Origin of the sequence: Actinoalloteichus hoggarensis, assembly GCF_002234535.1 — a bacterium.
GTDB classification, from domain to species: Bacteria; Actinomycetota; Actinomycetes; order Mycobacteriales; family Pseudonocardiaceae; genus Actinoalloteichus_A; species Actinoalloteichus_A hoggarensis.
This window is the reverse complement of sequence record NZ_CP022521.1, coordinates 5,234,452-5,348,724: the sequence shown is the minus strand read 5'-3', so window position 1 is coordinate 5,348,724 and position 114,273 is coordinate 5,234,452. Positions and strand designations below refer to the sequence as shown.

The 114,273-nt window shown below is 72.1% G+C and carries 102 protein-coding genes, 1 tRNA gene and 4 pseudogenes; 63 read left to right on the top strand and 44 right to left on the bottom strand.

Annotated elements, in window-relative coordinates; genetic code table 11:
- The first annotated feature begins 240 nt into the window (after positions 1-240).
- The 6 genes from AHOG_RS22880 to AHOG_RS22855 all read left to right on the top strand — a co-directional run bounded on the left by AHOG_RS22880 (position 241) and on the right by AHOG_RS22855 (position 8,347).
- The gene (locus tag AHOG_RS22880) at positions 241-1,617 is read left to right on the top strand and encodes a class II 3-deoxy-7-phosphoheptulonate synthase (protein ID WP_093943178.1); all 1,377 of its coding nucleotides are present in this window, start codon (positions 241-243) and stop codon (positions 1,615-1,617) included.
- Positions 1,618-1,946: 329 nt separating this feature from the next.
- Positions 1,947-2,171, top strand: coding sequence for a Scr1 family TA system antitoxin-like transcriptional regulator (locus AHOG_RS22875; RefSeq protein ID WP_093943177.1), 225 nt, complete (start codon positions 1,947-1,949; stop codon positions 2,169-2,171).
- 1 nt (position 2,172) lies between these two features.
- Positions 2,173-2,367, top strand: a complete 195-nt coding sequence (locus tag AHOG_RS22870; RefSeq protein ID WP_093943176.1) for a DUF397 domain-containing protein — start codon at positions 2,173-2,175, stop codon at positions 2,365-2,367.
- 436 nt (positions 2,368-2,803) lie between these two features.
- The gene (locus tag AHOG_RS22865) at positions 2,804-5,641 is read left to right on the top strand and encodes a glycosyl hydrolase (protein WP_093943175.1); all 2,838 of its coding nucleotides are present in this window, start codon (positions 2,804-2,806) and stop codon (positions 5,639-5,641) included.
- 242 nt (positions 5,642-5,883) lie between these two features.
- Positions 5,884-6,981 (top strand): peptidoglycan recognition protein family protein, encoded by a 1,098-nt coding sequence (locus AHOG_RS22860; RefSeq protein ID WP_157737007.1) that lies wholly within the window; start codon positions 5,884-5,886, stop codon positions 6,979-6,981.
- A gap of 493 nt (positions 6,982-7,474) precedes the next feature.
- Entirely contained in the window at positions 7,475-8,347 is an 873-nt protein-coding gene (locus tag AHOG_RS22855; protein ID WP_093943173.1) for a glycerophosphodiester phosphodiesterase, read from the top strand.
- Between the two features lie 227 nt (positions 8,348-8,574).
- Here the strand turns inward: AHOG_RS22855 and AHOG_RS22850 are convergent, their stop codons facing one another.
- On the bottom strand, positions 8,575-9,075 hold the full coding sequence (locus AHOG_RS22850) for a hypothetical protein (protein WP_093943172.1): 501 nt from the start codon (positions 9,073-9,075) through the stop codon (positions 8,575-8,577).
- A gap of 161 nt (positions 9,076-9,236) precedes the next feature.
- On the opposite strand from AHOG_RS22850, the gene AHOG_RS22845 reads away from it, so the two are divergent.
- Positions 9,237-10,397, top strand: coding sequence for a baeRF2 domain-containing protein (locus AHOG_RS22845; RefSeq protein ID WP_157737006.1), 1,161 nt, complete (start codon positions 9,237-9,239; stop codon positions 10,395-10,397).
- 73 nt (positions 10,398-10,470) lie between these two features.
- Positions 10,471-10,680, top strand: coding sequence for a hypothetical protein (locus tag AHOG_RS22840; RefSeq protein WP_157737005.1), 210 nt, complete (start codon positions 10,471-10,473; stop codon positions 10,678-10,680).
- A gap of 391 nt (positions 10,681-11,071) precedes the next feature.
- On the opposite strand, the gene AHOG_RS22835 is transcribed toward AHOG_RS22840, so the two are convergent.
- From AHOG_RS22835 to AHOG_RS22825, 3 genes are all read right to left on the bottom strand, one after another.
- Positions 11,072-12,562 carry a flotillin family protein gene (locus AHOG_RS22835; RefSeq protein ID WP_093943169.1) on the bottom strand — a complete coding sequence of 497 codons (1,491 nt, stop codon included), beginning with the start codon at positions 12,560-12,562 and terminating at the stop codon, positions 11,072-11,074.
- A 63-nt stretch (positions 12,563-12,625) separates the two neighbouring features.
- Positions 12,626-12,772 carry a hypothetical protein gene (locus tag AHOG_RS22830; RefSeq protein WP_245856401.1) on the bottom strand — a complete coding sequence of 49 codons (147 nt, stop codon included), beginning with the start codon at positions 12,770-12,772 and terminating at the stop codon, positions 12,626-12,628.
- Positions 12,773-12,917: 145 nt separating this feature from the next.
- Complete coding sequence (locus AHOG_RS22825) at positions 12,918-15,068, bottom strand: Stk1 family PASTA domain-containing Ser/Thr kinase (protein ID WP_376700105.1); 2,151 nt, start codon at positions 15,066-15,068, stop codon at positions 12,918-12,920.
- 75 nt (positions 15,069-15,143) lie between these two features.
- Between AHOG_RS22825 and AHOG_RS22820 the strand changes: the two genes are divergently transcribed.
- The 3 genes from AHOG_RS22820 to AHOG_RS28875 all read left to right on the top strand — a co-directional run bounded on the left by AHOG_RS22820 (position 15,144) and on the right by AHOG_RS28875 (position 16,266).
- Positions 15,144-15,509, top strand: a complete 366-nt coding sequence (locus tag AHOG_RS22820) for an Rv2175c family DNA-binding protein (RefSeq protein ID WP_245856400.1) — start codon at positions 15,144-15,146, stop codon at positions 15,507-15,509.
- 437 nt (positions 15,510-15,946) lie between these two features.
- Complete coding sequence (locus AHOG_RS28880; protein ID WP_157737004.1) at positions 15,947-16,096, top strand: hypothetical protein; 150 nt, start codon at positions 15,947-15,949, stop codon at positions 16,094-16,096.
- Positions 16,093-16,266: a hypothetical protein gene (locus AHOG_RS28875; protein WP_157737003.1), complete on the top strand. Its 174-nt coding sequence runs from the start codon at positions 16,093-16,095 to the stop codon at positions 16,264-16,266. The genes AHOG_RS28880 and AHOG_RS28875 overlap by 4 nt, the downstream gene beginning before the upstream one ends.
- A gap of 225 nt (positions 16,267-16,491) precedes the next feature.
- Here the strand turns inward: AHOG_RS28875 and mptB are convergent, their stop codons facing one another.
- The gene (mptB, locus tag AHOG_RS22815) at positions 16,492-18,186 is read right to left on the bottom strand and encodes a polyprenol phosphomannose-dependent alpha 1,6 mannosyltransferase MptB (RefSeq protein ID WP_245856399.1); all 1,695 of its coding nucleotides are present in this window, start codon (positions 18,184-18,186) and stop codon (positions 16,492-16,494) included.
- A 68-nt stretch (positions 18,187-18,254) separates the two neighbouring features.
- Complete coding sequence (locus tag AHOG_RS22810; RefSeq protein WP_093943167.1) at positions 18,255-19,370, bottom strand: polyprenyl synthetase family protein; 1,116 nt, start codon at positions 19,368-19,370, stop codon at positions 18,255-18,257.
- A 115-nt stretch (positions 19,371-19,485) separates the two neighbouring features.
- Here AHOG_RS22810 and metF point away from each other — a divergent pair, with 115 nt between their 5' ends.
- Entirely contained in the window at positions 19,486-20,370 is an 885-nt protein-coding gene (metF, locus tag AHOG_RS22805) for a methylenetetrahydrofolate reductase [NAD(P)H] (protein ID WP_093943166.1), read from the top strand.
- A gap of 159 nt (positions 20,371-20,529) precedes the next feature.
- Here the strand turns inward: metF and AHOG_RS22800 are convergent, their stop codons facing one another.
- Both AHOG_RS22800 and AHOG_RS28870 read right to left on the bottom strand, forming a co-directional pair.
- Positions 20,530-21,198 carry a DUF3153 domain-containing protein gene (locus tag AHOG_RS22800; protein ID WP_093943165.1) on the bottom strand — a complete coding sequence of 223 codons (669 nt, stop codon included), beginning with the start codon at positions 21,196-21,198 and terminating at the stop codon, positions 20,530-20,532.
- Positions 21,199-21,405: 207 nt separating this feature from the next.
- Positions 21,406-21,552, bottom strand: coding sequence for a hypothetical protein (locus tag AHOG_RS28870; protein WP_157737002.1), 147 nt, complete (start codon positions 21,550-21,552; stop codon positions 21,406-21,408).
- Between AHOG_RS28870 and AHOG_RS22795 the strand changes: the two genes are divergently transcribed.
- A complete protein-coding gene (locus AHOG_RS22795; RefSeq protein WP_093943164.1) occupies positions 21,551-23,251 on the top strand; it encodes a DUF885 domain-containing protein in 1,701 nt (566 codons plus the stop codon). The two genes, AHOG_RS28870 and AHOG_RS22795, sit on opposite strands and share 2 nt — an antisense overlap.
- Before the next feature lie 212 nt (positions 23,252-23,463).
- Here AHOG_RS22795 and AHOG_RS22790 read toward each other — a convergent pair whose 3' ends face one another.
- Together AHOG_RS22790 and AHOG_RS22785 are read right to left on the bottom strand one after the other, a co-directional pair.
- Positions 23,464-23,976, bottom strand: coding sequence for a GNAT family N-acetyltransferase (locus tag AHOG_RS22790; protein WP_093944718.1), 513 nt, complete (start codon positions 23,974-23,976; stop codon positions 23,464-23,466).
- 53 nt (positions 23,977-24,029) lie between these two features.
- The gene (locus tag AHOG_RS22785; protein ID WP_093943163.1) at positions 24,030-24,536 is read right to left on the bottom strand and encodes a YbaK/EbsC family protein; all 507 of its coding nucleotides are present in this window, start codon (positions 24,534-24,536) and stop codon (positions 24,030-24,032) included.
- Positions 24,537-24,734: 198 nt separating this feature from the next.
- On the opposite strand from AHOG_RS22785, the gene AHOG_RS22780 reads away from it, so the two are divergent.
- Both AHOG_RS22780 and AHOG_RS22775 read left to right on the top strand, forming a co-directional pair.
- Positions 24,735-25,127, top strand: a complete 393-nt coding sequence (locus tag AHOG_RS22780; protein ID WP_093944717.1) for an SAV_6107 family HEPN domain-containing protein — start codon at positions 24,735-24,737, stop codon at positions 25,125-25,127.
- Positions 25,124-25,903: a maleylpyruvate isomerase N-terminal domain-containing protein gene (locus AHOG_RS22775; RefSeq protein ID WP_093943162.1), complete on the top strand. Its 780-nt coding sequence runs from the start codon at positions 25,124-25,126 to the stop codon at positions 25,901-25,903. Before AHOG_RS22780 ends, AHOG_RS22775 begins: the two co-directional genes overlap by 4 nt.
- Before the next feature lie 649 nt (positions 25,904-26,552).
- On the opposite strand, the gene AHOG_RS22770 is transcribed toward AHOG_RS22775, so the two are convergent.
- From AHOG_RS22770 to AHOG_RS30610, 4 genes and pseudogenes are all read right to left on the bottom strand, one after another.
- Entirely contained in the window at positions 26,553-26,966 is a 414-nt protein-coding gene (locus AHOG_RS22770; RefSeq protein ID WP_093943161.1) for an NUDIX hydrolase, read from the bottom strand.
- A gap of 1,032 nt (positions 26,967-27,998) precedes the next feature.
- A pseudogene (locus AHOG_RS30620) lies at positions 27,999-29,246 on the bottom strand (Lhr family helicase); the annotation flags it as partial.
- A gap of 273 nt (positions 29,247-29,519) precedes the next feature.
- Positions 29,520-31,919: pseudogene (locus AHOG_RS30615) on the bottom strand (helicase-related protein); the annotation flags it as partial.
- A 411-nt stretch (positions 31,920-32,330) separates the two neighbouring features.
- Positions 32,331-33,437: pseudogene (locus AHOG_RS30610) on the bottom strand (DEAD/DEAH box helicase); the annotation flags it as partial.
- Positions 33,438-33,735: 298 nt separating this feature from the next.
- Here AHOG_RS30610 and AHOG_RS22760 point away from each other — a divergent pair.
- Positions 33,736-35,757, top strand: coding sequence for an Hsp70 family protein (locus AHOG_RS22760; RefSeq protein WP_093943160.1), 2,022 nt, complete (start codon positions 33,736-33,738; stop codon positions 35,755-35,757).
- 326 nt (positions 35,758-36,083) lie between these two features.
- Here the strand turns inward: AHOG_RS22760 and AHOG_RS22755 are convergent, their stop codons facing one another.
- The 3 genes from AHOG_RS22755 to AHOG_RS22750 form a co-directional block, all read right to left on the bottom strand.
- Positions 36,084-36,278, bottom strand: coding sequence for a DUF3046 domain-containing protein (locus AHOG_RS22755; protein ID WP_093943159.1), 195 nt, complete (start codon positions 36,276-36,278; stop codon positions 36,084-36,086).
- Positions 36,279-36,459: 181 nt separating this feature from the next.
- A complete protein-coding gene (locus AHOG_RS30290; protein ID WP_260404575.1) occupies positions 36,460-36,588 on the bottom strand; it encodes a hypothetical protein in 129 nt (42 codons plus the stop codon).
- Between the two features lie 336 nt (positions 36,589-36,924).
- A complete protein-coding gene (locus AHOG_RS22750; RefSeq protein ID WP_093943158.1) occupies positions 36,925-37,680 on the bottom strand; it encodes a DUF4383 domain-containing protein in 756 nt (251 codons plus the stop codon).
- 106 nt (positions 37,681-37,786) lie between these two features.
- Between AHOG_RS22750 and AHOG_RS22745 the strand changes: the two genes are divergently transcribed.
- On the top strand, positions 37,787-38,803 hold the full coding sequence (locus AHOG_RS22745; protein ID WP_093944715.1) for an NAD(P)H-dependent flavin oxidoreductase: 1,017 nt from the start codon (positions 37,787-37,789) through the stop codon (positions 38,801-38,803).
- Positions 38,804-39,463: 660 nt separating this feature from the next.
- Entirely contained in the window at positions 39,464-40,108 is a 645-nt protein-coding gene (locus tag AHOG_RS22740; RefSeq protein ID WP_093943157.1) for an MOSC domain-containing protein, read from the top strand.
- 192 nt (positions 40,109-40,300) lie between these two features.
- On the opposite strand, the gene AHOG_RS22735 is transcribed toward AHOG_RS22740, so the two are convergent.
- Both AHOG_RS22735 and AHOG_RS22730 read right to left on the bottom strand, forming a co-directional pair.
- Positions 40,301-40,828: a GNAT family N-acetyltransferase gene (locus tag AHOG_RS22735; protein ID WP_093943156.1), complete on the bottom strand. Its 528-nt coding sequence runs from the start codon at positions 40,826-40,828 to the stop codon at positions 40,301-40,303.
- Positions 40,825-41,790: a zinc-binding dehydrogenase gene (locus tag AHOG_RS22730; protein WP_093943155.1), complete on the bottom strand. Its 966-nt coding sequence runs from the start codon at positions 41,788-41,790 to the stop codon at positions 40,825-40,827. Before AHOG_RS22730 ends, AHOG_RS22735 begins: the two co-directional genes overlap by 4 nt.
- A gap of 30 nt (positions 41,791-41,820) precedes the next feature.
- On the opposite strand from AHOG_RS22730, the gene AHOG_RS28865 reads away from it, so the two are divergent.
- Entirely contained in the window at positions 41,821-42,072 is a 252-nt protein-coding gene (locus AHOG_RS28865) for a hypothetical protein (RefSeq protein ID WP_157737001.1), read from the top strand.
- A gap of 73 nt (positions 42,073-42,145) precedes the next feature.
- Positions 42,146-42,496 (top strand): barstar family protein, encoded by a 351-nt coding sequence (locus tag AHOG_RS22720; protein WP_093943154.1) that lies wholly within the window; start codon positions 42,146-42,148, stop codon positions 42,494-42,496.
- A gap of 262 nt (positions 42,497-42,758) precedes the next feature.
- Here AHOG_RS22720 and AHOG_RS22715 read toward each other — a convergent pair whose 3' ends face one another.
- The 12 genes from AHOG_RS22715 to AHOG_RS30600 form a co-directional block, all read right to left on the bottom strand.
- Positions 42,759-43,601 carry a class I SAM-dependent methyltransferase gene (locus tag AHOG_RS22715; RefSeq protein ID WP_157737000.1) on the bottom strand — a complete coding sequence of 281 codons (843 nt, stop codon included), beginning with the start codon at positions 43,599-43,601 and terminating at the stop codon, positions 42,759-42,761.
- Positions 43,602-44,490: 889 nt separating this feature from the next.
- On the bottom strand, positions 44,491-45,315 hold the full coding sequence (locus AHOG_RS22710; RefSeq protein WP_093943152.1) for an enoyl-CoA hydratase-related protein: 825 nt from the start codon (positions 45,313-45,315) through the stop codon (positions 44,491-44,493).
- 420 nt (positions 45,316-45,735) lie between these two features.
- Positions 45,736-46,464 carry a sirohydrochlorin chelatase gene (locus AHOG_RS22705; protein WP_311770198.1) on the bottom strand — a complete coding sequence of 243 codons (729 nt, stop codon included), beginning with the start codon at positions 46,462-46,464 and terminating at the stop codon, positions 45,736-45,738.
- A 323-nt stretch (positions 46,465-46,787) separates the two neighbouring features.
- Entirely contained in the window at positions 46,788-47,702 is a 915-nt protein-coding gene (locus tag AHOG_RS22700) for an ABC transporter permease (RefSeq protein WP_093943151.1), read from the bottom strand.
- A complete protein-coding gene (locus tag AHOG_RS30120; RefSeq protein ID WP_245856397.1) occupies positions 47,689-48,708 on the bottom strand; it encodes an ABC transporter ATP-binding protein in 1,020 nt (339 codons plus the stop codon). Before AHOG_RS30120 ends, AHOG_RS22700 begins: the two co-directional genes overlap by 14 nt.
- Positions 48,709-48,731: 23 nt before the next feature.
- Complete coding sequence (locus AHOG_RS22685; protein WP_093943150.1) at positions 48,732-49,826, bottom strand: ABC transporter substrate-binding protein; 1,095 nt, start codon at positions 49,824-49,826, stop codon at positions 48,732-48,734.
- 106 nt (positions 49,827-49,932) lie between these two features.
- Positions 49,933-51,336, bottom strand: coding sequence for a sulfate adenylyltransferase subunit 1 (locus tag AHOG_RS22680; protein ID WP_093943149.1), 1,404 nt, complete (start codon positions 51,334-51,336; stop codon positions 49,933-49,935).
- Positions 51,336-52,343, bottom strand: a complete 1,008-nt coding sequence (gene cysD, locus AHOG_RS22675; protein WP_093943148.1) for a sulfate adenylyltransferase subunit CysD — start codon at positions 52,341-52,343, stop codon at positions 51,336-51,338. The genes AHOG_RS22680 and cysD overlap by 1 nt, the downstream gene beginning before the upstream one ends.
- Positions 52,344-52,353: 10 nt before the next feature.
- Positions 52,354-53,130 (bottom strand): phosphoadenylyl-sulfate reductase, encoded by a 777-nt coding sequence (locus AHOG_RS22670; protein WP_093943147.1) that lies wholly within the window; start codon positions 53,128-53,130, stop codon positions 52,354-52,356.
- Positions 53,127-53,510, bottom strand: a complete 384-nt coding sequence (locus tag AHOG_RS30605) for a hypothetical protein (protein ID WP_093943146.1) — start codon at positions 53,508-53,510, stop codon at positions 53,127-53,129. The genes AHOG_RS22670 and AHOG_RS30605 overlap by 4 nt, the downstream gene beginning before the upstream one ends.
- Positions 53,507-55,192 carry a nitrite/sulfite reductase gene (locus AHOG_RS22660; RefSeq protein WP_093943145.1) on the bottom strand — a complete coding sequence of 562 codons (1,686 nt, stop codon included), beginning with the start codon at positions 55,190-55,192 and terminating at the stop codon, positions 53,507-53,509. Before AHOG_RS22660 ends, AHOG_RS30605 begins: the two co-directional genes overlap by 4 nt.
- 121 nt (positions 55,193-55,313) lie before the next feature.
- The gene (locus AHOG_RS30600; RefSeq protein ID WP_376700109.1) at positions 55,314-55,400 is read right to left on the bottom strand and encodes a putative leader peptide; all 87 of its coding nucleotides are present in this window, start codon (positions 55,398-55,400) and stop codon (positions 55,314-55,316) included.
- A 478-nt stretch (positions 55,401-55,878) separates the two neighbouring features.
- Here AHOG_RS30600 and hemW point away from each other — a divergent pair, with 478 nt between their 5' ends.
- The 22 genes from hemW (at position 55,879) to AHOG_RS22535 (ending at position 80,294) form a co-directional block, all read left to right on the top strand.
- Positions 55,879-57,105, top strand: a complete 1,227-nt coding sequence (gene hemW / locus AHOG_RS22655) for a radical SAM family heme chaperone HemW (protein ID WP_093943144.1) — start codon at positions 55,879-55,881, stop codon at positions 57,103-57,105.
- A 339-nt stretch (positions 57,106-57,444) separates the two neighbouring features.
- Entirely contained in the window at positions 57,445-58,467 is a 1,023-nt protein-coding gene (gene hrcA, locus AHOG_RS22650) for a heat-inducible transcriptional repressor HrcA (protein ID WP_093943143.1), read from the top strand.
- Positions 58,468-58,611: 144 nt separating this feature from the next.
- A complete protein-coding gene (gene dnaJ, locus AHOG_RS22645; protein ID WP_093943142.1) occupies positions 58,612-59,775 on the top strand; it encodes a molecular chaperone DnaJ in 1,164 nt (387 codons plus the stop codon).
- A 1,036-nt stretch (positions 59,776-60,811) separates the two neighbouring features.
- Positions 60,812-61,567, top strand: coding sequence for a 16S rRNA (uracil(1498)-N(3))-methyltransferase (locus AHOG_RS22640; RefSeq protein ID WP_245856396.1), 756 nt, complete (start codon positions 60,812-60,814; stop codon positions 61,565-61,567).
- A 384-nt stretch (positions 61,568-61,951) separates the two neighbouring features.
- Entirely contained in the window at positions 61,952-62,335 is a 384-nt protein-coding gene (locus AHOG_RS22635; RefSeq protein WP_093943140.1) for a histidine triad nucleotide-binding protein, read from the top strand.
- Between the two features lie 841 nt (positions 62,336-63,176).
- On the top strand, positions 63,177-64,196 hold the full coding sequence (locus AHOG_RS22630) for a PhoH family protein (protein WP_093944713.1): 1,020 nt from the start codon (positions 63,177-63,179) through the stop codon (positions 64,194-64,196).
- A 5-nt stretch (positions 64,197-64,201) separates the two neighbouring features.
- Positions 64,202-64,789, top strand: coding sequence for an rRNA maturation RNase YbeY (ybeY, locus tag AHOG_RS22625; protein ID WP_093944712.1), 588 nt, complete (start codon positions 64,202-64,204; stop codon positions 64,787-64,789).
- 42 nt (positions 64,790-64,831) lie between these two features.
- Positions 64,832-66,172, top strand: a complete 1,341-nt coding sequence (locus tag AHOG_RS22620) for a hemolysin family protein (protein WP_093943139.1) — start codon at positions 64,832-64,834, stop codon at positions 66,170-66,172.
- A complete protein-coding gene (locus AHOG_RS22615; protein WP_245856395.1) occupies positions 66,165-66,551 on the top strand; it encodes a cytidine deaminase in 387 nt (128 codons plus the stop codon). Before AHOG_RS22620 ends, AHOG_RS22615 begins: the two co-directional genes overlap by 8 nt.
- A gap of 1,263 nt (positions 66,552-67,814) precedes the next feature.
- Positions 67,815-68,639, top strand: a complete 825-nt coding sequence (locus AHOG_RS22595) for a hypothetical protein (protein ID WP_093943135.1) — start codon at positions 67,815-67,817, stop codon at positions 68,637-68,639.
- 81 nt (positions 68,640-68,720) lie between these two features.
- Positions 68,721-69,629 carry a GTPase Era gene (gene era / locus AHOG_RS22590; protein ID WP_093943134.1) on the top strand — a complete coding sequence of 303 codons (909 nt, stop codon included), beginning with the start codon at positions 68,721-68,723 and terminating at the stop codon, positions 69,627-69,629.
- 410 nt (positions 69,630-70,039) lie between these two features.
- Positions 70,040-70,813, top strand: a complete 774-nt coding sequence (gene recO / locus AHOG_RS22585) for a DNA repair protein RecO (protein WP_093943133.1) — start codon at positions 70,040-70,042, stop codon at positions 70,811-70,813.
- Positions 70,814-71,438: 625 nt separating this feature from the next.
- A complete protein-coding gene (locus AHOG_RS22580) occupies positions 71,439-71,804 on the top strand; it encodes a GntR family transcriptional regulator (protein WP_093943132.1) in 366 nt (121 codons plus the stop codon).
- Positions 71,801-72,679 carry an ATP-binding cassette domain-containing protein gene (locus AHOG_RS22575; RefSeq protein ID WP_093943131.1) on the top strand — a complete coding sequence of 293 codons (879 nt, stop codon included), beginning with the start codon at positions 71,801-71,803 and terminating at the stop codon, positions 72,677-72,679. The genes AHOG_RS22580 and AHOG_RS22575 overlap by 4 nt, the downstream gene beginning before the upstream one ends.
- Complete coding sequence (locus AHOG_RS22570; protein ID WP_093943130.1) at positions 72,676-73,404, top strand: hypothetical protein; 729 nt, start codon at positions 72,676-72,678, stop codon at positions 73,402-73,404. The genes AHOG_RS22575 and AHOG_RS22570 overlap by 4 nt, the downstream gene beginning before the upstream one ends.
- 249 nt (positions 73,405-73,653) lie before the next feature.
- Positions 73,654-74,385 (top strand): hypothetical protein, encoded by a 732-nt coding sequence (locus AHOG_RS22565; RefSeq protein ID WP_093943129.1) that lies wholly within the window; start codon positions 73,654-73,656, stop codon positions 74,383-74,385.
- Positions 74,386-74,433: 48 nt separating this feature from the next.
- Positions 74,434-75,366 (top strand): ABC transporter ATP-binding protein, encoded by a 933-nt coding sequence (locus AHOG_RS22560; RefSeq protein WP_093943128.1) that lies wholly within the window; start codon positions 74,434-74,436, stop codon positions 75,364-75,366.
- A 1-nt stretch (position 75,367) separates the two neighbouring features.
- Positions 75,368-76,108 (top strand): ABC transporter permease, encoded by a 741-nt coding sequence (locus AHOG_RS22555; protein ID WP_093943127.1) that lies wholly within the window; start codon positions 75,368-75,370, stop codon positions 76,106-76,108.
- Between the two features lie 326 nt (positions 76,109-76,434).
- On the top strand, positions 76,435-77,301 hold the full coding sequence (locus AHOG_RS22550; protein WP_093943126.1) for an isoprenyl transferase: 867 nt from the start codon (positions 76,435-76,437) through the stop codon (positions 77,299-77,301).
- Complete coding sequence (locus AHOG_RS22545; protein WP_245856394.1) at positions 77,302-77,781, top strand: YbjN domain-containing protein; 480 nt, start codon at positions 77,302-77,304, stop codon at positions 77,779-77,781.
- A gap of 79 nt (positions 77,782-77,860) precedes the next feature.
- Positions 77,861-78,952, top strand: coding sequence for a permease (locus tag AHOG_RS22540; RefSeq protein WP_093943125.1), 1,092 nt, complete (start codon positions 77,861-77,863; stop codon positions 78,950-78,952).
- A 217-nt stretch (positions 78,953-79,169) separates the two neighbouring features.
- Entirely contained in the window at positions 79,170-80,294 is a 1,125-nt protein-coding gene (locus AHOG_RS22535) for a TIGR03943 family putative permease subunit (protein ID WP_093943124.1), read from the top strand.
- A gap of 127 nt (positions 80,295-80,421) precedes the next feature.
- Here the strand turns inward: AHOG_RS22535 and AHOG_RS22530 are convergent, their stop codons facing one another.
- The 3 genes from AHOG_RS22530 to AHOG_RS22520 form a co-directional block, all read right to left on the bottom strand.
- Positions 80,422-80,841, bottom strand: a complete 420-nt coding sequence (locus AHOG_RS22530) for a Fur family transcriptional regulator (RefSeq protein ID WP_093943123.1) — start codon at positions 80,839-80,841, stop codon at positions 80,422-80,424.
- Positions 80,838-81,281, bottom strand: coding sequence for an ArsR/SmtB family transcription factor (locus AHOG_RS22525; RefSeq protein ID WP_245856393.1), 444 nt, complete (start codon positions 81,279-81,281; stop codon positions 80,838-80,840). The genes AHOG_RS22530 and AHOG_RS22525 overlap by 4 nt, the downstream gene beginning before the upstream one ends.
- 134 nt (positions 81,282-81,415) lie before the next feature.
- Entirely contained in the window at positions 81,416-81,706 is a 291-nt protein-coding gene (locus AHOG_RS22520; RefSeq protein ID WP_157736999.1) for a hypothetical protein, read from the bottom strand.
- A gap of 82 nt (positions 81,707-81,788) precedes the next feature.
- Between AHOG_RS22520 and AHOG_RS22515 the strand changes: the two genes are divergently transcribed.
- The 3 genes from AHOG_RS22515 to AHOG_RS22505 all read left to right on the top strand — a co-directional run bounded on the left by AHOG_RS22515 (position 81,789) and on the right by AHOG_RS22505 (position 84,687).
- Positions 81,789-82,187 carry an antibiotic biosynthesis monooxygenase family protein gene (locus tag AHOG_RS22515; protein WP_093943121.1) on the top strand — a complete coding sequence of 133 codons (399 nt, stop codon included), beginning with the start codon at positions 81,789-81,791 and terminating at the stop codon, positions 82,185-82,187.
- A gap of 258 nt (positions 82,188-82,445) precedes the next feature.
- Entirely contained in the window at positions 82,446-83,165 is a 720-nt protein-coding gene (locus AHOG_RS22510; RefSeq protein ID WP_245856392.1) for a class F sortase, read from the top strand.
- 130 nt (positions 83,166-83,295) lie between these two features.
- Entirely contained in the window at positions 83,296-84,687 is a 1,392-nt protein-coding gene (locus AHOG_RS22505; protein WP_093943120.1) for a glycine--tRNA ligase, read from the top strand.
- A 270-nt stretch (positions 84,688-84,957) separates the two neighbouring features.
- On the opposite strand, the gene AHOG_RS22495 is transcribed toward AHOG_RS22505, so the two are convergent.
- Positions 84,958-85,695: a Type 1 glutamine amidotransferase-like domain-containing protein gene (locus AHOG_RS22495; RefSeq protein ID WP_093943118.1), complete on the bottom strand. Its 738-nt coding sequence runs from the start codon at positions 85,693-85,695 to the stop codon at positions 84,958-84,960.
- 272 nt (positions 85,696-85,967) lie between these two features.
- Between AHOG_RS22495 and AHOG_RS22490 the strand changes: the two genes are divergently transcribed.
- The 3 genes from AHOG_RS22490 (at position 85,968) to AHOG_RS22480 (ending at position 89,587) form a co-directional block, all read left to right on the top strand.
- Entirely contained in the window at positions 85,968-86,624 is a 657-nt protein-coding gene (locus AHOG_RS22490) for a YdcF family protein (RefSeq protein WP_093943117.1), read from the top strand.
- 211 nt (positions 86,625-86,835) lie between these two features.
- Entirely contained in the window at positions 86,836-88,107 is a 1,272-nt protein-coding gene (locus tag AHOG_RS22485; protein WP_093943116.1) for a deoxyguanosinetriphosphate triphosphohydrolase, read from the top strand.
- Between the two features lie 355 nt (positions 88,108-88,462).
- Positions 88,463-89,587, top strand: coding sequence for a serpin family protein (locus tag AHOG_RS22480; RefSeq protein ID WP_376700111.1), 1,125 nt, complete (start codon positions 88,463-88,465; stop codon positions 89,585-89,587).
- A 1,021-nt stretch (positions 89,588-90,608) separates the two neighbouring features.
- Here the strand turns inward: AHOG_RS22480 and AHOG_RS22475 are convergent.
- Positions 90,609-91,604, bottom strand: a complete 996-nt coding sequence (locus tag AHOG_RS22475; RefSeq protein WP_093943115.1) for a sigma-70 family RNA polymerase sigma factor — start codon at positions 91,602-91,604, stop codon at positions 90,609-90,611.
- 61 nt (positions 91,605-91,665) lie between these two features.
- Here AHOG_RS22475 and dnaG point away from each other — a divergent pair, with 61 nt between their 5' ends.
- From dnaG to AHOG_RS22460, 3 genes are all read left to right on the top strand, one after another.
- Positions 91,666-93,585, top strand: coding sequence for a DNA primase (dnaG, locus tag AHOG_RS22470; protein WP_093943114.1), 1,920 nt, complete (start codon positions 91,666-91,668; stop codon positions 93,583-93,585).
- A complete protein-coding gene (locus tag AHOG_RS22465; RefSeq protein WP_245856389.1) occupies positions 93,582-94,130 on the top strand; it encodes a hypothetical protein in 549 nt (182 codons plus the stop codon). Before dnaG ends, AHOG_RS22465 begins: the two co-directional genes overlap by 4 nt.
- 213 nt (positions 94,131-94,343) lie before the next feature.
- Positions 94,344-95,123: a trans-aconitate 2-methyltransferase gene (locus AHOG_RS22460; protein WP_093943113.1), complete on the top strand. Its 780-nt coding sequence runs from the start codon at positions 94,344-94,346 to the stop codon at positions 95,121-95,123.
- 259 nt (positions 95,124-95,382) lie between these two features.
- On the opposite strand, the gene AHOG_RS22455 is transcribed toward AHOG_RS22460, so the two are convergent.
- Positions 95,383-95,583, bottom strand: a complete 201-nt coding sequence (locus tag AHOG_RS22455; protein ID WP_093943112.1) for a hypothetical protein — start codon at positions 95,581-95,583, stop codon at positions 95,383-95,385.
- A gap of 157 nt (positions 95,584-95,740) precedes the next feature.
- Between AHOG_RS22455 and AHOG_RS22450 the strand changes: the two genes are divergently transcribed.
- A tRNA-Asn gene (locus AHOG_RS22450) sits at positions 95,741-95,813 on the top strand.
- A gap of 58 nt (positions 95,814-95,871) precedes the next feature.
- Here the strand turns inward: AHOG_RS22450 and AHOG_RS22445 are convergent.
- The gene (locus AHOG_RS22445; protein ID WP_093943111.1) at positions 95,872-96,834 is read right to left on the bottom strand and encodes a helix-turn-helix transcriptional regulator; all 963 of its coding nucleotides are present in this window, start codon (positions 96,832-96,834) and stop codon (positions 95,872-95,874) included.
- Positions 96,835-96,897: 63 nt separating this feature from the next.
- Here AHOG_RS22445 and AHOG_RS22440 point away from each other — a divergent pair.
- Positions 96,898-98,051: pseudogene (locus AHOG_RS22440) on the top strand (epoxide hydrolase family protein).
- Between the two features lie 270 nt (positions 98,052-98,321).
- Here AHOG_RS22440 and AHOG_RS22435 read toward each other — a convergent pair.
- Positions 98,322-99,257, bottom strand: a complete 936-nt coding sequence (locus AHOG_RS22435) for a helix-turn-helix domain-containing protein (RefSeq protein WP_093943110.1) — start codon at positions 99,255-99,257, stop codon at positions 98,322-98,324.
- 81 nt (positions 99,258-99,338) lie between these two features.
- Here AHOG_RS22435 and AHOG_RS22430 point away from each other — a divergent pair, with 81 nt between their 5' ends.
- The 5 genes from AHOG_RS22430 to AHOG_RS22410 all read left to right on the top strand — a co-directional run bounded on the left by AHOG_RS22430 (position 99,339) and on the right by AHOG_RS22410 (position 104,199).
- The gene (locus AHOG_RS22430; protein ID WP_093943109.1) at positions 99,339-100,403 is read left to right on the top strand and encodes an NAD(P)H-binding protein; all 1,065 of its coding nucleotides are present in this window, start codon (positions 99,339-99,341) and stop codon (positions 100,401-100,403) included.
- 228 nt (positions 100,404-100,631) lie between these two features.
- Positions 100,632-101,540, top strand: coding sequence for an ABC transporter ATP-binding protein (locus AHOG_RS22425; RefSeq protein ID WP_093943108.1), 909 nt, complete (start codon positions 100,632-100,634; stop codon positions 101,538-101,540).
- A gap of 10 nt (positions 101,541-101,550) precedes the next feature.
- A complete protein-coding gene (locus tag AHOG_RS22420) occupies positions 101,551-102,291 on the top strand; it encodes an ABC transporter permease (RefSeq protein ID WP_093943107.1) in 741 nt (246 codons plus the stop codon).
- A gap of 4 nt (positions 102,292-102,295) precedes the next feature.
- Entirely contained in the window at positions 102,296-103,573 is a 1,278-nt protein-coding gene (locus AHOG_RS22415) for a sensor histidine kinase (RefSeq protein ID WP_093943106.1), read from the top strand.
- A complete protein-coding gene (locus AHOG_RS22410; RefSeq protein WP_093944705.1) occupies positions 103,570-104,199 on the top strand; it encodes a response regulator in 630 nt (209 codons plus the stop codon). The genes AHOG_RS22415 and AHOG_RS22410 overlap by 4 nt, the downstream gene beginning before the upstream one ends.
- A gap of 39 nt (positions 104,200-104,238) precedes the next feature.
- On the opposite strand, the gene AHOG_RS22405 is transcribed toward AHOG_RS22410, so the two are convergent.
- On the bottom strand, positions 104,239-104,874 hold the full coding sequence (locus AHOG_RS22405; protein ID WP_093943105.1) for a GyrI-like domain-containing protein: 636 nt from the start codon (positions 104,872-104,874) through the stop codon (positions 104,239-104,241).
- The gene (locus AHOG_RS22400; protein WP_093943104.1) at positions 104,858-105,391 is read right to left on the bottom strand and encodes a PadR family transcriptional regulator; all 534 of its coding nucleotides are present in this window, start codon (positions 105,389-105,391) and stop codon (positions 104,858-104,860) included. Before AHOG_RS22400 ends, AHOG_RS22405 begins: the two co-directional genes overlap by 17 nt.
- Before the next feature lie 498 nt (positions 105,392-105,889).
- Here AHOG_RS22400 and AHOG_RS22395 point away from each other — a divergent pair, with 498 nt between their 5' ends.
- Positions 105,890-107,110, top strand: coding sequence for a DUF418 domain-containing protein (locus tag AHOG_RS22395; RefSeq protein ID WP_093943103.1), 1,221 nt, complete (start codon positions 105,890-105,892; stop codon positions 107,108-107,110).
- Positions 107,111-108,348: 1,238 nt separating this feature from the next.
- Here AHOG_RS22395 and AHOG_RS22380 read toward each other — a convergent pair.
- The 3 genes from AHOG_RS22380 to AHOG_RS22370 form a co-directional block, all read right to left on the bottom strand.
- Positions 108,349-108,993, bottom strand: a complete 645-nt coding sequence (locus tag AHOG_RS22380; protein WP_093944704.1) for a class I SAM-dependent methyltransferase — start codon at positions 108,991-108,993, stop codon at positions 108,349-108,351.
- Between the two features lie 180 nt (positions 108,994-109,173).
- Positions 109,174-110,388: a serine hydrolase domain-containing protein gene (locus AHOG_RS22375; RefSeq protein ID WP_093943100.1), complete on the bottom strand. Its 1,215-nt coding sequence runs from the start codon at positions 110,386-110,388 to the stop codon at positions 109,174-109,176.
- 311 nt (positions 110,389-110,699) lie between these two features.
- Positions 110,700-111,680: an oxidoreductase gene (locus AHOG_RS22370; RefSeq protein WP_093943099.1), complete on the bottom strand. Its 981-nt coding sequence runs from the start codon at positions 111,678-111,680 to the stop codon at positions 110,700-110,702.
- Between the two features lie 55 nt (positions 111,681-111,735).
- On the opposite strand from AHOG_RS22370, the gene AHOG_RS22365 reads away from it, so the two are divergent.
- The 4 genes from AHOG_RS22365 (at position 111,736) to AHOG_RS22350 (ending at position 113,965) form a co-directional block, all read left to right on the top strand.
- The gene (locus tag AHOG_RS22365; RefSeq protein WP_093944703.1) at positions 111,736-112,164 is read left to right on the top strand and encodes a MerR family transcriptional regulator; all 429 of its coding nucleotides are present in this window, start codon (positions 111,736-111,738) and stop codon (positions 112,162-112,164) included.
- Positions 112,165-112,217: 53 nt separating this feature from the next.
- Positions 112,218-112,811: a PadR family transcriptional regulator gene (locus AHOG_RS22360; protein WP_093943098.1), complete on the top strand. Its 594-nt coding sequence runs from the start codon at positions 112,218-112,220 to the stop codon at positions 112,809-112,811.
- 154 nt (positions 112,812-112,965) lie between these two features.
- A complete protein-coding gene (locus tag AHOG_RS22355; RefSeq protein WP_093943097.1) occupies positions 112,966-113,433 on the top strand; it encodes a hemerythrin domain-containing protein in 468 nt (155 codons plus the stop codon).
- A gap of 220 nt (positions 113,434-113,653) precedes the next feature.
- The gene (locus AHOG_RS22350; protein WP_093943096.1) at positions 113,654-113,965 is read left to right on the top strand and encodes a hypothetical protein; all 312 of its coding nucleotides are present in this window, start codon (positions 113,654-113,656) and stop codon (positions 113,963-113,965) included.
- Positions 113,966-114,273: the final 308 nt, after the last annotated feature.

Here is a 114,273-nt window from a genome sequence, read left to right as displayed (position 1 = left end):
AGCGCACGCGCCTTCGGATTGACGACGACACCAGACTGCTCGGTTTGATCGGGGATGGTGGGACCGCGATATGTCGATTCCCTGTCCGCCTTCATACCTTGCCTTTACGGGCAGCGGTTCTCTGCCTCTTCGGTCGGTGAGATCGCGACGGAAGGGCCTTGCCCGGCCGCCCGCCGCCGATCCCCGGGTGGCGACGACGGTCGCCGCAGGTCGGCGAGCCCGACCGCTAGGCTGGGGGTTGTGATATGGACCGTCGACGTACCGGTCGAGACTCTTCCGTCGCTGCCCCCGCTTCCCGCAGAGCTTCGGGACCGGCTGGACACGGCGTTGTCGAAGCCCGCCGCCCAACAACCCGACTGGCCCGACCCGGACGCGGTCGGCAAGGTGCGCACCGTGCTGGAGAGCGTGCCGCCCGTCACCGTCCCCGCCGAGGTCGATCGGCTGCGCACCCAGCTGGGCGAGGTCGCCGAGGGGCGGGCCTTCCTGCTCCAGGGCGGTGACTGCGCCGAGACGTTCGCGAGCAACAACGAGCCGCACATCAGGGCGAACATCCGGACCCTGCTCCAGATGGCGGTCGTGCTGACCTACGGCGCGAGCATGCCGGTCGTCAAGGTCGGACGGATCGCGGGTCAGTACGCCAAGCCGCGTTCCTCCGGCATCGACGCCCTCGGCCTGCCGTCCTACCGGGGCGACATCGTCAACTCGCTGGTCGCCTCCCCGGAGGCCCGGGTCGCCGACCCGTCCCGCATGATTCGCGCCTACGCGAACGCCGGCGCGGCGATGAACCTGGTCCGCGCCCTCACCGGCGGTGGCATGGCCGGGCTGGCCAAGGTGCACGACTGGAACAAGGACTTCGTGCTCAACTCCCCGGCGGGAGAGCGGTACGAGGCGCTGGCCAACGAGATCGACCGGGGCCTGCGGTTCATGGCCGCGTGCGGCGTGCAGGACTCCAATCTCCAGACCGTGGAGATGTTCGCCAGCCACGAGGCGCTGCTGCTGGACTACGAGCGCGCGCTGCTGCGACTGGACGAGGGCAGGCTGTACGACCTGTCCGCCCACTTCCTCTGGATCGGCGAACGCACCCGGCAGCTCGACGGCGCGCACATCGCCCTGGCGGAGCTGATCGCCAATCCGATCGGTCTCAAGATCGGCCCGACGACCACGCCGGAGCTGGCCGTCGAGTACGTCGAGCGGCTCAACCCGGACAACATCCCCGGCAGGCTGACCCTCATCAGCAGGATGGGCAACGCCAAGGTCCGCGACGTCCTGCCGCCGATCGTCGAGAAGGTCACGGCCTCCGGCCACAAGGTCATCTGGCAGTGCGACCCGATGCACGGCAACACCCACGAGTCGAGCACCGGGTACAAGACCCGCCACTTCGACCGCATCGTGGACGAGGTGCAGGGCTTCTTCGAGGTGCATCGCGGCCTGGGCACCCACCCCGGCGGGATTCACATCGAGCTGACCGGCGAGGACGTCACCGAATGCCTCGGCGGCGCCCAGGAGATCACCGACTCCGACCTCGCGGGCCGGTACGAGACCGCCTGCGATCCCCGGCTGAACACCCAGCAGTCCCTCGAACTGGCGTTCCTCGTCGCGGAGATGCTGCGCGCCTGACCGGATGCCCCGGTCCGAACCACGATCACGGCACGACGCCACGATCACCACGCGCCGGAGTACTCCAGGACGAGCCGGCGGCCCCGGCACGAGAGCGGGGTCGCCGTCGTCCTGGCAGGGACTGGCCATGACGCTGCTGTGCCACGCTGTGGTCGTCGGCCGAGATGTCGGCGGACGAGCTGGTAGGCGTCGGCCCGCGTGCTGATGGTGACGACCAGGATCGACGGCTTCTCCTCGTCGACGGGGTAGATCCGGCCGCCTGAGACTCGGCCGCGGCTTCGGCCTTCTCGTACTCGTCCGGCTTCGCCCGCAGCTCGGCCAGTGCCGCCGTGCTGGTCCCGACGAGCTGTTCCAAGGCCGAGTTCCAGCTCTTCGAGTTCCCGGTGGCCGTGCCCCTCGTCGCGCTGGACAGCCTTCTGAGCGTGATGTTCGTCGTGGACGCCGCGGAGGTGGCGGGATACACGAGGGCCGCGGCCAGCCTGAGGGCCACCGTGCTGAGCGGGCGGGAATCGCTGCGCCTCATCAGGCGGCGTCTGTCCGAGATGGAGGGATGACGTGGTCGGAGACGACATCAAGCGGTGGCGGAAGTCCAGCCGCAGCGCGGGAGCCAATTCCTGTGTCGAGGTCGGTCAGGCTTCCGGCGTCGTCGGCATCCGTGACACCAAGGACCGGGCGGGTGAGACACTCGTCGTCGCCCAGGTGACGTTCGGTGCGTTCCTCGGTGCCGTCAAGGCCGATCGGCTCGGCTGACGCTCGACGACGGCCGGGGCTCTCCTGCCGGGCGGCCTCGGCGTGCAGGAGTCTTCGGTGTCGTCTACGCCCCCGTTCCGCCCGAAGAGTCCGAATCCGTGATTTCCCTCGCCGGGATTCGGCGTTGCTCCATTCGTGTCGTAGGCGACCGTCATCGGCGACGAATCCCCTGGTAGTGCAGTTTGTCCTCGGGCGGCTTTCTGTCCTCGGCGGCGCACTCGGTGTCCCAGGGCTACTCCGTTCGGCCCATTGACCGTGCTCGTGATCTCGTTGTTAACTTTCCCCACCTCGCTGAGAGAGCGCTCTCACAGAGCCGGCGCAGGTGCGAGTCAGACCCGAGAACCCGTCGGACGATCACGTGCGCAGGCGAATCTCCGTCGCCGGGCCGTGACGGTCGATCGTCCGCGAGGGATCGCGACGACCAGGAGGTCGGACCATGGCCAGGGCGACGATGCCCAAATGGTTGGCAGCGGTGACCACATCCGCGTTAGCCTGCTCAATCTTCGTGTTCGTGCAGGGCACGGCCTCAGCCGAGACCGTGTCGATCGGTGCGGGCAGTTACACCACGGAACTGCCCGCGGGCGCGAGAGGACCGTCGGACATCCAGGGGCTGCCCGTCTCCCCGAAGGTCACCGACGACTTCACCGGCCCCGCGCCGACCAACGACTGGTGGTCGTCGCTGATCTTCCAGCGATACGCACCGGACAACCCGCACGGCGAGAACATGTTCCCGCACCCGTTGGCGTTCCACGCCTGGGGCGACGGCCTCGCCGTGGGCTACCCGAGTTCGTCGAGCATCGTGGGCACCGCTCCGAAGTACGAGTACAGCTTCCGGGAGGACCTGCGGCTCGGCCTCTCCGGGCTGGCGTCCCCGGACACCCGTGTGGACTCCTACAGCGACTGGACCGTCACCCCGTACTGGTCGGACGGCAGCCGTGAGCTGCGGACCACCATCGGACACGGCCTGCCCTTCGTGTACGCCGAGGGCAGCGGCGGGCCTGCCGACGTCGAGTTCAGCGCGCCCCCGGAGGTCTGGCACCAGGAGGGCAGCGTCGTCGGGGCCACGGTCAACGGCAACCACTACGCGCTGTTCGCCCCCTCCTCCTCGGCCTGGACCTCCTCGGGCAACACCTTCACCGCCGAGCTGGGCGCCGACGGCTACTTCTCCGTCGCGGTGCTGCCCGACCCCGCGGACCTGGCCGCCTTCGAGACCTACGCCTACTCCTTCGTCACCGGCACCACCGTGACCTGGGACTACGACGAGGCGGGCGCCTCGCTGACCACCGACTTCCAGGTGGAGACCGAGGCGAAGGAGGGCTCGCAGACCGGCACCCTCGTCGCGCTCTACCCGCATCAGTGGAAGAACGCCACGAGCGACGTGACGGACCTGACCTACGTCTCGCCCCGAGGCGAGATGCGGGTCGTCGAGGGCACGGGCTTCAGCACCGAGCTGCCCGCGAACGGCATCCTGCCGAGCCTGCCGACCGTGGCCGCCGCCGACCACGATCGGCTTCGGCAGCTCATCGACGAGGAGATCGACCACGAGGACCCGTGGCGCGGCTCGACCGACACCTACTGGGTCGGCAAGGCGTTGGGCAGGCTGTCGCAGCTGGTGCCGATCGCCGACTCGATCGGCTACACCGAGGGCCGTGACCAGCTGCTCGCCCTGGTGCGCGGCAAGATGGAGGACTGGCTCACCTACTCCGGCCCCGGCGACTCGGCGCTCTTCCGGTACGACGCGGAGTGGGGCGCGCTCACCGGCTACCCGGCCAGCTTCGGCGCCGACCAGGAGCTCAACGACCACGACTTCCACTTCGGCTACTTCGTCACCGCCGCCGCGACCCTGGCCAGGTACGACCCGGCCTGGGCCTCGGACGAACAGTGGGGCGGCATGGTCAAGCTGATCATCAAGGACGCCAACAACTGGGATCGGACCGACGACCGGTTCCCGCTGCTGCGTGCCTTCTCGCCCTACGCGGGACACGGCTGGGCGTCCGGACACGCGGGCTTCGGCTCCGGCAACAACCAGGAGTCGTCTTCCGAGGGCATGCACTTCGCGGGCGCCGTCGCGCTCTTCGGCTCGCTGACCGGCGACGACGACATCCGCGACCTCGGCGTCTACCTGCATGCCACGCAGGCCAGCACCGTCGCGCCGTACTGGCAGAACGCCGACTCCGACACCTTCCCCGCCGACTACGCGGCCGACGTCGTCGGCATGGTGTGGAGCGACGGCGGCGACTACGGCATCTGGTGGGACGGCTCCGACGAGGAGCATTACGGCATCAACTACCTGCCGATCACCGCCTCCTCGCTGTACCACGGCACTCGGCCGGAACACGTGACGGCGATGCACCAGTCGCTGGTGGACCGGATCGGCGGCGAACCGCAGGTGTGGCGCGACATCCACTGGGCCTATCAGGCGATGGGCGATCCGGCCTCGGGGCTGGCCGCGTTCGAGTCGCAGTGGCAGACCTACGAGCCGGAGGCCGGTTCGTCCAAGGCACACACCTACCAGTGGGTGTCCACGCTGGCCGAGGTCGGCAACGTCGACGCCTCGGTGACCGCGGACGCGGCGCACTACGCCGTCTTCACCGACGGGGGACAGCGCACCTACACCGCGTTCAACCCCGACTCCTCGGCCAGGACGGTGACCTTCTCCGACGGCGCCACCCTCGACGTGCCCGCGGGCACCCTCGCCTCCACCACGGGCAGCGGCGGGGGCGGTCCCGAGGAGCCCGGCGAGCCGGAGGAGCCCGAGGAGCCCGGCGAGCCCGGCGACCTCGTGGACGGCAGGCTCTACCTCGGCGGCAACGGGCTGGGCCGGGCGCCCGGCACCGGCGCCGCGGTCGACGTCATCCCCTCGGCGGCGGGCGGCAATCACGATGGAACGCCGCATCAGCCGCTGGTGTACGAGATCGACGGTCTGACCGCGTCCTTCGACGGCGGCGAGACCGCCTTCTCCTTGTTCCTCGACGCGGGGAACACCGTCGGCAACGGCACCCAGCTGCGGGTGAGCTACGACCTGACCGGGAACGGGACGTTCGATCGTGTCGAGACCTACGCCTACTTCGCCACCGACCCCGTCCCCGGCTGGGAGGAGTACGGTCCGAACGCGACGCTGGTGAGCGAGAGCGGCAGCCTCGGCGACCTGACCGGGGGAACGGTGCGGATCGAGGTCTGGAGCGCCATCGGCCAGTCGTCGACCGATCTGCGAGTCGCCGCGACGGCGGCGGAGGGACTCGTCTCCGAACTGCGCGTTCCGTTCGCGAACTAGCTGACGACCGCGCGACGCCGACGCGGCCCGCGCCCGGACGTCCTGACGAGTTCGCCACGAGCCGCACGCGGCCTTGGCATACTCGTCTGAGATAGGGAACCCCCTGTCCGAGTGGATATCCACCACTCGGACAGGGGGTTTTTCTTGAGATTCATTCACAAGGAATTGTCGTAGTTGATTCGAGTCATCGCCGCGGGTTTCCTGGCCACCACATGTCCGCACCTCGATCGCCAAGGAGAGCCGTGCCCACTCGTCGCGAGATGCTGACCGCCGCACTGAGCGCCGGAGCCTGGATGATCGTCGGATCGCCCGGAGCCGTGTTCGCCGCCCCCGAGGGCGCCGCCCCTGCCGACGTGACCGGCGACGGCGCGGCCCGCCGCGTCGGACTCGAACCCGACTCCGACGGCGTCATCCGACCCGGCGACTTCGACCACGTCGGCGTGGTGTTCCCCTCGGACACGAGAACCGAACCCGACCGGTCGGGACGAGCCGCCCTCGGCGGGATCAGATTCGAGACGAACGGGAGCCTCGGTCCGTGGCGACCGCTGCGGCCCTCCGCCGAGGCCCCCGACGGAAAGCCCGCCTCGGCGTCGGACCTGGTGCTCGCCCCCGAGGGCGCGACGGGATTCCAGGTGGAGATCGCGGAGGGCGTCGGCCCGTTCGAGCCGGTGGCCGTGCTCGCGGGGCCCGCCGCCGACACCTCCGGCCCCCGGCTGCTGCCACTGCCCGGTGCGACGTTGGAGGCGATCAGCCGTGCGGGCTGGGGAGCCGACGAGTCCCTGCGCAACTGGCCCGCCACGTTCGATCCGGTGCAGTGCCTCACCGTGCACCACTCCGCCATCGAACTCGAGGAGGACCGGGCGGCCTCGGTGCGGGCGATCTACCGCTTCCACGCGGTGGACCGGGCCTGGGGCGATCTGGGCTACCACCTGCTGATCGACCCGGAAGGCCGGGTCTACGAGGGACGGTTCTCCGGCTCGGACACGATGCCGGTGTTCGACGGCATTCCCGCGGCGGGCGCGGCGCGCTCCGTCCTCGCCGGACACGTCGGCAGCCACAACGCGGGCAACATCGGCGTCTGCCTGCTCGGCGACTTCACCAGCGCACCGCCTACCGGGGCGGCGATCGACGCCCTCGTGGAGACGCTCGCCGCGCTATGCCTGCTGTGCGGGCTCGACCCGACGGGGACGACGCACTACGCGAGCCCCACCGGCGGCGCGGCCAGGACGGTGCGGACCATCTCCGGACATCGCGACTGGACGGTGACCCAGTGCCCCGGCGACGTCTTCGCCCCCACCCTGGAGGAGGTCCGTACCCGGGTCGCCGCGCTGGTGGCCTGACCGCCCGCACGACGACGTCCGTCGGCCGCCGAGCGCGCCGCCGATCCGGCCCGCGTCGCACCGGACGGACGCGGCTCGGTGCTCACGACGCCGAGCCCGCGTACCGACCCGGACCCGACATGCCCGCGCCTCCGCCCCACCCTCCAACGGCCTCCGACTCCGCCGACCGCCCGCGAACCGACGGCGCGACCCGGCCTCGTGACGGTGACCGGTCGTCGTCTCGCGTCCGTCCGACCAACGCCGATCGACCGGCACGCGAACTCTGCGCGACGACTGACCTCGCCCCGCCTCGCTCGAACCTCGCCGCCGCCTTCCACGAAGGAAAGCCGTCTACCTGGTGTTTCGCCGCCGTCGGCGGCTGACGCGCCGGGACGGGGACAGCTCCGGAGGCGTGGCGGACGATCGACTTCGGGGGTGTCGATCCGGTAACGGATCTGCCAGGGTGACCTGCGGTGGCACTCCGTACCGCGACGGCACGTCGAAAGGAAACCCCATGCGTCTCTCCAGATCGGCCCGGCCCGCCCTGGTCGTCTCCCTCCTCGTCGCCGGGCTGACGGCACCGATCGCGACCGCCGCGGCAGGCGAGCCGGGCCGCTCCGACCGGCCCGACGTGATCGCTCATCGCGGCTCCTCCGGCGTGGCACCGGAGAACACCCTCGCGGCGATCACCACGGCCCGCGAGCATCGCGCCGACTCCGTGGAGGTCGACGTGCAGCGGACCGCCGACGGCGAGCTGGTGCTCCTTCACGACTGCACGCTGGAACGGACCACCGACGTCGAGGAGGTCTTCCCCGACCGCGAGTCCTACGCGCTGAGCGACTTCACCAGCGACGAGCTGGCCCGACTCGACGCCGGTTCCTGGCTGTCGCCGGAGTTCGCGGGCGAGCCGATCCCGACGCTGCGCGAGGGCATCCGGGCACTCGGCCCGCGTACGGATCTGCTCCTCGAGGTGAAGGTCTGCGCGGGCGAGGAGGACCTCGGCAAGGCGGTCGCCGACGCGCTCCGGGAGATCCCGGGCTACCTGCCGCGTGCGGTGGCCACCGACTCGCTGGTCGTGCAGTCGTTCGACCACGACGAGACCCGGGCGTTCCACGACGAGCTGCCCGAGGTCTCCGTCGGGCTGCTCTTCGGCGCCCGTCCGACGGATGCCGAGCTGGCCGACGCGGCGGGCTGGGCCCAGCAGGCCAACCCCCGTCACACGCTGACCGATCAGGCTCTGGTCGACCAGGTGCACGCGCTCGGCCTGGACATCAACGTCTGGACCGTCAACGCGGAGTCCGACATGCGCGCCATGATCGACCTCGGCGTCGACGGCGTCATCACCGACTATCCGCAGGTGCTGCGTGAGGTCCTGCGGGCGGGCTGACCGGTCCGCCGCCGCCCGATGACAGGATCGGGGGCGGCCGCCGCAGGGCCGACCCCGGCCGGACGCGAGTCGGCCTCGACCGGGTCAGGATGCTCCGCCTGCGAGGCAGGTGCTCCTGACCGGCCCGAATCCTCCTGACCTGGTCGGAGTCCTCGGGGACCGGGGCAGGGTCCCTTCCGGTGACACCGGGACGGGGTCCGGCGTCGAGCACGGCGCCGGACCCCCGCTCACTCCGGTTCGGCGATGCGACGGATGGACGCCTCCTCGGCGGACCCGGTCGGGTCGGCCCGCAGCGCGGTGAAGTCCTCCTCGGCCTCGCCCGTCGGCCCCACGTCGGACGGTTGCAGTTCCATTCCCTCGTCCGGTTCGACGCCTTCCTCCAGGTCGACGTCGCCCTGACTGACCCCGTCCTCGTCCACCGGGTAGTCGACGGCGACCTCGTCCACCGTCGTGTCGAGATCCTCCAGGGGGACCTCCGTCGGCGGCCAGTCCGGCGCGTCGTCACGGACCCGTTCCGGCTGTTCGGCCGCGAGCCGCTGATCGAGCGTCTCGCCCTCGACCATCTCTCGCGGTGTCACACCCGCCTCGGACTCCCGCGACCACCGCTCCGGCGGTTCGACGCCCTTCTCCAGCGGATCGACGTCGAGCTGGTCCTCGTCCAGTTCCTCCGACACCGACAGCAGCTCCTGGTCACTGGCACCGGGCTGCGGCAGCTCGTGCTCGCTCATCGCACTCCTCCTGTCGGCTGTCGGGCTGCATCGGGGGGAGTACCCCCGTCCGAGGAAACTCATGCACCCCGTCGTGGCGCCCCGGTGATCCCGTTCCAGGGCGGCCACGTGTGGTGGTCGCCCTGTCGGGGTATGCGAAGAGGAACCGTCGAGTGAGTCGAATGACGAGTCGACGACCGGACGAGTCGGCGACGAGTGGGGAGTGTGACGACATGGAGCTGGGCCTGCTGCGAGAGCTCACCACGAGGTCGGGGCCCTGCGCGGTGGCGTATCTCGACGTCACGCGGGACACCGAGGAGGCCAACCGCGCGATCGCGCTACGACGACGGGCGGTCGAGGAGGAGCTGGCCGATCGGGGCGTGGACGCCGCCACGCTGTCCGCCCTGGACGAGGCCCTGAGCTCGGAACCGTGGGCCGTCGGCCGGGCGGGCCGGGCCGTCGTGGCACAGGACGGCACCATCCTGCTCGACCGGCTGATCTCCGAGCCTCCCGAGAACACGATCACCGCCTATTCCCGCGTGCCCGACGTCTTCCCGCTGCTGGCGGCCGTCGCCACCGAGGAGCCGGTGGTGGTGGCGGTCGTCGACCGGATCGGCGCCGACATCGGAGTGCACGTCCGGGACGGCGGCTGGCGCACCGACCGGACGGTGGACGGCGCCCACCGTCCGGTGCACAAGGTGCGCGGCCTGGGCTGGTCGCAGAATCGCGTGCAGCGCCGGGTGGAGAACACCGCCGCGCACAACGCCGCCGAGATCGCGCACGAGGTCGACCGGGCCGCCGCCGAGGTCGGCACTCGGATGATCGTGATCGCCGGTGAGGTGCAGGCCCGGACCGAGGTGCTGGCCGCGCTGCCCGCACGCAGCAGGTCGATCGCGGTGGAGGCCGAACACGGCGGACGCGCCGCCGGAACCGATCGGGCCGCCCTGGCCGAGGAGGTTCAACGCCTGGCCGCGGAGCTCCTCGCCGACGAGGCGGGACAGGTGTTGGACCGGTTTCGGGCGGAGCTCGCCGCCGGCCGGGCCGGCCTGGCGGTGACCGGGCCGGAACGGGTGGTGGCCGCCTTGCAGGCGGGGGCGGTCGACACGATCCTGCTGCCGTCCGACGGAATGGACCGGACGGTCACGGTCGGCGACGACGTCACCGACATCCGGCTCGATCCAGGCGACGAGGACACGGGCCCACAGGACACCGGCATCGGTCGGGTCGACTCCGCCGTGGCGCTGGCCGCCGCCGCGACCGACGCCCAGCTCTTCGTGATCGACCCGGTGAGTGCCGTGCCCGACGGCGTCGGGGCGCTGCTGCGGTTCCCGATACCTCGGTGATCCGCCATGGCGGGCCGACGCCGACCCCCGAGTGGGGAGCGGAGACACAGCCGACGAACTGGAGGAGACCGACATGGTGCAACGGGGAAGCGACAAGCATGGTGCTCGGCTGGACGACGAGCTGAGCAGTGAGGTGGAGGGTCTGACGAGGGCGAACCGCGGCACCCGCGCGGAGGAGGCCCTCGACCCCGAGCCGCCCGCCGACGACGACCCCGCCGTCACCTACGAGGCGCGGCCGGAGGAGTCGGCGCAGTGGTCGGAGCCGCCGGACGAGGCGCGCTGAGCGGCGTCGTCGGTGTTGTCGGCGGGCGGCGGGCGGCGGGGGAGGTTGTCGGCGGGCGGCGGGGGAGGTCGCGATCGGCGCTCCGCCCGCCGACGTGCGTCCGCCGGAGCCGACGGACCTGCGAGGCCCGCGCGTCGGCGTCGAGGCACCGCGTCGTCACGGGCGGGCCGGGAGGAGTCCCGCCGTGATCGACCTCGCGGCCCGGTCGGAGCCCTCCGAGGCTCGTCGCCCCGGCCCGACCATCCACGCGCGGCGCTCGTCCTCGGCCGGGATACCCGTCGGCCGAACACAGGCCCCCGGGGCACCCGACGGTCGGCCGGTCGACGAACGACCGGCCGACGGACGGCCGCAGGAGCCGAGAGGTGCCACACGCATGGACGTCGGCGCGGAGTCAGTTCTGGCTGGGCTGCTCGTCCCGCTCCACCGGAATCGTGTGCACGGTCCCGTTCTGCGTGGTGGACTTCTCCGCGACGCCGTCGTGCTGCATCGACTGCATGAGCGTCTTGGCCAGGCCCAGGCCGGTGCCCCCGAGGGACAGCGCCTTGCCGAACAGCTCGGACATCCCGTCGGCGCCGTTGAGCACCACCATGTTGTCGACGTTGCTGAACGCCTTGGCGCCCGCGTTGACGATCTCGGGCCAGTTCTCCGCCAGCTGCTGGGCGACCACGGCCTCCTGATTCTCCGCCAGCGCCGCGGCGCGAGCCCGGATGCCCTCGGCCTCGGCGAGACCCTTGGCCCTGGCCGCGTCGGCCTCCGCCATACCCTTGGCCCGTGCGGCGGCGGCCTCTGCCTCACCGGTCGCCCGCGTCGCCTCGGCGTCGGCGGAACCACGTGCCTTGGTGGCCTCGGCCTCGGCCTGCGCCGCCGTCTTCACCCTGGTGGCGTCCGCCGCGGCGCGGAGCTCGGTCTCCTTCGCCTCGGCCTGTGCCTTGGCGATGCGGGCGTCGCGCTCGGCATCGGCGACGGTGCGCATCTCGTACGCCTTGGCGTCGGCGGGCTTGCTGACCTCGGACAACAGCCGCTGCTCCGAGAGGTTGGCCTCCAGCTCGGCCGCCCTGGTCTCCTGGACGACGACCTCCTGCCGCGCGCTGGCCTCGGCGAGCGGCCCGGACTGGCTGCTCCGGGCCCGTGCCTCGTCCATCTCGGCCTGGTAGCCGGCCTGCTGGATCTCGCTCTCCCGCACCGAGGCGGCCTTCTTCGCCGCCGCCTGCTGCTCGGCCTCGGTGGCCTCCTGGTCGCGCTCGGCCTCGGCGATCCGTGCGGAGGCGGCGACGGCGGCGGCGTGCGGCTTGCCCAGGTTGAGGATGTAACCCGACTCGTCGTCGATCTCCTGGATCTGCAGGGAGTCGATCACCAGGCCGAGCTTGCTCATCTCGTCGGCGGACGACTGCCGCACCGCGCCCGTGAGCGCGTCCCGATTGTGGATCAGGTCCTCGATGGTGAGCCCGCCGCAGATCGAGCGGAGATGTCCGGAGAACAGTTCGTGAATGGTGCTGTTCATCCCGTCCTGACGATCAAGGAATCGTCGAGCCGCATTGGCGATCGAGACGAAGTCGTCACCGACCTTGTAGATCACCACCGCGCGGACGGTCACCGGCAGTCCTTGCTGTGTCACACAGGAGACCTGAAGATTCGCTCCATTGGTGTCCAGCGACAGCCTGCGTGCGACCTGGAAACCGGGGATGACCATCGTGCCCTTACCGGTGATGATCTTGAAGCCCATGCTGTCCGGCCTGCTCTTGGGCGTGGAGCCGGTGCCGAGACCGGAGATGATCAATGCCTCGTTCGGCTCGGCGACCTTCCACAGCAATCGCAGCAGGACGATGAAGACGAGGATTCCCGCCACCACCGAGACGGTGACGAGAAGAATTCCCTCGGGCATGTGGTGCTCCCCAGAACGGTAGAAGTCGGACGGCGACGAATGGCTCGCCGCCGAACAAGACGATCAGCCGAGGGGGAGCCAGCGCTGCACGTAGACACTGCGCGGCGGCTGGTGGTCCACGACCAGGATCTGCTCACCGGGCTCGATGATCTCCTCGGCCTCGGCCGGATAGGCGTAGAACGCCTCCACCCCGCCGCGAATACTGATCATCACCTCGCCGACCAGACCGGGCCCGATCTTTCCTGTGACGCGACCCCGGCTGCCGATCATGTGCTCCCTGCCTCGACTGTCGTCCAGTCAGCCTGAGCATAGATGCCGCGCAGGCCGTTTTTACCCGAATCGAACATGCTGGTGGTCATAGGGTGTTCACCGTGATCGTGTCCCCGGGGCGCAACCGGGCGCCCGAGCTCGGGAACTGACCGAGCACCCTGGCGTTGTCGCCGCCGAAGAGCTGGTTGACCTCGATCTCCAACCCCAGCCGCCGGATGGCCTCGCGTGCCTCGCTCAGGGTGTCGCCGGTGACATACGGCGCGATGACCGCATTGGACAGCACCACCCCGACCTGTGCCCCCGGCTGGGCGATCATCGTCTCGGCGGCGGGGTCGGTGCGGATCACGTGCCCGCCGTCCAGGTCCTCGGAGAACTCCGCCTCCAGCTCGACGGGCTCGAAGCCCTGTTCACGCAAGGTGTTGAAGGCGTCATCGCGCGACAGACCCGCGACATCGGGCACCGGCACCGGCGGCGGTCCCTTGCTCAGGATCACCGTCACCTCGCCGTCGATGGGCAGCGCCGTGCCGACCTCCGGATCGACCCGGACCACCGCGCCCTCCTCGACCTCGGTGCTGAACTCGGCCAGCTCCTCGTCGACGACCGGTTCGAGTCCCGCCTCCTCGATCTGCGCGAGCGCCTCCTCCCGAGTGGCGCCCGCCGCGATCTCGGGCACGGTCGGCCGGCCGGTGGAGACCCGGAGCCGGACCTCGGAGCCGCGCCGCAGCCGCCGCCCCTCATCCGGCACGGACTCGATGACCTGACCGGCCTCGATCTCGTCGTGCGGGGTCGGATCGAGCCGCACCTCGAGATCGGCGTTGTGCAACGCCGACTCGGCGCGCTCCGACTCCATGCCCGCCAGCGACGGAACCGATGTCCACTGCGAGCTGTTCCACCACCAGAGCAGCAGCCCGAGGACGAGCACGACGACCAGGGCGATCATCCGCTTCGACGTCAGGGCGAACAGGCCGCCGCCCCCGCCTCTCCCGTCGCGGCCCGCCCTGCCCCGCCGCCCCCGCCTGCCGCGTTCGCCTCGATCACCGCCGACGCCGCCCGCCCGCGCGGCGTGGACGGGTGCGGGCGACTCCTGTTCCGGCTGCGGCAGCTCGGATCGGGAGAGCGCCCTGGTGGCCCGGGGGCCTGCGCCCGCACCGGCGGGCGTGCCTGCGGGCGCGCCGGGGCCGCCACCGGGTCCTCCCCTGGGCGGTAGCACCGTGCGGATGGTCGGGGCGTCCAGATCGGCGGACGGCCCGGCGTCGCGTCCGATTCCGTCGACGCCGTGTGCCGCCGTCTCGACGTCCGGCTCCCCGACGGTCGCCCGTCCGCCACCCGCGTCAGGGGCGGGCGCGGCCGGGGCCACGCCCGGCACGGTCACCGCCGAGAGTCCCAGCGCCGCCCTGGTCTCCCGAAGTTCTCGCAGCAGCACGCCCGCGTCGGCGGGCCGCTGATCCTGTTCCCGCCGGGTGGCCCGGAGCACCAGCTCGTCCAACGCGGGTGGCAGCCCCGTGATCTGCGTTCCCGGTGCGGGAACCCGATCGTTGACATGGCGGTAGGCCGTCGAGAACGGCGTGTCCCCGGTGAACGGCGGCACCCCGGTCAGCAGTTCGTAGAGCACCACGCCGGTCGCGTAGACGTCGCCCCTGGCATCGGTCTCGCCCGTGGTCACCTGCTCGGGCGCGAGATAGTCCACCGTGCCGAGGATGACGCTGTCACTGGTGGTCTTGGCGTCGGCCAGCGCCCGTACCAGGCCGAAGTCGGCGACCTTCACGGCGCCGTCCCGGCTGATCAGGATGTTCTCCGGCTTGATGTCCCGGTGGACGATGCCGTTGCGGTGCGCCGACTCCAGCGCGGCGAGCACCGGCTCCAGCACGCTCAACGCCAGGTCCGGCGGCAGCGTGCCGCGCTCGTGCAGCAGATCGCGCAGCGTGCCGCCGTCGACGAGTTCCATCACCAGGAAGACCTGGTCGCCTGCCTGGGAGCGGTCGACGCCTTGATCGTGCACCGTCACCACGGACGGATGATGCAGGCGGGCCGCCGACCGGGCCTCCAGCTCGAAACGCCGGACGAAGCTCGCGTCCCCGGAGAAGCGTTGATCCATGACCTTGACGGCGACCGGTCGATCCAGCCGAAGGTCCACACCCCGATACACGACCGACATGCCGCCCCTGGCCATCACCGAGTCGATTCGGTACCGGCCCTCCAGCGTCGTGCCGATGACGTGCGCCTCCCGTCGGTTCACACCTGCGATCGTACGGAGCACCACCACCTCCACCGGTGGAGGGCGGCGCAGCCGGACTGTGGCAGGGTTGTGGGTGTGAGTGAGTTCCCCACCGCCCCGGACGTGCTCGACCCCGAGGTGGAGGTCCTGCCGTTGCCGGACGTCGCCGATCGGCTCGGCGTTCCCTTCACCCGCGTTCATCAGATGCTGCGAGACGGCCTGCTGCTGGCGTTGCGGCGCGACGGCATCGCCGTGGTCCCCGCCGCGTTCCTCACCGACGACACCATCGTCAAGGGCCTGCCGGGCACCGTCACCGTCCTGCGGGACGGCGGGTTCAGTCATGCGGAGATCCTGCGGTGGATGTTCACCGAGGATGAGACGCTGCCCGGCACGCCGCTCACGGCGCTGCGGGAGAACCGGGGTCGCGAGGTGCGTCGCCGCGCCCAGGCCATGGCCTTCTGACGGCGGCACGCGGCGTGGCGGCCGAGGGCGAGCCGCCGGGCGGGGTGTCCGCCGATCGTCGAGGGGACGGCGTCGGATCGCGTCCGGCGTCGGTCGACGGTGCCTGTGCTGAGTCCGGCTGCGCCGTGTGCGCGTGCGCCGAGTCTGTCTGCCCCGGGTCCGCCCCGTCCTCCGCCGCCGGGTCCTCTCCATACGGGCCCCCGCTCCGAGTCCGCTGACGCCGAGTCCGCCGATGCCGGGCCCGCCACCGCCCGGCATGCCGCCGCCGAGCGGTCGTTCGGCCGCAGCGCCGTCCGACGCGGTTCGGTCGACGGCCGCGGCCCGCGACCGTCGCCGACTGATCGGCCTGCCCGCCTGGCGCGACGGCAGGTACCTCCCACTCGCCGAGCTGGTGGTGTGTCTCGGCCACGACGGCTTGGCGCTGCGTTGGCGCTGCGGTGGAGGAGGCTGCCGCGCGTCCCCGGTGGGCCGACCTGGTGGCGGCCTCGGACGGTCCCGAGATCGACACTCTGCGACTGCTCGCGCTGACCGCGCCCGATCTCCAGGTGATCGACGGCTGGTTCCTCGGCTGCCTTGGACACCCGTGATCGCCCTGGTGGCCTTCGACAGCACCAGCTGGGTGATCGAGTGCGCCGACGAGCGTCTGCGGGCCTGCCTGCGACAGCACAGGCCGGACGCGCGGTCGGTCACCTCGGACGGCGCAGGCGAGACCGTGCCCCACCTGGGATTCGGACTGTTCGGCGACGAACCTGCCTGAGGCCGCTGTTCCCGGCGCGTACCGTGTCCGTCGCGTCGCCGGATGTGATGGAGCGCCCCGCGGTGACCGCGTCGTGGTCGGCGCGGAGTCGTCGGAGTCGTCGCGGACGAACGGCGGAACACGCCTGCGCCGACCGAGCCCCAGCCCCCTGGGACGGAGCCGGGGCCGGGCCGGCGGCCCGACCCCGGTCACAGCGATCCGCGCGAGCGTGTTCCGCGGCGCGCCTCAGCCGGATGACGGCGGCGAGCCGACCGGATGGGCGCGCCGGTCCCTGCTCGAGAGCCGCAGCGGGTCCGGGCGGACCAGCGACACCGCCGCCAGCACCGACACGCCCAGCGCGCCGAGCAGGTAGAACCAGGAGTAGAGCGCGGTGTCGCCGCTGGGGAAGGTCACCAGCAGCAGCCACACCGAGCCGCACACCGCGGCCACGGTCGCCGAGCCGGGCCACTTCAGCGCCGCCGCCAGCGCGAGCGGCCAGCTGAAGTACCAGGGCAGTGTCGCGGGGGAGAGCAGCGCCAGCGCGAACAGGGTGATCGTCGCGTGGTAGACCGCCTCGGGCCCGCCGCGTCGCGCCTTCCACCACTGCCAGAGGGCGACGGCCGCGAAGGCGGCGAAGCCCAGCATCCGGGTGACGGTGAGGAAGCCTGGCAGGCTCGCGCTGACGAACCAGCCCGTCACCAGATGCGCGATCTGGGCCACCGCCGTGGGCACCGAGAGCCAGTTGACGATCAGCGACGAGGTCTGCAGGGCGCTGATCCAGCCGAGGTCCACGCCCGCCACCAGCGTGCAGGCGGTGAACACCGCCAGCGACACGGCGAGCGTGGCGCTCGCCGCCCGCAGGAAGCGCGAGCGCGCGGAGCCGTGCAGTCGGGCCGTCCAGATCCACACCATGAACGGCAGCGCGATCACCGCCGTCGCCTTCATCGCGGCGGCCAGCATGATGAGGACGATGCCGAGGACGTGGCGGCGGTCGAGGGTGACGAGCACACCGGCCGCGAGCAGGCCCACCATGAGCAGGTCGTTGTGCGGACCGCCCACCAGGTGGACGAGCATCAGCGGGTTCGCCGCCGCCAGCCACAACGCCACGTCGCCGCGTCCGCCGAGGTGCCGGGCCAGGCCGGGCAGCGCCCAGCACATCAGCACCAGGCCCAGGACCATCACCAGCCGCATGAGCAGCACGCCCAGGATCAGGTTCTGCCCGGTGATCATCACCACCGTCTTGGCGACCAGGATGAACAGCGGGCCGTAGGGCGCGGGGGTGTTCTGCCAGACCCAGCTGACGTTGTCGGCGAGCGGGCCCGGCAGCGCGGCGGGTCCCATCTCGTAGGGATCGATGCCGTGCGCGGCGAGGTTTCCCTGCGCGAGATAGCTGTAGGCGTCGCGGCTGAACAGCGGCGGGGTGAACATCAGCGGCAGCAGCCAGCCGCCGATCGCGGCCAGCACGCCATGGGTGCCGACTCGTTCGATCCGCACTTCTCGGCCGAGCCGGACCCAGGCCCAGACGAGCAGGCCGAGCCCGAGATAGAGCAGCCCGGTGGCGAGATCGCGTCCGTGTCCGAATCGGACCCAGCTCAGCCCGGAGCCCGCGAGGAGCGGATCGTGGTTGAGCACGCCTGCCGCACCGACCGCACCGAGCGCGATCAGCACCGATCCGGTCGCGCCGATCAGCACGATGCGCAGCGGAACCAGCCTTCGGAATACGGCCAGCCTGCGGAAAAGGTGGAGTCGATCGGGCGCGTTGCTCACGGCGTGTTCTCTCGACGGGTGATTCGGCGGGCTGAGTGCGGTGCGGCCTGCTGCCGAAGTGGTCACGGCTGTGGTGGTGGGGGCGTCATGGCCGCGCATCGCGGCCCCATGGTCCCACAGGCGGCCCGGCGCACTCGGCCTGCCGCAGTCCTGATTCCATGATCGTGTGTCCATCAGTGTCGATGTGATCACCGAGGGTAGCGACCCTGCGGCTGAACGGGTGATGGCGTCCGGTACGCCGGTCAGTGGTCACGTCGAGTGGCCGAGGCCGCCAGGCCGATGAGCCTCTCGCGCGCCACCGACGTGATCGGCGTGGTCGCCAGCTCGGTCGACGCCTGGTCGGTCAGCCGGTCGATCTCCTCCTCGACCTCCGCCACCGCGCCGAGATCGAGCAGCACGGCCCGCGCGGCGGCCACGCCGTCCTCGTCCAGCTCGGCGTTGCCCACCGCGGCCCGCAGGATCGCCGAGGCCGAGTCGTTCGCCTGTTCGGCGGCGCGTCGCATCCCGATCGACATCAGCAGCGTCCGCTTGCCCTCCCGGAGGTCGTCGCCCGCGGGCTTGCCGGTGACGGCGGGATCCCCGAAGACACCGAGTTGATCATCGCGAAGCTGGAACGCCACCCCCACGGCCCGGCCGTAGGCGCGGAGCCCGTCGACGACCTCCGGCGGTGCGCCCGCGATCGCCGCACCGAGGTGCAGCGGCCGTTCCACGGTGTAGGCGGCGCTCTTGAGTCGGTCGATTCGCAGTGCGGTCTCCGGGTCCTCGTCCCCGCGTACCTGGGCGAGCATGTCGAGGTACTGCCCCGCCAGCATCTCCGTGCGCATCGCCTGCCACGGCCGGGCGGCCCTGGCCGCGGCGGTCGTGGACAGTCCCGACTCCCGGAGCATGTCATCGGCCCAGGCGAGGGAGAGGTCGCCGAGCAGCACCGCCGCGGCCATCCCGAACCGGTCCGATCCGGTGGCCCAGCCCGACCGGCGATGCCGTTCGGCGAAGGTGACGTGGACCGTGGGCAGCCCCCGCCGCCGGGGCGAGTCGTCCATCAGATCGTCGTGAACCAGCGCGCAGCCCTGAATCAGTTCGAGGGCGCTCGCCGCGCGCAGCACCGAACGCGCCTGCGGCGACGACGGCTCGCCGCCCGCCGCCCGCCAGCCCCACCATGCGAAGGTAGGTCGCAGTCGCTTCCCGCCGCCCAGCACGAGTTCGATCAGCGAATCCGTCGCCTCGGCGAACTCGTCCACCGACGTCCGCAGCGCTGCCTGCCTGGCCTCGAAGAACGAGACGAGTTCGGCGCGTACCAGGTCAGGAAGGTCGTCATCGGCAACGGCGGGCGATCGGGGGGAGGAATGCACGGGCCCCATCCTCCGAAAGGCGACGGGGGTCACTCCAGGCGGGGTCGTGATCGAGCCGGAGCGGGCATGTGCATCGTCCGTTCCTCCAGCGGTTCACGATGTGGACGGCCCTAGTCTGGAAATCATGACGGCCGTCGTGGATCGATTGAGAGCGCAACGCCCGGTGTTCTCCGTGGAGTTCTTCCCGCCACGCGACGATGAGAGTGAACGCAGGCTCTGGCGTGCGGTTCGTGAGCTGGAGCCGCTGGACCCGGCTTTCGTGTCCATCACCTATGGCGCGGGCGGTTCGAGCCGGGATCGCACCATCCGCACCACCGGGCGTATCGCCCAGGAGACGACCCTGGTGCCGATGGCGCATCTGACCGGCGTGAACCATTCGCTCGACGAACTGCGCAACGTCATCGGCTGGTATGCGGCCGTCGGCGTGCACAACGTGTTGGCGGTGCGCGGCGACCCGCCCGGCGACCCGATGGGCGAATGGGTGCCGCATCCCGAGGGCATCACCTATGCGGAGGAGCTGGTGCGGCTGGTCCGGGAGCTGGGGCCGTTCTGCGTCGGCGTGGCCGCCTTTCCTTACGGCCATCCTCGATCGGCGGATCTGGAAGTCGACGCCGATCACCTCGTGCGCAAGATTCGCGCGGGCGCCGATTTCGCCATCGCCCAGCTCTTCTTCCAGCCGGACGACTTCCTGCGACTGCGGGACCGGCTCGCCGCGAGGGGCTGCGACGTACCGCTGTTGCCCGGCGTCATGCCGTTGACCACGCAGCGCATGCTGACCAAGACGGTCGAGCTGTCCGGTGCGGACGTGCCGCCCGCGCTGGCCCGCAGGCTGGAACGCCATGCCGACGACCCGGCGGCCTTTCGCGCGGAGGGCATCGAGGTGGTGACCGAGCTGTGCTCGACGCTGCTCGCCGAGGGCGTCGACGCACTGCACTTCTACACGCTCAACAGGGCGACGGCGACACGCGAGGTGGTCGGCAGGCTGGGACTGCTGCCGGTCCGGCCCTGATGACGAGGGCCGCGCGGCGACCCTGCGCGAGGTGCTGAGCCCGGTCGCCGGATCGGCGGCGGTCGGGCGTCCGGCCGGGTTTCGCGACGGCCGGACCGACGCGGCGTGGCTCGGCGGCGATCGCGGCGCGGCCCCGCTCGGCCTGCGCCGCCCTCGTGATCAGCGGCGGATCAGCCTGCGGCTGTACCGGTGGGCGTGCAGGGCGAGGATGCCGATCAGCACCGAGGCGCTGCCGGTGAGCGCGCCGATGATCACCGCTCCCCAGATCCAGGTGTCGCCGGCTCCGCCGTGCTCCAGCGAGGCCCGCAGGGTGTTCATCTGGCCCGCCCGCGGCTGCCAGGTCACCGTGCGGTCTTCGGTGCGGCCGTTGGTGTTGTCCACCTCGGCGGGGAAGGTGACGGCGATCCTGATGTCGGCGTTCTCCTCACGCACCTGGTTCAGGTCCATCGTCGTGTTGAAGGACAGGTTCTCGCCGATCTGTCGCAGGTTGAAGCGATAGCGGGTGGCCTGCGGGCCGTGGGCGACCAGCTCCTGGAGCTGTTCGAAGGTCAGGTTGTCGAAGGTCAGCAGCGTGCCGACGTAACCGTCGGAGTCGTACGGCTCGACGGTGATGAGCTGGTCCATCCCGGGCGGCACCTGGATCACCGGGCCGACGTCGTCGGGACGGGTGGGCAGCGCGGCGACGACGAACCGTCCCGCGACTCGATCCTGGTCGTTGATGGCCATCGTGATGTCGAGCCGTAGACACCCGGCCGCGAGCACGGCGATGAGCGCCAGGAGCAGAGCGAGTGCCGACGCCCTTCGACGAGCGGGCGTCACGGGGGTCATCGGGGCCACCGGCTCATCTTCGCAGGAGGTTCCGCGGTCGCGCCTGAGATGAGCAGGGGTCCACTCGGGAGTATGAACATCTCTCGTCTTACGGCGTCGTCGCTGATCACACGCCTGCGGACGACCACTCCGGCAGGGCCCGAGTCGGGAAGACCGCGTCTCGCGCCGACGCCGTCGCACAGTCGGCCGGAGGCTCCGCCGCACGAGTCACGGCGGCGCCGCCGAGCCGATGACACCATCGTGCCGCCGCCCGCCACGGCCCGCCGGAGCGCCGCCCGGGTGCCTGCCCGCGCCGTCGGCCTCGGTCGAAAAAGCCGCCGACCCGCGCGGGACGAACAGGTAGCGTGCCCGCATGTCCTCCACTCCTCCTGCCCAGGGCGTCCATGAGATCAGTGACCGCTACGTCGACGACTTCGTGGCGCTCTCCCCGAACGAGGCCACCGTCTTCGGCGTCCCGGGGCACGACCACAAGTTGACCGACTTCTCCCCGGAGGGCTTCGCGGCCAGGAACGAGCTGGGGACCGAGGCACTGCGGGCGATGGCGGCGGCCGAGCCGACCGACGCCGCCGAGCGGATCGCCAAGGCCGTGTTCCAGGAGCGCATCGGCCTCCACGACGAGATCCACCAGGCCGGACTGGACTCCTCCGCGTTGAACGTCATCGCGAGCCCGGTCCAGGAGATCCGCGAGATCTTCGACCTGATGCCCACCGACGACGCGGAGCAGTGGGAGAACATCGCCGCCCGGATGCGAGCCGTCCCCGACGCGCTCGCCGGCCTGCGGGTGTCGCTGGGCGCGGGCGCCGACGCCGGGCGCTGCGCGGCGGTGCGCCAGGTCCAGAAGGTCGCCGAACAGTGCGACACCTGGTCCGGCGGCGGCGACGTCGACTCCTTCTTCACCTCGTTGATCAAGGGCGCCGACGACCGGACGGACGTGAGCGCCACGCTGCGCACCGAGCTGGCGGCGGGCGCGGACGCCGCCTCCCGGGCCTACGCCGACTTCGCCCGGTTCCTCCGCGCCGACCTCGCGCCGAAGGCCCCGGCCAAGGACGCCTCGGGGCCCGAGATCTACCAGCTGTGGTCGCGCTACTTCATCGGCGCGCGGCTGGACCTGGCCGAGGCCTACGCCTGGGGCTGGGAGGAGTTCTTCCGCATCGAGACGGAGATGAAGGAGGTCGCGGGTCGCGTCCTGCGCCCCGGCGCCACGCTCGCCGAGGCCGCCGCGGCACTGGACGCCGACCCGCGCTACCAGATCACCGGCCAGGACGCCTTCCAACAGTGGATGCAGAACCTCTCCGACGCCGCCCTGCGGGAGCTGCGTGGCGTGCACTTCGACATCCCCGACGCGCTGATGAACCTGGAGTGCCGGATCGCCCCGCCCGGCGGCGGCAACGGCGCCTACTACACCGGCCCCAGCGACGACATGTCCCGGCCGGGCCGGATGTGGTGGTCGGTGAACACCGGCCGAGCCGACTTCGCCACCTGGCGTGAGGTCACCACCGTCTATCACGAGGGCGTGCCGGGGCATCACCTCCAGGTGGCGACGGCCGTCCACGAGCGGGAGCGCCTCAACAGGTTCCAACGCCTGATGTGCTGGGTGTCCGGACACGGCGAGGGCTGGGCGCTGTACTCCGAACGGCTGATGCGCGAACTGGGCTACCTCTCCGACGACGGCGACCTGATGGGGATGCTCAACGCGCAGCTGCTGCGGGCGGCCAGGGTGATCGTCGACATCGGCATGCACCTGGAGCTGGAGATCCCGAAGGGCACCGGCTTCCACGAGGGCGAGCGCTGGACGCCGGAGCTGGGCCTGGAGTTCATGCTCACCAGGACCATCGAGGACCAGGACCTGGTGCGCGACGAGATCGACCGCTACCTCGGCTGGCCCGGCCAGGCCCCGTCCTACAAGCTCGGCGAGCGGCTCTGGCTGGCCGCCAGGGACGACGCGAGGAAGCGGGGCGGTGCCGACTTCGACATCAAGGCCTTCCACCGCGACGCCCTGGCGATGGGCGCGCTGGGGCTGGACGACCTCCGGGAGCAGCTCGCGCGGTTGTGAGCCGCCGAGGCGCCCCGCCGTCGGTCGATGTCGGGGCGCCTGCTCCTCCCGCGCGCGGGGCTGCCTGGCCGTCCTGCGACCGGTGGCGGCCGCGCCTCGCCGCGCGCCGGACACCCAGGCGGCCCTCGGTGGCGTCTGGCGTCGGGGTTCGGGCGGCGCCGATCCGGCGGCAGCGGCGCCGAGCGCGGCACCCCCGGCGCAGGTCGCGCCCGTCAGTCCAGGGGCAGGGTGCGGCCCAGGACCGCGAAGGGACGGGAGTCGCCCGCGAAGCGGTAGTCACGCAGGACGTCCTTGAAGCCGACACGGCGATACAGCCGCCAGGCCCGGCTGGGGCCCTCCGGGGTGGAGAGCAGGACGTCGGCGCCCTCGGCGTCGGCGAGCAGCATTCGCAGCAACCCCTCGCCGATGCCGTGTCCCTGTGCTTTGGGCAGCACGTGCAGCTCGGTCAGCTCGAAGTAGTCACGAAGCCAGTGCCGGGCGCCTGCGGCGTCGCCGGTCTCGAGCAGCCCGTGATTCACCTGTTCGTACCACCATTGACCGGGTGCGCCCCGGTATCCGTAGGCCACGCCGACCATGCCGCCCCGGTGATCGAGGGCCGCGACGCCCCGCCAGCCCTCGCGGCTCGCGTGGGAGAGCCAGGTCGGACCGCGGTGGTGCATGGCGCTGGGCGGGTAGCGCATCGCGGTGACGTAGATGTGGAGTGCCTCGGTGAGTCGCGTCCGCATGTCCTCGGCGGACAGTTCGACGAAGCGGTCTCCGCCCGCTGCCGCTGCCGCGCTCACCTGCGAGCGCCCCCCGCTTCGGCGACGTCCAGCACCCGACCGCCGGTCAGCGTGACCAGCTCCGCGAAGGTGATCGGGAACAGTGCTTTCGGGTGGCCCGCGGCCGCCCAGATCACCGGATGCTCGGCGAGGCTCGCGTCGATGAGCGTGGTGATCGGTGCCGGGTGTCCCACCGGGGAGACGCCGCCGATGGGCTGGCCGGTGTGGGTGCGCACGAAGTCGGGCGTCGCCCGGCCGACCGCCGCGACGCCGATCGCCGAGGCGAGCAGCGCGGTGTCGGCGCGATGCGCGCCGGAGGTGAGGGCCAGCAACGGCGTCGAACCCGCGTCGAAGACCAGGCTGTTGGCGATGGCACCGACGTCGACGCCCACCGCCTCGGCGGCCTGCGCGGCCGTGCGGACGTCGGCTTCGAGGACACGAACGGCCTCCGCCGCGGCAGGCAGGCCCGCCTCGGCCAGCGCCGCCACGACCTTGCGTACACCGGGGTGCTCGATCGAGCTCACCCGTTCATCAGATCACGCCTGGCGCGTTGTCGGCATCTCGGGTTACTGTGGAGAAGTTCGAACATCAGTTCGAACCAAGTCTGACTCGTCCTCGCGAGCAAGCTCCCTTCGGAGGCCGCCGTGTCCGTTCAGTACGACTCCGCCGTGATCCACCACGGACCCGCCCACCGGGTCCTTCCCCTTCGGACAGTCCCGGCGATGCGGCCCGCGCCCGTGCCCTCCTCCGCTGCGCTCGCCCTTCTCGAACAGGCCCGTCTCGCATTGGCCGAGTCCTGCCGTGCGATCAGTCACCACGACCGCTACCTGCACTCCTATCTGAGTGCGCTGCGCGCGGGCACGGCGGTGCTGGCCGCCAGAAGCCGGCCGGAGCCGAGCCCGGGCGGCCCGCGCAGCGTGTGGTGGCTGCTCTCCAGCGCCGCGCCGGAGTTCGCCGAGTGGGCGGGCTTCTTCGAATCCTGCGCGGCCCGACACGCGGCCGTGCAGGCCGGCGTCCTGCGCGCCGTGTCGGTCCGGGATGCCGACGACCTCGAACGCCAGGTGCATCAGTTCACGGCGCTGGCCGAGTCGGCGGTGTGGGGAGGCGGGCGATGAGGCGCGTGACGGCGATCGACTACGAGCGGTTCCTCGACGTCCTGTCCATCGACGGCGAACGGCTCGCCTCCTGTGTGGGCAGCGCGCCCGGCGACAGTCCGGTGCCGGGCTGCCCCGGCCTGACCCTGGCCGAGACGGCGCGGCGGCTCGGCGACGTCTACCGGTCCACCGCGGACTGGACCCGCTCGCCGGGCGGGACCCCCGTCCCGGCCCGCGAGGTGCACCTTCCCCGGCAGGGCGACGATCGGCCGCTCGCGGAGTATCTGCGGACCGGGCTCGCCGAGGTGGCGGGGGAACTGTCCGCGCACCGGCCCGAGGAGCGCTGCCCGACGTGGTGGCCCGCCGACGGCAGCTTCGGCTTCTGGGCGCGGCGTCTCACCCACGAGACGATCGTGCACCGGGTCGACGTGCAGGCCGCGGCGGGTGTGCGCTGCGACCACGTCGACACCGACATCGCGGTGGACGGCGTCGACGAGGTCCTGACACTGTGGTTCGATCACCGTCTCGGCGAGCTGGCGATCACCGCGTCGCGGCAGGCCACCGTGGCGGTACGGACGGGCGGCCGGGTCTGGCTGACGCACGCGGGCGCCACCGGTACGACGGTGCGGGCCCTGCCGCCGGACGCGACGCCGAAGGTCGACGCGACGGTCTCGGGCGACCCCTTCCACGTCTACCTCTGGCTCTGGGGCAGGCTGCCGGACTGGGCGGTCACCATGGACGGCGACGCCGACGCGCTCGCCCAGCTCTGGGTGTTGTTGAACGTGGCCACCCGGTGAAAAGACGGCCCGGCGGCGGTGGTTCCAGCCTGCCGCCGCCGGGCCGTGCGCCGATAGGCGCGGGTGCTGGGTCTTGGGCGCCGGGGGCCGGGTCTTCGGTCCTGAGTCCTGGCTCTTCGGTCCTGAGTCCTGGGTCTGCGGTCCTGGGTCCTGGGGCGTAGGCGGGGCGTGGCTCGGCCGGGCGGCCCGAGCCGCCGTGTCTGCGATGCGGTGCTGCCGAGCGGATCGCCTGCGGCCGACGTCGCCCGCCGCGTCCCCGTTCAGACGGTGGGTGGCAAGGTCCTTCCGCGCGGATGCGGGGTCCTAGGCGGGATTGAGACGGGCCGGCGTCGACGCTCGTGTTGTCGTGGTCGGTGCTGCGCTGGAGCGCCGGTGCCACGTCAACCGGCAGATGGCGACCACGATCTGTGACCGCGATCCGCACCGGTATTTCAGGGCCGGTGCCACCCGTCGGCGACGTCCTCGCGGGGCGGCAGGCGGCGTTGCGATCCGCACCGGCCCCGGAGGCCGGTGCCACATCTGCCTCGCCGCTGCGGTTCCGTCAGGTATGGAAGGCGTGCCTGCTCGGCCCGATGATGGGTGACTTGACGAACGCAACGGCACTCCACTCGCGGTCGGCCAGAGCCAGAGTGCCGGTCGGCGGCGGGGTTCACGCGGCCGGAGTGTGGCGGCGTGCGGACCAGGTCGCGATCGACCGCTTGTATCCCTCGGGCATGCGCAGAGCCTCGACTGCATCGACAGGCACGAGGGCGATCTCCGCGTGTTCATGGGAGAGGACCGGTTCGGCTTCGGTGTCTGGATAACAGCCGTAGGTCACGATCAGGACGGTCTTTCGCGCCACGGTGATGTGGTACGGCCAGGCATCGAGGATCGGTCCCGTCCTCACCGGCCACGATGTCTCTTCGATGATTTCCCGTGTTACGCACTCTTCCGGGGTCTCGCCAAGCTCCAGGCGTCCGCCGGGAAGCTCCCACTCCTCCCTGTCGTTGCGCAACAGGAGCACGGCGCCGTCGCGGATGACGACACCTTTGATCGAGACGGGGTACATGCCGGTCGTCGTCATCGGATCTCCACTGTGCGCGTAGTCGCCATCGCGCGGTTGACAGATCAACAGAGTGTCGCTGGACATCGTGTGAAGCCGGCGGTGAGCTGCGCGTGGAGGTGCCGCATCACATGACCAGTCAGCGCACCTCGCGTCGAGGCAACCGATGCCGGCGATGTCGCGACCTGCCTCGCGTCGGACGATGCGGTTCTCCTCACCGGCTTGCACGACCGCCGCACCGTCATCGCTGCGGTACCCCGCCCTCGGTCGCGTCGAGACAGCGACGTCGACGGCGTCACCGTGATCACCTGCCGGCCACGAGATCGATCAACTTACTCACCTTGTCGTTGCGGTCCTCACCGGCCCCGGAAGGCCGGTGCCACCCCAGGTAGAGGTCGAACCACTCGGCCTCGACACCGCTGTTGCGATCCTCACCGGCCCCGGAAGGCCGGTGCCACCCGTTTCGGGGTGGTCCCGCCGCAACCCTCTACAGTGTTGCGATCCTCACCGGCCCCGGAAGGCCGGTGCCACAGATCGGTCGGGCCGCGTTGGGGGACTGCCGAAAGGCGTTGCGATCCTCACCGGCCCTGGAAGGCCGGTGCCACCCTGGCTGTGCAGGGACGATCCTTTCTCGTGCACCGCGATGTTATCGGACGGTGATCGACGCACCCGGTGATCGGTTCGGAGTGGTCCGGCGTGTCGCCCGACGCCTGCCTTTCCGAACCGCCTGCGGCGGATCGCGGTGCTCGTCGGGCCGGGCCGATCGGTTCGCGCGCTCGCGTGTCGGCGTCCCGCCTGCGCGCGTGGTGTCCGGCGACTCGACTCCGGCAGGCGGTGCTCGCCGTCCGGAACGGTCGGGTCGCCGGGCGGCCTGCTGTCCATCCGTGGTCCTGCTCGGGTCGTGGGGCTCCGGTGGCCGGGTTCGGCGGTCGAGTACTCGTCGAACTCAACGCGACGACCTCGGGCAGGGCGGACTCGACGTCGTGCTCTGATCGGCACACCCCGGCCCGGTACACCCGGCCCGCCGCATCCCGACACGGCCCCGTCCACCGGTCAGCCGCGCAGTCGCAGGCCTTTCGGCGTGGCGCGGAAACCGGCCGCCTGGAGCACCGAGGCCAGTCGCGAGCCCAACGCCTGCTCACCGTCGGCCCGCGACACCACGAGGGGCTCGCTCCGGCCGGTCCGTACGACGTCGACCAGGGCCGCCGTCGCCGACCGCAGCGCGCTCTCGTCCTCGGTGAAGGAGAGCAGCGACTTCCCGCCACGCTCCACGTAGAGCACCGGCTCCCCGTCGACGAGCGAGACCAGGGCACCCGCCTTACGACCCGGTCGATGGCCCCCCGCGCCGATCGAGACGGGCCAGGGCAGTGCCGCGCCGTAGGGCTGGGCCGGGTCGGCGGCGGCCAGCACCACGGCGGCGGGCGGGGCGTCGAGGCGGCCCGCCTCCCGGGACCAGGCGCGCAGCCCGTCCACGGCTCCCGGCACCGCGAACTGGGCGCCGCCCGCGCCCCGCAGGAGCAGCCCCCGCCTGCACCGGCCGGACTCCTCCATGGCCCGCAGCACCCGATACACCCCCGCGAAGCCGCCCGGCACCCGCTCGCCCTCCACCGCACCCCTGGTGAGCACGCCGTGCCGGGCCAGCAGTGCCTCGGCCTGTGCGTGGGCCCGCCGGGTCGGGTCGGTCTCCCGCAGCGGGACCAGCGACCAGCGGCCCGCGACGGTCGGCGGTCCGCTCGCGGCAGGCGACGGTCTGCCTCGGCCGCCGATGCGCAGCGCCGCGCGGCGGCCCCGAGGCGCCTGCCTGCGCGGTCGATGCGTCGCCGAGCCGCCGCCGAGCAGGGCGCGCAGCGGGGCGAGGGTGTCGTTGGTGACGAGTCCGGCCCACACGAGCTGCCACAACGCGGCCACCAGATCCGCCTCGGACTGCCTCGGCTCCGCGCGCTCCGCCGACCAGGCGGCGATCCGGTCGACGATCCCCCGGAAGAACAGCCCGCCGGAGGCCAGGGCGGTGAGCAGCGCCCGGTGCAGCTCCGTGTCGAGCGCCGGATCGTCGGCCGACGGCGGCGGAAGGATCAGCTCGGCGAGGTCCGCGGGGGCCAGTGCCACCCAGCCGTCGCCCGCGCCCAACGGTCCGCATCCGCACCACACGACCTCGCCCGCGGCGGTCAACTCGTCGAGCGCGGCGGGTTGATAGCCCGGCAGCCGGGCGCCCAGGATCATCGACTCCACCGCGCTCGCGGGCATCGGCGTCCCCGCGAGCTGTTCGATCACCGCCGACACCTCGTCGGGACCCGCCGCGGCGACCCCGGACCGGAGTCCGAAATCCGCGCGACCGCCGGCGGCGTGCTCCGCCACACCCCCTCGATGTGCCCGCACCTCGCCCGTGTCGCCTCCCGGCCCCGTGTCGTCCCGAACCCCGGCACCCCGACCCCCGTCGCCCCCAGCCCCCATACCGCCCCGGTCACCGGCGCCGTCCCGCCTCTCGTCATCGTCCGGACTGTTCGGATCACCCGCTCCCGCCCGCGTGCCGTCCGCCGCCTCGATCGGGACGGCGGGGGCCTGCGGGGCGGGCAGCACGCCGTGCCAGTCGGGAAGGAACCGACCCAGCGCGGCGGGCTCCACGGGCTCGACCTGAGCGCGCAGCCGGGCCAGCGAGCCGCGGCGCAGTCGGCGCAGCACCTCGGCGTCGCAGTACTCCGTCGGCGTGCCGAGGCCGCCGGGCAGCACGCTCTGGGCCTCGACCGGTCGCAGCTCGCCGCGCACCAGCCGTCCGCCCGCGCACAGCCGATCCAGCCGCTCGGTCACCGGCCCGACGCCGAGCCCGAAGCGGGTCGCCGCCTCGTCCGCGCGGAACGGCCCGCGACCTCGGGCGTACCGGATCAGGAGATCGCCCAGCGCGTCGGAGACCGGCTCCAGCAGCGCGGCGGGCAGCCCGCCGGGCAGCTCCGTGCCGAGCGCGTCCCGATACCGGGCCGCGTCCTCCACCGCGATCCAGCGCGGCTCGCCCGCCACGACCACCGGCACCGCGCGCCCGGCCGTCACCAGCTCGGCCGCCCACTCGGCCAGGCCGCCCCTGGCCGCCAGCTCCGCTCGACTGAGATCGCCGAGGAAGCGCAGCAGGTCGGCGACGCCCTCCGCGTCGGAGACGTGCTGCTCCGGGTCGGTGCGCTGCAAGGCCGCCTCGACCTCGGCGAGCACGGCCACGTCGAGAAGGTCGCGCACGGCCTCGGAACCCAGCAGCTCGCCGAGCAGCGTCGCGTCCAGTGTCAGGCCCGCCGCCCGGCGTTCGGCCAGCGGGACGTCCTCGCCGTAGAGGAACATCGCCACATAGCCGACGAGCAGGGCCCGCGCGAAGGGCGACGGCGTCGACGTCTGGACCTCCACGACCTCGATCCGCCGCGCCGAGGCGTCGCGGAGCACGGTGATCAGACCGGGCAGGTCGTAGACGTCGCGCAGGCACTCGCGCATCGTCTCCAGCATCACCGGGAACCGTTCGTAGCGGGCCGCCACCGCCAACAGCTGCGCGGACCGCTGCCGCTGCCGCCACAGCGGACTGCGCCGCCGGGGGTCCCAGCGCGGCAGCAGCAGCGACCGGGCCGCGCACTCCCGGAAGCGGGCGGCGAACAGGGCCGACGAGCCGACCTCCTGCGCGACCAGCCGTTCCACCTCGTCCGGGTCGAACAGGACGTCCTCGGCGGCGACCGTGTGCTCGCCGTGCTCCTCGGCGAGTTCTGCGGGCAGCCGCAGGACGATGCCGTCGTCGGAGTGCACGATCTGTGGATCGACGCCGAGCCGGTCGCGCAGCCGGGCGGCGATCAACAGCGCCCACGGCGCGTTGACCCGGTCGCCGAACGGGGAGTGCACGACCCACTGCCAGTCGCCCACCTCGTCGCGGAACCGTTCGAGCAGCACCGTGCGGTCGTCGGGCACCCGACCGGTGGCCGCGCGCTGATCGGCGAGGTAGGCGAGCAGGTTGTCGCAGGCCCACACGTCGAGGCCCGCCGTCTCGGCTCGGCGACGCGCCGAGGCCGGGTCGGCGGCCACGATCTCCCGGACGAAGCCGCCGAGCGCGACGCCCAGCTCCAGCGGCCTGCCCGGTGCGTCGCCCTTCCAGAACGGCATCCGGGCGGGCACACCCGGCGCCGGAGTCACGATGACCCGGTCGTGGGTGATCTCCTGCACCCGCCACGACGTGGTGCCCAGCAGGAAGGTGTCGCCCACCCGCGACTCGTAGACCATCTCCTCGTCCAGCTCGCCCACGCGTGTGCCCGGCTCCCCCTCGCCGCCGGGGGTGGTGACGGTGAACAGCCCCCGATCCGGGATGGTGCCGCCGGACGTCACCGCGAGCCGTTGCGCCCCCGGCCGGGCATGCAGGACGTCCGCCGTCCGATCCCAGACGATGCGTGCGCGCAGCTCGCCGAACTCCTCGCTGGGATACCGCCCGGCCAGCATGTCCAGGACGGCGTGCAGCGCCGAGTCGGGCAGGTCGGTGAACGGCGCGGCCCGCCGCACCAGCGTCGCGAGCGCGTCCACCGGCCACGGCTCCATGGCGGCCATCGCGACGACGTGCTGGGCCAGGACGTCCAGCGGATTGCGGGGGAAGCGGACCTCCTCGATGGCGCCGCCGCGCATCCGTTCGGCGACGACCGCGCAGGACACGAGATCGCCTCGGAACTTCGGCAGCACCACGCCGGTGGACACCGCGTCGACGTGATGCCCGGCCCGGCCGACCCGCTGGAGGCCCGCCGCCACGCTCGGCGGCGCCTCCACCTGCACCACGAGGTCCACGGCGCCCATGTCGATGCCCAGTTCCAAGGAGGACGTCGCCACCACGCACGGCAGCAGTCCCGCCTTCAGCTCCTCCTCGACCTCGGTGCGCTGCGCGCGTGCCATCGAGCCGTGGTGAGCCTTGGCGATCACCGGCGGGGCGCCTGCGGCGACTCCCGACTGTCCGACGGCCTCCGCCGGGAATCGGGCCGCGCCCGCGAGCGGACCGGACTCCCGCGGCGCGGCTCCCACCGTCCCGCCGAGGCCGGTGTGCTGGTCGGCGGTGGCGGCCTCGCCCGTCTCCGCTGCCCGGTTCGAGGCAGGCACGCCGCCCCTGCCTGCCGAGTGCCCGTCGTCGGCCGCCCCGGCCGTCCGGCTGTCGGCCTCGTCGGCGCGGGCGGAGTCCCTTCGGTGCAGCGGGTCGGGTCCCGGAGCGGCGGCCTCGGCGTCCTTGTCCGCCTCGCCGGCGACGGTGTCGGACTCGGCGGCCTGCATCTCGTCCAGGTCCACCGGTTCGACGTCGGTGCGCAAACCGTCGACGCCGGCGGCGGGGACACCCGGCCGTCCGGCGGAGGCGGTGTCGGGCAGGGCGCCCGCCTGCCCGTGCCACTCGGCCGCGGCCTCCTCCGCGACCAGCTCGTTCAACCGCGCGGTGAGACGTTCGGCGAGGCGCCGCGAGTTGACGAAGACGATGGTGGACCGATGCGCGCGGACCAGGTCGAGCACCCGCCGCTCCACCGCGGGCCAGATCGAGGCGCTGGGCACCGCCTCGGGCTCCGGTGTCTCCGGTGGCCGGGCCGTGCCGCTCCCGTCCGAGACCGTCGATCCGGCCGGCTGGATCGACGCCGGATCGACGGCGGACGCCGCCTCCGCCTGCCCCGCGCCCGCCGCGTCACCGCGCCGCCGACTCCCCGACGGCGGGGCGGGAGCCTGCTGTTCGTCGAGCCGAGACATGTCGGCAACCGGGACCTCGACCCGGACCGCCACCTCCTTCGGGTGGGCGGGCCGCACCACCGCCACCTCCGTCCCGGCGGCCAGGAACGTGGTGATCTCCTCCACCGGTCGGACCGTCGCCGACAGCCCGATCCGCTGGGCGGGCTTCGGCAGCAGGGCGTCGAGCCGCTCCAACGACAAGGCCAGATGTGCGCCGCGCTTGCCGCCCGCCACCGCATGCACCTCGTCGACGATCACCGTCTCCACACCGCGCAGCGATTCCCGCGCCGCCGAGGTCACCAGGAGGAACAGCGACTCCGGTGTCGTCACCAGCACGTCGGGCGGGGTCCGGTTGAAGCCGCGACGGGCGGCCGAGTCGGTGTCCCCGGTCCGCATCCCGACCGTGATGTCGGGGGCAGGCAGTCCGAGACGGGTGGCGGAGCGTCCGATTCCGGCCAACGGGCCCCGTAGATTGCGTTCCACGTCGACCGCCAGGGCCTTCATGGGCGAGACGTAGAGCACCCGACAGCGAGCCCGAGGGTCGGCGGGCGGTCCGACGACGGCGAGTCGGTCCAGCGCCCAGAGGAAGGCGGCGAGGGTCTTGCCCGCCCCGGTCGGCGCGATCACCAGCGCATGTCCGCCCCGTGCCGCCGCCCGCCAGGCGCCGGTCTGAGCAGCGGTCGGCGCGGGGAAGGCGGCGGCGAACCAGTCCCGAGTGGCGGGGGAGAACAGCTCGAGGCCACGCTGCGCGTCGCCGTCGGCTGTGGGGACGACGACTCGGCCTGGGCTCATCCGACCATCCTCGCCCAGCACACCGACGACTTCGACTCGATGCGTCTCGCGAGGTCTCCAGACGATCGCGGTTCTCCCCGAAACCGCCGACCGGGTGGGGACGGCGTGGCACCATCTCCTCGGGGTCCCCCGCATCACCTGTGGTCGGCGTCCGACCGCGGCGGCGGCTCGCGCTCGGCGATGACGAGCACGGCGTCCCGGCAGCCCCGGCCCTGCCGTCTCGTGACTGCGACGACAGGCCGTCTCGCCGCCGACGGAGACAGCGGGGGCACCGACGAGAGCGTCGAGGAGAAGTGCAGTGCGCGTCCTGTCCGTGGACCTGGGTACGTCGAACACCGTCGCGGTGCTGTCCGCGCACGGCCGAGAGCCTCGCGTCATCGAGGTCGACGGGTCCGCCACCATGCCTTCCGCCGTCTTCGCCGACGAGGACGGCACGCTGGTCGTCGGCCGGGACGCCGAACGTCGAGCCCGACTCGATCCGGCTCGCTTCGAGCCCAATCCGAAGCGGCGGGTAGACGAGGGCTCGCTGCTGCTGGGCACCAGCGTGGTCTCGGTGACCGCCGCCATGTCGGCCGTCCTGCGGCGAGTGGCGGAGGAGACCAGCAGGCAGCTCGGCGGCGGCCGCCCGGACGAGGTCCGGCTGTCCCACCCCGCCCAGTGGGGCGCCACCCGGCGCAACGTGCTGCTGTCCGCCGCCCGACTGGCGGGCCTGGGCGACAACCTGGTGCTCGTGCCGGAGCCGGTCGCGGCCGCCGCCCACTTCGCCTCGTTCCCCGACCGTTCGCTGCCGCCCGGCAGGGCGCTGGCGGTGTACGACCTCGGTGCGGGCACCTTCGACTGCGCGGTGGTCGGCGCGACGCAGGACGGCTTCGTGGTCCTCGCCGAGAACGGGCTGCCCGACCTCGGCGGCCTCGACGTCGATCAGGTGCTTCTGGAGCATGTGGGCCGCCAGGTGTCGCAGCACGACCCGAGCGGCTGGCAGCGGCTGCTTCGCCCGGAGAGCACCGGCGATCGGCGGTCACAGCGCGCGCTGCGAGAGGACGTCCAGGCTGCGAAGGAGACGTTGTCGCGGCATCCGCAGACGGACGTGCCGCTGCCGGAGCCCTTCCAGGACGTGCTTGTCACCCGCTCGGAGCTGGAGGCCTTGATCCGGCCGAGCATGCTGCGCAGCGTCGAACTGCTCAAGACGACCATTCAGGCGGCGGGCATCGCCCCGGAGGCGCTGGCGGGCATCTACCTCGTCGGCGGATCGAGCCGTATCCCGCTGGTCGCGACGCTGATCGCGGAGCACACCAAGGTCGTCGCGACCAGCCTGGACCAGCCGGAGACGGCGGTGGCGCTCGGGGCGCACCACGTCCCGAGGGACGGCGCGACCATGCGCACCGAGGACTTCGACCCGGACCAGTTCATCGCCGCGGCGCCGCAGACCCCGGACGGCGGCGGTTCCGCGCCGGGCACGCCCGCGGAGGGCAGGCCCGTCGGCGGCTTCGCCACACCGCAGCCCGCCTATCCCACGGCCGCGCAGCCCACGTCGTCCGCCTATCCCGGCACCGGGGCACAGCAGGCGCTCACCCCCGCAGGGCAGGGGCACCTCGCGCCGGATCACCACGTGCCGAGCCGTCCGGCCTTCGGACCCGGTGCCCCCGGACCCGGCGGTCCGCACGGCATCCCCGGACCCGGCGGCCCGCACGGCATGGCCGCGAGCGGCCCGCCCGCCTACACCAGCAGCACGGCGTCGGGCGCACCGGCGAAGCGGCGCCGGACGGGTGTCCTGATCTCGGCGATCACCGGTGCGGTCGTCCTCATCGCGGGCGCCGTCGTCGGCGGCATGCTGCTGTTCGGGCAGGAGTCCCTGCCCACCGCCGAGGAATGCGCCTCGGCCGGGGAGGCCGACGAGAACGGCTTCACCGCATGTCTACGGCAGCTCGCGGGCACGGTGCCCGATCGGCACGACTGCGGCCCCGGCGACGCCGAGGCGACCGGCTCAGGCGAGAGCCGCATCGTCACCTGCCAGTTCAGCGACGCCACCGAGAGCTACGCGCTGGCCTACAACCATGCGGACTCGGTGGAGGCGGCGAGCACCACCGCCGAGTCCTGGCTCGCCCACAGCGAGGGCGATCTCGTCGAGGCCCGCTGGGCGGGCAACGGCCTGGAGGGGCGTTATCAGTCCGCGGTGAGCGACGGCCAGGGCATTCTCGTGTTCACCGTGACGGATCGGCCGCTGGTCGGCTTCGTGCTCGCCAACAGCTCCGATGTCGAGGAGTTCACGGCCGACGAGCTGGCCGACTACTTCGAGGCGAGCATCCAGCCGGGGACCTGACCGGCGGTGCCGCGCGTAGCGGTGCCGCGCGTAGCGGAGCCGTGTCCGCGCCGTTGTTCCCGGCGCCGTCGTCAGCCGCGCCGGGGATGACCGCGCCGCCGCTGAGGGTGCATGCCGCTGAGGGTGCCGCTGTTTCGGCGTCGTCAGCGGGCGAGGGTCGTGACCGGCGTGCGAGGCCGGGGCAGCCAGATGAGTGCGCGTGGGACGGTCGCCCCGCCTCCGACGGCGGCTTCCACCGACGGGCGGACGGGCGTCGGTCGGGGCACGCAGGCCGGTCGGCGTCGCAGCCTCGGACCCGTGTCGTTCCAGGCCGGTGTCGTTCCAGATCAGCGCCGTTCCGACGGGATGTCGAAGGCCTCGCACACCGAGCGCCAGACCTGCCGGGGTTCGACGCCCGCCTCCAGGGCCTGGTCGACGGTGCGCCCACCGAGTTCGGAGAACACGTGATCTCTGGCCAGCATCTCGGCTCGGACTCGGCCGAACTCCTGAGCCATCGCGGAGCGGAAGGCGGTGTGTCGCATCCCTACCACCGTAGCCCGCCGCCCACGCCGCGCCGCGGGTGGCCGAGGCCGTCGGACCTGCGTCGCCCGGGAGTCCGCGCCGGGAGGGCGGCGCCTTGACGGGCCGGTGCGGCCACGCGGCATTCCGGAGCGGCGCGGGTGCTCGGCGCCGCCCCGGCTCGATGTCGCATCGGCGAGTGGATCAGCGTCGTCGGTTGCGCCACCACACCGACGCGGTGACGACGAGCGCGGCCGCCAGGCCTGCGACCATGATCAACCTTCCGGTGGTGGAGGAGAGACCGGTCGGGTCCGTCTGCATCAACGCCAGCACGGCATCGACGCTACCCGTCGAGCCGCGGATACGTCGGCTGATCGGCGCCCGCGGACTCGGCGCGTCCCGAAGGAGGCGTCGATCCGGGCCCGCATGAGGCGGGGACGGACGACCCCGTGGACGCGGGCGGGCATCGCGACGGGCAGGCGTCGCGGCGGGCATCCCCGCGGACCTGTCGTACCCCGCGGATCGAGTTCGGCCTGCCCGGCGGCAGGCTGGACGCCGCGCGGACGCCGCCGTGGCCGCCGTGCCGTCGTGGCTGTCGTGGCCGCCGTGCGGGAGAGCGCCACGCCGATCGGGTGCCCCCGGCGGGTGCGGGAAGCGGGACGCGCGGGCTCAGGTGCGGATCGTCGGCCACCGGCGGTGGCGACCGTGTGACCCGCGTCGACTCGACTGCTGCCTGCGCTGCTCCTGAGCAGGCACCGCATCGGCGGCGTGCTCCTCCTCATAGCGGCGATAGGCCTCGCGGCGCGCGGCCTCCGAGCGCTCCCGAGCGTCCTCGGCCACCAGCCTCTCCTGTTCCGGAGTCGCGATGCCCTGCGCCACGGCGTTCTCGGCGTCGGCCAGCGGCCGGATCTCGGCGAGCCGCCTGCGTTCGGCCGTCTCCTCCGCCCGGTGGTCGGCGTGCGGGTCCTCGTGGTGTCGGGCTCGGACGAAGGGGTTGTCCTCGCTCAGTCCGCCGCTCAGCCTGCCGTAGAGACCCAGGAAGAGCAGCAGCATGCCGACCACGAGGCTGAACACCACGTTCCGCATCTCGAAGGCGAGCAGGTTGAACCGGGTCTCCAACAAAGCGAGGTTCACCAGCCCGGACAGCAGGAACGCCACGCCTAGTACGACCGCCGTGGTGGAGGCGACGACACCGCCGATCACGGCCGAGCCGATCAGGATCGCGCCCACGAGCACCGAGATCAGGGAGAGCAGGCCGTTGCTGGACAGGCCGAGGATGCGATCTCCCTCGGTGGAGAAGAAGGTCAGGCGGTTGATGAAGCCGAGCAGTCCGAAGACGATGAGCCCGGCGCCGATCAACCCCGTGCCGATCCGATAGATCTTGTTCAACGGGTGCCCGACCGGCAGATACTGATTCATTCTCATGTTCCGCTCCCTCGCACGGATGGAGGCGGGTCCGGAGGTCCAGTGTGCTCCGGGTCTCCTTCGGTCGCACCCTCTCGGCGACCCGGACGCGACTACGGTGGCGGACGTGATGGATGGGTTGCGTGTTCCGATCGTCGCGGCGCCGATGGCGGGCGGGGTCAGTACGCCGGAACTGGTCGTCGCCGTGGGTGCGGCGGGCGGCCTCGGCTTCCTCGCCACCGGCTATCTCTCACCCGATCGAGTGAAATCTCAGATCGATCGAGTCCGCAGCCTGAGTCGATGCCGGTTCGGTGTCAATCTCTTCGTCCCCGGCGAGCCCGCCGTCGCGGATCTGACGGCGTATCGCGCGCTGGTCGCCGAGCAGGGCCGTCCCCTCGGCGCGTCGCCGGGCGAACCCCGCTGGGAGGACGACGACTACCACGCCAAGCTGGCGCTCCTGCTCGACGACCCGGTGCCGGTCGTCTCCTTCACCTTCGGCCTGCCGAGCGCCCAGGACGTGCGACGCCTACAGCAGGCGGGCAGTCGGGTGGTGGGCACCGTGACCACTCCGGCGGAGGCAGCCGCGGCCGAGTCGGTCGGGGTCGACGCGCTGTGTCTCCAGGGCATCGAGGCAGGCGGCCATCGAGCCGTCTTCACCGATGACGGGCATACCGAGGCCGGTGGCCCCGCACATCCGCTGCTCGATCTGATCCGGCTCGTCCGGGGTCAGAGCGCCCTCCCGTTGATCGCGGCGGGGGGCCTGACCGACGGCCGAGACCTCGCCGCGGCGCTCGCGGCCGGGGCTCAGGCGGGCCAGTTCGGCACGGCGTTGCTGCGCACCCCGGAGGCAGGCACCCGGCCCGCACACCGTCTAGCGCTCACCCAGCGGCGGAAGACCGCGCTCACCAGGGCGTTCACCGGCAGGCCCGCGCGGGGGCTGGTCAACGAGATGATGCTCGCGTTGACCGATCAGGCGCCCGCCGCCTACCCGGAGGTCCACCACCTCACCGCCCCGGTGCGCGCGGCGGCAGGCGCCGCCGAGGACCCGGAACGGATGTCCGCCTGGGCGGGCCTCGGCGCGGACACGACCAGCGACCGCCCCGCCGCCGAACTCGTGACGGCCTGGGACGCGGAGGCCCGCTGAACAGGCTTCGCCTCCTCGGCCGCTTCCTCTGGCGCAGGCCCTCGGTGGGGGTGCTCGCGGATGCGGAGACGACGCGGTCACCGCGACATGGGGCCCGTGCAGGCAAGGAACGCCGGGCCAGGGCATGGATGAGCCTCGACTGGTGGACACGCCTCGGCTTGTGGATGCGGCGCGGTTGGTGGACGCGGCCCGATCTGCGGACGCGGTCCGATCTGCGGACACGGCCCGCCCGGCGGACACGGCCAGAGCGATGAGTGCGGTGAGCAGGTAGAAGGTCATGGCACGACTATCGAACATGTGTTCTATGTCTGCAAGATATCGATCGAGTGGAAGTCCGCACCGCCGACCAGCCGCTTCTCGGGGCGCGGGCCCGATCGTCCGCCATGGGGGACGCCGCGAGACGCCGCGAGACGCCGCGAGACGCCGCGAGACGCCGCGAGACGCCACGTCGGCGACGGAGGGTGCCGGAGTCGACGTCGACCCGTTCCCGGATCGCGACGCGCGCCGCGCTGATCCGGCCAGGTCACCTCGGCGGGCGCCCGTGTATCGGTCGCCCTGCCGTCCGGGCAGGCCCCGGCGTCCGGGTCCGCCGGGAACGGGGCGATGGTCACACGAAAAGCCCTGTACAGCCAGGACGCGGACTCTTTAGCGTTGCCGCTCATGGGCACAGTGCACTCGGTCAACCTCGCCGTGGTCCGGACCGGCGACTGGACGGGCCGGCTGGGTCGTACGGGCATCGACAAGCGCCCGGCGCCGGGACGAGTGCACGTCTCCGTCGGCGGCGTCACGGGCGACACGGTCGTGGACACCGCCAACCACGGCGCGGTGTGCCAGGCCGTGTACGCCTTCGGGATCGAGGACCTCGCCCACTGGTCCTCGGTGCTCGGCCGCGAGCTGGTTCCGGGCAACGCGGGCGAGAACCTGAGCGTCGGGGGGACGGACGTCAACGACCTCGTCATCGGCCAGCGGTTACGGGTGGGCGAGACGGTCCTGCGTGTCACCGGCCCCCGGATCCCCTGCCGGGTCTTCGCAGGCTTCTGGTCGGCGACGGGCTTCGTCAAGCGCTTCACCGAGCACGGCAGACCGGGCGCCTACTTCGCGGTGGAGGAACCCGGCGAAGTGTGGGCCGGGGCGTCGATCGAGGCTCTGAGCACGCCCGACCACGGTGTGACGGTGGCCGAGGTGTTCGGCGTCCTTCGCGGCCGACGGCGGGAACTGGACGCCCACGTCGCTCAGGCACTCGACGACCTCCCCGCGGCCTGGGCCGAGGACGCCCGCGGCCGTATGGCCCTGGCCACCCGCTGACGGGCGGTACGCGCGTTCCGGACGCCGATGTGTCGAATTCCTGCTGCTCCGGGGCGACTCGATCATCTCCAGGCGAGCGTCCACCACGGGCCCGCCGGGCGAATGCGCAGTGCCGCGGAGTCGGCCGGGTGAGCCCGCGACGCGGGCTGATGCGCCTGGGGGCTCAGCGCTCGGCCGATGCGGCAGGCGATGTCAGCTCAGCGGCAGGGCGACGCCGAGGACGAGCGCTCGGCGGCGATTCACCGTCTGGAACGGGCCGGTGAGCACCCGGAAGCCGCGGCGACGGTAGAACTCGCGGGCGCGGCGGTTGGTCACGTCGGCCTGCAGCACCAGCCGGTCCTGCTCGATCCGTTCGCCCAGCGACCTGAGCAGCATCGTGCCGACTCCCGTGCCGTGGAACTCGGGCTCCACGTGCAGCTCCGCGACCTCGAAGGAGCCGGTCAGCCACGCTGCATGTCCGGTGGCGGCCAGGGCGGGGCGCACCAGCGCGGCCCAGAGAGGTCGCGCCCCGCACGGCCAGCCGACGAGGGCCCCGACCAGCCGATCCCGCTGATACGCCCCGAGCGCGACAAGATCCGGCACCGGTTCGAGTCCGGCGAGATGGCCTGCCGCCCGGTCTGCCCCCGGCTGTCCCACGGCTGCCTGCGCGCGCCGGGCCAGGTCGATGACCGCGGGCGCGGTCTCGCCCAGTCGGACGGCCTCGATGCGCGCCGGACTCATCTCGTGAACACGATCTTGCCCGTCGTCTCCCCGTCCAGCATCGCCCGGAAACCGTCCGTGGCCTGCTCCAACGGCAGGGTCAGCCCGATCTGCGGCCGGATGTCGTGCAGTCGCAGGAACGACACGAGATCGACCAGCTCCTGCCGGGTGCCCATCGTCGAGCCGAGCACGCGGAGCTGAAGGAAGAAGACCCGTTGGAGGTCGGCGCTCGGGTCAGGCCCCGAGGTGGCGCCCGCGACGACCACGGTGCCGCCCGGTTTGAGCGACTTCAGCGAGTGGGACCAGGTGGCCTTGCCGACGGTCTCGAACACCGCGTCCACCCGTTCGGGGAGGCGGGCCCCCGCCTCGAAGGTCGCGTGGGCGCCGAGGCCGGTCGCCAGGGCCCGCTTCTCCTCGGTGCGACCCGTCACCCAGACACGCGCGCCCGCCGCGCTCGCGAGCTGGATCAGCGCCGTGGACACGCCGCCGGAGGCACCTTGCACGAGCACCGTCTGACCCGGCCGGACCCCGGCCTGCACGAAGAGCATCCGGTAGGCGGTGAGCCAGGCGGTGCCCAGCGTCGCCGCCACGGCGAACGACAGCTCCGGCGGCTTCGGGATCACGTTGCCCGCCGGCACGACCACCGAGTCGGCGAACGTCCCCTGGTGGCGCTCGGTGAGCAGGGTCCGTCGCGGGTCCAGCGTCTCGTCGCCTCGCCAGCCCGGCGCGTTGATCACCGGATGGATCAGCACCTCGGTCCCGTCGGCCAGCACGCCCGCGCCGTCGCAGCCCAGGATCATCGGGAACGACTCGGCCGCGATGCCCACGCCGCGCAGCGTCCAGACGTCGTGCATGTTCAGGCTGGCCGCCCGCACATCGACCCGCACCCAACCCTCGGGCACCGACGGCTCAGGCCGTTCGCCGATGGTCAGTCCCGCCATCGGGTCGTCGGCATGGGGTGCACTGGCGTATACGGCGAACATGCCTCGAACCTACCGCGTAGGCTCCGAGGCGTGGTGTCGTCAGTGACCGGGTGGTGGGACGGGGTCGAGCTGTGGCTCGTCCAGTCGCCGTTCGTCCTCCAGTTCGTGTTGGTCCTGGTGATCCTGGCCCCGCTGTGCTGGCTGGCCGCGTTCCTGATCGACCGGGGCGTGGACCGCTTCTTCGCGTTCTTCGCCCGGCGCAGCGGCCGGACGCCACAACCCGACGACGTCCGCGAAGCGGTGGACACGGGAGTCCGACGCGCCACGGGAGGCTCGGCATGAACTCTCCTCGTCGCATCACGTTCGTCCTGCTCGGACTGATCCTGCTGGTCCTCGTGGCCTGGCTCGCGCAGCGATGAGCTGGGAACCGGTCGTCGAGGCGATCGAGCAGGCGCAGGCCGCCGGGGCGTGGGCCCATGTCCTGGACGGTCGGGAGCTCGCCGACTCCACAGAGGTCATCGACGCGATCGCGCGCCTGCTCGCCTTCCCCGAGACCTTCGGCCGCAATCTCGACGCGCTCTACGACTGCCTGACCGATCTGTCCTGGCTGGACGAAGGGGAGCATCGACTCGTCTGGGTCGACCCGGCGAGCCTCGCCGACCGCGCTCCGGCGGACTTCTCCCGCGTCCGACGCGCGGTGCTCGACGCCGCCGAACGGGGCGAGTCGGGTGGCCGGCGGCTGTCCGTCGTCTTCGTCGAGGTCTGAGCCGGGTCCCGTCCAGGCCGGCCCCCGCGGCACCCGGCTCGTCGTTCCCGCCTGCCGTGCCCGTCGGCCCGCAGGTCTGGGGTGGACCCGCCGACCCACGGTCCGCGTCCGCGTTCGCCGCTCGCCGTCGCCGGGCACCGAGCGGTGAGCACCGCCACGGCGGCTCGGCCGGGCGGACGGGGCCGTGCCGGGTCGCCTGCGCACCCGGCGGGTCCGGATGCGAGTCGCCCGACCCGCTGCGGCGCGGCGCCCGCGCGGCGGATCACGGGCGCCTGAGGCGGAGGAAGTCCTGGGTGCAGTCGATCGTGTAGGACCCGTCGGCGGCGATGAAGTGCTCCTGCACGTACTGCGACACCGCGGCGCGGTCGGGATGCGCGGCCGCGGGCGTGATGCCGAGGATGAACTCGGCAACCGACGTCGCCGTCCCCAGATCCGGCGCCCGCACCCGTGCCGGGCTCGTCTCCACCCGGACGACCCACCGCCCGCCCGCGTCGCCGGTGATGAACTCCTCGGCGGCGGAGGTGAGATCGAAGCGGTGTCCGGTCAGCCTGCGCACCATCCCCATGGCGCCGCTGTCGGGGTTCTGCAGCACGACGATCAGTTCGCCGCGCCGAGAGATCCACGACGCGAGCCTGGCCAGCACGGCAGGCCATTCCGGCCGAGGGATGTAGTAGAGGACGTGCGAGTTGAGCACCAGGTCGCCCGGGGTGTCCGGCGTGGTCTCCAGGATTCGGCTCGGCAGCACCGTCGCGGTCGGACAGACCGTCTGCAGGCGGTCTCGCAGCACGGCGTTGGGCTCGATGGCGATCGTTCGTCGGAACGAGCCGCTCAGCCATGCGGTGGTGCCGCCCTCGCCCGCACCCGCGTCGATCAGCACGTCCCTGCGCGGCAGGTCGGCGACGATCGACTCGAGATGAGCCCACATCCTGCGCTTCTGGTCGGTGTGCGCGAGGAAGGCGGCGAACGCCCGCTCGTAGGCCGGGTCGTTCGGATCGGCGGCTCCGGACGGCCCGGCCGTCGCCCCCGGTTCCGATGGGACGACGATCTCGGCAGGCTCCGGCTGCTCCCGCTGCTGGCGCATCGCCACCACTCCACCCTCCGTCATCGACTCGACACCCAGTGTAGGAGTTCCCGTCGAATCGGCGGCTCGACAGACCGGGGGCGCCTGCCGCGTCTCCCCGTCGGGACCGGCGATCAGACACGAAGGGATGCCGTCCGACTCGGGCGGGGCCGTCCGATGGGGATCGAAGCGGGCATGTCCCCGGTGCGGGCGTCGCCGAGTCCGCTGCTCACGCGGGGGAGTACGCGTCACAGCTGCTCCACCGCCGTGACGCCGAGCCGAGCCGCTGCTCACGCGTGCGGGGTGCGCCGGTCCCGCCGTGGCGGACCTGGCGGCGGTTGCTCCGTCCGCTCACGCAGTGCGCCTCAGGACGGTCGCGGCGTCCCGCTCGGAATCGGGTCCCCTTCGTGCCCGCCTGTTCGGCTGCCGCCGCCGGTCCCGCCGATGTCGGCTGTCGGCGTGCCAGGGCGACGGCGCCGACGCGATCCACGCCGGGCGCACTCGCGCACGGCCGGCCTGCTGGTCGACGGTGGTCCGGCGGGCTGAGCCTCCGCGCGGGCGGGCGGCGCGCTTCGTCGGCGTGGACGAGGTGGATCGGGCGGCGAGCCCTCACGCGGGCGGGCGGCGTGTCGGCAGGCCGATCGCGGGAGATGCGTGCCGAGCATGCGTGCCGAGCGCCCCGCGCGGGCCGACGGCGAGGACACGCCCGCACGCCGTGCGGATGCGGCCTCGTCCTGTGCGCCTTCAGCACGCCCGCCGGCTCGAAGCGCTGCCGCCGGTGGGGATGAGATCGTCGATGACCCGGCTTTCCTCTGTCGAGCTGTGCGCGGGCTCGTCCGGCGGGCAGACGGCGTCAGGGTGCCGGACCCGGAATCGGCCGGGGAGACGGCCCGGCGCGGACCCGGCCGAGGCCGAGCCCGCGGCCACCGCGTCCTCAGCGCGTCTCGTCCGGCCCGCGCTCAGGGTCCGCGGCCTGCTCCGGTCGCTCGGCGGGCGCGGCCCAGGAGGGCGGACGCTTCTCGGCGAAGGCCCGCATGCCCTCCTGCCCTTCCTCACTCGCGAAGTGACGTGCGGAGAGCGCCAGCATGTCGGCGAACTCCTCCGAGAGTCGCGGCGATCGGGGCCTGCGCAGCATCGCCTTGGTCGCGGCCAACGCCGTCGGCGCGCCCTTGGCCAGCATGCGTGTCATCCGATCGACCTCGGCGTCGAGGTCCTCGGCTCGCACGGCCGAGTTGATCAGCCCGATGTGGACGGCGCGGGCGGCGTCGAAGGTCTCGCCCGTGAGGAACAGCTCGTGGGCCGCGCTGGCGGCCAACCGGGGCAGCACGGTCACCGAGATGACGGCGGGCACCACGCCGAGGCGTACCTCGGAGAACGCGAAGGTCGCCGTGTCGGCGGCCACCGCGATGTCGGCCGCGGCCACGAGGCCGACCCCGCCCGCCCGCGCGGGTCCGGCGAGGCGGGCGACGACCGGCGTGGGGCTGGTCCAGATCAGCTCCAGCAGCTCGGGGAACTCGTTCACCCCCTGCTCCGAGGCACCCGCGCCCCGGGACTCCCGCAGGTCCATCCCGGAACAGAAGACCGGCCCGGTGTGGTCGAGCACGATGACGCGCACCGACTCGTCGGCGATGTCGGCGACGAGCAGCTCGCGCAGTTCGTGGCGCAGCCGGGCGGACAGGGCGTTGCGATTGTGCGGGGAGTCCAGCGTGATCGTCGCCGTGCCGTCCGCGACGCGATGCCGCACGAGATTCTCGGTCATCCGGCGACCCTAGGCGACGATCAGCCGATTCCGGCAGGGTCGGTCGCAGCCTTGCGCCCGCGGCGAACGGGCATGCTGCGCGTGCGTTCGGGGTGCCCGGCCTCGCTGCCGGTGGGCCGCGACGGTCCGCGGCCGGGCTCGGCCGAATCGCTGGTCACCACGGGGCCAGATTCTGACGCACCCGGACTGCCCTCTGCCGTGCCTGGCCGCCTCTCCCGTGCCCGGGCGTGGCGCGGCCCCGTCGGCTGCCCTGGGGCATACGCGCTCCCATGCGGGATCGCCGGTGCGGCCGAGCCCGTGGCCCGCGCCGAGGCGGCGTCCACGTCATCGGGCCGATGGAGGCGGGCCGGGGTCGCCGCGCCCGCGTCACGGCATCGGCGTGCGGGACTCGGGTGCCCGGCTCCGACGTCAGGCCAGACGTCAGTTCAGCGCGGCTGCCGCCGCCGTGTATCGGGCGAGGACCAGCTCGACCAGCTCCGGTGCCGCGCCCATCGGCTCGGCGAGCACGGCCGTCGGTTCCTCGGCGCGCACGCCGTCGATCACCCGGTTCAACAGCAGGCCCGGCGCGAGGAACCACGGGGCGACGGCGATCCGCCGCGCGCCCGCCGCGCGGAGCGTCGCGACGGCCTCGGCAGCGGTCGGGCCCGTCGCCGAGGCGAAGGCGGGGACCACGCCCGCCCAGCCGTGCCGCCGCGCCCAGTCCTCGGCGACCCGGCGTATCAGCGCATTGGACCGCTCGGCCGACGAGCCGGCACCCGCGAGCACGACCCCGACCGAGCTCGTGCCCGGCCGGATGCCCGTCGCCGACAGCCGCCGCAGGACGGTTCGCTCCAGTCGTTCGTCCGGGCCCAGGACGTCGGCGATCGCCACGCGCAGCGACGGTCGCCGCCGTCGCGCCTCGTCGACGGCGGCCGGGACGTCCACTCCGGCGTGGTAGGCATGACCCAGCAGCAGGGGGACCAGCACGGCGCCCGTGTCGATCCCGTCGAGCACCTCGGCCAGCGACGGCGCCGACAGTTCCAGGTAGGCGGGCAGCACCGGCACGTCGGGTCGGGCGCGCCGCACAGCGGCCACGAGCCTGCCGATCGTGTCGGGCGACCGAGGGTCCCGGCTGCCGTGTGCCACGGCCACCAGCGTCGGACTCACCACGTCGATCCTTCCTGCTGCTCCGTCCCCGCCCGACGGCGAACGAGCCCGCCGCCGAGCCCGTGTCGCCGCCACCGTCGCCGTCGACCCCGCTGGACCGCGCTTTCCCCCGGGACGCGCGAGTCAGCCGATCCGGACGTGCTTCCCCCGGTGATCCTCCCGGCCGCCGGTCCGCAGGTCCACCGTGTCCCGATCACATGTCCGGATCACCGCGTCACGCCCCGCGCCCGGGCCGAGGCCGCCGCACCGAAGCCCCCGAACCGAGGCCTCTGGACCGGGGCCGCCTGTCCGACGAGCACCCCGATGCTCGGTGGCACGCCCGCCGATCACACCGCTCCCGACAGACCTCTGGCGAGCAGTATCCGCCGCTCCAACGGTCGGAACACCAGTAGGTCGACGCTCACCCCCACCAGCAGGATCAGCAGGATGGCGGCCAGCACGCCCGGCATGTCGTTGAACGAGCGAGCCTGGTCCAGGGTCTGGCCGAGACCGATGCCCAGCTGTGGTGACGCGGCGATCAGCTCCGCGGCCATCAGTGAACGCCAGGAGAACGCCCAGCCCTGCTTGCAGCCCGCCAGATAACCGGGCAGCGCCGCGGGCAGCAGGATGTGTCGTGCCCCGGAGATCCGCCCCGCGCCCATCGCCTGGCCCGCCCGCGTCAGGATCGGCGGCACCTGGTCGATGCCCGCCACCAGCCCGTTGATCACCGAGGGCACCGAGCCGAGCAGGACGACCGCGTAGATCGTCGTCGGCGTCAGCCCGAACCACAACACGGCGGCGGGGACCCAGGCGACCGAGGGCAGACTCTGGAGGCCGGTGATCAGCGGGCCGACGGCGGCGCGGACCACCCGAACCCTGGCCACCAGCAGTCCCAGCGGGGTCGCCACCGCGACCGCGATCAGAAAGCCCAGGATCGCGCGGTGCAGGGAGGTCCACAGGACCGGAAGCATCTCGCCCGAGCGCACCAGATCCGTGATCTCGGCGCCCACGGCGGCGGGTGCGGGCAGCCGGAACTCCGGCCACAGCGCCAGCGCCCACAACACCTGCCAGACCGCCAGCAGCAGACCCACGGCTACCAGCGGCGGCAGCATCCCGGACAGCAGCCGACGCCAGACGGGGGCGCGGTGCTCCGGCGGGGTGTCGAGCGCGTCGAGACCCGCGCCCACCCGGCCGAGGTCGACCTCCTCGGCGGGCCCGCGGGCCGCCTCGACCGGTCGTCGATCGAGGTCAGGCTCCGGCATGACTGGAGATCACCTCCCGCAGCCGGTCGGTGATCTCCTCGACCAGCGCGGTGCCGCCGTCGGAGGACCACTGCTGCACCACTCGGCCCGGTCGTGAGGACAGCAGCACGACCCGTTGGGCGAGTCGCACCGCCTCCCGCACGTCGTGCGTCACGAACAGCACCGAGGTCCCGGTGGCGTGCCAGACGCGGAGCAGCTCCGCCTGAAGCACGTCGCGGGTGATGGCGTCCAGGGCGCCGAACGGCTCGTCCATCAGCAGCAGCCGATGCGCCGAGTCCGGGCTCGGCCGCGCGGCAGGCCGCGGAGGGTGGAGCGCGGCGGGTGTCGTCGCATCCGCCTCGCCGCTGCCCGAGGCCGCCGCGGCGGGCCGCACCCGACGTCGGGCCACGCCGTCCCGGCGCCCGTCCGCAGGCTCCCGGCGTCGTCCCGCCGCGGCCTCGCCGGCCGGCAGGCCTGCCACGTCGCCCGTCGACGACGCCGCCGCGCGTTCGGTGACCTGTCGGGCGGCGGCGTCCGGGGCGTGCCCGGTGGAGGCCAGCGCCCTGGCCAGCGCGACCCGCTGCCGCATTCCGCCGGACAACTCGTGCGGACGCTTGTCGCCCTGTCCGCCCAGCCGCACCAGTTCCAGCAGGTCGGCGGCTCTCCGGCGGCGCTCGGCGGCGCGCATGCCCGCCAGCCGCAGCGGCAGCTCCACGTTTCGGCGCGCCGTGAGCCACGGCATCAACGCGGGCTCCTGGAACATCACCGCGGGTCGCGCGGCGTCGACCGTGACGGTGCCCGAGGTGGGCCGGTCCAATCCGGCGAGCAGGTTGAGCAGGGTCGTCTTGCCGCACCCGGAGGCACCCAGCAGACACACGAACTCGCCCGGCCGCACGATGAGGTCCACCCCGTCCAGCGCCACCACCGCGTCCGGGCCGTGCCCGAACCGCTTGACCACGTTCGACACCGAGACCGCCGGTCGACCTCGGGTGTCGACGTCCGCCTCGTCGGTGAGCGTCACCGTCATGCCAGTCCCTCGTTTCCGTCCGGTCAGGACTCGTCGTCCAGGCCCGCGTCGTCGACCGGGTCCTCGCCCAGTTCGGCGAGGACCCGGTTGAGCGGCCGCAGATCACTGAAGGCCGTCAGCTCCGGTGCCTCGTCCAGCAGCCCCGCGTCCACGGAGTTCCGCGCGAGCTGCGGGAATCCCGCGGTGTCCGGGTCCCAGGTGGGCTCGATGTTGTCCCAGGCCCGGTCCAGCACGGCCTGCTCCAGCGGGTTGCCGGTCAGCCGCTCCAGCTCCGCGTTCGCGGCATCCTTGGCCTCCTCCGGGTTCTCCCGTGCCCACCGGACCGTCTCGACGTGGGCACGCAGGACCGCCTCGACCGTCTCCGGATGGGCTTGGAGGAACTCGGTGCGCGCGATGATCACCGTGGTGGGGAAGCGTCCGTCCGGCCACTCGTCCCGCTCGTCGACCAGGACCTCGGCGTCGGCCTCGACGACCAGTCGGGACGACCACGGCTCCGGCAGCCAGCCGCCGTCGAGCTGGCCGTCGCGGAACAACGCCAGCGTCTCGGAGTTGTCCACGTTGGAGACCTCGATCTCGTCGGCGCCGGACCCCTGGCCGATGCCGTTGTCGAACAGCCACTTCTTCGCCGCGACGTCCTGGGTGTTCGCGAGCTGCGGCGTGGCGATCGTGCCGCCGCGCAGGTCGTCGACGGATTCGATGTTCGGGGCGACGACGAGCTGGGCGCCGCCCGACGTGACGCCCGCGATCAGCCGGGTGTGCGTGCCGTCCGACTGCTCGTAGGCGCTCAACGGCGGGTTGGAGCCGATGAACTGGATGTCCAGCGAGTCGCCGAGCAGGCCGTTGACGGCGTCCGGGCCCGCGTTGAACGTGTGGGTCTCCAGCCGCGTGTCGCCCAGTGCCTCCTCGAACCGGCCCTCGCTGACGCCGATGAGCGCCGACCAGTGGGTGATGTTCGGGAAGTAGCCGAGGTTGACCACGTCGGCCGGGCCCTGGTAGACGGCGGTGCCCTGCTCTTCGGGCGTGCGCTCGACCCGTGAACACCCGGACAGGACCAGCGCGATCGGCACCACCAGTGCGGCGGAGACCGCGCGGCGCGGTCCCGGCGGAGACGTGTTCATCTGTCAGCCTTCCCTGATCCGGTTGAAGCCTTCGCCCTCTCGGCGGAGGGGGACGAGGTCGAGGACGCCCGGGACGGGCGGCGAGAGCGTCTGGTGTGGCGTCCGGTCAGCCGGCCGCGGCGGTCCGGTGGTCTGGGCCGTCGGCCCGGTCGTGGGCGGCGGCCGGACCGGCATCGTGGTCCCGCCCCGACTCGGCGGCCGGCACCTCGGCGCTGTCCGCGGCGTCCCGGAGCACTCGCAGCGGCACGCCGACCAGGCCCGCGGCGAGCGTGCCGCCCTCGGCTGGGTCGATGATCAGCAGCGCTCCGGTGCGCCTGCTGACCGCGTAGTCGTCCACCGGCAGCGGCTCGGCCGTCCGCAGCGACACCCGGCCGATCTCGTTGAGTCTCAGCTGTTCGGGATCGGTCACCGACACCAGGCGCTGCTCGTCGAACCGGGCGAGGAGCCCGGCGACCACCGCCTGCGTCGTGCGTGCGCCGTGCTTGACGAGCACGCGGGCGCCGGGGTGCAGCGGCCGCTCCGCCAGCCAGCACAGCGTGACGTCGAGGTCCGTCGCCACGCACGGGGCCTCGGCGGCGTCGCTGATCAGATCGCCTCGGCCGATGTCCAGTTCGTCGGCGAGCAGCAGCGTCACCGAACGACCCGCCACCGCCTCGTCGAGCGGCCCGTCGGCGGTGTCGATGCGGGTCACGTGGCTGCGCAGCCCCGCGGGCTGCACACTCACCTCGTCGCCCGGCCGGATGACGCCCGCCGCGACCTGGCCCGCATAGCCGCGATAGTCGGGATGCGCGGCCGTACGCGGGCGGATCACGTACTGGACGGCGAACCGGAACGGGGCGTCGTGCGGATCCGGCGCCACCGGCACCGTCTCCAGGTGATCGAGCAGCGTCGGCCCCTCGTACCAGGGCGTCCGGTCCGAGGCGGTCACCACGTTGTCGCCGATCAGGGCCGAGACCGGGATCGACACCACCGCGTCGGCGGCATAGCCGAGCGCGGCGGCGTGGACGGCGAACTCGGCGGCGACGGTGCGGAACACGGCCTCGTCGTAGTCCACGAGGTCGATCTTGTTCACGGCCAGCACCAGCCTCGGGACGCCCAGCAGCGCCACCACGGCCGCGTGCCGCCGGGTCTGCTCGACCACGCCGTGCCGCGCGTCCACCAGCAGGATCGCGAGCTGCGCCGTGGAGGCCCCGGTGACCGTGTTCCGCGTGTACTGGACGTGGCCGGGGGTGTCGGCCAGCACGAACGACCGGCGCGGGGTGGCGAAGTAGCGGTAGGCGACGTCGATGGTGATGCCCTGCTCCCGTTCGGCGCGCAGGCCGTCGACCAGCAGCGACAGGTCGGGTTCGGCGAGCCCGCGTGCGGCGCTCGCCCGGTGGACGGCGTCCAGCTGATCCGACAGCACCGACTTCGTGTCGTGCAGCAGCCTGCCGACCAGTGTGGACTTGCCGTCGTCGACGCTGCCCGCCGTGGCCAGCCGAAGGGAGTCGATCCGATCCGGGGCGTTCATCAGAAGTAGCCCTCTCGTTTCCGGTCCTCCATCGCGGCCTCCGACATCCGATCGTCGGCCCTGGTGGCCCCGCGCTCGGTGAGCCTGCTCGCGGCCACCTCGGCGATCACCTCGGCGACGGTGCTCGCCGAGGACTCCACGGCGCCCGTGCACGAGCCGTCGCCCACCGTGCGATAGCGGACGAGGCGTTCGACGACCTCCTCGTCGTCCCGGGGACCGCCCCACGGCCCGGCGGTGAGCAGCATCCCGTCCCTGCGGTGCACCCGGCGTCGGTGCGCGTAGTAGATCGAGGGCAGCTCGACGCCCTCCCGCTCGATGTAGTTCCAGACGTCGAGCTCCGTCCAGTTCGACAGCGGGAACACCCGGACGTGCTCGCCCGCCCGATGCCTGCCGTTGTAGAGATTCCACAACTCCGGGCGTTGCCTGCGCGGCTCCCACTGACCGAAGGAGTTCCGCAGGCTGAAGACGCGCTCCTTCGCCCGGGCCCGTTCCTCGTCGCGGCGCCCGCCGCCGAAGACGGCGTCGAACCGCCGCGCGGTGATGGTGTCCAGCAGCGGAACCGTCTGGAGCGGGTTGCGGGTGCCGTCCGGCCGTTCCGTCAGCCTGCCGTCGTCGATCCACTCCTGGACGTGGGCCACCTCCAGCCGCAGCCCGTGCTCGGCGACCAGTCGATCCCGGAACTCGATGACCTCCGGGAAGTTGTGGCCGGTGTCCACGTGCAGCAGGGTGAAGGGAATCGGCGCGGGCCAGAACGCCTTACGGGCCAGGTGAACCAGCAGCGTGGAGTCCTTGCCGCCGGAGAACAGCACCACGGGCCGGTCGAACTCGCCCGCGACCTCGCGGAAGACGTGGATCGACTCCGACTCCAGCGTGTCCAGGCCGGAGAGCGTCCGAGGCGACGGCCTGCTCGCCGCGCCGGCCGATATGGTGCCGATCGGCGTCACCCCGGTCGCTGCCACCCCGGTCGGTGTGCGCGCCGTCGCCGAACCGGCGATGGTCCCGGTCATCGTCGCCTCCTCATCCGTGTAAGCCGCATTCGGTCTTGGCGTTGCCCGCCCATCGGCCGCTGCGCGGATCGGCGCCCGGCGCGGGTCGACTCGTACACGGCTGACAGCCGATCGAGGGATAGCCCGCCGACACCAGCGGATTGACCAGCACACCGTGCTCCTCGATGTAGCGGGCCATGTCGTCGTCCGACCACGCCGCCAGCGGATTGACCTTCACCAGGCCGTGCCGTTCGTCGAACGTCACGAGCGGCGTGTTCGCCCTGGTCGGCGCCTCCACTCGACGGACGCCGGTGACCCACGCCCGGTAGCCGGCCAGCGTCCGACGCAGCGGCTCCACCTTGCGCAGCGCGCAGCAGCGGTCCGGGTTCGACGCGAACAACCGGGGGCCCTCGGCGGCGTCCTGCTCGGCGACCGTCCTGGTCGGGGCGGCCTCCACGATCCGCAGCGGGTACGTCGACGCCACCGCGTCTCGGGTGCCGAGCGTCTCGGCGAAGTGATATCCGGTCTCCAGGAACAGCACGTCGACGCCGGGACGGGCCCGCGTCGCCAGGTCAATCAGCACCGCGTCCTGCATATTCGACGCCACGATCCAGTCCGCGCCGAACGTCCGCGCCGTCCAGGCCAGCACCTCGGCGGCGGTCGCCTCGACACCGGCCCCGCCGTCCGACGCCGCGTCCGCGGGCCTCGCGCCGTCCGGCGCCCTGGCGCCCGCGCCGCCCAGCAGCGCGGCACCCTCGGCCGCCAGTCGCCTGCCCTCGTCGATTCGTCTCTCGGTCTCCACCGTCATGCCGACGACCTCGTCTCTCGTCGTGCCCGCCCTCGGTTCGTCTCTCGATCCCGCGCGTCGGCCGGCCCGGCGTGGTCCGCCGCGGCGGAGCCCGATGCCGCCGGGCGGCTCGCCTCGCCCGCTGGCTCGACGGGGGTCGGCGACGCCGCGCCCCGTCCCCGGCCGTCATCGGGCTCGCCCTGGTCGCGTGGCAGCCGGCCCGTGCCACGTGGTCGCAGGCCGGCCAGCCGCACGACGAACACCCGTCGGCAGCCCGCGCAGAGCCAGGCACCCGCGGGCTCCTCCTCCGGCCGCAGGTCCTCCTCCGCGCAGTACGGGCAGTGGAACGGCACGGCGCGGCCCTGCCCGCCGGGAGCCTCGAAGGGCATGTCGGCGCTCACCGGAGTTCGGCCTCCGCCGCGCGAAGCACCCACTGGGCGAACCGCTCGCCGTCCCGTCGGGCCGCCAGATACCGGCGCACCAGTCGTTCGACGTAGTCGGTCAGCTCCGCCGAGGTGACCTTGTGGCCCCGCAGCTTGCGGCCGAACCCGGAGTCCAGCCCCAGCCCGCCGCCCAGATGCACCTGGAAGCCCTCGACCTGCGCGCCGTCGGCGTCGGTGACGATCTGTCCCTTGAGGCCGATGTCGGCGACCTGGGTGCGGGCGCAGGCGTTCGGGCAGCCGTTGAGATTCACCGTGACCGGATCGACGATGCCTGCCTGGACGTCGGCCAGCCGCTCCTCCAGCTCCTCCACGAGCCGGATGGCCCGCGCCTTGGTCTCGACGATGGCGAGCTTGCAGAACTCGAGCCCGGTGCAGGCCATCACCCCGCGCCGCCACGGCGAGGGATCGCTGTGCAGGCCCAGGCTCGCCATCTCCTCCTGAAGCGAGGTCAGCTCGGCGTCCGGGACGTCCAGGATCAGCAGATTCTGGTGCACCGTGGTGCGGACTCGGCGGGATCCGACCCGCTCGGCCGCCTTCGCGACCCCGACCAGCGTGGAGCCGGAGACACGACCCGCCGCCGAGGCGAAGCCGACGTAGTTGCGTCCGTCCCGCTGCCGGTGGACGCCGAGGTGGTCGCGCGCCACATCGGGCGTCGGCGGCTCCGGGCCGTCCAGCAGGGGGCGGTGGAGGTACTCCCGCTCCAGGATCTCGCGGAAGCGCTCGACTCCCCAGTCGGCGACCAGGAACTTCAGCCGCGCCCGGTGCCGCAGCCTGCGATAGCCGTAGTCCCGGAAGATCGCGGCGACACCGTGCCAGACGTCGGGCACCTCGTCCAACGGCACCCACACACCCAGCCGGACGGCCAGCTTCGGGTTGGTCGACAACCCGCCCCCGACCCAGAGGTCGAAGCCGGGCCCGTGCTCCGGGTGCTCCACGCCGATGAAGGACACGCAGTTCGTCTCGTGCACCACGTCCTGGCGGGGCGAGCCGGAGACGGCCGACTTGAACTTGCGCGGCAGGTTGGACAGGGTCGGGTCGCCGATGTAACGCCGGGTGATCTCCTCGATCGCGGGCGTCCCGTCGATGATCTCGTCCTCGGCGACGCCCGCCACCGGCGAGCCGAGCACCACCCTCGGGCAGTCTCCGCAGGCCTCCGTGGTGGACAGGCCGACGGCCTCCAGCGCCGACCAGATGGCGGGCACGTCCTCGATCCGCACCCAGTGCAGCTGGATGTTCTGCCGGTCGGTCACGTCGGCGCTGTCCCGGGCGTAGGTCTGGGACACCTCGCCGATCGCGCGGAGCTGCGCGGTCGTGAGCAGGCCGCCGTCGACGCGTACCCGCAGCATGAAGTACTCGTCGTCCAGCTCCTCCGGCTCCAGGACCGCGGTCCGCCCGCCGTCGATGCCGGGGCGCCGCTGGGTGTACAGCCCCCACCAGCGGAAACGGCCGCGCAGATCCGCGGGGTCGATGGAGTCGAAGCCGCCCGCGGCGTAGACGGACTCGATCCTGGCCCGCACGTTCAGCGGGTCGTCGTCCTTCTTGGACCGTTCGTTGGGATTGAGGGGTTCGCGATACCCGAGAGCCCACTGCCCTTCACCGCGCCTGCGGCGCACCGTGGGAGTCTGCGGCGTGGGAGTCATCGGCGGCGACCTCCGAGAGTCGAGACGCCGCGCTGCGGTCGGGTGTCACCCGTGGTCGATGCCGGGTCGGGTGCCCGTCGGCGCGCTCGGCGCCGGGTGTGGTGGGAACACGACGGCGGAGCTAGCGAGCGCCTCGGCACAGTGCGCTGGCGACGCGCTTGAAGTCGACGTGACGCCGTGTCACGAGTCGAATGCGCCGCGCTGTCATGTGATCGAGCCTGCCACGGCGCGCCGAGTCCGGTCCAGGTCCGACCGGATGCTGAGACGAGCCTCGGAGTGCACGACGCAGTCCGGCCCGCCCGGCGTCCGCAGGCTGGTATCGGCCTCGTCAGCGAGGTGCCGCCGTCCCGTCATCCGGGAACTCGTCGGGCCGGCGCAGCGCGGGCGGCCCGACGGCGCAGCGGGGACTGCCCCGACAGGCCGACCCGGCGGCACCGCCCGCGTGCGTCCCGCGACTCCCGCCGACGCGGGCCGCCGATCCGGCGGGGAACCCGGTTCGGCCCGGGCGGCCCGGCGGGCGGGCGGCGATGTGAGCCTTCTCTCTCCGAGCCCGGTTCCTCGGGCGTCGCCGCCGAGCGAACGGCGCGACACGGACCGGCAGCACCCGCCGAGACACACGGGCGGACGCGCCGAGCCCGGGCGGCCCGGCGTCGGAGGCACCGGGGCGGACAAGGCACCCTGGACGGATGCCCAGCTCACTTCCCGACGGGGAGCCGATGCCCGAGGACGGCGCGCTGCCCGCGTCGGCCCTCGACGGCCTCGGCCGCAGACCCTTCGGCGTCTACGTGCACGTCCCGTTCTGCGCCACCCGCTGCGGATACTGCGACTTCAACACCTACACCGCGGGCGAGCTCGGCTCCGGAGCGGGCCAGGACTCCTGGATCGAGGGGGTGCGCCGGGAGATCGCTCTGGCCGCGAAGGCGCTGGGGGCGCCGCCGAAGGTGGACACGGTCTTCGTCGGCGGCGGGACGCCCTCGCTGGTGGGGGCCGAGGTCCTCGGCGGCGTCCTGGCCGAGATCGACGGTGTCTTCGGCCTCGCCGACGGGGCCGAGATCACCACGGAGGCCAATCCGGAGTCGACCTCCCCGGAGTTCTTCGCAGGCCTGCGCGCCGCCGGGTTCACCCGTGTGTCGCTGGGGATGCAGTCCGCCGCCCGGCACGTGCTGGCCGTGCTCGACCGCACCCACACTCCCGGCCGTGCGGTGGCCGCCGCCCGAGAGGCGGCCGACGCGGGTTTCGAGCACGTGAACCTCGACCTGATCTACGGGACGCCCGGGGAGAGCGACGACGACCTCCGCGCCTCGCTGGACGCGGTGTCGGCGGCGGGCGTCGACCACGTCTCGGCCTACTCGCTGATCGTCGAGGACGGCACCGCGCTGGCCCGGCGAGTGCGGGCGGGCGAGCTGCCTGCACCGGACGAGGACGTGCTGGCCCGCCGATACGAGCTGATCGACGACGCGCTGTCGGCGGCGGGACTCGGCTGGTACGAGGTGTCCAACTGGGCCTCCCGCGCGGGTGGCGAGGCCGCCCGGTGCAGACACAACATCGGCTACTGGTCCGGTGGCGACTGGTGGGGACTCGGGCCCGGCGCCCACAGCCACGTCGGGGGCGTCCGCTGGTGGAACGTCAAGCATCCGGCCCGTTACAACGCCGCGCTGGCCGAGGGCCGCAGCCCTGGAGCGGGTCGGGAGCTGCTGGACGACGACGCCCGCCGGGTGGAGCGCGTCCTGTTGGAGCTGCGGCTCGTGGAGGGGCTGTCCGCGGACGTCCTGGACGAGTCGGGTCGCCGCGCCGCCCGCCTCGCCGTGGACGACGGGCTGCTGACGGCGGACGCGCTCACCGACGGACGCTGCGTGCTCACCCGGCGAGGCAGACTGCTGGCCGACGGGCTGGTGCATCGCCTGCTCGGCTGAGCCGGCGGTCCCGCGGCACGCCATGCGGTGAGGGACGCCACAACGCGGCATCCGCGACCTGTGTGTCGCGCCCGCGTACGCCGGGGGCGGGTGCCGTCGGCCTGTCGCCGGTGCCGCGTCGACCGGCGGTGGACAGGGGCGGCGGTGCCCGGCGGCGGCGGAGGGCGGCGGCATCGCGGCCGGGGAGCGAGGCGGCCTCCAGCGCCGCCCGAGGCCGACGGGTAGGGAAAGAGGCCTTCGAACCGTAAACTCGGATGCGGTGACGCGGAGACCGAGGCGGTTCCCGCGTCGACATGTCGAACGAGGGCGAAGCCGAGTGCGGGACGGAGGTGTCAGGCGGTGAGTGCGGACGATCGTCGGTTCGAGGTGTTGCGCGCCATCGTCGCCGACTATGTCTCCACTCATGAACCCGTGGGGTCCAAGGCGCTCGTCGAGCGGCACAACCTCGGCGTCTCCAGCGCCACGGTGCGCAACGACATGGCGGCCCTCGAGGACGACGGGCTGATCACCCAGCCGCACACCAGCGCGGGCCGGGTGCCCACGGACAAGGGCTATCGGCTGTTCGTCGACCGGCTCAGCGAGATCAAGCCGCTGTCGGGCGCCGAGCGGCGAGCCATCCACAGCTTCCTCGAAGGCGCGCTGGACCTGGATGACGTGCTGCGGCGCAGCGTGCGTCTGCTGGCCCAGCTCACCAGGCAGGTCGCGGTGGTCCAGTATCCGACGCTCACCCGCGCCACGGTCCGCCACCTGGAGATCGTCCGGATCACCCCGGCGCGGCTCATGCTGGTGTTGATCACCGACACCGGGCGCGTCGATCAGCGGATCGTCGACCTCGGCGACGTGATCGGTGACGAGGACGTCGCGCGGCTGCGCAACCTGCTGAACTCGACCATGATCGAACAGCGGCTGCCCGAGGCCTCCGCGTCGGTCGCCGAACTGCCCGAGAAGGCGGCGCCGGAGCTTCGCGACGTCCTGACCAGGGTGTGCAGCGTGTTGATCGAGTCCCTCGTCGACCATCCGGAGGAGCGGCTGCTGCTGGGTGGCACGGCCAACCTGACCCGGAACGTCGCGGACTTCCCCGGTTCGCTGCGACAGGTGCTGGAGGCGTTGGAGGAACAGGTCGTGGTGCTGCGGCTGCTGGCGGCGGCGCGCGATCCGGGGACCGTGCTGGTGCGCATCGGGGTCGAGAACGAGGCGATGGAGATGCGGGACACCTCGGTCGTCTCGGTGGGTTACGGCTCGCCCGGCAACGTCTTCGGCGGCATCGGCGTCGTGGGTCCGACGCGGATGGACTATCCGGGGACGATGGCGGCCGTGCGGGCGGTCGCGGCGTATGTGGGGGAGATCCTGGCCGGGCGTTGAAGGCCCGGTCGGCGAAGAGAGCATGATGTAGGCAGGGCAGGGTCCGTTCGGACCCGACATTCCGACGAGAATGCGTGCCGACGGCGCGCGGGCGAATGAACGCCGCGGTTCGGCGGGCGGGCTGCGGCAGGAGGACCGGAGAAAGTGGCCAGGGACTACTACGGCTTGCTCGGCGTGAGCAAGGACGCCAGCGCGGATCAGCTCAAGCGGGCTTATCGGAAGCTGGCGCGTGAGCTGCACCCCGATGTCAATCCCGACCCCGCTGCCCAACAGCGGTTTCGCGAGGTGACCACCGCATACGAGGTGCTCACCGATCCCAAGAAGCGGCAGGTCGTCGACCTGGGCGGCGACCCTCTGGAGAACGGCGGCGGCCGAGCGGGCGGCGCGGACCCGTTCTCGGGCTTCGGCGGTCTCGGCGACATCATGGACGCCTTCTTCGGCGGCTCCGGCGCCTCGGCGGGTCGCGGCCCGCGCAGCCGGATGCAGCAGGGCTCGGACGCGCTCATCAAGCTGCGGATGAGCCTGGAGGAGTGCGCCACCGGTGTGAGCCGGGAGATCACCGTCGACACGGCCGTCCTGTGCGACACCTGCGCGGGCACCGGCTGCCAGGAGGACACCACGCCGTCGGTCTGCGAGACCTGCGCCGGTCGCGGCGAGGTCCAGTCCGTGCAGCGTTCCTTCCTCGGTCAGGTGGTCACGGCGCGTCCGTGCCCGACCTGTCGGGGTTACGGCGAGGTCATCACCGATCCCTGCGGTCAGTGCAGCGGCGAGGGCCGGGTGCGTTCGCGCCGCACGATCACGGTGAAGATCCCGGCGGGTGTCGCCGACGGCATGCGCGTGCGTCTCTCCGCGCAGGGTGAGGTCGGCGTGGGCGGCGGCCCGGCGGGCGACCTCTACGTCGAGGTCGACGAGATCGAGCACGACACGTTCACCCGGGACGGCTCCGATCTGCACTGCACGCTGATGATCCCGATGACCTCCGCCGCGCTGGGCACGGTGCTGCCGCTGGAGACGCTGGACGGCACCGAGGAGATCCGGGTCGAGCCGGGGACCCAGCCGGGCACGCGCCTGCTGCTCAGCGGTCAGGGGATGCCGAGACTGCGCTCCAACGGCCGGGTCAGCGGCCGGGGCGACCTGCACGTTCACCTCGACGTGGTGGTGCCGACGCGGCTCGACGGCAGACAGACCGATCTGCTGCGCGAACTCGCCGCACTGCGCGACGAGGAGTCGGAGCTGGCCGCCAACGGCAACGGGCGGGTGAACGGCGGACTGTTCTCCCGGCTGCGTGACTCCTTCGGCTCACGCTGAGTCGTCGTCCCGCCGAGTCCGCTCTGGCGGTCGGCTCCGGTCCGCTCCGCCGTCGTCGGGGCGGGCGAGCACGGCTGTCGTCGACGGGATGCCTCGCCGCTCGTCGGTTCGCGGCAGGCTCTCGCCTGGTGATCGCCGGGGCATGGCGGCCTTGCGGGCATGGCGGCCTTGTGGGGGCGCGGCGGTCCTGAGGGCGACGGCGGTCGTGAGCGGCGCGGTGGTGTCCGGCGGAGCGGAGCGGCGGTGCGAGACGTGCGGTGGCGTCCGAGTGCGCGCGGTGAGGCCGATGGCGTGTCGAAGCGGCGGCGCGACTCGACCCGATCGGGAGCAGCGCCGCGCGCCGGTTCGCCGTCGTCGCGCGGACGCGGTGTGCCGCCGCTCGAAGCGGACGGCGGGGACCGGCCGTTTCCCGTGCCTCGGTTCCGCGACCTGCGAGGCGGGCCGGCCATGACGCCGGCCTGATCGTGGCGTCCGGCTGCCGTGACGACGGACGTACTGATCATGATTGCGGCCCGGTCGGCTCGCCCGGCCCGGTCACCGCGCGGGGCTGACCGCGTTTCCTCGTCGCCGGCGGGGGTCGTCGACCCGGGATGGTGGCGAACCGACAGGCCGGCAGGTGGGCGCCTCGATCGCCGTACGGCCGTGTCCGGACCGGCGTCCGGCCTCGCGGACCGCCGTGCGCCGAACCCGACGAGGAAGGCGGTGTCGCCGCTCGGGCCGGCCGTGGACTCCGCCCGCGAAGGCGCGGGCACTCGCCACGACCTCGACGCCCCGGTCCGGCAGCACGGCCGCGGCGCCCCGCTGTGGCGCGGTGGGGGAGGCTTCGAGTCAGGACGCGTCGGGCCGGGGCAGACTCGGGCAGTCGGCGGTGTGCCGGGCCGTGCCGGGAAGGCTCTGGCCAGGACGGCCCCGCGCCGCGCGGAGAGGTGAGCGGCCGGGGCAGGCGGCGGTTGCGAGCCGCGCGGAGTCGGGAAGGCGAGGACCGGATCATGTCCATCACCGGGCGAGGAGTCCATGACGTGCTGGGGGGACGGCGATGACGAGTTCGTCGATGGCCAGGGACGGCCTGCCGCTGTTCCTCACGGAGCTGCCCGCCGGGGCGGACCAGATCGTGCTGAGCGGGCCGGAGGGGCGACACGCGGCCACGGTGACGCGGCTGCGGGTCGGCGAGCGGCTGCTGCTGGCCGACGGGCGCGGCGAGGTCGCCAAGGCCGAGGTGATATCGGTCACCAAGGACGAGCTGCGGGCGGTCCTCCGCGAGCGGGTCCGGGAGGCCGAGCCGGCACTGCGCGTGACGATGGCCCAAGCCCTGCTCAAGGGTGATCGGGCCGAACTCGCGGTCGATCAGGCCGTGGAGGTCGGCGTCGACGCGCTGGTGCCCTGGCGTGCCGCTCGCTGCGTCGCACGCTGGGACTCGGGGCCACGCGGCGCCAAGGCGCTGGAGCGCTGGCGCTCCACGGCCCGTAGCGCGGCCAAACAGGCCCGCCGATCCTGGCTGCCGCCCGTGCACGAGCCCACGACCACCGCCGGGCTCGCCGAGCGGGTCCGGTCGGCCGCGCTCGCCCTGGTGCTGCACGAGTCCGCCGACGCCCGCCTGACCTCCGTCGACCTGCCCGCGTCGGGAGAGCTGCTGCTGGTGGTGGGCCCGGAGGGCGGGATCGACGACGCCGAGCTGGCCGCGCTCACCGAGGCGGGAGCCCGCCCCGTCCTGCTGGGCGACACGGTGCTGAGGGCGTCGACGGCGGGTGTCGCCGCGCTGGCCGCCCTGTGGGCGCGTAGCGGCCGCTGGTGAGCCGGGCGAGTCGGGCCTGCACTGGGGCCGCTCGCCTATCCGAGAGCCGGTCGCGCGGCCGGCCGGGGGGCGTCGTCGCGGCCGGCGGCGAGGGATGCACAGGCTCGCGAGCGCCGCCGCCGTGAACACATGTCGTTCGGGGTCCGCCCCGCGGCCGATCGGTCAGAAGGCCGCGGTGACGTCCTGGTGGCGGGCGGCTCGGATCGAGGCTGTCGGTCACTGCCGAGGGGGCGTCGCTCCGCAGGACCACCGCGTGATTCCGGCTGCTCGCCGTCACGGTGACGTCACGCCGTGCCATCGCGCGGTGCGTCGGACGGGTTGTTGCTCACGTCGCCGAGGACCACCTCGTGCCCCCGTTCGTCATACAGGTTTAGCCTGCACGTCATGAGTGATTCGGAGTCCGACTGCCTCTTCTGCAAACTGCTGGCGGGCGAGCTGCCGTGCAGCGTGATCCGCGAGACGGACACCACCTTCGCCTTCCGAGACGTCAACCCGCAGGCGCCCACCCACGTGCTCCTCGTGCCCAGGTCGCACTACCCCGACGCCGCGACCCTCACCGCCGAGGACCCCGCCCTGCTGGTCGACCTCTTCCACGTCGCGGCTGACGTCGCCGAGGAGGAGGGCGTCGCCGACAGCGGCTACCGGCTGCTGTTCAACACCGGGCCGGACGCCGGTCAGACGGTCTTCCACGCGCACCTGCACCTGCTGGGCGGGCAGCCGCTGGGCCCGCTGGTCGGCGCGCAGCCGAGCGCCGTGCGCCAGGGCTGACAGCCGCACCTCCGCGCCCTGGGCATGCCTGCGGGCGTGGCCGATCGCCGTAGGTGCCGGAGACGGCCCCTCGGCGATGTCGTCGAGGACCGCGGGCGAGTCTGGCGGCCCGAGGCCGAGGATTCCCGGGCGGACCGCCGCAATGGTGCGCTCTCCCTCGGCATCGGCCACGCCGAGGTGTTCGCGGTGCGCCTCATCTCCTACTCGACGCCGGGACGGCACGCCCGGTGCTCGGCGGAGTGCCCTGCACGGCGGTGCAGTCGGAACGAGCGGTGCGGCCCACGCGGCGGCCGGTCACCCCCGGACGCCGAGGGACGCGCCATCGGCCATGGGCTGCCCTCGCCTCGGCCGCGGTCGCGGGGTGCGCGGGCGGACCGTGCCGCCGAGGCGACGCCGCCGGGACGCGGCCCGTCCTGCCGTCGCCTCGGACACCGGACAGGCCGCTCGGCGGGTGACGTGGACCCCGGACGCCGTGTGGACTTCGACCACCGCCTGGACTTCGGACGCCGTGTGCGCCCCGGGACGCCGTGCGTGGGCATGCCCGACGGCGTCGAGGCCTCTCCGGACCTGCGCCATATCAGGAGTGCGTTCCGTCGTGCGGTGCGGCTAGCATCGAGGTGTCGAGAAACGGTCTGTGCGAGCAGGCCGCAGCCGTCAGCGTGACAGCGCAGAAGGTGGGCCGGAACACACCGTGGCAGGAACCGCAGCGAGCTCCGCTCGTAGTGCCGATTCAGAACGACGAGCAGCGGGCAACGGCATCACGCCGCCCGAGGGCGGCAGTTCGGCCGCCACCTCGTCAGCCCAGGCCGCCGCCGCTGCCGCTGCAGCCGTGCAGCAGGTCATGGCCAAGTCGAACATCACCGTGCCCGACGCCCTCGTGCTCAACCTCCTCGGTTCTCGTGACGAGAACCTGCGGGCGGTCGAGGAGCTGCTCAGTGCCGATGTGCACGTCCGAGGCAACGAGATCACCCTCACGGGCAAGCCTGCCGACGTGGCCTTCGCGGAGCGACTGTTCAGCGAGCTGCTGACCCTGGTCGGCCGCGGCCAGCAGCTGAGCGCCGACGTGGTCCGACGCACGGTGGGCATGCTCACCGCCGACGCGGGCGAGTCGCCCGCCGAGGTGCTCAGCCTGGACATCCTGTCTCGGCGCGGTCGATCGATCCGGCCCAAGACGGTGAACCAGAAGCGTTACGTCGACGCCATCGACAAGAACACCGTCGTCTTCGGCATCGGTCCGGCGGGCACGGGCAAGACCTACCTGGCGATGGCCAAGGCCGTGCAGGCCCTCCAGGCCAAGCAGGTGAACCGGATCATCCTGACCCGCCCGGCCGTGGAGGCGGGCGAACGCCTCGGCTACCTGCCCGGGACCCTCTACGACAAGATCGACCCGTACCTGCGGCCGCTCTACGACGCGCTGCACGACATGGTCGACCCCGAGTCGGTGCCCAGGCTCACCCAGGCCGGAACCATCGAGGTCGCGCCGCTGGCCTACATGCGCGGCCGCACGCTCAACGACGCCTTCATCATCTTGGACGAGGCGCAGAACACCACGCCCGAACAGATGAAGATGTTCCTCACCCGGCTCGGCTTCGGCTCGAAGATCGTGGTGACCGGCGACATCACGCAGGTCGACCTCCCCGGCGGCACGCGCAGCGGCCTCCGCGTCGTCCGGGACATCCTGGGCGACGTGGACGACGTGCACTTCTCTATGCTCACCAGCCACGACGTGGTCCGGCATCGACTGGTCAGCGACATCGTGGACGCCTACGAGCGGTGGCAGACGGTGCAGGAGCATCCGACGGCCGACGCCGAGGACGGACCCGGTGCGCGAGCCGGTCGTGGCCGCCGACAGGGACGGTGAACACGGTGAGTATCGAGATCGCCAACGAGTCAGGTGTGGCGGTTGAGGAGACCTCCATCGTCGCCGCCGCTCGCTATGCACTGGACCGGATGGGCGTGAGCGCGCTCGCCGAGTTGTCCGTGCTCTTGGTCGAGCTGGAGGCGATGGCCGATCTGCACGAGCGGTGGATGGACCTGCCCGGTCCCACCGACGTGATGGCGTTTCCGATGGACGAGCTGGACTCGGCCCGCAGACCCGACACGGCCGCCTCCGGTCCCGCCCTGCTCGGTGACATCGTGCTGTGCCCGGAGTTCGCCAGAGAACAGGCGAAGAAGGCAGGCCACAGCCTCCTCGACGAGCTGCACCTGCTCACGGTGCACGGCGTGCTGCATCTGCTCGGCTACGACCACGCGGAGCCCGCCGAGGAGCGGGAGATGTTCGGCCTGCAGAACCGGTTGTTGGCCGACTTCAAGACCACCATCCGCGAGGAGCGGGAGACGGCGGCCCGCGAGTCCGCCGACGCACGGGTGCTCGGGGTGGTCGGCCTGGAACGCACCGGCACCGACGAGCCGGGCGGCTCCGCCGCCGAGCCTCCGTCGGAATCGGGTCGGTGATCCGGACCCGGTGATTCGGACTCGTCGACGGGGAGCCCGTTCATGATGCTGTCGCTGGCCGCGCTGCTGGTCGTCTTCGCGGGGGCCTTCGCCGCCGCGGACGCCTCCTTGAGCACGGTGTCCCGCGCCCGAGTGGACGAGCTGGTCCGCACGGGCAGGGCGGGGGCCAAGACCCTGGCGGAGGTCGTCGCGGACCGCCCCCGACACATCAACCTGCTGCTGCTGCTTCGTCTCGCCTGCGAACTGACGGCCACGGTGCTGGTCACCATCGTCGTGGTGGCCACGTTCGACTCGGACGGGCTGGCGGTCCTGATCGCCGTCCTGATCATGCTGCTGGTGTCCTACGTGCTGGTGGGCGTCGGCCCCAGGACGATCGGCAGACAGCATCCCTATGGCGTGGGCTGCCTGGTGGCGGGTCCGGTCCGCCTGCTCGGTCGGGTGCTCAGCCCGCTCGCGCGGCTGCTGATCCTGCTGGGCAACGCGATCACCCCGGGACGCGGCTTCCGGGAAGGGCCGTTCTCCTCGGAGGTCGAGCTGCGCGAACTGGTCGACATCGCCGAGCAGCGGGGAGTCGTCGAGGCGGGCGAGCGACAGATGATCCATTCGATCTTCGAGCTCGGCGACGCGGTCGTCCGCGAGGTGATGGTTCCGAGGACCGAGGTGATCTGGATCGAGCAGGACAAGTCGGTCCGACAGGCACTCGCGCTCTGCCTGCGAACCGGCTTCTCCCGCATCCCCGTCATCGGCGAGACCGTGGACGACGTGGTGGGCGTGGTGACCATCAAGGACCTCGTCCGGACGTGGACCGACGCGGCGCCGGACGGCGCGGGCGAGCGGATGGACGTCCAGGTCGACACGGTGATGCGTCCCGCGGTGCTGGTCCCCGACTCCAAGGGGCTGGTCGATCTGCTGCGGGAGATGCAGGTCTCCCGTAACCACCTGGCCATCGCCGTCGATGAGTACGGCGGCACGGCGGGCCTGCTGACCATCGAGGACATCCTGGAGGAGATCGTCGGCGAGATCACCGACGAGTCGGACATCGGCGAACGCCCGCCGGTGGAGCGGATCGACGAGAACTCCGCCAGGGTCAGCGCCCGCCTGCCGGTCGCGGATCTCGGCGAGGTCTTCGACGTGGAGCTCGACGATCACGACGTGGACACCGCGGGCGGCCTGCTGGCACGCAGGCTCGGACGAGTGCCGTTGCCGGGAGCCGAGGCCGAGATCAGCGGCCTGCTGTTGCGGGCCGAGGGCGGCAAGGACGGACGCGGGCGGATGCGAATCAGCACTCTGCTGGTCACCAGGGTCTCCCCGCCGACCGCCGGGGCCGACGAGTCCGAGGCAGAGTCGATCGAGCAGCAGGAGAGGAGCACGGCCGGTGGCTGAGCCAGTGAAGGGCGTCGGCACCCCCGCCGCGTCGCAGGTCGAGGAGGCCGTGCTCGACGGCGAGGATCAGAAGATCATCACCCTCGCGCGGGCGAGCCGAGCCAGGACCGGTGCCGCGGAGGGCGCGGCCGTTCGGGACACCGACGGCCGGACCTATGCGGCATGCACGGTCGACCTCCCCTCACTGAAGCTCACCGCCCTCCAGGCCGCGGTGGCCGCGGCGGTGGCCAGCGGCGCGCCCGGTCTGGAGGCGGCGGCCGTGGTCACCGACTCGCCCGACCTGGACGAGGCCTCCACCGCTGCCGTGCGCGACCTTTCGGCACGTGCGCCGCTGTTCCGGGCCGACGGAGCAGGCCGGCTGCTCGACACGCTGCGCTGAGCCGACCACAGCCGGGGCTTCGAGCCGTCCCCTTCCGAGCTTCGCTGCCTCCTTCTGCGCTCGTGGACCTGCGGTGAGTGCCGTCGTCATGGTGTTCGCCGTGCTGGCGCGCCTGTCATGACGTTGCCGTGCTGGACGTCGGTGTGCTCCTGGTGCCGCTGTCATGGATGCCGACGCCGTCGGCACGGCCTCGACTGAGGTGCGTGGCCCGGTCGGCGCGCACGCCCCCGTGAGCGACGTCGCGGCGGAGCGCGCGGGCTCGCCATCGGTCGCGCCCGAGGCGGCGACCGGGGCCCGTCGAAGCCGGGCGCCGGAGCATGGCGATGGTGTGGTGCCCGACGGTGCCGGGTGTCTCGGGGACGACATCTGTCTGACGAGTGGCGTCTGACCTGGACGCGCCGCCGGTTCGGGTAGTGGCGTCCGCCCTGGACAGGCCTGCGGACGGGGGAGCGGCGTCCGTCTCGCGCGGGTGCGGCCTGTCAGTGCGATCCGCACGGCGAGAACGGCGAGAACGGCGAACACGGCGAACGCGACGAGCACGGCGAGTGCGGAGGCGGAGGGCGGTACTCCCCACAGCGCGGCCGTCAGGGCGACGATCGCGAGCACGAACGGAGCTGTCCGGACGTCGGGCGCCGCCTGCGCGGAACGGGACGCCGGTGCGAAGCGGGACGCCGGTGCGGAGGGCTTGCCCGCGGTGGTGAACGGATGGTCGACCATGACTCCGACTATCGAACACCTGTTCTATCTGTGCAAGATATCGATCGGGTGGAGTCTCGCGGTCGCACGTCTCTTGCTCGTATTTCGCGTGCCGGACGCCGGAGGTCCCGTCGGCGGCCCTGTCGGGCCGCGGGGTCGGCCCCGTCGGCGGTGAGCGTCGACATGGTGGGATAAATCGTTTACACGACGCGTGTCGTGGCGGTATGGGTTTGGTTCTCGCCGCCCGCTTGCGTGGTAGGAATGCTGACCCATTTCTCGGTGGAAAACCTCCGTCGGATGTCGCCGGCCCGGCCGGTCGCCGTCAGGCGGGTTCGTCGACGTGGTGGACGGTGAACCTGCTCGCCGTCATCCGTATACTGTCCTGTCTTCGGATGGTGGAAGGTCGGCCCTTCTGGCGTTCTGACCTGGTCTTATGCGTTCAGCCGCACGTGAGCGATTCTTCCGTCGATTTCCGATGGCCCGCCGTGCCGGTCCTCGTTGTGATTCCCGATCCTGTCGGCCTCTCGGAGTTCGACGATTTCTCGTGGGCGCGGTGATCGTCTTAATATGTTGATCATGGTGCCCCGCGAGGACGATGCGACTTCGATCGCTCGGCCGATTTCTCTCCGTCACGGAATCTCACTCCTGTCGGCCCTTCTCGGTCTGGTCGGCTTCGCGCTGCTCGCCTATCAACTGGTGGGTGTCTTCACATGTCCCTACGCGGAATGGGAGACGTGTATCGGTGACACTCCGTTGTCGGACCTGGCCCCGATCACCGTCGGGCTCTGCGGTCTGCTGCTCATCGGCGGACTGCTGGGCGCGGGCAGGCTTCGCGCGGCGATCGTTCCGCTGGCACTGCTCGTCGCGGCGATGGCGGTCCTGTCGGTCTGGTGGCTGCTGCCGGTGGGCGAGGACCGCCCGTGGTTGTCCGCCGCGGCGGGTGCCCTGGGTCTCCTCGGTGTCGTCATCGGCTGCGCGCAGTGGGCGGCGGGATCGCGGGCCCGTCGGCAGGGCGCCGACGGCGGTGCGTCGCCGGTGCGCCTCGGCACTCCGGTGGTGGGCCGCATCGCCTCGGTGCAGGTCACCGAGGACGAGATCAAGGGGGCACCGCTGGTGTCGATCACGGCGGAGTACGCCGACGCCGACGGTTCGCTCCGAAGACACACGAAGAAGCGAGCCGTCGGCGTCGCCCACCTGCCGAGGACCGGAGATCAGACCGTCGTCTGGTACGACGCGGACCATCCGGATCAGGTGGACTTCGCCCATTCCTCCGAACAGGGCCCGCTGGACGAGCTGGTGGACCGAGTGCTCGGGAGGCAGCCGGGATTCACCGCAGCGGGCCCGTATCTCGCCCGGGAGGAGACCGAACGGAACCTCCGCCCCGGCGGCTGAGCCCGGTCGGCGGACGAGATCGGCATCGCCGCGGGCGACGGCTGGATGAGCCGTCCGTGTCGTGCTTGCGACAATGCGGGGATGAGCAGCAGCCCCGCCGATCACCGATCCGGCTTCGCCTGTTTCGTCGGTCGGCCGAACGCAGGCAAGTCCACGCTGACCAACGCGCTGATCGGGACGAAGGTCGCGATCACCTCCAGCAGACCGCAGACGACCCGGCATGCCATCCGCGGCATCGTGCACCGGCCGGAGGCGCAGCTGGTCGTGGTGGACACGCCGGGGCTGCACCGGCCGCGCACGCTGCTGGGGCAGCGGCTCAACGACGTCGTGCGCGAGACGTGGGCCGAGGTGGACGTGGTCGGCTTCTGCGTGCCCGCCGACCAGAAGATCGGCCCGGGCGACCGGTTCATCGCCGCCGAACTGGCCAAGGTGGCGCGGCGGACCCCGGTGTTCGGCGTGGTCACCAAGACCGATCTCGTGCCCGCCGAGCGGGTGGCGCAGCAGCTGGTGGCCCTCCAGGAGGTGATGGCCTTCGCGGAGCTGATCCCCGTCTCGGCGGTGGACGGCTATCAGGTCTCCACGCTCACGGATCTGCTGATCGGCAGGCTTCCGGTCGGCCCCGCGCTGTATCCGGGCGGTGAGCTGACCGACGAGCCGGAGACGACGCTGGTCGCCGAGCTCATCAGGGAGGCGGCGTTGGAGGGCGTGCGCGACGAGCTGCCGCACTCCATCGCGGTGACCGTCGAGGAGATGGTGCCGCGCGAGGGCAGGGACGACATGCTGGACGTCCACGCGGTGATGTACGTCGAGCGGCCCAGCCAGAAGTCCATCGTCATCGGCCGCGCCGGGGAACGGCTGAAGCACGTCGGCTCCGAGGCACGCCGCCAGATCGAGGCGCTGCTGGGCAGCAGGATCTTCCTCGATCTGCGGGTGAAGGTCGCGAAGGACTGGCAGCGCGATCCCAAGCAGCTGCGTCGACTCGGTTTCTGAGATCGCTCGGGGCGGCCGTGCCCTCCGGCGTGGTGTCGATCCGACGACGAGCAGGCGTGCTCCGCGGGCCTGACACCGGCAGGGATCCGGTGTCCGGCATCCGGTGTTCGGGCGCGGACGCCACGCCGAGGCGGTGATCGCCCCGTGTGTCCCGGGCTCACCAGGCCCGTGGTCCGGGTGGCGCCCGCCGACGTCGTGAGCGGTCGAGGCCCCCGCGTCCGCGGCAGACCCTTCGGCGCGTCGCGTCATCGCGGACCCGGTCATACGGAGTAGCCACCGCCAGAGGCGACAGGAGGACTGACGGCGTCGCGGGCGGCTCGGGGAACACGGGCAGGGAGGCGGCCGCGCTCGGACCGTGCCGCCGACGGGCAGCCGACGGCCGTGTCGGACGCGGGTGGCACGATGACGAGATGGCCCTGTACCGCGATACCGGTGTGGTGCTGCGGGTACAGAAGCTCGGCGAGGCCGACCGGATCATCACCCTGCTCACCCGCAGACACGGCAAGGTGCGTGCCGTGGGCAAGGGCGTCCGGCGGATGTCCTCCCGATTCGGCGCCCGGCTGGAGCCCTTCGGGCACGTCGACGTGCAGCTCTACACGGGGCGGACCCTGGACGTGATCACCCAGGTGCAGACGCTGGACGCCTTCGGTGCCGGCCTGGTCCCCGATTACCAGCGGTACACGGCGGGCTGCGCCGTCCTGGAGGCGGCCGACCGGCTCAGCGCGGAGGAGGGCGAGCCGGTGCTCCGGCTGTACCTGCTCCTCGTGGGGGCGCTGCGGGCGCTGGCCGACGGGGTGCGGGACCCGATGCTGGTCATGGACGCCTTCCTGCTCCGGGCGATGACGCAGGCGGGTTGGGCGCCCGCGCTCGCGGAGTGCGCGCGCTGCGGACGTCCCGGACCGCACCGCGCCTTCAACGTGCCCGCGGGCGGCACGGTGTGCGAGACCTGTCGGCCGCCCGGTTCGGTGTCCCCCGCTCCGGAGACCGTGGCGCTGCTGAGCGCGCTGCTACACGGCGACTGGCCCGCCGCCGAGGCCTCAGACCAGCGTTGTCGGCGTGAGGGCAGCGGGCTGGTGGCCGCTCACCTGCAATGGCATCTGGAGCGCAGCCTGCGATCGTTGCCGCTGGTGGACCGGCGCGGCGGCGAGCCGGACGGCGTGCCGTCGGAGTCGGCGCCCGTCTGACGTCTCGGCGGCCGCCGAGACGGGCCTGCCGGAACAGGACCCGCCCGAGCCGTTCGGGCCGCCCGAGCAGGTCGGTCCACCGGAGCGAGCGCGGACGGCGTTCCGCAGCCGCCGTCGCCCGCGAAGCGACCGGGGTCGGCTCGCGGCGAGAACGCCCCGCCGCTCCGCGTGGGATGCGGGCGTCGGGCGGGGAGTTCGTGTTCGGGCGCAGGCCTTCGACCGGCGCGGGTCGGCGTCCGCGCGGGTGGTGTCGACCGTCCTGGCCTCTCCGTGACGACGTCGCACCCGTCGCCCCTCGTGCGGCCGCGCCGTACGGGCGCGGTGGTCCCGCGGCAGGCGCTGTTCGTGTCGAGCGGCGACCGGGTCGGCGCCGCCGCGGCGGCAGGGCCGCTGAGCGGATGAGCGCTCCGTGTCGGGTTCTCGGGTACGGGGGCCGGTCCGAGTGATGAACCTCCGCAGGCGCCGATCCCTGCGGCTCGACCCGAACTGGAGAAATTCTCCGGCCTGGTGACCTGCGTTGATGGCCGTCCGGCCGGGATCAAGGGCGGGCGGCGGGATCTCGAGGTGGTTCTTTGGTGCTATGGTTCGTTACATGAGTAACGAACCAACCAACTAGGGGGCCGAGGTGTTCGACGACCGAAGCCCGATCTATCAACAGATCGCCGAACGGATCAAGAACGACATCCTCGGTGGCGAGCTGGCCGAAGACGACCAGGTCATGTCGACGAACCAGTACGCCGCCTTCTACCGGATCAACCCGGCCACCGCGGCCAAGGGTTTCCACCAGCTGATCGAAGAAGGCGTGCTCTACAAGAAGAGGGGGATCGGGATGTTCGTCAGCAAGGGAGCGCAGGAGGCCCTGCGGGCTCAGCGGCGTCAGCGCTTCTTCGAGGAGGTCGTCGACGCGATGGTGACCGAGGCACGGATCGTCGGCATCTCCCTCGACGAGGTCGTCCAGCGAATCCAGGAACAGCAGAGGAGTGACCGATGACGTTGGACATCGCGGTCGACGGGCTTCGGGTCGACTACGGGAGCTTCACGGCCGTCCGTGATCTCAGCTTCACCCTCGCGGGCGGGAAGATCCACGGACTGCTCGGCCGCAACGGCTCCGGCAAGAGCACGCTGCTGTCGGTGATCGCGGCCTTCCGCAAGGCCACGGCGGGTTCCGTGCGGGTCGGCGGACAGCAGCCGTTCGAGAACGCCGAGATCGTCCGCCAGATCTGCTTCATCCGCGAGAGCGGCGACACGGCGGGCGGCAGCGTCAAGGCGTCACTCGACTTCGCCGCCGCCTTCCGGCCGAACTGGGACGCCGACTACGCCGAGGCACTGCTCGATCGCTTCGAGATCCAGAAGAAGAAGTCGGTCGACGCCCTGTCCAGGGGTAAGAAGTCGGCACTCGGCGTGACGCTGGGGCTGGCCTCGCGTGCCCCGCTGACCATCTTCGACGAGTCCTACCTCGGCATGGACGCGCCGTCTCGATACGCCTTCTACGAGGAGCTGCTCGACGACTACCTGGCGAACCCCAGGACGATCGTCCTCTCCACGCACCTCATCGAAGAGGTCGGCTCGTTGTTCGAGGAGGTCGTGATCCTCGATCGCGGCGGGCTGGTGCTGCACGAGGAGACGGAGACGCTGCGGGAGCGGGGCGCGGCCGTCACCGGGCCCGCCGAGACGGTCGATCGCTTCACCGCCTCGCTGCGGGTGCTCAACGAACAGCGGCTCGGCGGGACGAAGTCGGCGACGGTGTTCGGCGCCCTCACCGCCGAGCAGCGGGACCGGGCCCGCGCCGACGGGCTCGAACTGGGTCCCGTCGGGATCCAGGATCTGTTCGTGCACCTGACCGGGTCCGGGGAGGAGCGGCGATGACCACGCGGTCGACTCCTACCACGGGCAACGTCCTCACCGCACTGATCAGAGGACTTCGAGCCGTCCTGATCGGCTACTGGGCCGTCCTGATCGTCGTCGTGCTCGCGATCTGGTTCGTGGCGTTCATCTTCGGCGCGAGCGATGCGGCGGGTACCGCGGGCTGGTCGTTCTCCAATCCGCCGAAGTACTTCCTCCTCGCGACCGGCGTCATGCTGCCGACGATATTCCTGCCGATGTTCCTGATACACGGCGTCACCCGACGCCGGTTCCTGGTGGACGGCGGGATCTTCGCCGTGCTCGTCTCGGCGGCGTTCGCGGTGGCGCACTGGATCGGGCTGCTGATCGAGGGCTTCCTCCTCGGCACCATGGCCGTCGACCACCAGGCGAACGGGGCGCACCTGTTCGACTCACGAGGACAGGTCCTGCTCGTGCTCCTCGAGTTCGGGGTGCTCGGCCTGGTGCACCTGCTGGCGGGAGTGATCATCGGTGCGGCCTTCTACCGACTCGGCTGGCTGCGCGGGCTGTTCCTGATCCCCGTCGCGCTGCTGCCGGTGGTGGTCACGGAGCTGACCATGGCCACCGGCTGGGTCAGCGGGGCGGTGGAGGCGCTCGGTCTCACACGACTGTCGGCCGTCGTCGGCACGCCGATCGTGCTGCTGTCGATCCTGGCCGCGGCGGGCGGCTGCCTGCTGCTGATCCGCGACCTCCCCGTTCGCAGCGCCTGAGCCTTTCGTCGATCCTCGGCACCCGGCCGGCATCGGGCCCGGACCGTGCCGCCGGACCGGCACCGACCCGACCCGCCGTGCTCCCGACTCATGCCGAGGCGGCGTGAAGACGGGGATGCCCGATCGGGCCGTGCGCATTCTCGACGGCCCCGAAAGGCCGATCTGCTCGATCCGGCTGCCCACAGCTGAGAGAACGGCCGACAGGACCGTCCTTCTCGTCATCGCGTCGAACCCGAAGAGAGATCAATCATGGTGTCCTCGACCAGTCCGATCCTGCCCGCCCTCATCGTGCGACTACTTCGTAACCAAAGCACGTGGCTGGCGACCTTCTGGGCCATCGTGCTCGGTGTGATCGTCGTCGTGAGCGTCGTCGCCGCGTTCTTCGGTCAACTCGATGCCAGTGTCGTCGACTGGATCGTCCCGTATTCGATCAAATACGCGCTGGCGGGCATCGGAATGGGAATGCTCACGGTTCAGCTGCTCCAGGCCATCGCGACCGGAATCACCCGGGGGGAGTTCCTGGTCGCCTGGCGAGTCGTGGCCGTCGCCATGGCGCTGCTGCTCGGAATCGGTACCACGGTCTTCTTCTGGGTCGAGCGACTGCTCCACGACGCCGTCGGGCTGTCCACCCGGCTCACCAGCGTCCACCTGTACGGATCGATCGAACAAGTTCATCTCATCATGGTGGAGAACCTCGTCGTCGGCTTGGTCCATCTCATCGCGGGCTGTCTGATCGGCGTGATCTTCCACCGGGGAAGCGGCCTCGGTCGGTGGCCGCTGCTCGCGCTTCCGGTCTTGCCGGTGATCGTCGTGGAATGGTCGATCCTCCATTTCGGTGGCAGCCCCGCAGGCGGCTTCCCCGGAGCTGACTCGAACGCCATCGCGTGGTTCCTCGTAATCGGCGCGGTGTGCATCGCGATACCCGGTCTGATCACCCACCTGTTGGTGCGAGGAATTCCCTTCGACGCCGCCGCCGAATGACCCCTTCCTACCCCTTCTTATGAATCGAACGTTGTGAGGAGAAAATCAGTGTCAGTCATCGAAGTGCGAAATCTGCGGAAGAGCTATCGCGACCACGTCGCGGTGCACGACGTCTCCTTCGCCGTGGAGGAGGGCGAGATCTTCGGGATCATCGGTCCCAACGGAGCGGGCAAGACGACCACGGTGGAATGCGTCGAGGGCCTGCGCGCCCCGGACGGCGGCACCATCGAGGTCCTGGGCAGGCACCCGAGGCGGGACGGGCAGGAACTGCGGCAGCTGATCGGCGTGCAGCTCCAGGAGAGCGCGCTGCCCGAGAAGGCCACGGTGCGGGAGTCCCTGGAGCTGTACAGCTCCTTCTATCGCAAGCCCGTCGACTGGCGACCTCTCGCCGAGGACCTCGGCCTGTCCGGCAAGCTCTCCAGCCGCTACGGCAAGCTCTCCGGCGGCCAGAAACAGCGACTGTCCATCGCGCTGTCGCTCGTGGGCGGCCCGAAGATCGCCTTCCTCGACGAGCTGACCACGGGGCTCGACCCGCAGGCCCGGCGGGACACCTGGGAGGTCATCGAGGGCGTCCGGCGTCGGGGCGTCACGATCGTGCTGGTCACCCACTTCATGGAGGAGGCCGAGCGGCTCTGCGACCGCATCGCGCTGATCAACGGCGGCCGTGTCGCCGCGGTGGACAGCCCGAGCGGGCTCATCGCGAACGTGCAGGCCGAGCAGCGCATCCGGTTCCGGACGTCCGCTCCGATCGACGATCGGTTCCTCACCGACCTGCCCGAGGTCCGGTCGGTGGAACATCAGGGGAGCCAACTGCTGGTCAGCGGGCACGGCGAACTGCTGTTGGCCGTCACGGCCGCCCTGTCCGCCGCTCGCGTCAGTCCCCTCGACCTGCGTGTGGAGCAGGCCAGCCTCGAAGACGCCTTCGTCGCCCTGACCGGGCGTCGGATCGAAGAGAACCCCGTCGCAGCAGGGAGCAACTGAGATGTCCGGAATGACCAGGATCTTCGTCCACGAGTGGAAGCTCTTCTTCCGGGACCCGACCGCGGCCTTCTTCGGCTTCATCTTCTCGCCGGGGCTGCTGATGATCTTCGGTTTGATCCCGGCCTTCAGCGTTCCCGACCCCGCGCTGGGCGGTGTGCGACTGCTCGACCTGTATGTGCCCATCATGATCGCGATCGCCCTCGCCACGGTCGCCATCGTCACCCTGCCCGCGACGATGACCGCCTACCGGGAGCGGGGCATCCTGCGCAAGCTCTCGACCACGCCGGTGTCGCCGCTCCACCTGCTGCTCGCGCAGCTGTTGGTGAACCTCGCGGTCGCCCTCGCCTCGATCGCCGCCACGATCCTGCTGGGGCGCTTCGTCCACGGCATCGCGCTGCCCGCCAACCCCGGCGGCCTGCTGCTGATGACGGTGCTCCTGGCGGTCGCGCTGTTCGGCGTCGGACTGCTGATCTGCGCGGTGGTGCCGAACTCGCGGATGGCCTCGGGCGTGGGCACGGTCGTCTACTTCCCGGTGATGTTCTTCGCGGGACTGTGGCTGCCCAGGGACGCCATGCCGGACGTGCTGCGCACCATCAGCGACCTCACCCCCGTCGGCGCGGGCGTGCAGGCTCTCCAGGACACCGTCGCGGGAGGGTGGCCTCCGCTCGGTGCCGTCGCGGTCATGGCCTGCTACGCGGTCGTCCTGATCGGGCTCGCGGCCAAGATCTTCCGATGGGACTAGGACTCGCCTGCCGCCCGCCCGTGCTCCCCGCCGGAGCACGCCGGGAACAGGCGCCCGCCGACCGACCCTAGATGGTTCGCAGCGGGCAGGCAGGCCCCGAGGGGCAGTGCCTGTGCAAGAGGGAGCTGCTGCGAGTCCTCGCTCATGAGCCGCCGACCCGCCCGCCGGGTCGGCGGCTCTCCTCTGCCGCCTCATCCGGTCGGCTGTCCGTCCCGCCGAACGGCCCGCGACCGACCGGCCGCCGACCGGTCCCGACACGCCGTCGGGCAGGATGACCGTGTTTGTCCAGCGTCGCCGGGGGAGACCATGAGGAGGTCAGTCGTCTGATGCTGCGTCGGTTCCGGAGCGGGCGAGACCAGTACACGCCCCGCCCCCCTGACCCGCACCCGTCCGGGGCACGTCCCCCCGCCATCCCGCCCGCGTTGGTGCCCAACCACGTCGCGCTGGTGATGGACGGCAACGGGCGATGGGCCAAGGCCAGAGGGCTGCCGCGCACCGACGGCCACAGACGCGGCGAGGAGGTGCTCAGCGACGTCGTCAGCGGAGCCATCGAGCTCGGCGTCAAATGGCTGTCGGTCTACGTCTTCTCCACCGAGAACTGGAAGCGAAGCCCCGAAGAGGTGCGCTTCCTGATGGGCTACAACCGGGACGTGCTGCGCAAGCGCACCGACTTCATGGTCGAGCACGGGGTGCGGGTGCGCTGGGCCGGCCGTCGCCCCAAGCTGTGGCGCAGCGTCATCGACCAGCTCGAGGACGCCGAGGAGCGCACCAAGGACAACGACGTCCTCACCCTGACGCTCTGCGTCAACTACGGCGGCCGGGCCGAGATCGCCGATGCGGCCAAGGAGATCGCCCGGCGGGTGGCCGCCGGGGAGATCAATCCGGACAAGGTCGACGAGAAGCTCATCGCGAGGTACCTGTACAACCCGGAGATGCCGGACGTCGACCTGTTCCTGCGTCCCTCCGGAGAGCTGCGCACCTCGAACTTCCTGGTCTGGCAGTCGGCCTACGCCGAGCTGGTGTTCATGGAGACGCTGTTCCCCGACTTCGACCGGATGGCGCTGTGGCGGGCCTGCGAGGCCTATGCCCAGCGCGATCGGCGCTTCGGCGGTGTGAAGAACCAGCAGGCGGGGCCCGTCCCGCCCGCCGAAGGCGACGACGTCGTCGAAGAACCGAACGGAGGCACTGACTAAGTGACGGACTCGGAGATCCCCTCGGACCAGCGAGCGGGGGAGGCGGCCAAGACGGCGGCCCTTCTCTCGGCCGCCCGCGAGGCGCTGGAGCGCTATCACGAGGTGCACACCGACGACGACGGGGCGCTCACCTTCCGTCATGGCGAGGTGCCGTGTGCGGTGCAGGCCATGCAGCTGGCCGAGGGGCTCACCGTGCTGAGCCTCACCTGCGTCGTCGCCTGGGACCTGCCGGACGACGACACGCTGGCCAAGTCGGCCGCCGAACGCGCCGGGCAGGGCCTCTTCGGCACGCTCGGCGTCGTGCGCACCGGGAAGGGCATGGATGTCACCCTTCGGTATGCCTTCCCCGCCGAGGGCATGGGCGCCACACCGCTGAGCACCATGCTGATGCTGGTGGTGTCCACCGCCTCGCAGCTGCGCACCGAGCTGCTGGATACGGCGGGCGGCCAGGACAGACCGGGCGGCCAGGACAGGGTGTGAGCCGAGGCGGGCCGTCGCGGCCCGTGTCGGGCCGCGTGCGAGCGGACTCGGGCGGCGTGGACGAAAGATCGGAACGGCGATGAACGGTGGTCAGGAGGCGACGCGCTCGCCGGAACCGACGTCGAACGGCTCCCCCGGGGGCGACGCGCCCGTCTCGGCGATCAGCACGCCGCCTGCGGCGGGACCGGCCGGGCGTGCGCCGCGCTCGCGGCGGATCACGTCGCTGGAACTGCTCTGCGTCCTGCTGCTGGCCGCGATGTTCTTTCAGGACATGCTGGTCGAGCTGCTCGACGCGCCCGCTCTGCGCACCGGGGCGACCGTCTTCGTCGCCATCTGCGTGCAGGCGCTGCCGTTCCTGGTCCTCGGCGTCCTGATCAGCGGGCTGATCGCGGCGTTCCTGCCGCCGAGGGTGCTGCGGCGACTGCTGCCGGGCAACGAGGCGGCGGGGGTTCCGGTCGCGGGGTTGGCCGGGCTCGCCCTGCCGGGCTGTGAATGCGCGTCCGTGCCGGTGGCGCGACGCATGATGCAACAGGGCATCGCGCCGTCGGCCGCTCTGGTGTTCCTGCTCGCCGCCCCGGCGATCAACCCGATCGTGCTGGTCTCCACTGCGGTGGCGTTCCCCGGCGAGCCGATGATGGTGCTCGCCCGGTTCCTCGCCTCGCTGCTCACCGCGATGGTGATGGGCTGGCTGTGGATCAGATGGGGGCGGATGGAGTGGATCGCCGAGCGCGCGCTGCGCAGGCTGCCCGATCAGCGACCCGGTTCCCGGTGGGTGAGCTTCGTCGAGACGGTGCGTCATGACCTGGTCGAGGCGGGCGGTTATCTGGTGCTGGGCGCGCTGGCCGCCGCGGTGCTCAACGTCGCGGTCCCGCCCTCCTGGCTGGACAGCCTCGGCGGACAGGTGCTGCTCGCGGTGATCGTGATGTCGGTGGCCGCCGTCCTGCTGGCCCTGTGCAGCGAGGCCGACGCCTTCGTGGTGGCCTCCCTGCCGGGGCTTCCACTGCCCGCGCGGCTGGCCTTCCTGGTGGTCGGCCCCGCCGTGGACATCAAGCTGATCGCCATGCAGGCGGGCACCTTCGGCCGCTCCTTCGCCGCGCGGTTCGCCCCGGCGACCTTCCTGGTCGCGGTGCTCAGCGCCCTGCTCGTCAGCGCTTTGCTGCTGGAGTGGTGACGCGGCCCGGCGCCGCCCGACGGGGCGGCATCGGGCACACTCGGGGTCGCCCTCGCCGACGGTCCGGCGGGGCGGCGGGTACGCGGTGCCCTCGGCGTGACGCGAAGCGGCGCGTCGACGCCAGGAGCCGGCCGGTCGCAACGGACTCGAGGCCGCCGACCTCGGGCGAGACCGACACCGGAGCGAGCGGTGACGTCGGACGAGAGAAGGCGGTGACATGCGACGCGAGACGCAGAACGTGCTGCTGGTGCTGTTGGGCGGCGCGCTGGTGAAGATCTCGTGGGACGGGACCTACCTGCGCTATGTGCGTCCCTCGCTGCTGCCGTTGCTGCTCGGCGCGGGCGTGATCATCGTCGCCGTCGGCGTGGCCGCCATCGTCTTCGACATCTGGGGTCATCGCGGTGCCACCGCGACCGATGGCGGCGCCGAGCGCGACCGGCGGCCGGGGCGGCCCCGTTCCTCCGCCGGACGGCGGTCGCCCGACGGCGACGCGGGCGGCTCGGCGAACGAGGCGGTGCCGGACTCGTCCTTGCCCGCGGTCGGCCTCGTCGGCGCCGCCGCGGGTGGGGTGACGGCGGCGGTCGACGGCACCGGAGAGGACTCGGGGAGCCGGACAGGCGTGGCCTCCGCGGCCGTCGAGGCGCGGGCGGCGAGCCCCGGCCCGTCCCCCGTCGAGCACGGCCCGGCGGATCATGCCCATGCCCATGCCCATGCCCATGCCCATGCCCATGCCCATGCCGACGACCACGGCCACGGTCGTGGCCGCTCCTCGTGGATGCTCCTGCTGCCGGTCCTCGCGATCCTCATGATCGCCCCGCCGGCGCTGGGCTCGGACTCGGTCCAGCGCGCGGGCGACCGTTCGGTGATCACGGATAGACCGCCGTCGGGCGGCGGTCTGTTCGGCCCACTACCCGACGGCGACGTGCCCGCCATGCAGATCACCGACGTGGTGATGCGCTCGGTCTGGGACGCGGGCGGGGCGCTGAACGGCCGACAGATCTCGGTCACCGGATTCCTGGTGCGAGACGAGGTCGACGGTCAGGGCGCCTCGGCACCGGGAGCGACGTCGGCCCCGGTGGCGGACCCGGCCGAACCCGGCGCCGTGTACGTCGCGCGCATCCGCATCATGTGCTGTGCCGCCGACGCGCTGCCCGTCAAGCTCCGGCTGGACGCCGACGGCGCGTCGGCCGCCACGCTGGCGGCCCTGCCGGTGGACGGCTGGATGGAGGTCACCGGGGAGGTCCGTACCGGCTCGGCCACCGAGGCCAACGGCAACGTGCCCGAGTTCGTCGTCTCGGAGGTCACCCCAGTGGCGGCCCCGGCGGACCCGTACGAGTACTAGCCGCGACCAGTGCTCGGCCCCACGGTGCGTGTCCGTCCGTCGCCGACCCACGCCGCCGACCCGGCCGATCCCACCGCCTCAGGGCCTCGTAGACGGACGCGGCTCGGCGGCGCCCCGCGGGCCTGCGTCAGGCGGCCGCGCAGTCGGCGCAGTCGCCGAAGATCTCCAGGGTGTGGCTGACACGGTGGAAGCCGTGTTCCTCGGCGATGCGGTTCGTCCACCGCTCCACCGCCGGGCCCTCGACCTCCACGGTCCGGCCGCAGTGCCTGCACACGAGGTGGTGATGGTGATGGCTCGAACACCGTCGGTAGACGGCCTCACCGGTGTCGGTGCGGAGCATGTCCACCTCACCCGCCTCGGCGAGGGTCTGAAGGGTTCGGTAGACCGTGGTCAGGCCGATGCCCTCCCCGTTTCGGCGCAGCTCCTCGTGGATCTCCTGAGCGGAGCGGAACTCGGGCTGGTTGTCCAACAGTCGGGACACCGCCGTGCGTTGTCTGGTCGTGCGTACTCCGGGGACCGTCGTCGACGGTCTCTCACTGGTGGTCACGTGTCCTCCGCTCCGCTGCTCGGCTGGGGTTCCTCGACGTGCGTCACCGCGTCGACCACGATGTGAGCCAGGTGCTCGTCCACCAGCCGATACACCACCTCGCGGCCCTGCCGGGTGCCCTGTACCACACCCGCGGACTTCAGCACCCGCAGATGCTGACTGATCAGCGGCTGGGTGACCCCGAGCGACTCGACCAGCTCGTGCACGCAGCGTTCGGCCTGTCGGAGCTGGAGGACGATGGAGATGCGGACCGGCGCCGCGAGGGCCCGCAGCAGGTCGCCCGCCGCGATGAGCGTCTTGGGAGCGGGCATGGGCAGCGCACCCGACGCCGCCCGCTCGTCGCACGGCGAGCCCGGTCGCACGTCGTCGGGTGCCAGCGCCACGCCTCTGGCGGCGTGCTCGATGCCGGGCACGTGCCTCATGGCGTCTGCGGTGGGCATCTCGGTCTCCAGGACTCGGGTGTCGTGGCGCGGTGTCCGGGCGTCGCCCGCCTGCCGTCATTCATTCTAGTGGCGCGTCGCCTCGGCCTGAGTGCGTCCGATCGGCCGCCCGCCTGAGCGGCGCCTCGTTCCGCTCAAGTCGCCAGACTGTTGTAGCCGACAGTAGCGGTAATCACTATCAACATCAGCAGGGTGATCATCCGCAGGGCACGCTCACCCGGCGTGAGCGTCTGCCAGGTGGCGAGCAGCAGGGCCAGGACCAGCACGATGAGGGTCGCGAGCAGCGTGACGCCGATCCAGCCGCCCAGCCACGCCCCGAGCAGGAACAATCCGATGACGACGAGGAAGGCCACCGGGGGCGGGACCCGCGACAGCGGCCCCTCGCCCGGGGTCAGCCGCCTGCGTCGATCTCCTCTGCCTGCCACCGACGGGTCTCCTTCCACGTGCCCACCGCCCGATCCGCGAGCGGTTATCCTCGCACCCCGCACCGCCGAAGGAGCCCGCCCGATGCTGCTCATCTGTCGCTATGCCGTGCCCGAGACCGGCATCGAGGACTTCCTGTCCCAGGCCAGGACGGCGATGCGGCTGCTCGGCGCTCAGCCCGGCTGTCGGGGAGTGCAGCTCACACGGACCGTCGAGCAGGACCCGGACGGCGTCGACTGGACGCTGATCGCCCGCTTCGACTCGGTGGTGGCCTATCGCCGGGCGCTCTCGCCGTTCGACGTGCGAGAACACGTGGTTCCGTTCCTCTCCAGGGCCGAGGTCGGCGGCTCCGCCGTCCACGAGGTGCTGGTGGAGTCGGTGCCGGGTGAGGAGTCGCCGCGTGAGCAGGAGAGCCTGCTGGCCCGGGACCGGGGCAGCGTGCGGCTGGGCGAGGTGGCGGGCCCGGACGTCCCGCGTCGCTGACGCGCCTGCCGTCCCTCCGCACGCGGCGTTCGGCCGCCACCCGCGGGACTCGGACCGCCGGGCCGGCTTCGCGGGACTCCCCGTCCTCGACGGCCTGTGGACGGTCGCCGGGCCCGGTCGGTGCCTGACGGCTGGGCTGAACGAGTGAGCTTCGGAGTCATCTTCGTCGACTTGCTGCCTGCCGGCTTCCCTCCTCTGCCATCATCCGAAACCGGCACCGTCGGCCCGTGGCTACACGGAGTGAGGAGCTGATGACCGGTGGGACGACCCCGTTCGGAGGATGCGACGTCCGGTTCCGCCGCAGCCGAACGCGAGCGCGGTCGGTTCTGGACGCGAGGACGGACGACCTCGCTCATCGCCGTCCTCGCCGCCGTGGTGATCGGCGTGATCGTCGGCGGGATCATGGGCAACCCGAGCGTGGTGCCCGGCTCTGCGAGCGCGTCGAACGCCCCCGTCGAGACGGCGCCCGGCGAGGCCGAGCCCACGCAGGCCGCACCCGCGCCGCCGCCCACCGAACATGCCAGGCAGCCGGGCACGATCTACCTGGCCGACGGCGGCTCCGCACGGCTGGTGCGCGACGAGGTCGACGCCACCGGCACGCTCCCCGTGCCCGACAGCCTCGGCGAGGCCACCTGGTGGGGAGCCGGACTCGGGGCCGCGGCGGGCGCGTCGGTGATGGCGGGACATGTGAACTGGCAGGGCGCCCTGGGGCCCTTCGACCAGCTGCATCGCGCCGAGGTCGGCGAGCGCATCGAGATCGTCGACGTCGACGGCGGCGAGTGGACGTATGAGACCAGCGAGGTGCTGACCCTGCACAAGGACGAGCTGCCTGCCAGGGCCGCCGAGCTGTTCGGTCAGGACGGCGTCCACCGACTGGTCCTGGTGACCTGCGGCGGACGTTACGTCGGCGGTCCGTCGGGATACGAGGACAACCGGATCGTGATCGCGACCCTGGTGGGCACCCCCGATCTCGCCTGAGCGGCCGAGAAGATCTTCGTCCGCGGCCCCGCTTCGGCCTGAGCGCAGGTCACGCTCGCGGCAGCCGGTCCGGCACCGGCCGCTACGCTCGGCTCCTGTCGCCTCGTCCACCAGGCCTTGGGGAGCGTCCGTGCCTGCCGATGCCGATCGGATCGACACCATCGTCAGACTCTGCCGGGCTCGCGGCCTGGTCTACCCCAGCGGGGAGATCTACGGCGGGGTCCGGGCGGCCTGGGACTACGGCCCGCTGGGCGTCGAGCTCAAGGAGAACGTCAAGCGGCAGTGGTGGAAGGCCGTCGTCCACGGCCGGGACGACGTCGTCGGCCTGGACTCCTCGGTGATCCTGCCGCGCGAGGTGTGGGCCGCCTCCGGTCACGCCGAGGAGTTCGTGGCGCTGCTCATCCAGTGCACCGCGTGTCACCACCGGTTCCCCGCCGCGGACCTCGTCGAGGAGTTCCGGGCGCGGACGGGTGAGGAACTGGACGCTCGCGCGCTGCTGGCGCTGACCTGCCCGGACTGCGGCAGCCGGGGACGGTTCACCCCGCCGAGCCTGTCCAGCGGGATGCTGGCCACCGCCCTGGGCCCGGACGAGGCCGACGACAGTCCTTACCATCTGCGGCCGGAGACGGTGCAGGGCGCGTTCGTGAACTTCCACTCCGTGCAGGCCACCGGCCGCCGACGGCCGCCGTTCGGCGTCGGACAGATCGGCAAGGTCTTCCGGAACGAGGTCACCCCCGGCGACTTCCTGTTCCGCTCCCGCGAGTTCGAGCTGATGGAACTGGCCTACTTCGTACCGCCGGATCAGGACGAGGACTGGCATCGCTACTGGATCGACGCCCGCACCGAGTGGTACACGGGCCTGGGCGTGGATCGGGCCAACCTTCGGCACTATCCGCATCCGGCGGACCAGTTGGCGCACTACGCGCGCCGTACGGTCGACGTCGAGTACCGGTTCGGCTTCCCCGGCCGGGAGTGGGATGAGCTGGAGGGCGTCGTCAACCGGGGCGACTTCGACCTCGACGCCCACGCCGAACGCACCGGGGTCGATCTGTCGTACTACGACCGCACGGCGGGCAGCCGGTACCGGCCCTACGTCATCGGTCCCTCCGTGGGGGTGGGCCGGGCGGTGCTGGCCTTCCTGCTGGACGCCTACACCGAGGAGGAGACGCCCAACCCGATCGGCGGCGTGGACCGGCGGATCGTGCTGCGGCTGGATCGTCGACTCGCCCCGGTGAAGGTCGGGGTGCTGCCGGTGTCGCGCAGCGCGGATCTGGCCCCGCAGGCGGCGGCCGTCACGGCGGAACTGCGCCGCAGCTGGAACGTCGAGTTCGACGATTCCGGGGCCATCGGCAGGCGCTACCGTCGGCAGGACGAGATCGGCACGCCGTTCTGCGTGACGCTGGACTTCGACGGGCTGCTCGATCACACGGTGACGGTCCGCGATCGGGACAGTCTCGGGCAGGAACGGGTGTCGCTGGACAAGCTGAACGACTATCTCGCCTTCCGGCTGCGCGGCTGCTGAGCGCGGCGTCATAGAAGGGCGGCGCTGGGAGGGCTGACGCCGGGGGCGAGGACGGTGTCGGCGAGGACGGCGACGACGCGGGCGTGCCGCCTCGGACACGGGTTCGCCGTCCCGTGCCGGTCGGTCTCCGGCGGTATCGGCGTGGCGTCTCCGGTCGGGTCTCCGGCGGTGTCGGATCGGGCGGCCCGGCGCGGCGACTCCGGGTCCGTCCCCGGCGTCATCGCTGCTGACGGCCGCGCCCTCTCAGCGGGTCGGGGAGGGATGACGGGCTCACGCGAGACGGCGGACGTCGAGACGCCGCTCGACCACTCCCAGCTCGGCGGTCGCGTCCCGTTCCACCAGGTAGGCGCCCGCCGCCCCGTTCTCGGCGACGGCCTCGACCAGCGTCGTGCCGTGGTAGAGCAGGCCCGCGCCGTCGTCGGTGCAGTGGGCGGTCGGCAGGTCGCCCGAGGCGACGGCGGCGTGGACGGCGGGCCTGCGGGCGGCCTCGGAGTCGTAGTGCACGCCGTTGGCGTAGGGCAGCAGTGCCAGCCCGTCGGTGACGATCCGCAGGTCCGGGCCGAAGGAGTCGGTCGGGCCGCCGACGAACCAGCACAGGGAACCCGCCGAGACGCCGCCGAGCACCACGCCGGCCGTCCAGGCCTGCCGCAGCACCTCGGGCAGGCCGTGCACCCGCCAGACGGCGAGCAGATTGGCCACCGAGCCGCCGCCGACCCACACGACGTCGTGCGACAGCACCAGGTCCGCCAGTTCGGTGGTGGGCGGCATGGGGAACAGGTTCAGCGCGGTGACCTCGATGCCCGCCTCCCGGCCGGCCGCCGCGACGGCGGCGTTCTGCGGGCGTTGATCGCCGCAGGCCGTGCCCACGTGGCAGAGGCGAGGCGGCCTGCCCGTCACGCCGGACAGCTCCACGGCGAAGTGGATCAGCGGCGCGAACTCGAGCTCGGTGCGAGTGCCTCGGCGCATTCCGCCTGAGGTCGCGAGGATCGTGGGCTGCTGGGCAGGCATCGGTCCATCCTCGCTGGCGGAGGTGGGGGCTCGCGTTTCGACCTCTCGCCGCGCGCGTCGCGGGACGGCCGCGCGCATGCTCGGCTCGCCGACGGGTTCGCCGCGTCGGGACCGCGCCCGGCCGCGGGCCGGCCGTCGGCAGGCGGCGGGAGACGGGTTCGGCCGCGTGGAACGCCCGCACGGGATCGGGCGGCGAACCGGCCGCGCGGGCTCGGCGCGGAAAGACGGACCACCGTCGCCGCAGGGCCCGCCGCTCTGCGACGATCTCCGGCATGACCGACCCTGAGGGCCTGCCGCGGGGCCTTCGCCTCGGCAGGCTGCTGGCTCGCACCGTCCTCGGCGCCGTGTTGATCCTGGCGTTCGTCGTCGGCGGCACCCTGTTCCGGGTGTGGTTCGTGGCGCGCCAGGACGATCGCAGTCGCGCCGACGTCGTCGTGGTGCTCGGCGCCGCACAGTACGACGGCAGACCCTCCGCCGTGCTGGAGGCGCGCCTGCAACATGCCGTGACGCTCTACGAGTCCGGGGTCGCCGACCACATCCTGACGGTCGGCGGCAGGCAGGCGGGGGACAACTACACCGAGGCCGAGGCCAGCGAGATCTGGCTGGTCGAGAACGGGGTCCCGCCGGACCGGGTGATCGCCGTCGGGGAAGGCGTCGACACCCTGGGCAGCTTCCGGGTCTCCGCTCGGGCCATCTCGGATCGGGGCTGGGACTCGGCGGTGATCGTCAGCGATCCGTGGCATTCCCTGCGGGCCAGGACCATGGCCCGCGACGCGGGCATCGACGCCTGGGTCTCGCCGACCCGGCGGGGTCCGATCGTGCAGACCAGGGAGACGCAGGCGCGCTACATCGTGCGGGAGACGGCCGCGCTGCTCCACTACCGACTCACCCACGCCCCCGCCGCCGGCGACGACAACGGGCTGAAATGAGCCCGGCGGCCTGTCACGCTCCTCGCGTGCAGGCCGCACCGAGTCGGGCGGCTCGACTCGAAGCAATCGCACGCCGGGACGGCCGGATCCGGCACCGTCGACGCCGCGTCGGCCCGCGTGGCAGACGATCGCGTCGACACCCGACCCCACGATCGGCGGCATCGCGACGGGTGCCCTGTCGGGTCGCGCACCGGGACCTTAGGCTGCCCCGGTGTCGTCCGACTACCGCGACCACGACGCGGCTCGTCTGCTGGTCGAGCCGCCCAAGCACGCCGTCCTCGAGTCGGGACGGGCCGAACGACGCACCGCCTTCGCGCGAGACCGGGCCAGGGTGCTGCACTCCGCCGCACTGCGCAGGCTCGCGGGCAAGACCCAGGTGGTGGGGCCCGACGAGGGCGACGTGCCGCGCACCCGACTCACTCACTCGCTGGAGGTCGCGCAGATCGGGCGGGGCATCGGCGCCGAGCTGGGCTGCGATCCCGACATCGTCGACACCGCCGGGCTGGCGCACGACATCGGCCATCCGCCGTTCGGCCACAACGGGGAACGCGCGCTGGACGCCGCCGCGGCGGCGTGCGGCGGCTTCGAGGGCAACGCCCAGACGTTGCGCATCCTGACCCGGCTCGAACCCAAGGTGCTGACCGAGGACGGCGGCTCGCACGGGTTGAACCTCACCAGGGCCACCCTGGACGCGGCGACGAAGTATCCGTGGCCGCGCGTCGCGGGCACCCGCAAGTTCGGCGTCTATGCCGACGACCTCCCGGTCTTCGAGTGGATGCGTCAGGGCGCCCCCGACCGACGGCGCTGTCTGGAGGCCCAGGTCATGGACTGGGCGGACGATGTCGCCTATTCCGTCCACGACGTGGAGGACGGGGTGCTGTCGGGCCGCATCTCCCTGCGCCAGCTGGCCGATCCGACCGAGCGGGCCGTCGTGGCGCGGCTGGCCGCCGAGAGCTTCTCCGACGACTCGGCGGCGGCGCTGGAGGCCGCCGCGGCCGGGCTGCTGCGGCTGCCCGTGGTCGTCGACGTGCTGGACTACGGGGGCAGCCTCGCCGACCAGGTGGCGTTGAAACGGCTCACCAGCGAGCTGGTCGGCCGGTTCGCCACCGCCGCCGTCGTCGGGACCAGAGCGAAGTTCGGCGACGGACCGCTGTGCCGCTATCAGGCCGACCTGGTGGTCCCGCCCGAGGTCGTCGCCGAGGTCGCGCTGCTCAAGGCGGTCGCCCTGCGGTACGTGATGAGCGACCCGAGACGGCTCCGGACGCAGGCCGTCCAGCGCGAACTGCTCGGCGAGTTGATCGAGGTCCTGATCGATCGGGCACCCGACGAGCTGGACCCGGCGTTGCGGCCCGCCTGGCAGGTCGCGGGCGATGACGCGGCCCGGCTGCGGGTGGTCCTGGATCAGGTGGCCGCGCTCACCGACGGCCAGGCGGTGCGGTGGCACGCCAGGCTGACCGGTCGAGAGGCCGCCGGTCTCGCCTGAGCGATCCTCCCGGCCCGGGTGCCGCGGCCGGCAGACTGGGGTCATGGCGTACGGATCACTCCGGAATCGGACGGCCTCGCGGCCGCGGCCCCGGACGCGCGTGATCCTCGGCCGGGTCACCGCCCGGTGATCACCTGCGGCGACGACGCCGAGCGGGTCGTCTCGTCGCGGAATCGCGCTGGTCGGCGGTCCGGCCGGACGGTCGTGGCAGCGGTGCCACGGCGGGAGGGTCCCGCCGGGTGGGCTTCTGGGCGGCGACACCGCCGCGGACCGCCGCGACGGTTCCGGGCCGCCCTCCGACGGGTCCGCCGTGCGCCCTCCGCCCTAGCCAGTCGACGACAGACAGGGGTTGTTGATCACCGTGGACGACCGTGCACACCTCTCCTTCGCACTGAACCTGCACCGGGCACTCGCGCCGAGCGACGGCGGTGACTTCTGCTGGTCACCGATGTCCGTGGCCAGCGCCCTCGGCCTGGCGGCGGCGGGCGCGCGGGGCGGCACCCGAGACGAACTGAGCCGGGTCCTCACCGACGGAGCGCCGAACGACCTGCACCGGGTCGCCGGACCGTTGATCGCCTCGGCGGAGCTGAGCACCTCGGGCAGCGGCGAGGACCCGCCGGTCCTCTCGGTGGCGAACACACTGTGGACCAGGGACGACCTCGTCCTGCATCCCTCGTTCCGGCGCAACCTCGAACAGTGGCCGGGCGGAGCCGTGAAGGGAGCCTCCTTCGAGACCGACCCGGAGGGGGCGCGGGCCCTGATCAACGAGGACGTCGCCGACCTCACCCGAGGCCTCATCCCGGAGCTGCTGCCCGTCGGGGCGGTCGAGAAGCGGACGGCGGCGGCACTGGTCAACGCCCTGTACCTCAAGACGGCGTGGATCAACCGCTTCACCGAGGGCGCCACCAGCCCGCAGCCCTTCCATACGAGGACGGGCGTCGACGAGGTGCCGACGATGACGCTGACGGAGCGGATGCCCTACGCCGTCCGCGCGGGCTGGCAGGTCGTGGGGCTTCCCGCCAAGGGCGGCGTCGAGGCGGTGATCCTGCTGCCGGACGGCGATCTCGCCGAAGCCGAGGCCGGACTGGACGGCGCGACGCTGGGCACCCTGCTCGACGCGATCCGGGCTACCCGCGTCGAGTTGTTCCTGCCGCGCCTGCGTGTCACCGGACGCGCGGACCTGAAGACGCCGCTGGGCGGGCTCGGAGTGCGCTCGATGTTCCAGGACGACGCGGACTTCGGCGGGCTGAGCGAGTCGCATCCCGTGCGGATCTCCTCGGTGCTGCACGAGTCGGTGCTGCGGATCGACGAACAGGGGCTGGAGGGCGCCGCCGCGACGGCCGCGATGTTCCAGCTGGCGGCGGCGATCATTCCGCAGCGGCCGATCACGGTGCGGGTCGATCGGCCGTTCTTGTTGCTGGTGCGGCATCGCCGTAGCGGTTCGGTGTACTTCCTGGCCCGCGTCACCGACCCGAGCTGAGTCCGTCCGCGCGGCCGCTCGCCCGGCGCCGTGCGTGCCCCGGATAGTCGCGGATCGTGCCGTCCGCCTGCCCGCGTCGCCGGGGCGGGCGGGCGCTGCGGCGCACCTCGATTCCGGTCGCGCGGAGCGTGCCGGGCGAGCCGCTGTCGCCCGCGCGGCGGGTACCGGGATCCGCGGGTGTCCGAGGCCTGCCCGAGCCCTCGACAGCCTGCCGAGAGTCGAGGCCGGAGGCCGACGCCCGAGACCCGTGCGGGGTCGTCGGGACCCGTCGGTGTCCGGAGATTCGACGGGGTGCGGAATCGGCGGGTGCGGCAGGACCGACGAGTGCGGCGGGCCGGCGGGTGGGGAGTGGGCGGCGTCGACCGGAGCCGGATCCCGCTTCTCGGCGGTGGATCCTCGGTCGGTGCGGGTGGTCGAGAGGCTGCCGCCCCACGCGGAAGCGCGGCAGTGGGCGACGCGGCCGACGGGAACGCGGTGGCCGCCTCGCGGCCTGTCGACCTGCCCGCGACCGATGTTGCCGCCACGATGACTTCAGTGTTCAACGAAAATAATCTTCAGGTTACTGGTCCGAGATCCAGATCGCCGGGACCACTCGGCCAGCCGCACCGACGGATCGCCGGCCCGTGTCGGACCGCGACGCACCATCCGTGCCGCGACACGCGACCCGGCGGCCCTGCTCGGATACGGCGGCCCTGCTCGGATACGGCGCCGCGTCCGTCGCGGACCGGGATGCCCCGTCGACAGATCGGACCGTTCACCGGCAGAGATCCGGTGCGCGCGCCGCGACGGCTCGGTGGCGACGGCATGTCGCGTCGCCGCCGGTAGACGAGTCGTCCAGTCCGTCGAGCGTGATCCGTCGGCGAGGCGCTGCCTGTCCGGGCGAGGCGGCGGACCTGCGGGTCCGGGCGGAGACAGGCTCAGCGAGAGACGGACCGACGACCACGGGGCGGGCGAGAGGCGAGGCCGTGCGAGGCGCGTCGTGAGAGACGAGCCGGCCTGCCACGCCGATCCGCCGGGTGGATCAGGGACTCACGTGCGTCAGCTTGTCGGGATCGGCCACGTCGAACACGGCCACGATCCGCCCCGAGCGGACCGCGATGGAGGCCACCCGGCGTTCGATCGGCAGGCCTCGACCCCCGTCCGCCGCGGCCCCCGGCGCCGCCGGGTCGCCGTCCGAGCGATCGCCTGCGATCAGCACGCCGAGATCGCCGTTGACCAGCACCGGCACGCCGATCCGAGTGAGCCGCGTGCCGTACCGCTCTACGAGCCCGAACAGGAGCCGGACGACCCGGTCCGCCCCGACGATCGGCCTGCGCGCCGTCCTGGCCCGGCCGCCGCCGTCGCCGTGGAAGACGACGTCGGGATGCAGTACCCGCGTCAGCGCGTCGGTGTCCCCGGCGGCCAGCGCGGTGAGGAACTCCTCGAGCAGGCGCCGATGCTCGGCGGCCTCGGCGCGGGGCGGCGGGTCGGCGGCGGCCACCAGCCGCCGAGCCCGGGAGGCGTGCTGACGGGCGGTGGCGGCCGTGCACCCGAGAACGTCGGCGATCGAGTCGAAGGGGACCGCGAAGCCGTCGTGCAGGACGAAGGCCAGCCGCTGGTCCGGGGTGAGCCGCTCCAGCACGAGGACCGCGGCCATCCGCATCTCGTCGGCCCGCACGACCTGCTCCAGCGGATCGGGCGTCGGCGCGCGACCGTCGCCCGGTCGGCTCACGAGCGGTTCCGGCAGCCAGGTGCCGACGTGGCGTTCGCGGCGGGCGCTCGCCGAGCGCAGCCGGTCGACGCAGATCCGCCCGACCACGGTCGTCAGCCAGGCACGCAGGTCGCGTATCCCGTCCCGATCCGAGCGGGGCACGGCGGCCAGCCGCAACCATGACTCCTGCACGGCGTCCTCGGCGTCGGCGCGGGTGCCGAACAGTCGGTAGGCGACCCCGAAGAGGTGCGGGCGGTGCTCCTCGAAGCGCTCGGCCAGCTCCGCGACTGGCCCGATCTCGTCCTCGGCACGGCTCACACCCGGCATTCTCCACCTGCCCGCCGACTCGGCGGCGCCAGGTCGGCCGCCTCCCATAGACTCGCCGACCGTGGCAGGACGCATCCGGGAAAGCGACATCGCCGAGGTACGAGACCGGAACCGGATCGACGAGGTGATCGGCGAGTACCTCGAGCTGCGTCGCGCGGGCGCGGGCGCCCTGAAAGGCCTGTGTCCCTTCCACGACGAGAAGAGCCCGTCGTTCAACGTCCGGCCGACACACGGCACGTTCCACTGCTTCGGCTGCGGTGAGGGCGGCGACGTCATCGCCTTCCTGATGAAGCGCGAGCACCTCAGCTTCGTGGAGTCCGTGGAGCGCCTCGCCGACCGGGTCGGCCTCCGGCTCACCTACGTGGGCGGCGGCGCGACCGTGCAGCGCGACCGGGGCACCCGTCTCCGACTGGTCGAGGCGCACAAGGCCGCCGCCGAGTTCTACGCCGAGGCCCTGCGCGGCCCGGAGGCCGTCCAGGCCAGGGAGTTCCTCGCGTCCCGGGGCTTCGACGAGGCCGCCGCGAGCCGCTTCGGCTGCGGGTTCGCCCCGTCGGGGTGGGACCGGCTGACCAAGCACCTGCTCGGCCGCGGCTTCGAGGCGACGGAGTTGTACAAGGCCGGCCTGGCCAAGGAGGGGAGGCTCGGGCCGATCGACCGGTTCCATCGCAGGCTGCTGTGGCCGATCAAGGATCTCAGCGGCGACGTGGTCGGCTTCGGCGCTCGGCGCATCTTCGACGACGACCCGATCCAGGCCAAGTACGTCAACACCGCCGAGAGTCCGGTCTACCGCAAGTCGCAGGTGCTGTTCGGCCTGGACGTGGCCAAGCGGGAGATCGCCCGCAGGCATCAGGTCGTCGTCGTCGAGGGCTACACCGACGTGATGGCCATGCATCTGGCCGGAGTGCCGACGGCGGTGGCCTCCTGCGGCACCGCCTTCGGCGACGAGCACATCAAGGTGCTGTCCCGGCTGCTCATGGACGCCTCCTTCAACCAGGCGTCCCTCGGCGCCGAGGTCATCTTCACCTTCGACGGCGACGAGGCGGGTCAGAAGGCGGCTCGCAAGGCCTTCGACAGCGATCAGAACTGGTCGGGCAACACCTACATCGCGGTGGCTCCGGACGGGATGGACCCCTGCGAGCTGCGGCAGGAGAAGGGCGATCCGGCCGTGCGCGATCTGGTCGCCCGGCGCCGTCCGCTGTACGAGTTCGCCATCCGGGGCGTGGTCAGGAGCCACGATCTCGACACGGCCGAAGGTCAGCTCGCCGCGTTGCGCTCCTCGACGCCGCTGGTGGCGCGGATCCGCGACGTCGCCCTGCGCGACGAGTACGCCCGGCGGCTGTCGGGCTGGGTGGGCTGGGACGACACGTCCGGGGTGGTCCGCGAGGTCCGTGAGCTGGCGGGCGGCGGCGGGCGTCGCGAACCGGACCGGAACGAGCGGCAGCGGCGCGGACAGGCGACCAGACAGGCGTCCGACGGCGACGGCGGTCCGCCCCGGCCCGCGCCGGACGATCCACAGCTCTGGTTGCAACGGGAGGCGCTGAAGATCGCGTTGCAGTGGCCGGCGCTGGCGGGGCCGGTCTACGACTCGATCTCGGAGCAGGCCTACACCCATCCGGCGTACCTGGCGGTGCATCGGGCGCTGCTCGCGGCGGGTGGCGCGTCCAGCGGACTCTCGGGGTCCGCGCTGGTCGCGGCGATGACGGAGCACTGTTCGCACGCCTCCGTCCGGTCGCTGGTCACCGAGCTGTCGGTGGAGTCGCCTCGGTCCCGGTCGGAGGAGGACTCGCTGTACGCGGCGAGCCTGTTGGCCCGGCTCAAGGAGTCCGTGGTGGCGAGGGAGATCGCCGAGCTGAAGTCCCGCTTGCAGCGGATGTCGGCCACGGAGGAGCCTGAGGAGTATCACGCGCTGTTCGGAGACCTGGTGGGTCTGGAGCAGTATCGCAAGGCGCTGCAGGACCAGGCGGTGGGAGGACTGTCGTGAAGGAGCTCATTCGTCGGCTGCGGCTGTGGGTGGTCGGTTCGCCGAAGCTGCCCGCGAGCTTCACCGGCACGCTGGAGACCGACGAGCGGGTGCTCGCCGTGGCCACCACGAAGGGCGGGGGTGCGGTGGTCGCGACTCGATTCGGGCTGTGGCTGCCCGAGGTGTCGGGCTCCCGGCGCGTGGGGTGGCATCTGATCTCCAAGGCGGCCTGGAAGGACGGCGGCCTGACGGTCGTGGAGGCCGAGTCGGCGGGCATGGCGGGGGAGGCCGAGCTGCTCACGGATCTGCCGCCGCGTCGGTACGCCCTCGCCGAGACCGGTCGGGTTCCGGAGGCGGTGCTGAAACGGGTGAACGCCTCGATCACCTCTCGGCATCACCGCGAGCTGCCCGGCGGCGGCGCCTGGTTCGTGCAGCGGCGGGTCCCCGGCCGTGACGGCGTGCTGCTTCAGGTGCGCATGGACCCCGGCACCGATCGGGCCGTGGTGGTCGACATCGCCTCCGAGGTGGCGGCGAAGCTCGCGCAGGCCCGCCCCGCCCCCGAGTAGGACCCGGCGGCGCAGGCCGATCGCCTTCGTTCCGTCGTGTTCCTCGCGCTCACCTTCGCGTGGCCGATCGCGACCTGCCGGGTCGGTCGTGTCACGGCGCGGGTGGACAAGCGGTGACGATGTGCGTACTTCTCACTCGATCGAGGCAATCTCGGGCCGATCACCCCGCGAAAGGAATAAAGTACGTACGTACGGTTTTCAAGAGGAGGCGCGATGACCACGACGAAGTGGAATCCGGAGACCTACCTGACCTTCGCCGACCAGCGGGGCAGACCCTTTCACGAGCTGGTCGCTCGAATCGGCGCCGAAGATCCCCGACGGGTGGTCGACCTCGGCTGTGGTCCCGGCAATCTGACCGCGACGCTGGCCGAACGCTGGCCGAACGCCCGCATCGAGGCGATCGACTCCTCGCCGGAGATGGTGGACGCCGCCACGGCGGCCGGGGTCCGGGCCCGGCTGTGCGACGTCACGGCCTGGCAGCCCGACGAGGACGTCGACGTCGTCCTCAGCAATGCCGTGCTCCAGTGGGTCCCGGGCCACCGCGAGCTGCTGCGTGGCTGGTTGACGCGACTGCGGCCCGGCGCGTGGCTGGCCTTCCAGGTGCCGGGCAACTTCGACGCGCCCTCCCACCACGAGATCCGCACCCTGGCGGGCTCGCCCGCGTGGCGGGATCGACTCGACGGGCTGGCCATGCGATCGCCGGGCGCCGTCCTGGACGCCGCGGGCTATGCGACCCCGCTGGCGGCGGTGGGCGCCGACGTCGATGCCTGGGAGACGACCTACGTGCAGCGGCTGACCGGGGAGGACCCGGTCCTGGACTGGGTGAGCGGGACGGCGTTGCGCCCGATCAAGAGCGTCCTGACGCAGGCGGGTTGGGCCGAGTTCCGGGCCGAGCTGGGCCCGAGGCTGCGCACGGCCTATCCGAGGCAGGCCGACGGAGTGACCTGGTTCCCGTTCCGGCGGATCTTCGTCGTCGCGCGCAGGCGCGACTGAGACGGCGGACCGGGCGCCGCGGGGTGGCGGCCGGGCGGTGGGCCGTCTCCGGCGGGTCGTCGCGGTCCGCCGGCGGCGACAGGCCGTGTGACGCGAGAGTTCGTGCAGGTAGCGGGCAGCTCGCCGGAGTTCGAGCAGGTGGCGGCGGTTCGAGCAGGCTGCTCGATGGACGGCGGCCGGTCGGATTCCGGCCGAACCGGAGGACGGCCGAGGCGGATGCCCCGGCCGTCCTCCCGTGTTCCGGCGTCGCCGCGCGTTGTCAGACCAGCAGGTCTTCCGGCTGCGAATGGCTAGGCCGGGTCTGCTGCTCCACCCGGCCCCGCACCTTCGCGGTGACGTCTCGCACCATCGGGTGATCAAGGGCCCGGTGGTAGGCCTGCACGATCTGCTCGTACCGAGCCCGGCCTGCCTTGGCCCCCAGTACGTAACCAATGGCCGCACCCAGCAACAGCTTGGTCATGGTGCCCTCCTCGGTCGATGCTCGTGTGGACCATGTTCCCGTATCGTCCGCCGTTCAACCGAGGGACGTCGAAAACGAGGGGTGGTGAAAACCCCCTCTCGCGATGCGCTAGAGTATGTCTCGCCGGACGGGGTCCGGCGAAGAACTGAAGAGACCTTCCTCCGTAGCTCAATTGGCAGAGCATTCGGCTGTTAACCGAAGGGTTGTTGGTTCGAGTCCAACCGGAGGAGCATCGTCAACCCCAGGCCGATGGCCTGGGGTTTCGTCGTCTCACCGGGCCGGCCTCGATCAACCGCTCTCCACGGCCCGCAGACAGCGCCTGCCCTGCTCCCGCAGCGCCTCGGCCAGCTCGGCAGGCCCCGCGACGAGGGTGAAGTCGACCCGCACCGACGTGACCATCCAGACGAGGTCCTCGACGGTCTCGCCGCCGATGTGGAAGAGACAACCGCGTTCGTCGACCGCCTCCACGACGCCCATCCCCGGCCAGACCCGATCGGCGACCTTCTCGGCGGCGCGGTGCAGCCGGAACGTCGCCTGGGCGGGCCACGTACGGGCGGACAGGCGGTGCGCCAGATAGGCCGCCGCGTCGCCGTTCGGCGGGGTGCGGCGTACGAAGGACGCCCCGAGGGGAGCGCGCGGGGTCATCCGGTCGACGCGAAAGGCACGCCAGTCGTCCCGGTCGACGTCGAAGGCCACCAGATACCAGCGTCTGCCGAAGCTCACCAGGTTGTGCGGCTCGACCGTGCGGACCGTCGCCGTGCCCTGCGGGCCGACGTAGTCGAAGCGCAGCCGTGCGCGGCGATGACACGAGTCCGCCACGATCATCAGCGTCTCCGCGCCGACCTGCGGGCCGGGGGCGTCGCGGACCCGCATGGTCGCGGCGTGCAGGGTCGCGACGCGGTGGCGCAGCCGCGACGGCAGGACCTGCTCCAGCTTGGCGAGCGCCCCCAGCGCGCTCTCCTCGATGCCCGCCACCGAGTTCTCCGCCGAGGTGCGCAGCCCGACGGTCACCGCGACCGCCTCGTCGTCGTCCAGCAGCAGCGGCGGAAGGGCGGTGCCCGCGCCCAGTCGATAACCCGAGGCGCCCCGGGTGGCGTGCACGGGATAGCCGAGGTCACGCAGGCGTTCGACATCGCGGCGGATCGTGCGCCTGCTGACGCCGAGCCGCTCGGCGAGTTCGCGGCCGGCGAAGTCCCGGCGCGCCTGGAGCAGGGACAGCAGCCGCAGCAGGCGGCCGGAGGTCTCCGACATGCCGCCGATCCTGCCGGCGACATAGGAGCGATCCTGACCTAAGGCCGTCCTAGCGTCGCCGCCATGACGACTTCGGCACCCGAGATCCGCCCGTTCCGCATCGACGTCGGGCAGGACCGACTCGACGAACTCCAGGCCCGGCTGGCCGCGACCCGCTGGCCGGACGAGCTGCCCGGCGTCGGGTGGGACCACGGGATGCCGGTCGGCTACCTGCGAGGGCTCGTGGAGTACTGGCGCACCGGCTACGACTGGCGGACGCACGAGCGGGCCCTGAACGAGCTCCCGCAGTTCGTCACCGAGATCGACGGCGCACGCGTCCACTTCCTGCACATCCGCTCTCCCGAGCCGGCTGCGCTGCCGCTGGTGATGGTGCACGGCTGGCCGGTGTCCTTCGTCGAGTTCCTCGACGTGATCGGCCCGCTGACCGATCCCCGGTCGCACGGCGGCGACCCCGCCGACGCCTTCCACCTGGTGATCCCGTCGCCGCCGGACTTCGCCTTCTCCGGGCCCACCCGCGAGGCGGGCCGGGGCGACAGCGACCGTCATGCGGAGGTCGTCGCCGCGCTGATGGCCCGGCTCGGCTACACCTCCTACGGCGCGCAGGGCGGCGACCTGGGCTCACTGGTCGCTCCGCAGCTCGGCAGGCTCGCTCCCGAGCACGTCGTCGGCGTCCACGTGAACGGCCTGCTGACCATCGGCGGCTGGGACGAGGACACCAGCGACTGGGACGAGGCCGATCGGCGCCGACTGGCCGAGACGGGCGGCTATGAGGCGGTCGGGGGCTACTCGGCGATCCAGTCCACCCGTCCGCAGACCCTGGCCTTCGGGCTGCACGACTCCCCGGTCGGGCTGCTGGCGTGGATCGCCGATCTGTTCAAGACGTTCTCGAACCCGGCGAAGGAGCTTCCCGAGGACGCGGTGGATCGGGACACGCTGCTCACGAACGTGATGATCTACTGGATCACCGAGACCTTCGCCTCGTCGACGCGCATCTACAAGGAGTCCCCGCGGTGGGGTGCCACGAGCTGACGAACTCGGGCGTCCCGACCGCCTGCGCGCTCTTCCCCGGCGACGTCACGCTGCGGCCCCTCGCCGAGCGGCAGAACACCGTCGTGCGGTGGACCGAGTACGACCGGGGCGGTCACTTCGCGGCGATGGAGGCGCCCGATCTGCTCGTCGACGACGTCCGGGCCTTCTTCCGTGCCCTGCGGGGGTGAACAGGCGGGCGGCTGCGGTGGTGCGGGCGCTCACGATCGTGCCTGCGCTCACGGTCGTGCGGGCGGCCGACAACGTGCGGCCGCTCGCGGTGGGGTGCGGGAGAAGTCCCGTCTCGGCCGTCCCGACGATGCCGTGACCAGCGGTGCGGCCTCGGCGACTCGTCGCCGGGCGGCGCGGGCGGGCCGCTCGGCTGTCGCTGTCTGCTCAGGGGCCGGGCCTGCCCCAGACCGGGCCTGCCCGGCGGATCGATCCGCGGCGGGCGTGGCGGCCTAGCTCCGGAAGGTGCGGCGGTAGGCGTCGGGCGGGACGCCCACCGTGCGATGGAAGTGTCTGCGCAGCGTGGCGGCGGTGCCCAGGCCCACCGCCGCCGCGACGGCGTCGATGCTCTCGTCGGTGGTCTCCAACAGTTCCTGGGCCCGGCGGATGCGCTGGGTGGACAGCCAGTGCAGCGGAGTGGTGCCGGTGGCGGCCCGGAAATGGCGGCCCAGGTTGCGTGGACTCATGTTCGCCTGGCGGGCGAGGTCGGCCACGGTCAGCGGCCGGTCCAGCCGGCGGGCGGCCCACGGCAGCAGGCCGGCCAGCGGGCGGGTGTCCTCGGCGGGCACCGGGGCGGTGACGAACTGGGCCTGGCCGCCGGTGCGGTGCGGCGGGACCACGAGGCTGCGGGCGATCGTGTTGGCGACCGCCGAGCCGTGGTCCGAGCGCACCAGGTGCAGACACAGGTCGACGGCCGCGGCCTTGCCCGCCGAGGTGAGCACGTCGCCGTCGTCGACGTAGAGCACGTCCGGGTCGACCGTCACGAGGGGATGGCGGGCGGCCAGCGACTCGGTGTGGGCCCAGTGCGTGGTGGCACGTCGCCCGTCGAGCAGCCCCGCGGCGGCCAGGACGAACGCCCCGGTGCACAGGGCGACGAGGCGGGCGCCCGCCTCGTGGGCGGCGCGCACCGCGTCGACCAGGTCGGCGGGCGGCGGCTCGTCGGCGTCGGCCACGGCGGGCACGATCACCGTGTCGGCGCCGGTCAGCGCGTCGAGCCCGCGGTCGGGCTCCAGCCGGAACCGGCCGAGCCGCACCGGACCCGCGGCGCAGATCACGACGTCGTACTCGGTGTCGACCATCCCGGCAGGCCGGCTGCCGAAGACCTCACAGGCCACCGACAGCTCGAAGTGTCGCATTCCCTCGGCGGCGGCCACCGCGATCGTGGGCATGTCCGAAACTGTACGCATGATGGCGTTCGGGACACTCGTGGACGCCCGACCGGGCAGGCCACGATGTCTCACGTGAATCGGATGAGCACGGACAGAGAATCGCCGGGATCGGGGCACGTGGTGGCGGTGTTCGGCGCGTACGGACACACCGGACGCTTCGTGGTGGGCGAACTGCTCGACCGCGGCCTCGTGCCGATCGCCGTGGGACGAGACGCCGGGCGGCTGCGTGCCCTGGCGGCGGACCACCCCGGACTCGACGTCCGGCAGGCGCCCGTGACGGACGCCGCCGCGCTCGATCGCGCCTTCGCCGGGGCGGCGGCGGTGATCAACTGCGCCGGTCCCTTCGCCGACACCGCCGGCCCGGTGATCGAGGCCGCGCTGCGGGCGGGCATCGCGTATGTGGACGTGGCCGCCGAGATCGAGGCCGACGTCGACACCTTCGCGCGCTTCGGCGATCGGGCGCGGGCCGCGGACGCCGTCGTGCTCCCGGCGATGGCGTTCTTCGGCGGCCTCGGCGACCTGCTGGCGACCGCGGCGGCGGGGGACTGGACGGCGGCCGACGAGGTGCACGTCGCCTACGGCCTGAGCAGCTGGCATCCCACGGCCGGAACGCTCGCGGCCGGCGCGGTCTCCCGACGACGGCGCGACGGCCGAGGCGTCCGCTACACCGCCGGGGCGCTGACGTATCACGACGACGTGTCGTCGGTCCTGGACTGGCACTTCCCCGCTCCGCTCGGCGTACGGCCGGTCCTGAGCGAGTTCACCATGGCCGACGTCGTCACCATCCCCAGCCATCTCGCGGTCCCCGAGGTGCGCACGTACCTGGCCGTGGACGCGGCGCGAGACCTGGCCGCGGCGGACCCGACGAGCCCGGCAGGCCCCGAGGCGGTCGACGAGCGCGGCCGCTCCGCGCAGACCTTCGTCGTCGACGTCGTCGTCCGCTCCGGCGAGTCGGAGCGCCGGGCCGTCGCCCGTGGTCGGGACATCTACGCCGTCAGCGCGCCGCTGGCCGTGGAGGCGGTCGACCGCATCGTCACCGGGCGTGTCCTGACGCGCGGGGTCGCCTCGGCGGGCGGGCTCTTCGCCGCGGCCGACTTCCTCGCGGCGCTGTCGGATCACCTGGAACTGGATCTGTCCGCCGGGTGACCGCGGCGGCGCCTCGCGTGGGGGAGGCCGCCCCGCCGGGAGCCGCGGCCCGCACCGCCGACTCGCGGGGCGGACCCCGACGGACAGCGCGTGCCGTGACCTCGGCGGCTGCCCGTTCCGCCGACCCGGCCATCAACCGATCGGTGGATGACGAGATCCGCCGAGGTCCGCTCGCCGTGAGCCGCACAGTCGATGTGCGGCTCACGGCACGGCGGCAGGCTTGCCCGCATGGCGATCATCGAGGTGAACGACCTCGTCAAGCGCTACGGCGACCACACCACGGTCAAGGGTGTGAGCTTCGCCGTCGAGCAGGGCGAGATCTTCGGGATTCTGGGGCCCAACGGAGCGGGCAAGACCACCACCGTGGAGTGCGTCGAGGGGCTGCGCACACCCGACGGCGGAAACGTCCGGGTCTGCGGCATCGACCCGACACGGGACACCGGCGAGCTGCGGGAACTGCTCGGCGCGCAGCTCCAGCAGAGCGAACTGCCCGCACGGCTCACGGTCGGCGAGGCGATGCGGCTGTACAGCTCCTTCTACCGCGACCCGGTCGACTGGCGGGAGCTGCTGGACGCGCTGCGGCTCGGCGACAAGGTCGACACCCGGTTCGGCAGGCTGTCCGGCGGGCAGAAGCAGCGGCTGTCCATCGCGCTCGCCGTGATCGGCGGTCCGCGAGTCGCGGTGCTCGACGAGCTGACCACCGGTCTCGACCCGCAGGCCCGCCGGGACGCGTGGGACCTGATCGAGGACATTCGCGATCGCGGCGTGACGATCCTGCTGGTCACGCATTTCATGGAGGAGGCGGAGCGACTCTGCGACCGCCTCGCCGTGATCGACGCCGGTCGGCTCGTCGCACTCGACACGCCTGCCGGGCTGGTCGCGCGGGTCGACGACCGGCAGCGGGTGCGGTTCCGACCGTCGGCTCCGCTGGACCACGCCGTGCTGGCCGCGCTGCCCGAGGTCGCCTCGGTCGCGCGGGCGGGCAGTCAGCTGGTGGTGACCGGCAGCGGGAACCTGCTGCACGCCGTCACCACCGCGTTGGCCCGTCACCAGGTCGTCGCCGCCGACCTCCGGGTCGAGCAGGCCACCTTGGACGACGCCTTCGTCGCGCTCACCGACCGCCCCGTCGACGCCTGAGGAGATCAGCATGTCCGCCCTGTTCCGGCTCACCGCCACCGAGACCAGACTGTTCTTCCGGGAGCCGATAAGTGTGATCTTCGCGCTCGGGTTCCCCCCGCTGCTGTTCGTCATCCTGGGCATGATCCCGGGGCTGCGCGAGCCCTCCACGGAACTCGGCGGGCTGCGGGCGATCGACGTGTACACCCCCATCGTCGTCGCGATGGCCATCGCCACCCTCGCGCTGACGAGCCTGCCGCAGCAGCTCGCCGGTTACCGGGAGAAGGGGGTCCTGCGTCGCATGCGGACCACGCCGGTGAAGCCGACGCTGCTGCTCGGCGCGCACCTGTTGATGTGCACGGCGCTGTCCCTGGCGACGATGACGGTCGTGCTCGCGGTCGGCAGGCTGGCGTTCGACGTGAGCCTGCCCAGGCAGGCGTTCGCCTACCCGCTGGTCTACCTGCTGGCCGCGTGGTCGATGCTCGCGATCGGGCTGCTGGTGGCGGCGTGGGCGCCCACCGGGACGAGCGCCAGCGCCGTCGGCCTGGTGCTGTTCTTCCCGATCGTGTTCTTCGCGGGTCTGTGGGTGCCGCGTGGCTCGATGAACGACGTCCTGCGGACGATCAGCGACTTCAGTCCGCTGGGTGCGGGCGTGCAGGCGTTGCAGGACGCCGCCGCGGGGCACTGGCCTGGGCTGTTGCACCTGGGGGTCATGCTGGGATGGACGATCGTGGCAGGCGGAGTCGCCGCCCGCTGGTTCCGTTGGGAGTAGGTTCGTGAGCATCGAGGCCGAGCTGCGTGAGGAGTTCGACCGGTGGGAGCGCCGGGAGATCGCGGTCATCGGCGTCCTGCCGTACGTCCTCCTGGCGGTCAGCACGGTCGTCGCCCTGCTGCAGCCGGTCTGGGGCGAGTCGGTGCCCGTCGCGGCCGTGCTCGGCCTCGCGTTCCTCACCACCTGCTGGCTGGCCTGGTTCGACGTGGCGGGCGCGCGGGGCCGCCCGAGTCCGCGACTGACGGGGCTGTACTACGCGGGGCTGGCCCTCCTTGCGGGCGGCCTGACGGCGATCGCACCCTGGTACGGCATCTTCGCCTTCGTCGGCTACGTCCACGCCTTCCTGTTCCTGCGCGGCGCCTGGCGGTATGTCGGCGTCACCGTCACCGCGATGATCGCGGCCGTGTCGTACGTGGGCGGCGTCGCCGCGATCGACGGCAACGGCTGGTGGGAGTGGGCGGCGCTCTTCCTCGTCACGTCGGTGCTCGCCGCGTCGTTCTTCCACTTCGCCGAGCTGGGCTATCGGCGCAACGACCAGCAGAAGCGTGCGTTGGCGGAGTTGCACGAGGCGAACGTCAGGCTGGAGGCGGCGCTGGAGGAGAACGCGGGTCTGCATGCGCAGCTGTTGGTTCAGGCACGGGAGGCGGGTGTGCAGGAGGAACGCCAGCGGATGGCGCGGGAGATCCACGACACGCTGGCGCAGAGCCTCGCGGGCATCCTCACCCAGTTGCAGGCCGCCGAGCAGACGACCGGGGATCCGTCGACTCTGCGTCGGCACATGACGAACGCGATGAATCTGGCGAGGGACAGTCTCACGGAGGCGCGCCGGACGGTCCACGCGGTGGGACCGGAGCTGCTCGCCGACGCCCGACTCGCCGACGCGATCCACGACGTGACCCGGCGCTGGTCGGAGGCCAACGGCGTCGACGTCATGCTCACCACCACCGGCGATCCTCGCCCGATGCACGCCGACGTGGAGGTGACCCTGCTGCGGGCCGCGCAGGAGGCGCTGGCCAACGTGGCCAAGCACGCGAGGGCGGGCCGGGTCGGGTTGACACTGTCCTATATGGAGGATCTGGTGACGCTGGACGTGCGTGACGACGGCGTGGGGTTCGACCCCGAGGTCCGGCGGGTGGGCGGCGCCGACGGCGGGTTCGGGCTCGCGGGCATGCGGCAGCGGGTGCAGCGCCTCGCGGGCAGGCTCGACATCGAGTCGGAGCCGGGCGGCGGCACGGCGCTCTCGGCGTCGGTTCCCGCGATCCCCGCCGGGTGCGGCTCGTGATCACGCTGCTGATCGTCGACGACCACCCGGTGGTGCGAGACGGCCTGCGCGGCATGTTCGGCGCCGATGGGCGGTTCGAGGTGCTCGGTGAGGCCTGCGACGGCGCGGAGGCCGTCACGGCGGCCGCGCGCCTGCGACCCGATGTGATCCTGATGGATCTGCGGATGCCGAAAACCGACGGCGTGGCCGCCATCAGGGAGCTGGCCCGCCGGCGGGTGCCGTCTCGGGTGCTGGTCCTCACCACCTATGACACCGACAGCGACGTCCTGCCCGCGATCGAGGCGGGTGCCACCGGCTATCTGCTGAAGGACGCGCCGAGGGAGGAGCTGTTCCGCGCGGTGGAGGCGGCGGCGCGGGGGCAGGCCGCGCTGGCCCCGACGGTGGCGACCCGGCTGATGGGCCAGGTGCGCAGGCCCGCTCCCGAGCTGCTGTCGCAGCGTGAGCTGGAGGTGCTGGAGCTGATCGCGAAGGGATCGACGAATCGCGAGGCGGCGCGGCAGCTGTTCATCAGCGAGGCGACGGTCAAGACGCATCTGCTGCACGTGTACGCGAAACTCGAGGTCAAGGATCGCGCCTCGGCCGTGGCGGCGGCGTTCTCGCGCGGCTATCTGACTCCGAACCGGTGACGGGTGATCGGCGTCGGCGAGCCGGCGAGGGCACGGTGATCACCCGTTGGGCCCGGCTGTCGAGCGCACCGGCTGGCGCAGGACGGTCCGCAGCTTCGCCTGCGCGGTCTTGCGGAAGTCGCTGAGGTAGATCTCGTGGTGTTCGGCGACCATCCGCAGACCGTTGTCCGGGATGAACTCCTCGTGCATCCGGGCCAGCACCTCGGCCTCCTCGTCGAAGGAGCCGACGTGCAGCGTCTGCACGCACGTTCCCTCGACGAGGGTCTCCAGCCGGATGTCGTCGAGTCGGGCAGGCGGCGACTTCCGGCCCGCCTGTTCCACGGCCGCGGCGACGGCATCCTGATCGAGCCAGTCGGGCGTCATGATCATCAGCGTCCAGTCCCATCGGGACTTGTCGCGCGCCGTCGTGAACGAGGCGAGGTCGGCCGCCCGCCATCGGCCCTCCAACGGAGGCACCACGTAATCACGGCCGTGTTCGCGCTTGCTGGCGAACTTCAGCTTGTAGGCCACCGGGTACAGCGCCTCGATCGCCTCGGCGAAGGCGGGCGAGGTGTTCGGATCGCCGTGACCGTCGATCATGAGGTATCGCAGCTCGGGCACCGTCACGATGCGGAACTCGCCGTGTTCGGCCCGGTAGGAGTCGAGGCTCTTCTTGAAGTCAGTCTTGTTCGTCATCGGGTACCCGGACTCGGCTGGCGAGCCACGACCTCTCTGCCTGGAGAAGGCTCAGTGAATAGGAGAAGACCTCGCCCGCGGGTGACGGCAGAGGAACGGTTGCCTGTTCGGCCTGCCGGACGGCCGCGATGCGTTCCTCGACCTGCGCCAGCCGAGTCCGAAGCGCCTCGGCGTACTCGTGCTCGGTGAGCAGCGGCAGGTTCGCCGCGCCGACGAGGAACGGGTGTGCGACCGGACGCAGGTCCGTGACGAGGGCGAGGGCGGTGCGGGCGGCGGCCGCGCGACCTTCGGCGGTGGCGTGGAAGACGCGACGCGACTTCGCCGCTGCGGGCGCCTCGGGTACGTGGAGGAGTCCGCGCCTCTCCAGCTTGGCGAGCAGGTAGTAGATCGAGGAGAACCCGATGTCCGTCCACTGGCGGATGCCGCGCTGCTCGATGACCCGCTCCAGGTCGTAGCCGTGCTGCGGTCGTTCGATGATCAGGCCGAGCACGGTCAGCTCGGACGCGGTCAGTTCCACGGCGATATTCTATCGCTAGAATATCTGGCGGCGCATGCTGCTCCGCGTCGCGGCACCGCCCGGCTCGCGGTAGCCGTGGTGCGGGCCGGACGTCGCCGGGCTCCTCGGCGCAGGTGGACCTCGCTTCACCCGTTCGGACGCGGCATCGGCGGCGGCGTCGGCTTGACTGAGGCTTACTATGTAAGTTAATCTACTTACATAGTAAGTGAGTTGTTCGCGGCCGGGCGAAGTGATGTGGCGGCCGATCTGCGTCGGGCAGTGACGATGTCGGCGTCTTCGCGCGCTTCGTACGGCGATCACCGTGTCCAGGAGCGGCGGCCGATCCCATGCGGCGTCGGAACTCGGCGACGCCCGAGCCTCCGCCCGACTCGCCTCCGGATCGCCGTTCCCGGCCCGCGAACACGCCCGTTCGCCCTGTCCTTCCCTCAGTCCGCCCCGCCGTGGGCAGGAGACCGCCCGCGGCGTCGGTCGCCCCGTCCTGCACAGCGAAGGAAGACGATGACGACTCCGAGTCCGCCCGCACCGCCACCCCGTGCCCTCGCGCCCGACCTCGCGCGAGGACTCATGCTGCTGCTCATCGCGCTGGCCAACGTTCCCTGGTTCCTCTACGGGCCGCCCACCTCGCTCGTCAGCGCCCACCGCACCGACGCGACCGGGCTCGACGCGGTGTGGCAGACGATCGCGATGCTCATGATCGACGGGCGCAGCTACCCCCTCTTCGCATTCCTCTTCGGCTACGGCATCTGGCAGCTCTACACCAGACAGCAGGCGGCAGGCGTCGACGAGCGGGACGCGCGACGCCTGCTGCAACGGCGACACCGCTGGCTGATCCTCTTCGGCGCCGTGCACGCCCTGCTCCTCTGGCAGGGCGACGTCCTCGGCGCCTACGGATTCATCGGTCTCGTCGTGGTCTGGCTGTTCCTGCGTCGCGCCGACCGGACCCTCCGCCGGTGGATCATCGTCCTCGGCGGCCTCCTCGCGCTGGGCGCGGCACTCGTGACGGTGGCGGGTACGGCCGTCCCGGTGGACGAGGCGGCCGCGATGATGCCCGCGGTGCCGCAGTTGGCCGCGAACAGCCCGTACCTCGACTCCGTCCTGCCGCGATTCCTGTTCTGGGCTCCGCTCGCCGTCACACAGGGCGTCCTGAGCCTGATCGTGCCCGTCGCCGTGCTCCTGGCGATCCTCTGCGCCCGTCATCGCGTACTGGAGTCCCCGGAGGCGCACCGCCCGCTGCTTCGGCGCACCGCGATCGTGGGCATCACCGTCGGCTGGCTCGGCGCCGTTCCCTCGGTGCTGGCACACCACGGGCTCTGGGACGTGGCCGAATGGGCGCCCGCGCTGCTGACGCTCTCGACCGGCCTGTTCGCGGCACTGGGCTACGTGGCGCTCTTCGCCCTCATCGCCGCCCGGCTGGCGGCACGACCGGCCCCCGGCCCGATCGTGCGGGCGCTGACGGCCGTCGGCAGCCGGTCCCTCTCGTGCTATCTGCTGCAGTCGGTGATCTTCGCGCCGCTGTTGGCGGCCTGGGGTCTCGGACTCGGCGGCGTCCTCGACGAATGGCAGGCCGCGCTGGTGGCCGCGGGGGCGTGGCTCGTCTCGGTCCTCTTCGCCGCCGCCCTCGGCCGGGCAGGCAGGCGCGGACCCGCCGAATGGCTGCTGCGCAGGCTCGCCTATCGCGGTCGGCGCGTCGCCGCGGCGCCGACGCCCGTCAGCTCTTGACCGGTCGCGGCCTTCGAACCGGTCTCGACCCTCCGCGGGCTGACCCGTACGAAACCGCGGAACCACTGAGTGCCGGATCGCCCCGAGTTCGACTGTGCCGCGACGGCCGGGTGCGTCCCTCTCCGCCGCACGTCGACCGGAACGCCGTTCGGGGAGGAATCGGTGACCAGATCCAGAGTGCCCGCGGCCGCCACGACCCCGACCCTCGCTGTTGATCGGCGCGCTCGTCGGCCTCGCCACCGCGGCGGAGCCGGCGGGCGACGCCGGCGCCACGGACCGGTGCCCCGTCACCCACGAGGGGAACGACCGAGTACCGGCGGCCGCGGCCTGGACTCAGCACTACCTTCCGTCCTCGGACGGCTCCGACGCCGAGCTGCACGCCGCCGTCCTCCTGACCGAGGGGCCGACCGAGAGGCCGACCGAGAGGCCGGCCGGGGGCCGGCCGGGGCGAGCAGGTACCCGTCATCCTCTCGGCGGGCTCTACTCCGGACACTCCGGACAGACCGCCGTGGTGGGCTGGACGCACACCGGCCACTCCGACCGCTTCGCCGACATCGAGGGCACCGACCTGCTCGACCGGGGCCACGCCTTCGTCATGGTGCACACCCGCGCGTCCTCGGCGGCTCCACCGGCTGCCCCCACTTCGCGGGGCCCGACGAGCAGGCCGACGTCCAGCCGGCGATCGACTGGCGGCGAACCAGCCGTGGTCCACCGGCGCGGTCGGCGGGTCGTACGACGCGATCGCCGGCCTGATCCGCGACGACCTCGACCGGGACGCGTTCAAGGCCGTCGTCGCCCAGAAGCCCGTCTCCGGATCCACGGTGTGACCTCCGCTCGAACGGCGTGCCCAGGACGACGATCGTCACCGCGGCCAGCAGGCACGGCGAGGTCGCCGCGCTGCCGCGACGGCCCGAGGACGACCCGCGCACCTCGAGGACGTCGCCCACGAGAAGGCGCGCCCGGAGTGGCTCATGGAGACCTGCTCGAACCATCAGAACGCCGACGCGGAGTCGGAGCACCGGCAGACCCCTGACCACGCGCGGCATGCCGACGGCAACGACACCCCGCTGGTCGTCACCCAGGGGTTCCTGGAGTGGAACACCGACCCGAGGCGACGCAGGAGTTCCTGGAGAACCACGGGGACCGCGACGCGGTCTGCTCGGCCGGCGGAACCGCCTGCGCGTCCACGACCGCGTCATGCGCCCCGGTCCGGGTGAAGAGCGCGACGGACGCGGACCTCAGGGGAGGCGGCGAGCGAAGAGCAATGCCTGCGGAACCGGTTCGTCGGGGTCGCACAGCCACTGGGCCTCGATCTCGAATCCAGCGTCACGCAGCCAGGAGGCCACCTTGTCCGGCCTGCGGCGGTGGACATGGACCGCCATCGGGTGGCCGCCGTAACCCTCCGTCTTCAACCGCGAGGTGTCGCCGACGTGGAACCCCAGCTGCAACGGTCCGCCCGGACGCAGGATTCGGTGGAAGTGCGCGAAGACTATCGGCACCTCGTCGTCGGGGACGTGAATCGACGACCACCAGGCGAGCAGCCCTGCCACCGAGGCATCGCCGAGGTGCAGGTGCGTCATCGAGCCCACCTGGAACCGCAAGCCGGGATGGTCACGCCGGGCCACGTCGATCATTCCAGGAGAGAGGTCGATGCCGAAGGCGTCGACGCCGATGCCGCGCAGATGGGCGGTGACATGTCCGGGGCCGCAGCCGACGTCCGCCACCGGCCCGCCGCCCGCGGCACGCACCCGATCGGCGAACACCGCCAGAGCGGCGCGAAGGTAAGGGTCACCGGCGATGGCGTCACGCTGTCGGTCGGCGTAATCGACAGCGACCGTGTCGTATGAGATCCGGGTGTCGGCCAACCAGTCGTCCGAGGTCACGACCGACACGATATTCCAAGATCACGATCCGTCGGGCGGCCGACTCGAGGAGACCGGTCACCGGCCCTGGACCCCGTCCCGTTCCGCGGGCCGCGGCGGGAGCGCATCCGACGGTCTCTGTCGGCCGGTCTCGACTCGACACGCCCGCGACAGGGGCCCCGACCGCGACGACCGCCGGCATCAGGCTCGCCAGCCGGCCAGGAGACGCGCCATGAGCCGGAAGGGGATCGCCTGGCCCCGGACCTGATCGACCGAGCCGGCCAGATGCACGCGCAGCTCGGGCGAGTGGAAGAGCCACGTGCCGGTGGCCCCCGAATGGCCGAGGAGCGTGACCGGGCGGCGGCCCGCGGACATCAGCCTGCCGATCGTCCAGGACATGGTGCCCAGGCCGTAACGCAGGACGGGGATGTTGCGCAGCCTGTTACGACGCTCGTCGAGCAGACCCACCGAGCCCGGATCGCGGAAGAGCGCGCCCCGAAGCAGCGCTCGCTGGAAGACGATCAGGTCTCCGGTGGTGCTGACCAGGTCGTTGCTCGACGCCACCAAGGAGGGCAGCTCGACCGGTTCTCGGCCCGAGGCGAGGGGCAGCGGCGCCGCGACCGCCGGGCGAGCTCGCCTGCGACCGGGCAGCCAGGTGTCGGCGAGGCCGAGCGGCTCGGTGATCCGTTCGGCGAGCAGCTCGGCGAACGGCCGCGCGGTCACCGTCTCCAGGATGCGGATGAGGAGCTGGAAGCCGGTGTCGGAGTAACGCGCCTTCTGTCGAGGAGTGGCGAGATCCTGTGGTGCGAAGTGCGGGCGCTGCCGGTCGCGGGTGGTGGCGATCACGTCGTCGAAGGTCCAGCCCGTGTCCCGACCGGCGTGGAGATGTTCGGTGAGGCTTCGGTCGCCGCGCCGCCGTTCGAAGTGGTCCGGCAGCCCGGAGGTGTGGCTCGCGAGATGGCGCACGGTGATCCAGGGCGTCCGGTCGACTCCGCCCAGGACGTGCAGGCCGTCGGTGGTGGCCGCGGGCAGGTAGTCGGTGATCGGCGCGTCCAGGTCGAGCTCGCCGCGCTCGTGGGCCTGGATCACCAACGTGACGACGAACCGCTTGGTGATGCTCGCGATGAAGAACGGCGCGTCGGGGCGGGCGGGCGGCAGGTCGGCGCCGAGGGAGTCTCCGGGGTCCGCCGAGCCGGCGGACGCGGAACCTGCGGCGGCCGACCAACGGTGTGTGCCGTCGTCATCGGCGATGGCGACGACGACGTGGTGCAGCCCGCCCCGAGACACGAGGCTTGTCAGCAGGTCTCGCAGGCGGGCGTCCACGTCGGCGGGCGTGTGGTTGTCGGAAGCGGGCGTCGTACGGGGCGGCGCGGTCACAGCCGGGTCCTTCCTGCCATAGACATGCCTCTTAGACATGTCTCAGGGAACCCTAGGCTAGACGTATGAGGACCGGCCGCCGACCAACGTCCGTCCTGGAGCCGTGACCGGCGGCTGTCGCCGCCCCCGCCGTATGGCCGATGGCGGTATGTCCCAGACCGCGATCGCCGCTGAACGGGCCTGCTCGCGGCAGCCCCGGCGTCGCCGGTCGCCGCCGGTGGACCACCGCCTCCTCGACGCGCAGGCACGTGAGCACGCACCTCGGCCGCGACGTGCGCGACCGTACGAGTGCGGAGCCGTCAGATCAGTCGCGGCCGGCGGCTCGATGAACAGCGGCGCATCGGCGTGGATCACGCCGTGGACCGTTCGTACGGGTGGACGCCGGTGATCCGGGCCGACACCTGCCAAAGCCGTTCGGCGCTTTCCGGGTCGACGGCGTAGTCGCGAACGCCGCCTGTCTCCATCGATCCCTCAGGGCCGGCGAGCGGCGCGATGTCGCAGTCCTCGCAGTACACGCCGCCCCGGCCCTCGAGGAGGGCGGACGTCGCCGCCCAGAGTCCGGTCGCCGCACCTTGGCTCGGCGACTTGAACCCCGCCCCGACGATGTCGCCCGCCGCGTCGATCCACCCTCGTTCGATCTGTTCGGCCGCGGTCATGTCGCGCTGTAGTTCGGTGATGACGGCCCCGGGGTGCAGCGAGAAGGCGCGGATCCCGTCGTCCTTCGCGATCGCGTCGAGGTGCACGGTGAACAGCACATTGGCCGTCTTCGACTGGCCGTAGGCCAGCCACTTGTCGTAGCCGTCGTCGAAGTGCGGATCGTTCCAACGGATGTCCGACAGGTGGTGTCCGGCCGAGGAGTACGACACCACCCGTGCCCCGTCGGCGCGCGACAGCAGCGGGAGCAGCAGGTTGATGAGGACGAAGTGGCCGAGGTGATTGATCGCGAAGTGGCTCTCCCACCCGGGACCGACACGTCGCTCCGGCGAGGCCATCACGCCGGCGGCGGCGATCGCGATGTCCAGCCGCGCCTCGGACTCGGCGAGTCGCTCACCGGCCGTGCGCACACTGGCGAGGTCGGCCAGGTCCATGGGAACCACGGTGACCCTGTGGAGGTCGTGCAGCCGGGCACGGGCGACTTCCGGCCGCCGCGCAGGCACCAGCACGCGCGCTCCCGCCTTCACCAGGGCTCGCGTGGTCTCCAGTCCCAGGCCGGAGTATCCGCCCGTGACCAGCGCCGTCTTACCGTCGAGATCGACCCCGGTCAACACCTCGTCGGCCGTGGACTCGGCGGTGAACCCTGATCGGAACTCCGTCCGCTGGTTGTTCGTCATACCGCGAACCTAGGATCTAGAGCGGACTCTAGATCAAGCGCGAAAGGTGCTCGGCGTGACCACTGTGGATCGGCGGGAGGAGACGTTCACGATCGGCGAGGTCGCCGAGCGCACCGGCCTCAGCGTTCACGCGCTGCGCTACTACGAACGTCAGGACCTGCTCATCGGCCCCGTGCGACGAACGTCCGGAGGCCGCCGCGTCTACACCGCTGTCGACGTCGACTGGCTCCGGATCTGCGTCAGGCTCCGTGAGTCCGACATGCCGCTGGCGGACCTGAAGAGGTTCGCCGCCCTCGTCAGGCAGGGCCCGGGCAACGAAGAGGACCGGCTGAGGCTCCTCGACGAGCATCGTCACCACATCGAGGCCCGGATACGGGCGCTCGAGGAGTGCCGATCGCTGATCGAATGGAAGGTCGGCGTCTACGCCGAACATCTCCAAGCCGGTTCCGCGGCCGGACTGTGGGATCCCGAGCACAAGGCGTGAACACCGCAGGCGGCATCTTCAACGTCGACCGCCGCAACGGCTAGGTTCCGCGCATGGCACACGTGATCCTCGGCCTGCTTCTGATCAGGTCGCAGAGCCTCTACGACCTGATCAAGGCATTCGAGGCGGGCGTCGGGCTCCTCTACAGCGCCAGCTCGGGCAGCATCAAACGCGCCCTGGACCAGCTGCGCGAGCGAGGGCTCATCGCGGTCGCCGGTGCCGAGCCCACCGGCCGGGGCCGGAAGGCGTACCACGTGACCGACGCAGGCCGGCGGGAGTTCCACACGTGGATGACGAGCGAGCCGACCGGGTCGGACCTGGAGGGCGCCGCGCTCAACCGGCTCTACTTCCTCGGACTGGTGGACCCGGCGGAGCGAAGGGCGATCCTGCGCCGCATCGAGGCGCGGATCAGCGAAGAACGGGCGAGGTTCACCGACCTGGGGGACCGCATCGCCGCCGCCGCCGTGCCCGAGGACCTGCGCGAGATCGCCGTCTACCAGCGCGCGACCCTCGACTACGGCCTCGCCTCGCTGGGCTTCCTGGCCGAATGGTTCCGGGAGCGGGCCGAGCGTGAAGATCAGCGGCCGGCCGCTGACGGTGGGCGAGCCGCCTTCCACGGGCGGGGGCCTGCCTCGTCACGGCCGTGATCCGCCGGTCGACGGTCGCCTCCGCGCCGGATTCACGCACCGCGTCGGATATCGTGTCGTCAGCGTCGCGTGTCGGTGGCAGGCAGTGTCAGACATGGAGGCGTGGAAGCACGAAGGAGCACGACGATGACCACGTCGTTCCCTTCGCCCTCCGATGGCTGAGGGCGAGAAGGCCAGGCTGAGGGCCTGGAGCCATGAGATGCGCACCGTTCATCGACGACTGCGCGAGGCACTGAGCGTCACCCGCGACGCGGTGTGGGAGGGCGAAGGCGATGCCGCCACCCGTGATCTCCTGGTGTTCTGCCGAGGGTTCTGCACCGCGCTGAACGGACATCACGAAGGTGAGGACCGCAGTCTGTTCCCCGCCATCGAGGCGGCGCACCCGGAGCTGCGGGAGACCCTGCGGCTGCTGACCCAGGATCACTCGATGATCTCCTACCTCCTCGACGGGCTGCGCGAGGCCGCCGATCGGGCAGCGTCCGCGCAGGAGATCGACCGACACCTCGAGGGGATCGCCGCGATCATGGAGAACCACTTCCGCTACGAGGAACGCATGCTCCTGTCGGTGTTGGAGACCCTCGAACTGGCGGCGGACCCCCGTGACGTACTCGGACCGTTGTAGACGGTGGTTCGGCCGTCCGTAGTCCTGTCACGGATCGGCGGGCGGCCGCGGTGCGGGCGAGTCGGCGGCAGGCGCCGGTGCCTGCCGCCGCGCTTCGGTGCGTCGGCGCAGTGGTGTGCCGAGGGATGGGCGGCAGACTCTTCAGGGTGAACGCCGCCCGGCGTTTCCCGACACACAGTGGATCTTGGGCCAGACTGTCGGCGAGCACGATCCTCGTGTCATGAAGAAGGAGAAGGTCGCCGTGTTCTCTGTCGCCTCCCGTATCGTCGCAGGTGCCGTGCTGACCGGCGCGGTCCTCATCGGCGCTGCCACGCCCGCCGCGGCCGACGACACGGTGACGAGCCCGGCGGACCACTCGGGGTCCGGCCGCGGCGTCATGGTCAACCTGGACGAATACCTGGACGGCGACGCATATCGAGACGGCGCGCACGTCATCAAGGTTCCCGTCAGCATCGTCGCGTCCTACGAGTCGTCGCCGATGTTCGACTTCTCCGGCGCGGGCCCGGAGTTCTCCGGCTTGTTCGGCGGCTGACGTCGAGACGGGCTTGGGGGCGCAGGTCCGCGGAGTCCGGAGGTTCGGTCTTCGTGCTTCCGGGATTGCCGGCGGACGCCGTCGGCCCTGCCGCATGCCGAGCCTGATGCCGGCCGTCTCCGGCCGATTTCTCGGTACCGCGAAGCTTGTGCTCCGTAGTCGGTCGCTCCCTGTGTCAAGGCGGCTCCCACCGAAGGCAAACTCGGCTTTCGCGTCACGACCGCCCGGTTAGCGATCGAACGCCTCCGGCCTGAGTGGTCGGGCGCCTGGGTGAGGCGATCGCTCAGCGTGTCCAACCGATCCGCGAT

Bases quoted from the DNA above. Each gene is read 5' to 3' on its own strand.
- AHOG_RS22700 (WP_093943151.1), bottom strand. From the start codon at position 47,702: ATGCCGGAGCCTGACCTCGATCGACGACCGGTCGAGGCGGCCCGCGGG.
- AHOG_RS22455 (WP_093943112.1), bottom strand. From the start codon at position 95,583: ATGACCAAGCTGTTGCTGGGTGCGGCCATTGGTTACGTACTGGGGGCC.
- AHOG_RS22430 (WP_093943109.1), top strand. From the start codon at position 99,339: ATGAGCACGGACAGAGAATCGCCGGGATCGGGGCACGTGGTGGCGGTG.
- AHOG_RS22800 (WP_093943165.1), bottom strand. From the start codon at position 21,198: ATGACCCCCGTGACGCCCGCTCGTCGAAGGGCGTCGGCACTCGCTCTG.
- AHOG_RS22720 (WP_093943154.1), top strand. From the start codon at position 42,146: ATGAGCTGGGAACCGGTCGTCGAGGCGATCGAGCAGGCGCAGGCCGCC.
- AHOG_RS22565 (WP_093943129.1), top strand. From the start codon at position 73,654: ATGGTGTCCTCGACCAGTCCGATCCTGCCCGCCCTCATCGTGCGACTA.
- AHOG_RS22445 (WP_093943111.1), bottom strand. From the start codon at position 96,834: ATGTCGGAGACCTCCGGCCGCCTGCTGCGGCTGCTGTCCCTGCTCCAG.
- AHOG_RS22570 (WP_093943130.1), top strand. From the start codon at position 72,676: ATGACCACGCGGTCGACTCCTACCACGGGCAACGTCCTCACCGCACTG.
- AHOG_RS22630 (WP_093944713.1), top strand. From the start codon at position 63,177: ATGGCCAAGTCGAACATCACCGTGCCCGACGCCCTCGTGCTCAACCTC.
- AHOG_RS22575 (WP_093943131.1), top strand. From the start codon at position 71,801: ATGACGTTGGACATCGCGGTCGACGGGCTTCGGGTCGACTACGGGAGC.
- AHOG_RS22775 (WP_093943162.1), top strand. From the start codon at position 25,124: ATGAGGCGCGTGACGGCGATCGACTACGAGCGGTTCCTCGACGTCCTG.
- AHOG_RS22525 (WP_245856393.1), bottom strand. From the start codon at position 81,281: ATGCCCACCGCAGACGCCATGAGGCACGTGCCCGGCATCGAGCACGCC.
- AHOG_RS22735 (WP_093943156.1), bottom strand. From the start codon at position 40,828: ATGAGTCCGGCGCGCATCGAGGCCGTCCGACTGGGCGAGACCGCGCCC.
- era (WP_093943134.1), top strand. From the start codon at position 68,721: ATGAGCAGCAGCCCCGCCGATCACCGATCCGGCTTCGCCTGTTTCGTC.
- AHOG_RS28870 (WP_157737002.1), bottom strand. From the start codon at position 21,552: ATGCGGGCACGCTACCTGTTCGTCCCGCGCGGGTCGGCGGCTTTTTCG.
- AHOG_RS22640 (WP_245856396.1), top strand. From the start codon at position 60,812: ATGACGAGTTCGTCGATGGCCAGGGACGGCCTGCCGCTGTTCCTCACG.
- AHOG_RS22535 (WP_093943124.1), top strand. From the start codon at position 79,170: ATGCGACGCGAGACGCAGAACGTGCTGCTGGTGCTGTTGGGCGGCGCG.
- AHOG_RS22670 (WP_093943147.1), bottom strand. From the start codon at position 53,130: ATGACGGTGGAGACCGAGAGACGAATCGACGAGGGCAGGCGACTGGCG.
- hemW (WP_093943144.1), top strand. From the start codon at position 55,879: ATGCCCAGCTCACTTCCCGACGGGGAGCCGATGCCCGAGGACGGCGCG.
- AHOG_RS22395 (WP_093943103.1), top strand. From the start codon at position 105,890: ATGACGACTCCGAGTCCGCCCGCACCGCCACCCCGTGCCCTCGCGCCC.
- recO (WP_093943133.1), top strand. From the start codon at position 70,040: ATGGCCCTGTACCGCGATACCGGTGTGGTGCTGCGGGTACAGAAGCTC.
- AHOG_RS22370 (WP_093943099.1), bottom strand. From the start codon at position 111,680: ATGACGAACAACCAGCGGACGGAGTTCCGATCAGGGTTCACCGCCGAG.
- AHOG_RS22595 (WP_093943135.1), top strand. From the start codon at position 67,815: ATGTTGATCATGGTGCCCCGCGAGGACGATGCGACTTCGATCGCTCGG.
- AHOG_RS22740 (WP_093943157.1), top strand. From the start codon at position 39,464: ATGGGCACAGTGCACTCGGTCAACCTCGCCGTGGTCCGGACCGGCGAC.
- AHOG_RS22420 (WP_093943107.1), top strand. From the start codon at position 101,551: ATGTCCGCCCTGTTCCGGCTCACCGCCACCGAGACCAGACTGTTCTTC.
- AHOG_RS22490 (WP_093943117.1), top strand. From the start codon at position 85,968: ATGACCGACCCTGAGGGCCTGCCGCGGGGCCTTCGCCTCGGCAGGCTG.
- AHOG_RS22350 (WP_093943096.1), top strand. From the start codon at position 113,654: ATGAAGAAGGAGAAGGTCGCCGTGTTCTCTGTCGCCTCCCGTATCGTC.
- AHOG_RS22780 (WP_093944717.1), top strand. From the start codon at position 24,735: ATGCGGCCCGCGCCCGTGCCCTCCTCCGCTGCGCTCGCCCTTCTCGAA.
- AHOG_RS22515 (WP_093943121.1), top strand. From the start codon at position 81,789: ATGCTGCTCATCTGTCGCTATGCCGTGCCCGAGACCGGCATCGAGGAC.
- AHOG_RS22770 (WP_093943161.1), bottom strand. From the start codon at position 26,966: ATGACGACGACCGGCATGTACCCCGTCTCGATCAAAGGTGTCGTCATC.
- AHOG_RS22425 (WP_093943108.1), top strand. From the start codon at position 100,632: ATGGCGATCATCGAGGTGAACGACCTCGTCAAGCGCTACGGCGACCAC.
- AHOG_RS22850 (WP_093943172.1), bottom strand. From the start codon at position 9,075: ATGAGCGAGCACGAGCTGCCGCAGCCCGGTGCCAGTGACCAGGAGCTG.
- AHOG_RS22685 (WP_093943150.1), bottom strand. From the start codon at position 49,826: ATGAACACGTCTCCGCCGGGACCGCGCCGCGCGGTCTCCGCCGCACTG.
- AHOG_RS22550 (WP_093943126.1), top strand. From the start codon at position 76,435: ATGCTGCGTCGGTTCCGGAGCGGGCGAGACCAGTACACGCCCCGCCCC.
- AHOG_RS22635 (WP_093943140.1), top strand. From the start codon at position 61,952: ATGAGTGATTCGGAGTCCGACTGCCTCTTCTGCAAACTGCTGGCGGGC.
- AHOG_RS22475 (WP_093943115.1), bottom strand. From the start codon at position 91,604: ATGCCGGGTGTGAGCCGTGCCGAGGACGAGATCGGGCCAGTCGCGGAG.
- AHOG_RS22435 (WP_093943110.1), bottom strand. From the start codon at position 99,257: ATGCCCACGATCGCGGTGGCCGCCGCCGAGGGAATGCGACACTTCGAG.
- AHOG_RS22830 (WP_245856401.1), bottom strand. From the start codon at position 12,772: ATGATCAGTATTCGCGGCGGGGTGGAGGCGTTCTACGCCTATCCGGCC.
- AHOG_RS22865 (WP_093943175.1), top strand. From the start codon at position 2,804: ATGGCCAGGGCGACGATGCCCAAATGGTTGGCAGCGGTGACCACATCC.
- metF (WP_093943166.1), top strand. From the start codon at position 19,486: ATGACGGCCGTCGTGGATCGATTGAGAGCGCAACGCCCGGTGTTCTCC.
- AHOG_RS22845 (WP_157737006.1), top strand. From the start codon at position 9,237: ATGACGAGTCGACGACCGGACGAGTCGGCGACGAGTGGGGAGTGTGAC.
- AHOG_RS22555 (WP_093943127.1), top strand. From the start codon at position 75,368: ATGTCCGGAATGACCAGGATCTTCGTCCACGAGTGGAAGCTCTTCTTC.
- AHOG_RS22460 (WP_093943113.1), top strand. From the start codon at position 94,344: ATGACCACGACGAAGTGGAATCCGGAGACCTACCTGACCTTCGCCGAC.
- cysD (WP_093943148.1), bottom strand. From the start codon at position 52,343: ATGACCGGGACCATCGCCGGTTCGGCGACGGCGCGCACACCGACCGGG.
- AHOG_RS22360 (WP_093943098.1), top strand. From the start codon at position 112,218: ATGGCACACGTGATCCTCGGCCTGCTTCTGATCAGGTCGCAGAGCCTC.
- AHOG_RS22355 (WP_093943097.1), top strand. From the start codon at position 112,966: ATGGCTGAGGGCGAGAAGGCCAGGCTGAGGGCCTGGAGCCATGAGATG.
- AHOG_RS22680 (WP_093943149.1), bottom strand. From the start codon at position 51,336: ATGAACGCCCCGGATCGGATCGACTCCCTTCGGCTGGCCACGGCGGGC.
- AHOG_RS22795 (WP_093943164.1), top strand. From the start codon at position 21,551: ATGTCCTCCACTCCTCCTGCCCAGGGCGTCCATGAGATCAGTGACCGC.
- AHOG_RS22730 (WP_093943155.1), bottom strand. From the start codon at position 41,790: ATGTTCGCCGTATACGCCAGTGCACCCCATGCCGACGACCCGATGGCG.
- AHOG_RS22855 (WP_093943173.1), top strand. From the start codon at position 7,475: ATGCGTCTCTCCAGATCGGCCCGGCCCGCCCTGGTCGTCTCCCTCCTC.
- AHOG_RS22755 (WP_093943159.1), bottom strand. From the start codon at position 36,278: ATGCGACACACCGCCTTCCGCTCCGCGATGGCTCAGGAGTTCGGCCGA.
- AHOG_RS22660 (WP_093943145.1), bottom strand. From the start codon at position 55,192: ATGACTCCCACGCCGCAGACTCCCACGGTGCGCCGCAGGCGCGGTGAA.
- AHOG_RS22375 (WP_093943100.1), bottom strand. From the start codon at position 110,388: ATGTCTAAGAGGCATGTCTATGGCAGGAAGGACCCGGCTGTGACCGCG.
- AHOG_RS22790 (WP_093944718.1), bottom strand. From the start codon at position 23,976: ATGCGGACGCGACTCACCGAGGCACTCCACATCTACGTCACCGCGATG.
- mptB (WP_245856399.1), bottom strand. From the start codon at position 18,186: ATGGACACACGATCATGGAATCAGGACTGCGGCAGGCCGAGTGCGCCG.
- AHOG_RS30120 (WP_245856397.1), bottom strand. From the start codon at position 48,708: ATGACGGTGACGCTCACCGACGAGGCGGACGTCGACACCCGAGGTCGA.
- AHOG_RS22540 (WP_093943125.1), top strand. From the start codon at position 77,861: ATGAACGGTGGTCAGGAGGCGACGCGCTCGCCGGAACCGACGTCGAAC.
- AHOG_RS22715 (WP_157737000.1), bottom strand. From the start codon at position 43,601: ATGACGGAGGGTGGAGTGGTGGCGATGCGCCAGCAGCGGGAGCAGCCG.
- AHOG_RS22840 (WP_157737005.1), top strand. From the start codon at position 10,471: ATGGTGCAACGGGGAAGCGACAAGCATGGTGCTCGGCTGGACGACGAG.
- AHOG_RS22835 (WP_093943169.1), bottom strand. From the start codon at position 12,562: ATGCCCGAGGGAATTCTTCTCGTCACCGTCTCGGTGGTGGCGGGAATC.
- AHOG_RS30600 (WP_376700109.1), bottom strand. From the start codon at position 55,400: ATGACAGCGCGGCGCATTCGACTCGTGACACGGCGTCACGTCGACTTC.
- AHOG_RS22750 (WP_093943158.1), bottom strand. From the start codon at position 37,680: ATGAGAATGAATCAGTATCTGCCGGTCGGGCACCCGTTGAACAAGATC.
- AHOG_RS22495 (WP_093943118.1), bottom strand. From the start codon at position 85,695: ATGCCTGCCCAGCAGCCCACGATCCTCGCGACCTCAGGCGGAATGCGC.
- AHOG_RS22710 (WP_093943152.1), bottom strand. From the start codon at position 45,315: ATGACCGAGAATCTCGTGCGGCATCGCGTCGCGGACGGCACGGCGACG.
- AHOG_RS22405 (WP_093943105.1), bottom strand. From the start codon at position 104,874: ATGACGAACAAGACTGACTTCAAGAAGAGCCTCGACTCCTACCGGGCC.
- AHOG_RS22620 (WP_093943139.1), top strand. From the start codon at position 64,832: ATGATGCTGTCGCTGGCCGCGCTGCTGGTCGTCTTCGCGGGGGCCTTC.
- AHOG_RS22810 (WP_093943167.1), bottom strand. From the start codon at position 19,370: ATGGGGCCCGTGCATTCCTCCCCCCGATCGCCCGCCGTTGCCGATGAC.